The organism is Sphingomonas aerolata, assembly GCF_003046295.1.
Classification (GTDB): Bacteria; Pseudomonadota; Alphaproteobacteria; order Sphingomonadales; family Sphingomonadaceae; genus Sphingomonas; species Sphingomonas aerolata.
Genome location: NZ_PZZN01000003.1, coordinates 1 through 115,343, shown reverse-complemented (window position 1 = coordinate 115,343; position 115,343 = coordinate 1). Strand labels below are relative to the sequence as shown.

90 protein-coding genes, 1 tRNA gene and 2 pseudogenes (1 of these 93 running past the window's edge) are annotated in these 115,343 nt (G+C 66.8%); 52 read left to right on the top strand and 41 right to left on the bottom strand.

Annotated features, from left to right (window positions below):
• Together C8J24_RS13105 and C8J24_RS13100 are read right to left on the bottom strand one after the other, a co-directional pair.
• Positions 1-1,026, bottom strand: the 5' portion of a protein-coding gene (locus tag C8J24_RS13105; protein WP_107934190.1) for a M2 family metallopeptidase. 807 nt of this gene lie to the left of the window's left edge; the window shows 1,026 of its 1,833 coding nt (coding positions 1-1,026); the start codon lies at positions 1,024-1,026; its stop codon lies off the left edge, out of view.
• 162 nt (positions 1,027-1,188) lie between these two features.
• Positions 1,189-1,950, bottom strand: coding sequence for an alpha/beta fold hydrolase (locus C8J24_RS13100; protein ID WP_107933044.1), 762 nt, complete (start codon positions 1,948-1,950; stop codon positions 1,189-1,191).
• A gap of 334 nt (positions 1,951-2,284) precedes the next feature.
• Here C8J24_RS13100 and C8J24_RS13095 point away from each other — a divergent pair, with 334 nt between their 5' ends.
• The gene (locus C8J24_RS13095) at positions 2,285-2,926 is read left to right on the top strand and encodes a YitT family protein (RefSeq protein ID WP_107934188.1); all 642 of its coding nucleotides are present in this window, start codon (positions 2,285-2,287) and stop codon (positions 2,924-2,926) included.
• 185 nt (positions 2,927-3,111) lie between these two features.
• Here C8J24_RS13095 and C8J24_RS13090 read toward each other — a convergent pair whose 3' ends face one another.
• On the bottom strand, positions 3,112-4,140 hold the full coding sequence (locus C8J24_RS13090; protein WP_031439890.1) for an aspartate-semialdehyde dehydrogenase: 1,029 nt from the start codon (positions 4,138-4,140) through the stop codon (positions 3,112-3,114).
• Between the two features lie 98 nt (positions 4,141-4,238).
• The gene (locus tag C8J24_RS13085; RefSeq protein ID WP_107933042.1) at positions 4,239-6,575 is read right to left on the bottom strand and encodes a S9 family peptidase; all 2,337 of its coding nucleotides are present in this window, start codon (positions 6,573-6,575) and stop codon (positions 4,239-4,241) included.
• A 269-nt stretch (positions 6,576-6,844) separates the two neighbouring features.
• Here C8J24_RS13085 and C8J24_RS13080 point away from each other — a divergent pair, with 269 nt between their 5' ends.
• Positions 6,845-7,513: a DUF6975 family protein gene (locus C8J24_RS13080; RefSeq protein ID WP_107933041.1), complete on the top strand. Its 669-nt coding sequence runs from the start codon at positions 6,845-6,847 to the stop codon at positions 7,511-7,513.
• A gap of 18 nt (positions 7,514-7,531) precedes the next feature.
• On the opposite strand, the gene bla is transcribed toward C8J24_RS13080, so the two are convergent.
• Complete coding sequence (gene bla, locus C8J24_RS13075; RefSeq protein ID WP_244180710.1) at positions 7,532-8,455, bottom strand: class A beta-lactamase; 924 nt, start codon at positions 8,453-8,455, stop codon at positions 7,532-7,534.
• Positions 8,456-8,569: 114 nt separating this feature from the next.
• Between bla and C8J24_RS13070 the strand changes: the two genes are divergently transcribed.
• From C8J24_RS13070 to C8J24_RS13050, 5 genes are all read left to right on the top strand, one after another.
• Entirely contained in the window at positions 8,570-9,424 is an 855-nt protein-coding gene (locus C8J24_RS13070) for an AAA family ATPase (RefSeq protein ID WP_107934186.1), read from the top strand.
• A gap of 129 nt (positions 9,425-9,553) precedes the next feature.
• On the top strand, positions 9,554-10,957 hold the full coding sequence (locus C8J24_RS13065) for a glycosyltransferase family 39 protein (RefSeq protein ID WP_107933037.1): 1,404 nt from the start codon (positions 9,554-9,556) through the stop codon (positions 10,955-10,957).
• 73 nt (positions 10,958-11,030) lie between these two features.
• A complete protein-coding gene (locus tag C8J24_RS13060; RefSeq protein ID WP_107933035.1) occupies positions 11,031-11,576 on the top strand; it encodes a CHAP domain-containing protein in 546 nt (181 codons plus the stop codon).
• A gap of 64 nt (positions 11,577-11,640) precedes the next feature.
• The gene (locus C8J24_RS13055; RefSeq protein WP_107933033.1) at positions 11,641-12,819 is read left to right on the top strand and encodes a vWA domain-containing protein; all 1,179 of its coding nucleotides are present in this window, start codon (positions 11,641-11,643) and stop codon (positions 12,817-12,819) included.
• A gap of 83 nt (positions 12,820-12,902) precedes the next feature.
• Entirely contained in the window at positions 12,903-13,211 is a 309-nt protein-coding gene (locus C8J24_RS13050) for a hypothetical protein (protein WP_107933031.1), read from the top strand.
• 58 nt (positions 13,212-13,269) lie between these two features.
• On the opposite strand, the gene C8J24_RS13045 is transcribed toward C8J24_RS13050, so the two are convergent.
• Positions 13,270-14,367, bottom strand: coding sequence for an anhydro-N-acetylmuramic acid kinase (locus C8J24_RS13045; RefSeq protein WP_107933029.1), 1,098 nt, complete (start codon positions 14,365-14,367; stop codon positions 13,270-13,272).
• Between the two features lie 96 nt (positions 14,368-14,463).
• On the opposite strand from C8J24_RS13045, the gene rimO reads away from it, so the two are divergent.
• Complete coding sequence (rimO, locus tag C8J24_RS13040) at positions 14,464-15,792, top strand: 30S ribosomal protein S12 methylthiotransferase RimO (protein ID WP_107933027.1); 1,329 nt, start codon at positions 14,464-14,466, stop codon at positions 15,790-15,792.
• A gap of 78 nt (positions 15,793-15,870) precedes the next feature.
• On the opposite strand, the gene C8J24_RS13035 is transcribed toward rimO, so the two are convergent.
• Positions 15,871-16,017 (bottom strand): lmo0937 family membrane protein, encoded by a 147-nt coding sequence (locus C8J24_RS13035; protein ID WP_107933025.1) that lies wholly within the window; start codon positions 16,015-16,017, stop codon positions 15,871-15,873.
• Positions 16,018-16,178: 161 nt separating this feature from the next.
• On the opposite strand from C8J24_RS13035, the gene C8J24_RS13030 reads away from it, so the two are divergent.
• Together C8J24_RS13030 and C8J24_RS13025 are read left to right on the top strand one after the other, a co-directional pair.
• A complete protein-coding gene (locus C8J24_RS13030; RefSeq protein ID WP_107933023.1) occupies positions 16,179-17,573 on the top strand; it encodes a serine hydrolase domain-containing protein in 1,395 nt (464 codons plus the stop codon).
• A gap of 10 nt (positions 17,574-17,583) precedes the next feature.
• Positions 17,584-18,972, top strand: coding sequence for a leucyl aminopeptidase family protein (locus C8J24_RS13025; protein ID WP_107933020.1), 1,389 nt, complete (start codon positions 17,584-17,586; stop codon positions 18,970-18,972).
• Between the two features lie 54 nt (positions 18,973-19,026).
• Here C8J24_RS13025 and tpiA read toward each other — a convergent pair whose 3' ends face one another.
• On the bottom strand, positions 19,027-19,782 hold the full coding sequence (gene tpiA / locus C8J24_RS13020) for a triose-phosphate isomerase (RefSeq protein WP_107933018.1): 756 nt from the start codon (positions 19,780-19,782) through the stop codon (positions 19,027-19,029).
• 118 nt (positions 19,783-19,900) lie between these two features.
• Between tpiA and C8J24_RS13015 the strand changes: the two genes are divergently transcribed.
• Both C8J24_RS13015 and trpE read left to right on the top strand, forming a co-directional pair.
• Positions 19,901-21,844, top strand: a complete 1,944-nt coding sequence (locus C8J24_RS13015; RefSeq protein ID WP_107933016.1) for a peptidylprolyl isomerase — start codon at positions 19,901-19,903, stop codon at positions 21,842-21,844.
• Positions 21,828-23,333, top strand: coding sequence for an anthranilate synthase component I (gene trpE / locus C8J24_RS13010; RefSeq protein WP_107933013.1), 1,506 nt, complete (start codon positions 21,828-21,830; stop codon positions 23,331-23,333). Before C8J24_RS13015 ends, trpE begins: the two co-directional genes overlap by 17 nt.
• A gap of 88 nt (positions 23,334-23,421) precedes the next feature.
• On the opposite strand, the gene C8J24_RS13005 is transcribed toward trpE, so the two are convergent.
• The gene (locus C8J24_RS13005; RefSeq protein WP_031440380.1) at positions 23,422-23,832 is read right to left on the bottom strand and encodes a hypothetical protein; all 411 of its coding nucleotides are present in this window, start codon (positions 23,830-23,832) and stop codon (positions 23,422-23,424) included.
• 167 nt (positions 23,833-23,999) lie between these two features.
• Here C8J24_RS13005 and C8J24_RS13000 point away from each other — a divergent pair, with 167 nt between their 5' ends.
• Genes C8J24_RS13000 through moaC form a run of 4 tightly spaced genes read left to right on the top strand, consistent with a single transcriptional unit; the run spans position 24,000 to position 26,845 of the window.
• Positions 24,000-24,608 carry an anthranilate synthase component II gene (locus C8J24_RS13000; RefSeq protein ID WP_107933011.1) on the top strand — a complete coding sequence of 203 codons (609 nt, stop codon included), beginning with the start codon at positions 24,000-24,002 and terminating at the stop codon, positions 24,606-24,608.
• Complete coding sequence (gene trpD, locus C8J24_RS12995; protein WP_107933009.1) at positions 24,605-25,597, top strand: anthranilate phosphoribosyltransferase; 993 nt, start codon at positions 24,605-24,607, stop codon at positions 25,595-25,597. Before C8J24_RS13000 ends, trpD begins: the two co-directional genes overlap by 4 nt.
• A 1-nt stretch (position 25,598) precedes the next feature.
• Positions 25,599-26,375, top strand: a complete 777-nt coding sequence (gene trpC, locus C8J24_RS12990; protein WP_107933007.1) for an indole-3-glycerol phosphate synthase TrpC — start codon at positions 25,599-25,601, stop codon at positions 26,373-26,375.
• On the top strand, positions 26,372-26,845 hold the full coding sequence (moaC, locus tag C8J24_RS12985) for a cyclic pyranopterin monophosphate synthase MoaC (protein ID WP_107933005.1): 474 nt from the start codon (positions 26,372-26,374) through the stop codon (positions 26,843-26,845). The genes trpC and moaC overlap by 4 nt, the downstream gene beginning before the upstream one ends.
• 24 nt (positions 26,846-26,869) lie before the next feature.
• Here the strand turns inward: moaC and C8J24_RS12980 are convergent, their stop codons facing one another.
• From C8J24_RS12980 to C8J24_RS12955, 6 genes are all read right to left on the bottom strand, one after another.
• A complete protein-coding gene (locus C8J24_RS12980) occupies positions 26,870-30,067 on the bottom strand; it encodes an autotransporter outer membrane beta-barrel domain-containing protein (protein ID WP_107933003.1) in 3,198 nt (1,065 codons plus the stop codon).
• Between the two features lie 79 nt (positions 30,068-30,146).
• Complete coding sequence (locus tag C8J24_RS12975) at positions 30,147-32,528, bottom strand: TonB-dependent receptor (protein WP_244180708.1); 2,382 nt, start codon at positions 32,526-32,528, stop codon at positions 30,147-30,149.
• Entirely contained in the window at positions 32,525-33,460 is a 936-nt protein-coding gene (locus tag C8J24_RS12970; protein WP_167396761.1) for a FecR family protein, read from the bottom strand. Before C8J24_RS12970 ends, C8J24_RS12975 begins: the two co-directional genes overlap by 4 nt.
• A 36-nt stretch (positions 33,461-33,496) precedes the next feature.
• The gene (locus tag C8J24_RS12965; RefSeq protein WP_107932999.1) at positions 33,497-34,012 is read right to left on the bottom strand and encodes an RNA polymerase sigma factor; all 516 of its coding nucleotides are present in this window, start codon (positions 34,010-34,012) and stop codon (positions 33,497-33,499) included.
• A gap of 108 nt (positions 34,013-34,120) precedes the next feature.
• The gene (locus tag C8J24_RS12960; protein ID WP_031394383.1) at positions 34,121-34,420 is read right to left on the bottom strand and encodes a putative quinol monooxygenase; all 300 of its coding nucleotides are present in this window, start codon (positions 34,418-34,420) and stop codon (positions 34,121-34,123) included.
• Between the two features lie 72 nt (positions 34,421-34,492).
• The gene (locus C8J24_RS12955) at positions 34,493-35,569 is read right to left on the bottom strand and encodes a Gfo/Idh/MocA family protein (RefSeq protein WP_107934184.1); all 1,077 of its coding nucleotides are present in this window, start codon (positions 35,567-35,569) and stop codon (positions 34,493-34,495) included.
• A gap of 43 nt (positions 35,570-35,612) precedes the next feature.
• On the opposite strand from C8J24_RS12955, the gene C8J24_RS12950 reads away from it, so the two are divergent.
• The 4 genes from C8J24_RS12950 to C8J24_RS12935 all read left to right on the top strand — a co-directional run bounded on the left by C8J24_RS12950 (position 35,613) and on the right by C8J24_RS12935 (position 41,348).
• Positions 35,613-36,506 (top strand): aldo/keto reductase, encoded by an 894-nt coding sequence (locus tag C8J24_RS12950; RefSeq protein ID WP_107932996.1) that lies wholly within the window; start codon positions 35,613-35,615, stop codon positions 36,504-36,506.
• Entirely contained in the window at positions 36,503-37,582 is a 1,080-nt protein-coding gene (locus C8J24_RS12945) for an LLM class flavin-dependent oxidoreductase (protein ID WP_107932994.1), read from the top strand. Before C8J24_RS12950 ends, C8J24_RS12945 begins: the two co-directional genes overlap by 4 nt.
• Before the next feature lie 100 nt (positions 37,583-37,682).
• Positions 37,683-38,933, top strand: coding sequence for an MFS transporter (locus tag C8J24_RS12940; RefSeq protein ID WP_107932992.1), 1,251 nt, complete (start codon positions 37,683-37,685; stop codon positions 38,931-38,933).
• Between the two features lie 87 nt (positions 38,934-39,020).
• Positions 39,021-41,348, top strand: coding sequence for a TonB-dependent receptor (locus C8J24_RS12935; RefSeq protein ID WP_107932990.1), 2,328 nt, complete (start codon positions 39,021-39,023; stop codon positions 41,346-41,348).
• Between the two features lie 37 nt (positions 41,349-41,385).
• Here C8J24_RS12935 and C8J24_RS12930 read toward each other — a convergent pair whose 3' ends face one another.
• Complete coding sequence (locus tag C8J24_RS12930) at positions 41,386-42,792, bottom strand: coniferyl aldehyde dehydrogenase (RefSeq protein ID WP_420894120.1); 1,407 nt, start codon at positions 42,790-42,792, stop codon at positions 41,386-41,388.
• A gap of 152 nt (positions 42,793-42,944) precedes the next feature.
• Between C8J24_RS12930 and C8J24_RS12925 the strand changes: the two genes are divergently transcribed.
• Complete coding sequence (locus C8J24_RS12925) at positions 42,945-43,931, top strand: alpha/beta fold hydrolase (RefSeq protein WP_244180705.1); 987 nt, start codon at positions 42,945-42,947, stop codon at positions 43,929-43,931.
• A gap of 15 nt (positions 43,932-43,946) precedes the next feature.
• On the opposite strand, the gene C8J24_RS12920 is transcribed toward C8J24_RS12925, so the two are convergent.
• The 3 genes from C8J24_RS12920 to C8J24_RS12910 form a co-directional block, all read right to left on the bottom strand.
• Complete coding sequence (locus C8J24_RS12920; RefSeq protein ID WP_208620966.1) at positions 43,947-45,587, bottom strand: Na+/H+ antiporter; 1,641 nt, start codon at positions 45,585-45,587, stop codon at positions 43,947-43,949.
• Between the two features lie 77 nt (positions 45,588-45,664).
• Positions 45,665-46,279 carry a response regulator transcription factor gene (locus tag C8J24_RS12915; protein WP_031440397.1) on the bottom strand — a complete coding sequence of 205 codons (615 nt, stop codon included), beginning with the start codon at positions 46,277-46,279 and terminating at the stop codon, positions 45,665-45,667.
• Positions 46,280-46,298: 19 nt separating this feature from the next.
• Entirely contained in the window at positions 46,299-48,635 is a 2,337-nt protein-coding gene (locus tag C8J24_RS12910) for a PAS domain S-box protein (protein ID WP_167396760.1), read from the bottom strand.
• 103 nt (positions 48,636-48,738) lie between these two features.
• Here C8J24_RS12910 and C8J24_RS17590 point away from each other — a divergent pair, with 103 nt between their 5' ends.
• Together C8J24_RS17590 and C8J24_RS12905 are read left to right on the top strand one after the other, a co-directional pair.
• Positions 48,739-49,074 carry a hypothetical protein gene (locus C8J24_RS17590; protein WP_166747851.1) on the top strand — a complete coding sequence of 112 codons (336 nt, stop codon included), beginning with the start codon at positions 48,739-48,741 and terminating at the stop codon, positions 49,072-49,074.
• Positions 49,075-49,328: 254 nt separating this feature from the next.
• Positions 49,329-49,925, top strand: coding sequence for a hypothetical protein (locus C8J24_RS12905; protein WP_107932986.1), 597 nt, complete (start codon positions 49,329-49,331; stop codon positions 49,923-49,925).
• Between the two features lie 28 nt (positions 49,926-49,953).
• Here the strand turns inward: C8J24_RS12905 and C8J24_RS12900 are convergent, their stop codons facing one another.
• The 4 genes from C8J24_RS12900 to C8J24_RS12885 form a co-directional block, all read right to left on the bottom strand.
• On the bottom strand, positions 49,954-50,664 hold the full coding sequence (locus C8J24_RS12900) for a Crp/Fnr family transcriptional regulator (RefSeq protein WP_056407603.1): 711 nt from the start codon (positions 50,662-50,664) through the stop codon (positions 49,954-49,956).
• 103 nt (positions 50,665-50,767) lie between these two features.
• Positions 50,768-50,890, bottom strand: a complete 123-nt coding sequence (gene cydX / locus C8J24_RS12895) for a cytochrome bd-I oxidase subunit CydX (protein WP_031440400.1) — start codon at positions 50,888-50,890, stop codon at positions 50,768-50,770.
• Positions 50,891-50,918: 28 nt separating this feature from the next.
• Positions 50,919-52,058: a cytochrome d ubiquinol oxidase subunit II gene (gene cydB, locus C8J24_RS12890; protein WP_107932984.1), complete on the bottom strand. Its 1,140-nt coding sequence runs from the start codon at positions 52,056-52,058 to the stop codon at positions 50,919-50,921.
• 33 nt (positions 52,059-52,091) lie between these two features.
• Positions 52,092-53,693, bottom strand: coding sequence for a cytochrome ubiquinol oxidase subunit I (locus C8J24_RS12885; RefSeq protein WP_107932982.1), 1,602 nt, complete (start codon positions 53,691-53,693; stop codon positions 52,092-52,094).
• Between the two features lie 118 nt (positions 53,694-53,811).
• On the opposite strand from C8J24_RS12885, the gene cydD reads away from it, so the two are divergent.
• Positions 53,812-55,533: a thiol reductant ABC exporter subunit CydD gene (gene cydD / locus C8J24_RS12880; protein ID WP_107932980.1), complete on the top strand. Its 1,722-nt coding sequence runs from the start codon at positions 53,812-53,814 to the stop codon at positions 55,531-55,533.
• Positions 55,530-57,188, top strand: a complete 1,659-nt coding sequence (locus C8J24_RS12875; protein WP_107932978.1) for an amino acid ABC transporter ATP-binding/permease protein — start codon at positions 55,530-55,532, stop codon at positions 57,186-57,188. Before cydD ends, C8J24_RS12875 begins: the two co-directional genes overlap by 4 nt.
• Before the next feature lie 22 nt (positions 57,189-57,210).
• Here the strand turns inward: C8J24_RS12875 and C8J24_RS12870 are convergent, their stop codons facing one another.
• Positions 57,211-57,927 carry a Crp/Fnr family transcriptional regulator gene (locus tag C8J24_RS12870; RefSeq protein WP_107932976.1) on the bottom strand — a complete coding sequence of 239 codons (717 nt, stop codon included), beginning with the start codon at positions 57,925-57,927 and terminating at the stop codon, positions 57,211-57,213.
• The gene (locus tag C8J24_RS12865) at positions 57,917-59,236 is read right to left on the bottom strand and encodes a radical SAM protein (protein ID WP_107932974.1); all 1,320 of its coding nucleotides are present in this window, start codon (positions 59,234-59,236) and stop codon (positions 57,917-57,919) included. Before C8J24_RS12865 ends, C8J24_RS12870 begins: the two co-directional genes overlap by 11 nt.
• Before the next feature lie 126 nt (positions 59,237-59,362).
• On the opposite strand from C8J24_RS12865, the gene C8J24_RS12860 reads away from it, so the two are divergent.
• Positions 59,363-60,052 carry an OmpW/AlkL family protein gene (locus C8J24_RS12860; protein ID WP_107932972.1) on the top strand — a complete coding sequence of 230 codons (690 nt, stop codon included), beginning with the start codon at positions 59,363-59,365 and terminating at the stop codon, positions 60,050-60,052.
• 33 nt (positions 60,053-60,085) lie between these two features.
• On the opposite strand, the gene C8J24_RS12855 is transcribed toward C8J24_RS12860, so the two are convergent.
• From C8J24_RS12855 to C8J24_RS12845, 3 genes are all read right to left on the bottom strand, one after another.
• Positions 60,086-61,012 carry a Gfo/Idh/MocA family protein gene (locus C8J24_RS12855; protein ID WP_107932970.1) on the bottom strand — a complete coding sequence of 309 codons (927 nt, stop codon included), beginning with the start codon at positions 61,010-61,012 and terminating at the stop codon, positions 60,086-60,088.
• Positions 61,013-61,014: 2 nt separating this feature from the next.
• Entirely contained in the window at positions 61,015-62,007 is a 993-nt protein-coding gene (araD1, locus tag C8J24_RS12850) for an AraD1 family protein (protein WP_107932968.1), read from the bottom strand.
• Positions 62,008-62,074: 67 nt separating this feature from the next.
• Complete coding sequence (locus tag C8J24_RS12845; RefSeq protein ID WP_107932965.1) at positions 62,075-63,628, bottom strand: aldehyde dehydrogenase (NADP(+)); 1,554 nt, start codon at positions 63,626-63,628, stop codon at positions 62,075-62,077.
• A 111-nt stretch (positions 63,629-63,739) separates the two neighbouring features.
• On the opposite strand from C8J24_RS12845, the gene C8J24_RS12840 reads away from it, so the two are divergent.
• Positions 63,740-64,501, top strand: coding sequence for a FadR/GntR family transcriptional regulator (locus C8J24_RS12840; protein ID WP_056407587.1), 762 nt, complete (start codon positions 63,740-63,742; stop codon positions 64,499-64,501).
• Positions 64,502-64,526: 25 nt separating this feature from the next.
• Here C8J24_RS12840 and C8J24_RS12835 read toward each other — a convergent pair whose 3' ends face one another.
• Entirely contained in the window at positions 64,527-65,858 is a 1,332-nt protein-coding gene (locus C8J24_RS12835; RefSeq protein WP_107932963.1) for a sugar MFS transporter, read from the bottom strand.
• Positions 65,859-65,994: 136 nt separating this feature from the next.
• Here C8J24_RS12835 and C8J24_RS12830 point away from each other — a divergent pair, with 136 nt between their 5' ends.
• The 8 genes from C8J24_RS12830 to C8J24_RS12795 all read left to right on the top strand — a co-directional run bounded on the left by C8J24_RS12830 (position 65,995) and on the right by C8J24_RS12795 (position 75,649).
• On the top strand, positions 65,995-67,140 hold the full coding sequence (locus tag C8J24_RS12830; protein WP_107932961.1) for an aldose epimerase family protein: 1,146 nt from the start codon (positions 65,995-65,997) through the stop codon (positions 67,138-67,140).
• Between the two features lie 31 nt (positions 67,141-67,171).
• The gene (locus tag C8J24_RS12825) at positions 67,172-68,962 is read left to right on the top strand and encodes an IlvD/Edd family dehydratase (protein ID WP_107932959.1); all 1,791 of its coding nucleotides are present in this window, start codon (positions 67,172-67,174) and stop codon (positions 68,960-68,962) included.
• Positions 68,963-69,075: 113 nt separating this feature from the next.
• On the top strand, positions 69,076-69,528 hold the full coding sequence (locus tag C8J24_RS12820) for a MarR family winged helix-turn-helix transcriptional regulator (protein WP_107932957.1): 453 nt from the start codon (positions 69,076-69,078) through the stop codon (positions 69,526-69,528).
• A complete protein-coding gene (locus C8J24_RS12815) occupies positions 69,525-71,579 on the top strand; it encodes an FUSC family protein (RefSeq protein ID WP_107932955.1) in 2,055 nt (684 codons plus the stop codon). The genes C8J24_RS12820 and C8J24_RS12815 overlap by 4 nt, the downstream gene beginning before the upstream one ends.
• A complete protein-coding gene (locus C8J24_RS12810) occupies positions 71,576-71,782 on the top strand; it encodes a DUF1656 domain-containing protein (RefSeq protein WP_107932953.1) in 207 nt (68 codons plus the stop codon). Before C8J24_RS12815 ends, C8J24_RS12810 begins: the two co-directional genes overlap by 4 nt.
• Complete coding sequence (locus C8J24_RS12805; protein ID WP_056407578.1) at positions 71,779-72,681, top strand: efflux RND transporter periplasmic adaptor subunit; 903 nt, start codon at positions 71,779-71,781, stop codon at positions 72,679-72,681. The genes C8J24_RS12810 and C8J24_RS12805 overlap by 4 nt, the downstream gene beginning before the upstream one ends.
• Positions 72,681-74,120 carry an efflux transporter outer membrane subunit gene (locus tag C8J24_RS12800; protein WP_107932951.1) on the top strand — a complete coding sequence of 480 codons (1,440 nt, stop codon included), beginning with the start codon at positions 72,681-72,683 and terminating at the stop codon, positions 74,118-74,120. Before C8J24_RS12805 ends, C8J24_RS12800 begins: the two co-directional genes overlap by 1 nt.
• On the top strand, positions 74,117-75,649 hold the full coding sequence (locus tag C8J24_RS12795) for an MFS transporter (protein WP_208620965.1): 1,533 nt from the start codon (positions 74,117-74,119) through the stop codon (positions 75,647-75,649). Before C8J24_RS12800 ends, C8J24_RS12795 begins: the two co-directional genes overlap by 4 nt.
• Positions 75,650-75,675: 26 nt before the next feature.
• Here the strand turns inward: C8J24_RS12795 and C8J24_RS12790 are convergent, their stop codons facing one another.
• Entirely contained in the window at positions 75,676-76,566 is an 891-nt protein-coding gene (locus C8J24_RS12790; protein WP_107932949.1) for a LysR family transcriptional regulator, read from the bottom strand.
• Between the two features lie 120 nt (positions 76,567-76,686).
• Here C8J24_RS12790 and C8J24_RS12785 point away from each other — a divergent pair, with 120 nt between their 5' ends.
• The gene (locus C8J24_RS12785) at positions 76,687-77,721 is read left to right on the top strand and encodes an aldo/keto reductase (RefSeq protein ID WP_107932947.1); all 1,035 of its coding nucleotides are present in this window, start codon (positions 76,687-76,689) and stop codon (positions 77,719-77,721) included.
• A gap of 27 nt (positions 77,722-77,748) precedes the next feature.
• Entirely contained in the window at positions 77,749-78,957 is a 1,209-nt protein-coding gene (locus C8J24_RS12780; protein ID WP_107932945.1) for an MFS transporter, read from the top strand.
• Here C8J24_RS12780 and C8J24_RS12775 read toward each other — a convergent pair.
• The 4 genes from C8J24_RS12775 to C8J24_RS12760 form a co-directional block, all read right to left on the bottom strand.
• On the bottom strand, positions 78,911-81,220 hold the full coding sequence (locus C8J24_RS12775) for a glycoside hydrolase family 3 C-terminal domain-containing protein (protein WP_208620984.1): 2,310 nt from the start codon (positions 81,218-81,220) through the stop codon (positions 78,911-78,913). The genes C8J24_RS12780 and C8J24_RS12775 overlap by 47 nt on opposite strands.
• Positions 81,221-81,385: 165 nt before the next feature.
• Positions 81,386-84,274, bottom strand: a complete 2,889-nt coding sequence (locus tag C8J24_RS12770; protein ID WP_107932941.1) for a glycoside hydrolase family 31 protein — start codon at positions 84,272-84,274, stop codon at positions 81,386-81,388.
• Positions 84,275-84,326: 52 nt separating this feature from the next.
• Positions 84,327-85,949 (bottom strand): DUF5597 domain-containing protein, encoded by a 1,623-nt coding sequence (locus C8J24_RS12765; RefSeq protein WP_107934174.1) that lies wholly within the window; start codon positions 85,947-85,949, stop codon positions 84,327-84,329.
• A 10-nt stretch (positions 85,950-85,959) separates the two neighbouring features.
• Positions 85,960-88,170 carry a hypothetical protein gene (locus tag C8J24_RS12760; protein ID WP_107934172.1) on the bottom strand — a complete coding sequence of 737 codons (2,211 nt, stop codon included), beginning with the start codon at positions 88,168-88,170 and terminating at the stop codon, positions 85,960-85,962.
• A 206-nt stretch (positions 88,171-88,376) separates the two neighbouring features.
• Between C8J24_RS12760 and C8J24_RS12755 the strand changes: the two genes are divergently transcribed.
• The gene (locus tag C8J24_RS12755) at positions 88,377-89,147 is read left to right on the top strand and encodes an SGNH/GDSL hydrolase family protein (protein ID WP_244180826.1); all 771 of its coding nucleotides are present in this window, start codon (positions 88,377-88,379) and stop codon (positions 89,145-89,147) included.
• Positions 89,148-89,326: 179 nt separating this feature from the next.
• Here the strand turns inward: C8J24_RS12755 and C8J24_RS12750 are convergent, their stop codons facing one another.
• Positions 89,327-89,893 (bottom strand): hypothetical protein, encoded by a 567-nt coding sequence (locus C8J24_RS12750; RefSeq protein ID WP_107932937.1) that lies wholly within the window; start codon positions 89,891-89,893, stop codon positions 89,327-89,329.
• 610 nt (positions 89,894-90,503) lie between these two features.
• Here C8J24_RS12750 and C8J24_RS12745 point away from each other — a divergent pair.
• Entirely contained in the window at positions 90,504-90,884 is a 381-nt protein-coding gene (locus C8J24_RS12745) for a hypothetical protein (RefSeq protein WP_107932935.1), read from the top strand.
• A 228-nt stretch (positions 90,885-91,112) separates the two neighbouring features.
• Here C8J24_RS12745 and C8J24_RS12740 read toward each other — a convergent pair whose 3' ends face one another.
• Positions 91,113-91,469 (bottom strand): winged helix-turn-helix transcriptional regulator, encoded by a 357-nt coding sequence (locus C8J24_RS12740; protein WP_031394710.1) that lies wholly within the window; start codon positions 91,467-91,469, stop codon positions 91,113-91,115.
• Between the two features lie 121 nt (positions 91,470-91,590).
• On the opposite strand from C8J24_RS12740, the gene C8J24_RS17585 reads away from it, so the two are divergent.
• Both C8J24_RS17585 and C8J24_RS17720 read left to right on the top strand, forming a co-directional pair.
• A complete protein-coding gene (locus C8J24_RS17585; RefSeq protein WP_167396759.1) occupies positions 91,591-91,917 on the top strand; it encodes a putative quinol monooxygenase in 327 nt (108 codons plus the stop codon).
• A gap of 54 nt (positions 91,918-91,971) precedes the next feature.
• Positions 91,972-92,109, top strand: a complete 138-nt coding sequence (locus C8J24_RS17720; protein ID WP_208620964.1) for an SDR family oxidoreductase — start codon at positions 91,972-91,974, stop codon at positions 92,107-92,109.
• Positions 92,110-92,355: 246 nt separating this feature from the next.
• Here C8J24_RS17720 and C8J24_RS12725 read toward each other — a convergent pair whose 3' ends face one another.
• On the bottom strand, positions 92,356-95,106 hold the full coding sequence (locus C8J24_RS12725) for a TonB-dependent receptor (protein ID WP_107932930.1): 2,751 nt from the start codon (positions 95,104-95,106) through the stop codon (positions 92,356-92,358).
• 831 nt (positions 95,107-95,937) lie between these two features.
• Entirely contained in the window at positions 95,938-97,650 is a 1,713-nt protein-coding gene (locus tag C8J24_RS12715; RefSeq protein ID WP_167396758.1) for a methyl-accepting chemotaxis protein, read from the bottom strand.
• A gap of 76 nt (positions 97,651-97,726) precedes the next feature.
• Between C8J24_RS12715 and C8J24_RS17895 the strand changes: the two are divergent.
• Positions 97,727-97,906 (top strand): annotated as a pseudogene (locus C8J24_RS17895) (IS3 family transposase); the annotation flags it as partial.
• A 325-nt stretch (positions 97,907-98,231) separates the two neighbouring features.
• Here the strand turns inward: C8J24_RS17895 and C8J24_RS12705 are convergent.
• Complete coding sequence (locus C8J24_RS12705) at positions 98,232-98,453, bottom strand: transposase (protein ID WP_277352411.1); 222 nt, start codon at positions 98,451-98,453, stop codon at positions 98,232-98,234.
• A gap of 96 nt (positions 98,454-98,549) precedes the next feature.
• A pseudogene (locus C8J24_RS12700) lies at positions 98,550-99,100 on the bottom strand (transposase); the annotation flags it as partial.
• 391 nt (positions 99,101-99,491) lie between these two features.
• On the opposite strand from C8J24_RS12700, the gene C8J24_RS12695 reads away from it, so the two are divergent.
• The 10 genes from C8J24_RS12695 to C8J24_RS12650 all read left to right on the top strand — a co-directional run bounded on the left by C8J24_RS12695 (position 99,492) and on the right by C8J24_RS12650 (position 114,125).
• Positions 99,492-100,082 (top strand): RNA polymerase sigma factor, encoded by a 591-nt coding sequence (locus C8J24_RS12695; RefSeq protein ID WP_235516432.1) that lies wholly within the window; start codon positions 99,492-99,494, stop codon positions 100,080-100,082.
• Between the two features lie 9 nt (positions 100,083-100,091).
• Positions 100,092-100,772 (top strand): zf-HC2 domain-containing protein, encoded by a 681-nt coding sequence (locus tag C8J24_RS12690; protein ID WP_107932921.1) that lies wholly within the window; start codon positions 100,092-100,094, stop codon positions 100,770-100,772.
• Complete coding sequence (locus C8J24_RS12685; RefSeq protein WP_107932919.1) at positions 100,769-102,013, top strand: S8 family peptidase; 1,245 nt, start codon at positions 100,769-100,771, stop codon at positions 102,011-102,013. Before C8J24_RS12690 ends, C8J24_RS12685 begins: the two co-directional genes overlap by 4 nt.
• Positions 102,014-102,095: 82 nt before the next feature.
• On the top strand, positions 102,096-102,707 hold the full coding sequence (locus C8J24_RS12680) for a TorF family putative porin (protein WP_167396756.1): 612 nt from the start codon (positions 102,096-102,098) through the stop codon (positions 102,705-102,707).
• A 311-nt stretch (positions 102,708-103,018) separates the two neighbouring features.
• Positions 103,019-104,458 (top strand): efflux transporter outer membrane subunit, encoded by a 1,440-nt coding sequence (locus C8J24_RS12675; protein ID WP_167396755.1) that lies wholly within the window; start codon positions 103,019-103,021, stop codon positions 104,456-104,458.
• Between the two features lie 7 nt (positions 104,459-104,465).
• Entirely contained in the window at positions 104,466-105,614 is a 1,149-nt protein-coding gene (locus tag C8J24_RS12670; protein WP_107932913.1) for an HlyD family secretion protein, read from the top strand.
• Positions 105,611-108,217, top strand: coding sequence for a cysteine peptidase family C39 domain-containing protein (locus C8J24_RS12665; protein WP_107932911.1), 2,607 nt, complete (start codon positions 105,611-105,613; stop codon positions 108,215-108,217). The genes C8J24_RS12670 and C8J24_RS12665 overlap by 4 nt, the downstream gene beginning before the upstream one ends.
• Entirely contained in the window at positions 108,214-110,325 is a 2,112-nt protein-coding gene (locus C8J24_RS12660) for an ATP-binding cassette domain-containing protein (RefSeq protein ID WP_107932909.1), read from the top strand. The genes C8J24_RS12665 and C8J24_RS12660 overlap by 4 nt, the downstream gene beginning before the upstream one ends.
• Before the next feature lie 398 nt (positions 110,326-110,723).
• Positions 110,724-111,539, top strand: a complete 816-nt coding sequence (locus tag C8J24_RS12655; RefSeq protein WP_107932907.1) for a universal stress protein — start codon at positions 110,724-110,726, stop codon at positions 111,537-111,539.
• The gene (locus C8J24_RS12650) at positions 111,540-114,125 is read left to right on the top strand and encodes a cation-translocating P-type ATPase (protein ID WP_107932905.1); all 2,586 of its coding nucleotides are present in this window, start codon (positions 111,540-111,542) and stop codon (positions 114,123-114,125) included.
• 1,018 nt (positions 114,126-115,143) lie between these two features.
• On the opposite strand, the gene C8J24_RS12645 is transcribed toward C8J24_RS12650, so the two are convergent.
• Positions 115,144-115,220 (bottom strand) — tRNA-Met (locus C8J24_RS12645).
• Between the last annotated feature and the right edge of the window lie 123 nt (positions 115,221-115,343).

Below are 115,343 nucleotides of genomic sequence, written 5' to 3'. Positions count from 1 at the left end.
CGCAGGCTTGGTGATCTGCGAACGCTTCCAGAAGGTCTCGGGCAGCGGCGCAAAGCCCAGCGATGAGTAAAACCCCTCGCCTTGCTTCACCATCTTCACCGCGTCATAGCCCTTGGCCTTCAACAGCTCGCCGGTGTCGAAGCCGAGATCGCCAGATCCCTTGGGGGCGACGATGTCGTAAATGTTGCCCCATTCCTGCGCCCACATATTGCCGAGCAGGTCGCTGCGGATCGGCCCGGTCTTCGCCTGGACCGCATCGCCATATTTCTCGTTGAGCTTCCACCGCGTATAGGTGTGCAGCGCCATGTAGAGCGGCTCGACCTCTTTCCAGATCTTGTCGGTCAGCGCGGCGAACTGCTCGGGGCTCATGTCGTAGCCCGACCGCCATAGCGCACCGACATCCTTGTAGCCGAGCTCGCGTGCGCCCTCGTTCGAGATTGCGGTCATCTTGGCATAGTCGCCGCGCATCGGTGCGCCGACCGCGTCGTTCCAGCTCGTCCACATCTCCTGCAGCTTCGCGGGATCGCGGCTCTCGCCCATCGCCGCCTCGATGTCCGAGCCGTTGATCGGCTTGCCGTCGAGCGTCCCCATGCCCTTGCCGTAGGAGGACGACATCTTCGTCGTCAGCATCGACAGCTCGTCCGATGCGCCCGGCCGCGTCGGCGCGGGCAGCGTCAGCCCCCCGCGGAGCAGGTCGAGCTTGCGCTTGGTGTCGACCGACAGGCCCGGGACATTGGCGTATTTCGCCGCACCCAGCGCATATTTCACCCCGAGATCGGTCATCTCCGCGCCCGACTTCGCCGCCAGCGCATCGGTATCGTCGGTGATGTAGGTCGCGTTCACCCACGCCACGCGCGCTGCGTCGACCGACTTGGCGGCAAAGACCTTTTCCGCCTCGGCGACGAATGCATCCGCCTGCGCGGCGGTCGGGCTGGACGCGGCAGCGGTGGCCTGAGCACCGGCCACCGACGGCACGGCGCACAGCGCGCCGGCGAGAGCAAACATCGAAACGCTGAACCGAACCATCATCATCCCCTTATCGTGAGGCCCTGATGGATGATCCGCCGCCGGATGGTCAACCCGCCAGCCACGCCCCGTCCCGTCATCCTGACGAAAGTCAGGACCCAGGGTTACCGGGGACGGCGCTGCTTGGCTCCGGGTCCTGACGTTCGTCAGGAAGACCGGGGGCTATTCAGCAAGAAAGTCCGCGATCGCCTGCCCAAGCTCGGGCTTCACCACCGCGCTCATATGCCCGCCCGGCGTCGCGACATAGCGGCCATGCGGCAGGACCGCGGCGAGATCCGGTGCCGACCCGTTATCCTCGTCCTCCGCACCGCACACCACCAGCGCCGGCTGCTCGATCGCCCTGACCGCCTCGATCGGTGTATCCGCAAAGGTCTCGAGGATCCCGAGCAATGCGACCGGATCGCCGCCCGTGGTCTTCAGGAACGCCTCGGCGAGCCACTCGGGCGTGCCCTGAACATGCTTGCCCAGATTGGTGAGGATATTGCGGAAATGCCCCGCGCGCCGCGACGTCTCGGTCAATCCGGCGAGGCCCATCCCGGAAAAGACCACGCGCCCGGGGGTCGCGCCTGTCGCCAGCATCCGCGACGTCGTCCGCGCGCCCAGCGAATAGCCGCCGAGATCATAATCGGTCAGCCCGAGATGATCGACCAGCGCATGGCCGTCGAGCGTCAGCGCATCCGCGGGGTAGAATTCCAGCCCATGCGGCTTGCCGCTCTCGCCGTGGGCGCGCAGGTCGGGCATGATCACGCGGAACCCCTTGGCCGCGATCTTGGCGGCATGGCCATAGCGGATCCAGTTGGTCTTCGCGTCGGAGAAATAGCCGTGGATCAGCACCACCGGCCGCCCCTCGCCGACCTCGCGCCACGCGATCCGCGTGCCGTCGAAGCTCTCGAAATACTGCGTCTCGGTCGGGGAATGTGCCACGGATCCAGATCCCTATAATCCTAGGATGTTGCCGCCCCCGTCCGACACACGACACCGTGCTGTCAACCGCCACGAAGAGACGCGCTCCGAGGAGTATCCGCGACCCACCGCTACGTCATCCTGACGAAAGTCAGGATCCAGAGCTACGGATGCGGCGCTTGGTATCCTGGATCCTGACTTTCGTCAGGATGACGAGCGCCCATCGTTATGGCCCCGCCGCACGACGCCATCACAAAAAGGGGTAGTGTGACACGCAAACTCCTTTAGCTAAGGGACAAGGATTGCGTCGAACGATCCATTGAGGATGCGCGAAGGGCCCGACCAAGGACCCGCAATGCCGCCATCTGCCGACGCCACCCTCCCCTCAGCCACCCTTCCCCTAGGACGGCCGCACAGCATCGCGGAGGATTTCTACGCTCTCGTCATCGGCTGCATCCTGCTGGTGATCGGGCTGGTTTTCCTGAAGGCGGCAGGGCTCGTCACCGGCGGGATCGCCGGGATCGCGCTGCTCTTGTCCTATCTGGTGCCCTTGCCGACCGGCGTGCTGTTCACGCTGATCAACCTGCCCTTCTTCCTGTTCGCGCATTACGCGATGGGCCGCCGGTTCGCGATCAAGACGATGCTGGTGAATGCCGGGATCGCCGCCTTCTCGACCTTCGCGGGCGGATCGATGCACGTCGACCAGATGCACCCGTTCTTCGCCGCGATCGTCGGCGGCACGGTGATCGGGCTCGGCATCCTCGTCCTCGCGCGGCATCAGGCCGGGGTCGGCGGCACCGGGGTCGTGACGCTGTGGCTACAGCGCACGCGTGGGTGGAATGCGGGCCGCACACAGATCGCGCTCGACGTGGTAATCCTAGCCGCGGCGATTCCCGTGGTCAGCACGGGCCAGCTTCTCTGGTCGGTACTCAGCGCGGCGGCGATCAGCCTGATCCTGATCGCCTGGCATCGGCCGGGACGGTATATTGGGCACTGATCGCAGCCATAAGACGATCCAGCGAAGCAGGATCGCATAGGGCAAGATCGGCCGACGGCGCACTCAGTGCCGGTCGACGACACGGGCTTTGCCCATGTCCGCCCACGCGGGATGACGCCCGCGATACGTCATCCCGCACTCGACGTCGGATAAGCGGAAGAAGGCTCCCCCTCCCGCTCCCCCGCTTACGCGTCCTTCTTCAGATGCCGACGACCCAGGAGCTCGGCGATCTGCACCGCGTTCAGCGCCGCACCCTTGCGCAGATTGTCCGACACGCACCACAGGTTGATGCCGTTCTCGACGGTCGAATCCTCGCGCACGCGGCTGATGAAGGTCGCGAACTCGCCGACGCATTCGATCGGCGTGATATAGCCGCCATCCTCGCGCTTATCGATCAGCATGACGCCGGGCGCCTCGCGCAGGATGTTCTGCGCCTCCTCGGCCGAGATCTCGTTCTCGAACTCGATGTTGATCGCTTCCGAATGGCCGACGAACACCGGCACGCGGACGCAGGTCGCGGTGACCTTGATCTTGGGGTCGAGGATCTTCTTGGTCTCGACCACCATCTTCCACTCTTCCTTGGTCGACCCGTCGTCGAGAAAGCTGTCGATGTGCGGGATCACGTTGAACGCGATCTGCTTGGTGAACTTCTTGGCCTCGGCCGGATCGCCGACGAAGATGTTGCGGCTCTGCTCGAACAGCTCGTCCATGCCCTGCTTGCCCGCGCCCGACACCGACTGATAGGTCGCGACGACGACGCGCTTGATCTTGGCAGCGTCATGCAGCGGCTTGAGCGCGACGACCATCTGCGCGGTCGAGCAGTTCGGGTTGGCGATGATGTTGCGAACCTTATAGCCGTCGATCGCGTCGGCATTCACTTCGGGCACGATCAGCGGCACGTCCGGATCCATCCGGTACAGCGACGAATTGTCGATCACGGTGCAGCCCGCCGCGGCGAATTTCGGCGCATAGACCGCGGTCGCCTCCGACCCGATCGCGAACAGCGCCATGTCCCAGCCGGTAGGGTCGAAATTCTCGATATTCTGACATTTGATCTGCTTGCCGGTGTCACCGAAATCGACCATCTCGCCCTGGCTGCGCGACGATGCGACGCAGGCGATCTCGTCCGCCGGAAATTCGCGCTCCGCCAGGATGTTGAGCATTTCGCGCCCGACATTGCCGGTCGCCCCTGCGACCACGATCCGATAACCCATTGTGTCGTCCCTTGATGCCGCCGCGAAACGATCGCGACATTGCTGATTTTCATCCGGGCGCGTCCGTATACGTCTCCGACGCGCCCTGCCAGATAACTTTATTTCGTCCCAGGCAAGCTCGTCCCCTCGCCGGGAACCGGTTTGTCCTTCACCGTCCGGTCGAGGAAGTTCAGGATCGTCCCCCAGACATGCTCGCTGATCCCCGGCCCCGCGACGCGGTGCGTATAGCCCGGGTAGAACATCATCTCGAACGGCGTCGCAGTCGACTGCATCTTGGCCGCGACCTTGGTCGAATTGTCGAGGAACACGTTGTCGTCCGCCATGCCGTGGATCAGCAGCAGCGGATCCTTGATCAGCGCCGCATCCTCGACCGCCGCCGACGTCGCATAGCTCGCCGGATCGGTCTTGGGATCGCCCAGATACCGCTCGGTATAATGCGTGTCGTAGAGCTGCCAGTCGGTGACCGGCGCGCCCGACACCGCGGCAGCATAGACCCCCGGCGTCTTCTCCAGCATCTTCAGCGACATGTACCCGCCATACGACCAGCCATAGGTCGCGATCTTGCTCGGCTCGACGAACGGCAGCGTCTTCAGATACTCCGCCCCGGCCAGCTGGTCCTCGACCTCGACCGTGCCCATCGCGTGATAGATCGCGTCCTCGAACTTCTTACCGCGGTTGTACGAGCCGCGATTGTCGATCTGGAAGAAGATCCAGCCCTGATCGACCAGATATTGCGGCAGCGGCCCCTGCCAGCCGCGCGTGACCTGCTGGCCGGTGCCCGGACCGCCATAATGCTGGAAGAAGACGGGATATTTCTTGCCCGGCTCGATCGGCGGGGTGATCATCTCGTAATAGAGCGTCGTACCGTCCTTGGCCTTCAGCGTGCCGAACTTGGTCTGCTGATGGCTGGCGGCATAGGGATGATAGGGATGCCCCTCCTTCACCGCATTCTCGTTGATCCACGAGATCCGCTTGCCGGTCGCATCCGCCAGATAGACCTGGGTCGGCTGTGACGGGTTCGAACGCGAGACGATGAACCGCGTCCCCGCGCCGTCCATCGACGCGCTGTTCCACCAGCCGCTCTCGGTCAGCTTGGTGATCGCGTTCGGCTTGGCGATATCGACCGAATAGAGCTGCTGCTCGAGCACGTCGTCCTTGTTGCCCGTGAAGAACAGCCGTCCCTTGGCCTGGTCGACTCCGACCAACCCGGTCACGACCCAGTCGCCCTTGGTCAGCTGCGTCCAGCGGCCTGCCGCGAACCGGTAGAGATGGCCATAGCCGCTGCGCTCCGACCGCCAGATCAGGCTGCCGTCCTTCAGCACGCGGTATGCGTCCGACAGGTTCAGCCAGCTCTTCACCCCCGACTTTTCGGTGAACAGGATCGTCGACTTGCCCGTTGCCGGGTCGACGCGCAGCATCTCGAGCAGCTTCTGGTCGCGGCTCTGGCGCTGGACGAGCAGCATCGTCCCGTCGGGCGTCCAGTCGACCCGCGCGAGATAGATGTCGGGATTGGTGCCCAGATCCACCTTCACCTGGCCCGACCCGTCGGGCTTCATCACATACAGGTCGACCAGCGCGTTGGGCGTGCCCGCGGCGGGATAGCGCTGATCATAGACCTTGGTCCCGGTCGCGCCGATCGAGGCACGCGTGAAGATGCGCACCGGTGCCTCGTCGAAGCGCTCGACCGCGACATAGCGCTCGTCGGGCGACCACCAATAGCCCGTGCGGCGATCCATTTCCTCCTGCGCGACGAACTCCGCCTCGCCGAAATGGACGGTGCCGCCGCCGCCCTTGGTGACCGCGCGCGCCCCGCCGCCCGCGAGCGGCTGGACGACGAGATTCTGGTCGCGGACATAGGATACGAACCCGCCCTTCGGGCTGATCACGGGGTTCAGCTGGCCACCCGGTGTATCGGTCAGCCGACGGACCTTGCCGTCGAGCGTCGCGATGTAAAGGTCGCCGTCGAGCGGCACGAGGATCGACTTTCCATCGGGCGCCCAGTCATAGGCGACGATGCCCTTCGACCCGGCGATCCGCGCGCGCTCGCGCTGCATCTTCTCGGCTTCGCTCAGCTCGGCGCCGCTGCCGACGCTCTTCGAATCGACGAGCATCCGCTCCTGGCCCGTGGCGGTGTCGACCGCCCACAGGTCGAACCGCTCCTTCTCGTCCGCCCGGTTGCGCAGCGAGGTCAACAGCGCGCCGTCGGGCGACAGCCGTACCGCGCGCGGCTGCGGGCCCGACAGGTCGGGATTGCCGAACACCCGCGCCCGCGTCAGATCGCCGGCCGGGGCTGCAGCTGCCACGGGAGCCGCTGCCGGATCGCTCGGCGTTGCAACGCCGTCGGCTCCGCCTGCCGTTTGCGCGGACGCGCCGTCAGCAGCCATCGCGGCGGTTCCGACCGAAGCAAGTGCAAGCCCAAGCAACCATGTACGCATCCTATAGTCTCCGATGGACGGGCTCCAGCGCGGCGCCGGTGCCGCGCGCGTTATCGCGGCGCGTCCCGCCCCCGTAAAGCCGTAAACCCCGCGTGATGCGCTCGCCCGCGGCCAAGTCGTCAAGCCCAGGCCGACCGGACCCGCCTGCGGATGGTTAGCAGCCGGTTAACGTCATGTGCACGCCGTCTTTACACGTGACGTGCAAGGACCTGTGGCCGGACGTCCGCACGCATATGGCGCGCGGGCATCCCAGACATGACCGGGGACTAATGACTTCGACGACGGCATCCATTGACGAAACACGGCCCGGCGCCTGGGACGTCGTCGCGCGCCTTGGCGCCGTCGACGGTGCTGTCGCGCACCCTCACGCGACGCGACTGATCCAATCCGCCCCCGCCCAGCGCAACCTGTCGGATGCGGTGCACGCGTTCTGCGACGTCTATGGACGGCATCCCGGGATGATCGACGACGCCTTGCTGCGTGGCGCACAGTTGGGTTCGCTGCCCTGGCTCGAAACCGCAGCGACCGGGTTCGCGATCGAACGCGGCTATCTCGCCCAGCTGACCGCCGCCGTGGGGCCGTTGCCCTCGACACCGGGTCAGGCGGCGACCGAGGCCGCCCTCGCCGGCGTGCGCAACGCGCTGGAGATCCTGTCCGGTTCGGAGCGCGCCGGTTGCGCCACGGGGGCGGTGGCCGCGCTGCTCCACGACTGGGCGGTGACGCGCGATGTGCTCGACCTTGCCGCGACCCGCTTCGGCATCGTCGCGCCGCCGCGCGCGCTCCCGCCCGCTGACGTCAGCGCCAAGGCGCTGGCGACGCTGGGTGCGACGCCCGGTACGCGGCGTGCCATCACCTTCGGCGCGCAGCAGTTCTACGCCCAGCATCGCGGCCTCTGGTCGCTGCTCGAAGCCCGCGCCAGCGCGCGGGGCGATCTCTGAACGGATTGCACACGCAGCCTAGGCCAGTGTCGTAGCAACTCCCCGGGCAACCTCTGAAAACAACGTCTTGAACTGCGCCTCGGTGGGCGAGCCGCCACGCGTGTAGACGCTGATGATGATCGGCGTGTCGGGATCGCGCCACAACACCCCGACGTCGCCGGCCGCGTCCTTGCCGTTGTTCCCCGTCTTGTTGCCGATCACCCACCCCTGCGGCAGACCGGCCCGCAACCGCGCGGCGCCGGTCCGGCATTGCCGGAGCCAGAGCATGAGCAGCGCGCGTGACGAGGGCGACAATACCGGACCACGCGTCAGCCGTCCGATCGTCGCCGCCATCGCCCTCGGCGTCGTCGTGTTGCGCAACCCACCCGGCAGCGTACGGTTCAGGAACGGCTCGATATCGTCCAGCCGACTGACATCGTCGTCCAGACGTCGCCAATAGGCCGTCAACGCGGCGGGCCCGCCAACTTGCCTCAACAGGATATTGGCGCAGCTATTGTCGCTTTGCTCGACGGCGGCCTGGCACATCTCGCCGAGCGACATCTCGCCCCGCGCCAGATTCTGCCGGGCGACGGGCGCGTGCCAGTCCTGAAGGTCGGCAGGAACGAGCGCGATCCTGTCCGCAAGCCGGGCCCGGCCGCGATCGACCCGGTCGAGCACGCACGCGGCGAGCGACGCCTTGAACGTGCTGCACATGACGAACCGCTCATCGGCACGCCAGGCGATCGCCCTCCCCGTCGTCAGGTTACGCGCGCAGATCCCGACATGGCCGCCGCTCGCGGTCTCATAGTCGGCGACGCCGGGCGGAGGAGCCTCGCTGCGTGCAAAGGCCGGACGCGTGACGAGCGTTGCGGAAACGCCCGACAGGACGGCCCGCCTGTTCAGCATGATGATCGTGATGCCTCCTCCAGCCGCGCCGTTTCGCCGCGCGGTCGTTCCGTACACCGTCCGGTCCTTGCCACGAACCCCGATGGCTGTCGGTGTCGCCATCGTCCGGGTTGCGTCGGATACCCAACAGCTTCTATCCGTACCGGGAATTCGATTCTGACGGGAATGGGCATGAAGCGCTTCGAAGGCACGCAGAGCTATGTCGCGACCTACGACCTCAAGGTCGCGGTCAACGCCGCGGTGACGTTACGCCGCCCGCTGCTGATCAAGGGTGAACCCGGCACCGGCAAGACCGTGCTCGCCTATGAGATCGCCAAGGCGCTCGGCGCGCCGCTGATCGAATGGAACATCAAGTCGACGACCAAGGCGCAGCAGGGGCTGTACGAATATGACGCCGTCGCCCGCCTGCGCGACGGCCAGCTCGGCGACGAGCGCGTCCACGACATCGGCAACTACATCCGCAAGGGCAAGCTCTGGGAGGCGTTCACCCAGCCGGCGCCGCCCGTCCTGCTGATCGACGAGATCGACAAGGCTGATATCGAATTCCCCAACGACCTGTTGCAGGAACTCGATCGGATGGAATTCCACGTCTACGAGACCAAGGAAACCGTTCGCGCGGTCGAGCGTCCGATCGTCATCATCACCAGCAACAACGAGAAGGAACTGCCCGACGCGTTCCTGCGCCGCTGCTTCTTCCACTATATCAAGTTCCCCGATCGCGACACGATGCAGGCGATCGTCGACGTCCATTTTCCCGGGATCCAGCGCATGCTCGTATCGCGCGCGATGGACCTGTTCTACGACGTCCGCGACGTCCCCGGGCTCAAGAAAAAGCCCTCGACCTCCGAGCTGCTCGACTGGCTCAAGCTCCTGCTGCACGAGGACATGCCGCTCGAGACGCTGCAGAACCGCGATCCGACCAAGGCGATCCCGCCGCTGCACGGTGCACTGCTGAAGAACGAACAGGACGTGATGCTGTTCGAACGCCTCGCCTTCATGGCAAAGCGGCAGAAGAACCAGGGGTAGCTTCGGGAGCGGCGGGACAGCAGCGGCCGGAACCGTCCGCCTGAGCAACGCTGAAAACGCGGCTTTAATCAGTTGGGCGCTAATGCTCCGGGGGTGCGCCACAACCTGTCCCTCCCCGCGACATCCGCGTTGTTTGCGATCCTGGGCGTCGCGGTCTGGGTGCGGATCCTATCGGCCCATGGCGGGCTGTGGGTCGACGAGGCGTGGTCTGCGGTGCTGGTGGCGAGGGCGGACACACCCTGGGCCGTGTTCACCTCGATCAACCACGACAATAATCACCATCTGAACAGCCTATGGATGCAGGCGGTCGGCTATGCCGCGCCGCCGCTGGCCCTGCGTGCGCTGTCGATCGTCACGGGCGCTGCCGCGGTGCTGGTCGTCGCCGCGATCGGTGCGCGGCGCTCCACGGCGCATGCGCTGGTCGGCGCGGCGCTGTTCGCGCTGTCGCCGATCCTAGTCAATTATGGCAGCGAAGCGCGCGGCTATGCGCCAATGCTGCTGTGCGCGCTGGGTGCAATCCTGGTCGCCGCACGCTGGCTCGACGGGCCCGCCCCTGCGCCCCGCCATGCGCCGGGGCTGCTTGCGGTCCTGACCACGCTCGGACTCCTGTCGCAGTTGACGATGCTGTTCTTCGTGGTTGCGATCGCCGGCTGGGTCGCGCTGACGCTGCGCCAGCGGGTTGCCACAGGGACGGCCGCTGCGATGACCGCGCGGCTGATGCTGCCGAGCGTCGTTGCCGTCATGCTTGTCTTCACCCTGGTCTTCGGCGCTGCCGCTGCAAGCCCTGGCGGCATGCAGGTCGGCGATTATGTGCCCTTCTCGTTCGCCAGCCTGCTCGATGCGCTGCAGGTCATGCTGGCGACGACGCTCGGCGCATCCGCCTTGCCCCGTTGCTGGATCGCGGTGCTCGCGCTCACACTATGCGTCGCGGCAATGGCCGCCGTGGCGCAACGACGACCCATGGCGTGGCTGGCAATGCTCGCCATCGCCGGACTGCCGATCGCCCTCGCCACGCTTCACATCGCGAATACGGGAATGCCGCGCTACTTCCTGCTCTCAAGCGTGGCTGTACTGCTGCTCCTGACCGACCTGATCGCCACCGCGCTGACGAAAGGCCCCCGGTCAAGGATGCTGGCCGCGCTCGCCCTCACCCTCCTCGCGATCGGCATGGTCCACGACATCGCGCAGGACATTAAGCGACGACGCGGCGATATCGATGCCGCCATCGCCCGCGTCCGCATCGAAGCACCGGGCGGCGCACGCGTTCATGTCGATCACCTCCAGCCCGTTGCCCCGCTTCGGGTCGCAGCCGCAACGGCGCACTATCCGCTCGTTCTGACGAGCGACTGCCGACCTGTGCAATTCGTCTTCGTCGATCTCGACGACGGCGGCGCGGCGACGGCCACGACGCGACGCTGCGGACGCCTTTATACGCTTCGGACGGTGCGCCGCCGGGGAATGCTGTCGGGAACCGACTGGGCGCTTTACGGACTACCGCGCGCGCGCAACGCCTTGTCGTCTAATCCATATTGAGGCTGGCGCATCGTCATGCCATTAACCACAGGCGGCAACATGGCGGTCATGGGACGGCCTTTAGGATCACGGGATGAATCGCTTCAGTCGCGCCCTTCTCTCCGCTGTCCTCACGATCGGCGCGGCGTCCGCTGCACAGGCATCGCTGCTCGACTATGTCGGACAGTGCGTTCCGTTTGCGCGAGCGGCCTCGGGGATCGAGATCTATGGCGATGCCTGGACATGGTGGCGTCAGGCCGATGGCCGCTACGAGCGCACGCATCGGCCAAAGACGGGCTCGGTCATCGTCTTCGCCAAGACAGCCCGCCTGCCGATGGGGCATGTCGCGGTCATCAGCCGCGTCGTCGAGAAGCGCGTCGTGATGCTGACGCATGCCAATTGGTCGCGCCAGAACGGCGAACGCGGTCATGCCGAACAGGACGTCACGCTGTTCGACGTCTCGCCCGCCAATGACTGGAGCCGCGTCAAGGTCTGGTACAAGGATGTCGACGGCCTCGGCGGCGGGATCTACCCGGTCTACGGCTTCATCCACGGCGACGTGCGACCCGCGGCTGAACTGACCAGTCGCAATCCCGATTATGTCGGCGCGCTGATCGACGCATACGTCCCGGGCAGCTGACCGCGCATACCCGATCCTCGACTCGCCCCTCGACTTCGCGGGGCTGGAGAGGCAGGATAGGGCGATGTTTCTCAATTTTCTCGACGAGCTGCGCAGCGCGGGCATCCCGGCCAGCCTCAAGGAGCACCTGCTCCTGCTTGAGGCGCTCGACGCCGAGGTGATCGAGCGCACGCCCGAGGAATTCTACTACCTCTCCCGCGCGGTCTATGTGAAGGACGAGGGGCTGCTCGACCGCTTCGACCAGGTCTTCGCCAAGGTCTTCCGCGGCCTCGCCACGAGCTATGGCACGACGCCGACCGACATCCCCGAGGATTGGCTGAAGGCGGTCGCCGAGAAATTCCTCACCCCGGACGAGATGGCCGCGATCCAGTCGCTGGGCTCGTGGGACGCGATCATGGAGACGCTCAAGAAGCGGCTCGAGGAACAGCAGGGACGCCATCAGGGCGGCAACAAATGGGTCGGTACCGGCGGCACGTCCCCGTACGGCAATGGCGGCTACAATCCCGAAGGCGTCCGCATCGGCGGCGAGAGCCGGCACAAGCGCGCGCTCAAGGTCTGGGACCAGCGCGAGTTCCGCAATCTCGACAACACCCGCGAACTCGGCACGCGAAACATCAAGATTGCGCTGCGACGCCTGCGCCGGTTCGCACGCGACGGCGCCGCGGACGAACTCGACATCGACGGCACGATCGCCGGCACCGCGCGCCAGGGCTATCTCGACATCGTCATGCGCGCCGAACGCCGCAATGCGATCAAGATGCTGCTGTTCCTCGATGTCGGAGGATCGATGGATCCCTTCGTCAAGCTTTGCGAAGAGCTCTTCTCGGCCGCGACCACCGAGTTCAAGAATCTCGAATTCTATTATTTCCACAATTGCCCCTACGAAGGCGTGTGGAAGGACAACACGCGCCGCTTTGCCGAACGCACGCCCTTGTGGGACGTGCTCCACAAGTTCGGCCATGATTACAAACTCGTGCTGGTCGGTGACGCATCGATGAGCCCGTACGAGATCACCCATCCCGGCGGCTCGGTCGAGCATTTCAACGAGGAGCCGGGCGCGGTGTGGATGCAGCGCCTGACGACCACCTATCCGTCTGCGGCATGGCTCAACCCCGTGCCCGAGGCGCAGTGGGGCTATTCGCAATCGGTCCGCATCATGCGCGAACTGATGACCGACCGCATGTACCCGCTGACCCTCGCCGGTCTCGACGACGCGATGCGTGAGCTTACCCGCAAGCGCTAAGGCCCTGCCTGCGCGATCCCGTAACGGAACCGTCATGGACCCGGTCGGTTTAGCGTGCATCATCCCTGTGCGAGGAATAGCTTATGTCGTCGATCCCGAATTCTGCCATGCCACATGCCAAGGTCAGGCATGACGACGACGCCGCGCCGGCCCCCGCCGCGAAGGGCGACTGGATGGACGATGCGACGGACGCGGCAAAGGCCGGCATCGCCACCGCCACTGACGCGGTGAAGTCGCACCCGAAGACCGCGATCGCGGTCGGCGCCACGCTGGTCGCCGGCATTGCTGCTGCGATCGCCGCACCTGCGCTCCGCGCAAAGGACGCACCGGAAAAGAAGACTCCGCCAAAGCCCGCGCCCAAGAAGCCCGGCAAGCCGAAGAAGTCCCACTAATCGAAATGCATGGCCCGCCGACAAAGGCGGGCCATCACCTCTGGCATGTTCAGTGGCCTTAAACCGCGTGGACGACCCCGCCAGCCATCGCCGCTGGCACCCCCGTCGTTCCTGGAAAACTGATCGGCAGCCCGCGGAGCGTCCGCACCGCCATATAGGCGAACCCTTCCGCCTCCAGCGCATCGCCGTTCCACCCGAGTGCGTCGGTCGCCTCAACGCCCAGCCCGGTCGCCGCGGCGATCATGGCCAGCATCGTCGGATTATGACGTCCACCGCCTGCGACCAGCAGCCGCTTGGGTCGCGCGGGCAGATTCCGGACCGCATCCGCGACCGTCGCCGCGGTGAATGCTGTCAGCGTCGCCGCACCATCCGCCGCCGACAGCCCGCGCGCCGGCTGTATGGTAAAGTCATTGCGATCGAGCGACTTGGGCGGCGGTGCATCGAAGAACGGGTGATCGAGCATCGCCGTCAGCACCGTCTCGTCGACGCGCCCCGCCGCCGCCAGCGCGCCCCCCTTGTCGTAGCGCGCGCCCGTCTCCGCCTCGACCCAGCTGTCGATCAGGCCGTTCGCCGGCCCCGTATCGAACGCGACCAGCGAGTCGTTGCCACTTGCCTCGCCTGGAATGAAGGTGATGTTGCCGACCCCGCCCAGGTTCAACACCGCGACCGGCCCGTCGAGCGTGGACGCCAGCGCCGCATGATAGACCGGCAGCAGCGGCGCGCCCTGCCCCCCCGCCGCCACATCGGCCGACCGGAAGTCGGACACCGTCGTGATCCCCGTCGCGCGTGCCATCGCAGCGCCGTCGCCGATCTGCCAGGTCCATCCCCGATCGGGCCGATGCGCGATCGTCTGTCCGTGAAACCCGATCACGTCTACTTCCGCTGCGGCGACACCGGCATCCGCCAGCAGCTTGTGCACTGCGAAGACATGCGTACGCGTGATGAGATCGCCGGCGGCGACGATCGGCGGACTGGCGCGCGGCCGATCGAACGTCAGCGCCATACGTGTCGCGTCGGACAGTTCCGCGCGCGCCGCATCCGAATAGGGCTCCCCACGGAACGCGATGGGGCGGACCATCGCCTCGCCATCGGTCTCGATCAGCGCGGCGTCGATCCCGTCGAGCGACGTCCCCGACATCAATCCAATCGCCAGCATTTTGGGTCCCTTTCCCTGTCCTCAGACCCGGCCATGACGGATCGCATCTCGACCGCCTAGAAAAAACCGAACTTTGCGCCTATGTGCGTGGCTCCCATGGCAACCATACTCCCCACTCCGCCCAAGATCGGCATGGTCTCGCTCGGCTGTCCGAAGAACCTCGTCGACAGCGAGCGGATTCTCACACAGCTGCGCGGCGACGGCTATCAGATGTCGCCCGACTATGCCGGCGCCGATGTCGTCCTCGTCAACACCTGCGGCTTTCTCGATTCGGCGAAGGAAGAAAGCCTCGAGGCGATCGGTGAAGCCATCGCCGAGAACGGCCGCGTCATCGTCACCGGCTGCATGGGCAAGGAAGCCGAGGCGATCCGCGCGCGCTTCCCGCAGGTCCTCGCGATCACCGGTGCGCATGAATATGAGCAGGTCGTCGGCGCGGTCCACGAAGCCGCTCCGATGCCGCCGTCCGCGTTCCTCAACCTGATCCCGGATGCCGGGCTCAAGCTGACCCCGCGGCACTACAGCTATCTGAAGATCTCGGAAGGCTGCAACCATCGCTGCTCCTTCTGCATCATCCCGAGCCTGCGCGGCGATCTCGTCAGCCGTCGTCCCGACGCGATCCTGCGCGAAGCCGAAAAGCTCGTCGCCGCGGGCACGAAGGAACTGCTGGTCATCAGCCAGGACACGTCGGCCTATGGCGTCGACCTGCGCCACTCGGTCTGGCCATTGAAGGGTGGCGGCGAGGTTCGTGCGCACATGACCGACCTCGCGCGCGAACTCGGCAAGATCGCGCCGTGGGTGCGGCTGCATTACGTTTACCCCTATCCGCACGTCGACCACGTCATACCGTTGATGGCTGAGGGCCTCGTGCTGCCCTATCTCGACATCCCGTTCCAGCATGCCGCGCCAGCGGTGCTGCGCCGGATGAAACGCCCCGGCAACGACGCCAAGGTGCTCCAGCGCATTCACAAATGGCGTGAGATCGCGCCCGACATCACGATCCGCTCGACCTTCGTCGTCGGCTTCCCCGGCGAGACCGAGGAGGATTTCCAGTATCTGCTCGACTGGCTCGACGAGGCGCAGCTCGACCGCGTCGGCGCGTTCCGGTTCGAACCGGTCGAGGGCGCGGCGGCCAACCTGCTGCCGGACCATGTGCCCGAGGAGCTCAAGGAAGAGCGCTACGCCCGGATCATGGAAAAGACCGCGGCGATTTCCGCGGCCAAGTTGCAGGCCAAGATCGGCCGGACCCTCGACGTGATCATCGACGTGGTCGACGACGAGGGGGCGACGGGTCGCTCACAGGCGGATGCGCCCGAGATCGACGGCGAGGTCTTCCTGCGCGACGCAGGTCATCTGACGGTCGGCGATATCGTACCCGTGACGATCGAAGATGCCGACGACCATGATCTGTACGGCGTGCCGGTCTGACGCGCCTGCGTCGGTCCTGACGCAACGATACTACCCCAAGGTGCAGGCGAAAATACCTGCACCTTGGGGCACACGCGTTCAGACGACGTTGCGACCGGTGAACAGCTTCACGAGCACCACGATCACTGCAATAACGAGCAGGACGTGGATCAACCCGCCCGCGACGTGAAAGGCGAAACCGGCAAGCCAGAGGACGAGCAAGATAACGGCGATGGTCCAGAGCATGGCAGTTCCCAATCTGTTGTGATGACGTGATCGATGCCGCTGAAACGTCCCCGTGCGAGGGCGTGTTCCGCCGTTTAACCTGATATAGGTTAAGCTCTTCAGATGGCTCGACATTAAGTTGCGGCGTTGCGCCGACACCCGCCTTCTGCTTCGATGTCGCCATGCTGTTTCGCCTGTTCACGCTCGCCGCGCTCGCGCTTCCCTTGCCCGCCATCGCGCAGTCGCTCACGCCTGCGGAAAGCGCGCAGATCGATACGCTCGTCGCCGGTTCGCTCCGCGATACAGGCGTCCCGTCCGCATCGATCGCGATCGTGCGCGGCGGGCAGATCGTGTTCGCCAAGGCCTATGGCAAGCCGTCGGAAACGATCGCGCGCGCGGATCCGGCGCTGCCCTACCAGATCGCGTCGATTTCGAAGCAATTCACCGCCGCCGCGATCCTGCTGCTCGAGGATGAGGGCCGGCTGAGCCTCGACGATACGGTCGCGAAATATGTCCCCGGCGTCACCAATGGCGACCGCATCACGATCCGCCAGTTGCTCAGCCACACCTCGGGCCTGCAGGACTATTGGCCGCAGGATTACAGCTTTGCGGCAATGGCCACCCCCGTCACGCCGCAGCAGATCGTCGATCGCTGGGGCAAGAAGCCGCTCGATTTCGAGCCGGGCACACAGTGGCAATATTCCAACACGGGCTATGTCGTCGCGGGCCTGATCGTCGAGAAGGTCGCGAACCAACCGCTGCTCGACTTCCTGCAGCAGCGCATCTTCAAGCCGCTCGACATTCGCGCACTCGATCAGGACAAGGCGATCGGCAAGGGCTTTCCACAAGGCTATGGCCGTTTCGCGCTCGGGCCCGTCCGTCCCGAGACGCCGAGTGCGCCGGGCTGGCTCTATGCCGCGGGCGAGCTGTCGATGAGTGCGCGGGACCTCGCCAAATGGGACGTAGCGCGGCTTACCCGCACCACGCTGCCCGCGGACGACTGGGCGGCGCAGGAGACCCCTATCAGGCTCGTCGACGGATCGACCAATGGCTATGGCCTCGGCGTCTCGACTGGCACCACCAACGGGCGTCGCTACGTCGAGCATAGCGGCGAGGCGGTCGGTTTCCTGTCCGAGAACATCGTGTATCCCGACGATCAGGCGGCGATCGTCGTGCTTACCAACAGCTGGTTCAGCGATGCGGTCGGCCGCATCTCGAGCGGGATCGCGAAGATCGTCCTGCCACCCCCCGCCGCGAACGGAGAAGATGCCGCCGCCCTGCCCAGGGCACGCGCAGTCTACGATCAGCTCCGCACCGGCACGCTCGACCGCAGCCGCCTGACCGAGGACGCCAATTTCTATTTCAAGCCGGTCGCGCTCGCGGACTATAAGTCGAGCCTCGGCGCGCTCGGCGAACCGACCGGTTTTGCGCAGACCGGCCGCGCCCGCTTGCGCGGCGGCTTCGTCAACCGCACCTATCGCATCACCTATCCCGACCGTACGCTCTCGCTCAGCACCTATGCCGAACCCGGTGCGAGCGGCCGGTACGAACAATTCCTCGTGGCCCCCTCTCAGTAACTGGCACGCAATGACCGATTTCTCTTCACTGCTTCAGCCCGACCGCGGCCAGCCCGCCACGCCGATCCACGTCGTCCGTCCGGAGGAGTTTGCGAGCTGGCTCGGTGCTCAGCCGCCGCGCATCCGCACCGCGGTCGCGGCGCATAGCCTGACCGGCAAGCCGGGTGACCGCGCCGTCCTCCCGGGCGATGCCTCCGACACATGGTCGATGCTGCTTGTGTGTGACGAGGCGATGTCGTCGCCGTGGCGGATCGCGTCGCTCGGTGCCTCGCTTCCCGCGGGCACTTACCGCCTTGCGCAGGGCGACGTGGGGGGTGCCGGACTCGGCTGGATGCTCGCACAGCATCAGTTCGATCGCTATCGCAAGCCCGTCGGCAAGCCCGCGCGCGTGTTGCTGACGAGCGAGGTCGCGTCGATCGAGCCGACGATCCGTCTTGCCGAGGCGACCGCAATGGTCCGCGACCTCGTCAACACCGGCGCATCGGATCTCGGCCCCGCCGAGCTCGAGGCGGCGGTAGAGACGCTCGCCGCCCGGCATGGCGCAACCGTCACGACGACGCGCGGCGCCGCGCTCGCCAGCGGCTATCCGATGATCCACGCAGTCGGCCAGGCAGCATCGGAGGCACGCGCGCCCCGGCTGATCGAGCTCGAATGGGGCGACCCCACGCACCCGCGCGTCGCGCTGGTCGGCAAGGGCGTCTGCTTCGACTCGGGCGGCCTCGACATCAAGCCATCGGCCGGCATGCGGCTGATGAAGAAGGACATGGGCGGCGCTGCGCACACGCTCGCCCTGGCCGGGCTGGTGATGGGGGCGAAGCTCCCCGTCCGACTCCACCTGCTCATCCCCGCAGTCGAGAACGCGATCGCCGGCAACGCCTTCCGCCCGGGCGACGTGCTCGACACGCGACAGGGAATGACGGTCGAGAATACTAATACCGATGCCGAGGGGCGGCTCGTTCTCGGCGACGCGCTGACCCGCGCGGTCGAGCACCGCCCTGCGCTGATCCTCGACTTCGCGACGCTGACGGGCGCGGCGCGAGTCGCGCTCGGCCCCGATCTGCCGCCGCTGTTCACCGACGACGAAGCGCTCGCGGCTGAACTGATCGCCGCTAGCCACGCACAGGCCGACCCGCTCTGGCGGATGCCGTTGTGGAACGGGTATGACGACATGCTCAAGTCGGACATCGCCGATCTGGTCAACGCGCCCGATGGCGGTTTTGCCGGCGCGATCACCGCGGCGCTGTTCCTGCGCCGCTTCGTGCCGCCCGGCATTGCCTGGGCGCATCTCGACGTGTTCGCCTGGCGCCCGACGCCGAAGCCCGGCCGGCCCAAGGGGGGCGAGGCCTATGCCCTGCGCGCCGCCTTCGCGATGCTGAGCGACCGATACGGCGGCCCCTGACCAAAGGCCTGACGCGGTACGCCCGACGATAGGGCGTGCCGCGCTCCCGGCGGGTCAGCCGGCGCCGTCGATGCTCGCCGCGGCCTCGATGATCGGGACGAACTTGTCCGCAGTCAGGCTCGCGCCACCGACCAGCGCGCCGTCGACATTCGCGGTCGCCAGGATCGCCGCGGCATTGGCGCCCGTCACCGACCCGCCATAGAGGATCCGCACCCCCGCGGCCGCATCGCCGATCAGCATGCGAAGCTTCGCCCGCGCGATCGCATGGATCGCGGCGATCTCGTCGAGCGTCGGCGTACGCCCGGTGCCGATCGCCCAGCGCGGCTCATAGGCCAGCGTGAACCAGCTCCCGTCGGCATTGTCGGGCACCGACTTCTCGATCTGCGCCTGCACGACACGTTCGGCCCGGTCGGCATCGCGTTCGGCCTCCGTCTCGCCGCAGCACAGGATGACGCGCAGTCCCTGCCGCCGCGCCGCCGCCGCCTTCGCCCAGGCGTCATGACTGGTTTCGTGCTGGTCCGCACGGCGTTCCGAATGGCCGACGATCGTGAAGCACGCACCCGCTTCCTTCACCATCCCCGCCGACACGCAACCCGTATGCGCGCCCGAATCGGCCTCGTGCACATCCTCGGCACCGATCGCGAGCGCCGGCGCGCGATCAGCCGCTGCGGCGATCAGCGTGAAGGGCACGGCAATTTCCACATCGACGTCCGGCGCTGCCGCCGCCGCCGCCGCGATCGCGTCGAGTTCAGCCAGCGCCGCGCGCGACCCGTTCATCTTCCAGTTTCCCGCTACCAACTTGCGCCGCATCGCACTCTCCCGATCATCATCGGTCCCGGATAGCGCCGACACGGAACGGCACAAGCTTGAAGCGCGCCGATGCGCACCGTAAAGCGGAAGGAACTCAGTCCCTGTCGATCGGCCATTCATGCTCAGTTTCTTCCGCCGCCTCACCCAGTCGAGGTTCGGCGTGATCATCACCTTCGGCCTCCTCGGCGTCATCGCACTCGCCTTCGCGGCGGGTGACATGACCGGGTTGGGCGGCGGAACAAGCGGCATCGCCGCCGACGACGTCGCCACGGTCGGCAAGGCGGAGGTGACGGCGAACGAGCTTCGCACGCGAGTCCAGACCGAGATGGAAGGGTTCCGCCAGCAGCAGCCGACGCTCGACATGGCGAGCTATGTCCAGCAAGGCGGCTTCGACGGCACGCTCGACCGCATCACGGCGAGCCTCGCGCTCGAGCAGTTCGGCCGGCAGCAGGGCATGGTCGTCAGCAAGCGCGCGGTCGACGGGCAGATTGCCAGCATCCCCGCACTGCAGGGCCCGACCGGCAAGTTTGATCCGTCCCTGTATCAGCGCGTGCTGGTCGAACGGAAGCTGACCGACGCGCAGATTCGCGCCGACATCGTCCGCGACACCTATGCGCAACAGCTGATCCTGCCGACGCGCGGCGCGTCGCAGGTCCCGAGCCAGCTCGCCCTCCCCTTCGCCTCGCTCCTGCTCGAGAAGCGCAGCGGTCTCGTCGGCTTCATCCCGACCGCCGCGGTACCGGCCGGCCCTGCGCCGACCGACGCCGAACTGAACGCCTTCTATCGTCGCAACGTCGCGCGCTACACGATCCCAGAACGCCGCGTCGTCCGCTACGCCGTCGTCGACGCGGCGCAGGTGAAGGCGCAGGCCGTCCCGACCGACGCCGAAATCGCCGCGCAATATCAGCAGGATCGCGCCCGCTATGCCCCGACGGAGAAGCGCACGATCACGCAGGTCGTCGTCGCCGATCAGGCGGGTGCAGCCGCGATCGCTGCCAAGGTGAAGGCCGGAACCGCGATCGCCGACGCCGCCCGCGCCGCCGGGCTCGAGGCATCGACGCAGACGGCTGTCGAGAAGGCCGCCTATGCCGGCACGACCAGCCCGCAGGTCGCGGATGCCGTGTTCGCGGCAGCGAATGCCGCGGTCGTCGGCCCCGTCCGTACGCCGCTCGGCTGGACGATCGCTCGCATCGATTCGATCCAGAACGTCCCCGCCAAGACCCTCGACCAGGCACGGGGCGAGATCGCCACAGCACTCAGCGCGCAAAAGGCGCAGGCGGCGCTCGGCAAGATCCATGACGCGATCGACGATGGCCTGTCGGACAATGCGACGTTCGACGAGATCATCGCGGACCGCAAGCTGACCGCGATCACCACGCCCGGCCTCGTCGCCAACGGCACCAACCCCGACGCGCCCGCCACCCAGCCCGACGCCGCGCTCGCGCCGATCGTCAGTGCCGCGTTCCAGGCCACCGAGGGTGATGCGCCGCAGATGGTCCAGACCGGGTCGGACGGCAGCTTCGCGGTCGTCGCGCTCGGCCGCGTCGTTCGCGCCGCACCCCGTCCGCTCGCACAGGTCCGTCCTGCCGTGATGCGCGACCTGATGGCCGACCGCGCCAGCCAGGCCGCCCGCAAATACGCCAATGCCGCACTTGCACGGATCAACAAGGGCATGCCGCTGCAGCAGGCGCTGGGGCAGTCGGGCTTCCCGGTCCCGCCCGCGCGCCCCGTCACGGCGTCGCGCGCGCAGATCATGCAGAACCCCGAAAACACCCCGCCCGTGCTGCGCCTGATGTTCAGCATGGCGCAGGGTACCGCCAAGACGATCGCCGGCCCCGATGGCTGGTTCGTGGTCAAGCTCGACAAGATCGATCGCGGCAATGCGACCGGCAACCAGGCGGCGATCCAGGCCGCTCGCGGTTCGATCACGCGCAGCGTCGGCCGCGAATATGTCGACCAGTTCGTCAAGGCCGTCCGCGCGCAGGTCGGCGTGAAGACCGATCCGAAGGCCGTCGCCCGCGTCCGGGCCGAACTGCTGGCACAGGGTGGTTCCAATAACTGAGCTCGCACGCGCGGCGCTCGCCGCCGGACGCCCTGCCCTCGTCTGGCGGCGGCAGGTCGCCGACACGGAGACGCCGGTCGCCGCCGCCCTCAAGCTCATCGAGCCGGGGCGTGGCGACTTCCTGCTCGAGTCGGTCGAGGGCGGCGCAACACGCGGACGGCACAGTCTGATCGGCCTTGCGCCCGACCTGCTGTTCCGTGCCGCGGGTCATCGTGCCGAGATCAACCGTCACTGGTCGACGGATCGCGAGGCGTTCGAGCCCTGTGCGCTGCCCACACTCGATGCCCTGCGCGCTCTGGTCGCCGAATGCCGCAGCGACGTCCCGGAGGAGCTGCCACGCGCGCTCGCCAGTCTGGTCGGCTATTTCGGCTATGAGACGGTCGGTCTGGTCGAGACCCTGCCGCAACCCGACAGCGATCCGCTCGGCCTGCCCGACATGATCTTCGTACGTCCCTCGGTGGTTCTCGTCTTCGACCGGCTCGCCGACGCGCTATTTCTCGTCGCCCCCGCCTGGCCGGATCCCGCGATGGATCCCGACACGATCGTCGCGCGTGCCGAAGAAAGGCTCGACGCCGTCGCCGCGAAGCTCATGACCACGCCGGTACCGGCGCCGGTCCGGGCGGTCTCACCCGAGCCGTCCTACACGCCGGCGCTGTCGCCGGATCGCTACGGCGCGATGGTCGCGCGTGCGAAGGACTATATCGTGGCCGGGGACATCTTCCAGGTCGTCCTGGCCCAGCGCTTCAGCACGCCGTTCACGCTCCCGCCGTTCGAGCTCTATCGTTCGCTCCGGCGGATTAATCCGTCGCCTTTCCTCTATCACCTCGATCTTCCCGGCTTCGCGCTGATCGGATCCTCACCCGAGATCCTCGTCCGCGTCCGCGACGACGAGGTGACGATCCGCCCGATCGCCGGGACCCGCCCGCGGGGCCGCAGTGCTGCGGAAGACGAGGCGAACCGGACCAGCCTGCTGGCCGATCCGAAGGAACGCGCGGAGCATCTGATGCTGCTCGACCTCGGCCGCAACGATGTCGGACGGGCATCGGCGCCGGGATCGGTCCGCGTCACGGCGAGCTACGGCGTCGAATTCTACAGCCACGTCATGCACATCGTCTCGAACGTCGTCGGGTCGCTCGCGCCCGGCAGCGACGCGCTCGATGCGTTGTTCGCGGGGTTCCCCGCCGGCACGGTCAGCGGCGCACCAAAAGTCCGGGCGTGCCAGATCATTGCCGAACTCGAACCCGAACGGCGGGGCGCCTATGCCGGCGGCGTCGGCTATTTCTCCCCCGACGGATCGATGGACTCGTGCATCGTGTTGCGGACCGCCGTGGTGAAGGACGGGATGATCCATGCACAGGCGGGGGCGGGAATCGTCGCCGACAGCGATCCCGTGTCCGAACAGCGCGAATGCGAGGCCAAGGCCGGGGCGATCCTCGCCGCCGCCCGCGAAGCGGTCGCGCGCGCCGGCGGGACGTCCTACGGGCAGTAATCCCGCCATCGTTCGACAAACACAGTAAAAGGCCACGGGCGTCAGGTGACGACCGCGGCCTAGGATCCGGATAGAGCTCGCTGTGGCGTCAGGGATCGATCGCCTGCCCCGCAGCCTGCGCACGGCGCTCGGCCGAATAGGCACGGGCTCGTGCGAGCGCGCATCCCGACTGTCCGCCCGTACCGACCGGCGAACAGGTGTCCGGCAGCCCGCCCGCGACGCGGCCGACCTGATCGACGGTTGCAGCCCGGTTGACCCAGCTCTGGTTCTGCGCGGCGATCGGTGCGGTATCGCGCAGTTCCTTGGGGATACGATAGGGTTGATCGAGCGTCGAGCAAACGACGATCTCGCCATTGGTCGATGTCGGGCACTTCTGCCCAGCCCCCAGCGTAACGCTGCGGATGCGCTGCGGGGGCTGGCCTTGTTCGGCCGTCTGCTCCTGCGCCGAAGCGAGGGCGGGAAGCGCGATCAGCGCGGCGAGGACGGTGAGACGGAACATTGGTGGAAAACTCCTTGCATACAGACAACGTCTGCCGCCGCAGGTTGCTCCGTGCTGAATAGCATGCCCCGCGCTTTGCCCTGCACCGATTATGGCCGACATGATGTGCAGCGTCGCGCGATGCGCATCCCCGTTGCACCGGCTTCGACTTCGTCTATGGCGAACGCATGATCCTGGTCGTCGACAATTACGACAGCTTCACCTGGAACCTCGTCCATTATCTGATGGAACTGGGTGTCGAGGTGGAGGTCGTCCGCAACGATGCGATCTCCGCTGGACAGGCCCTGTCGTCCGGCGCGGAGGCGTTTCTCATTTCCCCCGGCCCCTGCACGCCGACCGAAGCGGGCGTCAGCCTCGACCTCGTCGCCGCCTGCGCCGATGCCGGCAAACCGCTGCTCGGCGTCTGCCTCGGTCATCAGGCGATCGGGCAGCATTTCGGCGGCAAGGTCGAACGTGGCGGGCTCATGCACGGCAAGACGTCGCCGGTCGTCCATGACGACACCGGCCTCTACGCCGGTCTCCCTTCGCCGTTTATCGCGACGCGCTATCACTCGCTGATCGTCAACGCGGTCCCTGATACGCTGGTCATCAACGCGACCGCGCAGGATGGCAGCGTAATGGGGTTCCGCCACGCGACGCTGCCGATCCACGGGGTGCAGTTCCATCCAGAGAGCATCGCGACCGAACACGGCCACGCGATGCTCGCCAATTTCCTGACGCTGGCGGGGATTTCGCATCAGCTGCCCGACCGCCTGCGCGAGGGGCTCGATCGATGACGACCACCGTGCTCCTGCCAGATCCAACGACGCCGCTGTCGCGCGAGACCGCGCGCGAGGCGTTTGCCGTCATCCTCGACGCGCGCGCCAGCGAGGACACAATCGCCGCATTCCTGATCGCCATGTCCGAGCGTGGCGAAACCAGTATCGAGATCGCCGAGGCCGCGCGTGCACTGCGTGAGCGGATGATCCCGATCAATGCGCCGCCGGGTGCGATCGACGTCTGCGGCACCGGCGGCGACGGCCACCATACGCTCAACGTCTCGACCGCCGTCGCGCTCGTCGTCGCGGCGTGCGGCGTGCCGGTTGCCAAGCATGGCAACCGTGCCGCCTCGAGCAAGGCCGGCGCCGCCGACACGCTCGAAGTCCTCGGCCTCGACATGGACCGCGCGGGCGCAACCGCCGAGGCCAGCCTGCGCGACATCGGCATCGCCTTCCTGTTCGCCGCCAATCACCATCCGGCGATGAAGCGGATCACCCCGATCCGTCAGCGTATCGCCAGGCGGACGATCTTCAACCTGATGGGGCCGCTCGCCAATCCCGCGCGAACGACGCGTCAGCTCATCGGCATCGCGCGGCCCGATTATGTCCCGCTCTACGCCGATGCCCTTGCCCAGCTCGGTACCCAGGCCGCACTCGTTGTCTCCGGCGAGGAAGGGCTCGACGAATTGTCCGGCGCGGGCCCCAGCGTCGTTGCGTCCATCGGCAACGTCGTGCTTCCCGCGCGCGTCACGCCCGACGATGCAGCGTTGCCGCGGCATGCGATCACGGCAATTCGCGGCGGTGATGCCGCTCATAACGCAGAGGCGCTTCGCCGCCTGCTGAAGGGCGAGGCGGGCGCCTATCGTGACGCCGTCCTGCTCAACGCCGCCGCGGCCTTGATGGTCGCCGGGACCGTCCCCACCCTTGTCGCAGGCGCGGCGCTCGCCGCCACCGCCCTCGACACCGGCAGCGCCGACGCGCTGCTCGACCGTTGGATCGCCTACTGACATGACCATGCTCGACCGTATTCTCGAGACCAAGCGCGCCGAAGTCGCCGCGCGCAAGGCCACCACATCGCTGTCGGACATCGACGCCGGCATCGCCCGCATGTCGGCGCCACGCGGCTTCCGCGCCGCGCTCGATGCGAAGCCCGGCTATGCGCTGGTCGCCGAGGTTAAGAAGGCCAGCCCGTCCAAGGGGCTGATCCGCGCCGATTTCGATCCCCCCGCGCATGCCCGCGCCTATGAAGCTGGCGGTGCCGCCTGCCTCTCGGTCCTGACCGACGAGAAATGGTTCCAGGGCGCGGACGCCTATCTGTCCGCCGCGCGTGACGCCGTGTCGATCCCGGTCCTGCGCAAGGACTTCATGGTCGACCCGTGGCAGGCGACCGAGGCGCGCGCGATCGGTGCCGATGCGATCCTGATCATCGTCGCCGCGCTCGACGATATCCAGATGGCGGAGATCGAGGCCTCCGCGCTCGAATGCGGGATGGACGTACTCGTCGAGATCCACGACGCGCACGAACTCGATCGCGCGCTCAAGCTCAAGTCGCGGCTGATCGGAGTCAACAACCGCGACCTGCGCGACTTCACCGTCGATTTCCAGCGGACCTACGACCTCGTCGACAAGGCCCCGCGCGACTGCACCTTCGTCGCCGAAAGCGGACTGACGACGCGCGCCGACCTCGACGCGATGGCCGAGCGCGGGATCCGGTGCTTCCTGATCGGGGAAGCGCTGATGCGCCAGGACGATGTCGAGGCAGCGACGCGGGCACTGGTCGGATGAGCCAGCTGACGCATGTCGATGCGGCGGGTGCCGCGCGGATGGTCGATGTCGGCGGCAAGACGCCGACCGCACGCGAGGCGGTCGCGACCGGCCGGATCACCATGTCGGCCGAGGCCGCGCGCGCGATCGCCGAGGGCTCGGCCAAGAAGGGTGACGTCATCGCCGTCGCCCGCGTTGCAGGGATCATGGCCGCCAAGCGGACCAGCGACCTGATTCCGCTCTGCCATCCGCTGCCGCTGACCAAGATCACGCTCGACCTCGACGTCGACGAAAGCGGCGTCACCGCGACCGCGACCGTCGCGACCGACGGCAAGACCGGCGTCGAGATGGAGGCGCTCACCGCGGTCGGGGTCGCGCTGCTCACGGTCTACGACATGGCCAAGGCGATCGACAAGGCGATGGAGATCGACGGGATCCGCCTGCTCGAAAAGCGCGGCGGAAAGTCCGGGGACTGGTCCGCACCGCGCTGACGCGGGCAGACCAGTCTTCCGTCGTTACAGCCCGATCTGCAGGCTTGCGCGCAGCGACAATGCGGCACGTCCCTGCTGCTCCTCGGCATTGAATTCGCCGCCGAAGCGGAACGCCGCATTGCCGCCAACCGCGCGCAGCTTGCCGACCCACCCGCTGGTCCGCTCCTCGGGTGTCAGCGTGAACGCGGTCCCGCCGGCAAAGGCCGCGGTCGTCGCACCCAGCCCCCCGCCGACGAGTTCGCGCCGCCCGCCCTCGAGCTCGAAGCGGAACCAGCCTGCGTCCTGATTCTGCCCCCCGAGATCGAGACCGAGCGCCGCGCTGCCGGTGACCGCAAGTTCGTCGCTGCTGCGCGACTGGACGACCAGATCGATCGCGGTGCCGCCGCCGGTTTCGCTGTAGCCGTCCTCCTTCAGCTTGTAATAATCGACCGCGATGATCGGCCGGAACGAGATATTGCCCAGATCGGCATCATAGGACAGGCCGCCCGACGCCGAGTAGAGCGTGCCGTTCCAGTCCGCGCTCGACACGCGTTGGACCGCCTCGGTCCCCGCGGTGCCAGCAAAGCGCCGCACGCCGTCGAACCCGATCCGCGCACCCGAGGCACGGGCATTGGCGTTCAGCCCACCCCAGTGCCCACGCCAATAGGCCGCGAGCTCATACTGGTTGGAGCTGACCTCATTGCTGGTCCCCTCATCGGCATCGCGGCCGCTGAGATAGGCGAGCGACGCACCGAAATTGCCCAGCCCGGTCTTGTATTCGGCCCCGCCGGAGACGCCCCAGCCGGTCACGTCATAGCCACCGGTATCGCCGATGCTCTTCGACGTGCCCCAGCCGACCTGGCTGACCCAGTAGCCCCACTGGCCCTCATCCTTGAACGGGCCGTGCGGGTCGGCGATCACCCGGGCGGTCGCACGCGAGCCCATCGTCACAGTCTCGAATGTCCCGCCGGCGTGATCCGGAAGCATCTGGCGCAGCGATCCGCGAAATGCGTCGCCGTCATTGATGTTCAGGAACGCCTGCCCAACCTTGGCGTCGGTTCCGAGCGCCGCATAGACTGCGTTGTAGGCGGAGGTCTGCGAGCGGTTGAGGCCGAGTTCGACCGTGGTCTTGCGGACGATGTCGATCGCAACGTCGTTGCCCGTGCCCGTCGCGACGTTCCCCTTGTACAGGAACGGCAACAGCGTGGTCGAGGCGGTCAGGTTTGCAGCACCGGTCAGGCTCCCCGCGCGCAGGACCGTGTACCGTCCTTCCGCACCCGTGATGCTGGCTAGCTTGAGCGCGAGCTTGGTGTCCTTCTCGAACGATGCCACCCCGGCGACGGTGATCGACGTCCCCGTCCCCCCGGTCTTGTCCAGCGTCACCGCGAGTACGCTGCCCGAACCCATCGTCAGCGACGCGATCGTCGCCGCCTTGGTCAGGTCGAGCGTACCGCCCGCGACCGTCACCGCCAGCCCGCCGCTGTTGGCGAGCGTGCCCGAAAAGCGCGACGTCCCGCCGATGGTCAGCGTGTCCGCCCCGCCACCGAAATCCGCCGCGCCGCTGAACACCGCGGTACCGGCAAGCGCCATCGTGTCATTGCCGGTGCCGAAGAGCGCCGTCCCCGCATAGGCCGCGTCGCCCGACAGCGCGAGACGGTTCGCGCCGCCGCCGAACCGGGTCGTGCCCGACACGGTGCCATCGGCGATCTCGAACACGTCGTTCCCCGTACCGAACCGGACGTCACCGACGATGCTTGGCGCCGTGACGCCCGCCGCGACCGCGGTCTGGCGGACGGTGGCGCCCGCCGTCGCTGCGGACAGGTCGATCGCGACGTTGCGCTCCGAGGTCGCTAATGCACCACTTGCGGTGATCGCCCCGCTATTCTCCACCAGCGTCACCCGGCCGGACCGGTCGAGGATCGCGGTGGCGCTGCCATCGGCTGCCTGTGCGCTCGCCTTGATCGTCCCGCTGTTGCGGATCGTGCCGACCGTCGCGCCCGCCTCGACGAGGACCGCGCTCGACAGCGATGCGGTCGTGCCGCCGCCTGCCGCCGCGATCGTCCCGGCATTGCGCAGTTCGGGGGTCGTCGTGCCGCTGCCGATCCGGATCGCGGTCGCACTCGCTCCATTGGCCTGCGCCTGGACCGTGCCGTTGACCGCGATCCCGTTGGTGATCGACACGGCGCTACCCAGGCCGCCGATCGACAGGCCGGTCGCGGTGACACCCGCATAGACACCGCTGCCACCGATGCCGCCATCGACGATCAGCCCGAAATTCGTGCCGCTGCCCGCGACTGCGCCGATCGCGACCGCATTTGTCGCCGACCCGATCTGGACCGCGGGCGCCGCGCCATAGGCGGTCACCGACGCCGATCCTTCCTTGCTGTCGTCGATCCCGTCCTTGTCCTCGTCATTGTCGGTCGTGCTGGCATCCTTTGGCGGCACCGCAAAGATGATCCCGCCAGATACGTTGCCCGCGACGACCAGCGCCGAGCCGCCCTGCAACAGGTCGTCGGCATCGAGCTTCGACGGATCCGCCGGCGCGGTCGTGGTACGGTAGCCGGTCGCGCCGAGCGAACCCTGCACCACCAGCGCACCGGTGATCGCGCCATCGAGCCGGACCGCCACGGCCCCCTGCCCGATCGCCGCGACCGTTCCGGCGAGCCGGACGTTGCCGGTAATGTCGCCCGCCCGTACGCCGACGACGTTCGTCCCCGTCACCGCAATCGTGCCCTCGGTCTTGAGCGCACCGGACAGCGGGCCGCCGAGCCAGATCCCTGCGGACTCGTTCCCTTCGACCGTGATCGCGCCCGTATTGGCGATGGCGCCGCTATAGGCGCCCGCGGTGCGGATGCCGGTACGGCCGCTGCCCGCCGCGAAGGGGCCGTCGAGATCGCCATCCTTGTCGACATCGGTCGCTTCATAGGTCTCGTCGACGATGATCTTGCCGCTGTTCGTGATACCGCCGCCGGTCCCCGCAACCGCAAGAATGCCCGTGACATTGTCCGCATTGGTAATCTGGACGGTGCCTTCGTTGGTGACGGCATGCACGCTGTCGATCGTCACCGCCGTGCCGCCGGCAGGGGTCACCGATCCCGCCGTCGTGATCCGGATCGCATCCGGCGCCCCGGCCTTCACGGTCGAGGTCCGCACCGCATCGGTGCGCTTGGTCTCGATCGTGGTCTGCGCATGGGCCGGAACGACCGCCATCAGGCAGGTAGAGGCAAGCAGGATACGACGCATGAACCAGGTCCCTTTTCGAATATGTTTCGAACACAGGACGGAACCATTGCCGCGCAGCCTTGCCGGGCTGCGCAGCTTTTCAGAATGCCGCGTCTATCCCCAGGCGCAACGTGCGAGGCCGCAATGGCGTGATCTGGCCGCTGCCGATCTGGAACGGCGTGCCAAGCGCGAAGCGATTGCCGGTGCCATCCGTCAGATTGGTCACGCCGAGCGTCAGACCCAGTGTCGGCCGGCCGACCCGCATTGTCAGCGCGGTGTCGAGATAATCGCCCTGCTCCTCCCCGAGCACCGGGCCGATACCGAGCCGGGAGCGGCCGACATAGCGCGCCCAGCCGTAGACCCGCAGGTCGAGGTCACCGCAGAGCGGCCGGCTATAGTCGAGCCCCAACCGCCCTGCGAACCGGGCGATATTGGGAACCTGGCTCATCCGCGCGAACGCCAGGGCATAGGCCTGGCTGGGTTCGGTCACCCGGCTGTCGTTATAGGTCAGCCCGGCGTCGATCGTGAGCCCGGCGACCGGTCGCCAGGCGGCCGCCGCGCTTGCCGACCAGATCCGGCCGTTGCCGATATTGGCAGTGCTCGGTAGCCCCGACCCGTCGATGAAGTCCGCCTGAATATCGTCCCAGAGCGTATGCGACAGCCCGGCCGACACGGATACCGGATCGATCCCGCTCTGCCCGAACCGTATGCCGCTTTCGATCGTGCGGACCCTGTCGTTGCGGAACCGCCGGACGAAGTCGCTCTCGATCGCGAGCCCGCCGGGCCGGAACCCCTGCTGGTACCGGGCATAGAGCGACAGCCGCGGCAGCACGGTTGCGATCAGCGATCCGGACGGCAACAGGCTGGTTTCACGACGACTGGCGGTGACCTGCGCCCTTGCCAGCGCGACCGGAGCGAGGGCCTCCGCCAGATCCTGGCCCGTTCCCGACAGCGCGGCCCGTGTCACGCGCGCGCCGCCGGTCGCGATCAATCCAGGGAACAGCGCGACGCTGCCCTCGCCATACAGCGTCGCTTCGTCGATCCGGTTGGTGACGCCCGTCACCGGCACCGGTGCCTCGACTGCGCCGAGCGCGCGCGACAGCCGCGTACGGTTGTGCGTGAAGCTGCCGCCCACCACCCAGCCGAAGCCGGCGCGCATCGGCCGCCACAGCCGGGTCTCGTTGGTCAGCATCGCAGTCGCGTTGCGCTGCACGAACAGCCGCGGATCGCCGTCCACCATGGTGGCGTCATAGCGTTCCGTCAGCGTCTGCCCGACGATCGCCGTCGACGATCGCAGCATCAGGCCGCCAAGCGTGCCCGATACGACCAGGTCGCCCATTCGGTAGTCCGCACCGAAGCCCTGCACGACGGCACTGTTCCGCGTGCGGGGCGGTGCGTCGCGATCGGTATATTGGCTGTCGTCGCCGCGGGTCCGCTGGTACACGCCGCCCAGATCCAGCGTCCAGTCGCGCCCCAGATCGACGCGCAGCGTACCCCGCCCGCCGGCGATGCTGGTGCGGTTCACGTCGCTCTGCCCGAGCGTCGGGTTGTCGATATACCCGCCCTCCGTCACCGCATAGCCAACGATGCGCAGCGCCATCCGGCCTTCCATAACCGGCAGGTTAAGGGTCGCGCCGATGTCGCCGCCGGGGTCGCCATGCGTCGTCGCGGACACGCCCGTCGCGATGGCGGCCGTCTTGTCGTCGATCACTGGTGCATTGGGAACGGTGCGGATGATGCCACCGAGCGATCCTGCGCCGTATAGGGTTCCCTGTGGCCCCTCGAGCACCTCGACCGACGCGATGTCGTAGAGCCGCAGGTCGGGATCGGGCGCGTTGTAGCTGAGCCGGATGTCGCCGAGATACTGGCCGACAGTCGTCTGCGTCGGCCCGGTGAAGCTCGAGTCCGCGATACCGCGAATGAACAGCTTGTTGCGCCCTGCACCGAGATGCGTCGAGGATACGCTCGCGAGCCGCGCCAGCACCGCGTCGCTGCCCCCCGCGCCGCCAAGCGCCAGGTCGATCCCGTCGAGATGTGCGACCTGCCCGGCGAAATCGCGCAGCCGGGTGTCCCGCTTGCTCGCGGCGACGATGATATCGGCCCCCGCGATGGTCGGGACTGCCGGCGCGGCATTCGCGGTCGCCCCCCGCAGACCGCGCTTTACCGCACGTGGCGGCGCGGCACGCGCGACCAGACGCCACCCTCCGGCCCCTGCGGATCGTATCGTCGACCCCGTCGACCGTGCGAGCTTCGCGAGCGCCTGCCGGGCCGTGAAGCGTCCCCGGATCGCGGGGACGGGCCGTGCCCACAGGACCGGGTCGTCGACGGCGATGCTGACCCCGGCCTGCCGCCCCAGTGCCAGGACGGAGTCGCCCAGGCGGCCCGCGCGCAGGTCGAGCGATACCGGCCCCGCCGCCGCGGACGCAGCGGTCAGCCCGGCGATCGCCACCGCAACGACAAAGACCCCGCCCCGCCGGATCACCGGGCCGACATCGTCCAACCCTGGGCGGACCGCCGCATCGTCACGTCTAGCAGTGCGGCGAGCGGCGTGGGATCACGCGCGAGCCCTGCCGTGGCGATCGTCGCACGGACGCGGCGATCGGCGATCTCCGGTGCCACCGCGATTGTGATGCCCAGCGTTCGCGACAGATCGTCCGCGACTTCGGTCATCGGCGCATTTTCGAACGCCAGCCGCCCCTCGCGCCACGATCCGACCGCCGTGGCATCGACCGTGATCCGCATCACACCGCCGCGCGTGGCCACCACACCCTGCCCCGCCGTCATCCGGATCGCGTTCGGACCCGGATCGTAGTCGACCGCACCTTCGGACACGGCAACGCGCATGCCGTCGCTGGTCCGCTTGACGTCGAAGGCCGTGCCGACATCGACCAGGCGCGTCTCGCCGACCCGGACCTCGAACGGATCCGCCGCATCATGCGCGACGACGAACATCGCCTCGCCACGATCAAGCGTCGCGATGCGCGCATCACGTCGATCGATCGTCACGAGGGACCCGCCGGCGAGCATGATCCGGCTTCCCTCAGCGAGGAGGATCGTCCGCGCGGCCCCCGGCGCCGCCTCGACGGCATAGGGTTGGGGGCGGCGCTCATAGACCGAAAGGCCGGCGACGACCGCCAGCGATGCGGCGATCGCCCCGCCGGCCCACCGTCCTATCCGCTGCGGCGCGCGTCGTGCCGGCTTGGCGATCGGCTGCGCCACCGCCCCCGCCTGCGGCGCGCGCAACGATGCGACGCCATCATCGATCGCGGCGCTCAGCGCGTGATAGCGCGTGGCATGCGTCGGGTCCGCCTCCATCCACGCCATGAAGCCGGGCCAGTCGTCGAATGCGGGATCGCCCGTCCGCACGATCCAGTCGAGCGCCTGTGCGTCCAATGCGGTGTCGTCCTGCGCCATCATGGCCTCCTGACTGGCTTGACGGAGACGTTCGCCTCAAACCTCATCGAGCCGCCCTTTCAACGCGATCATCGCACGATAGGCCTGCCGCAGGTCGCTTTCGACGGTGCTGAGGCTCACGCCCATCTCGTCCGCGATCGCACGTTGGGCGATCCCGTCGATCCGGTGGCGGCGAAACACCGCCGCGGCGCGTTCGCCGATCGCCTCCAGCGCGCGCGCTGCCATCCGCGCCTTTTCGCGCGCGATCAGCACGCGCTCACCCGACGGCGCATCGGACTGGCCCGCGACCGTGGCGCCGACCGCGTCGCTCCAGTCATTGTCGCGTCGGGCGGCCTGCCGGACCGCGCGATGACGGTCGAGCATGAGATTGTGCGCCGCGCGGTACAGATAGGCCAGCGGCGCGGCGATCGGTCCGCCGCGCGGCGTCCGCACACGGATCCAGAGCTCGTGCAAAAGGTCTTCCGCTGCATCCCCCGCGCCATGCGCCGACAGAAAGCGGAGCAGCGTATCGCGGTTGGCGAGGAAGACGGCCTCCAGACCCTGCGTGTCCATCCGTCGCCTATACCGTAAGAGAAAACGTCACGACCATGGCGGATGCTCGGCCGCAGGCGGCGCGCGTTAGCCCCTCACGGATGCGCGCGTCGCGGCCGCGGTGTCGCCTCAGCCTGCAACGTCGACCGGATGCGTCGCGATGATCGTCGGACGCGCGGCGGCGAGGTCGCGTGACGCCACACCCAGCGCCTTGAAATGGTCGGACGCCATGTGTGCCTGAACCGCGGCATCGTCGACATACAGCTCGTTGAACACGAAACGCCGGTCGCCATCGGCCTCGCGCCACAGATCGTAGTGGAGCACCCCCGGTTCATTCCGCGACGCCGCGGCGCAGATGCGGGCGGCGTCGATGAACGCCTCCTCATGGCCGGGCTTGACGGAAACGAACGCAATGACCTTCACGGGCATATCGACCTCCTGGGCGTGATTTCGCCACAGCCTGTGCGCGCCCGGCGGATGGCGCGCAACCCCGCGGCCGTGTCAGACGCCCAGTTCCGCCATCGTCACGACGCGGTGCTCCCGCGCGCTGATCTCCGCCGCGGTACCGATCGCGACCGCGCGCAGACCATCCTCCGCGGTGACCTGCACCGGTCCCTCGCCGCGTACCGCCGCGGCAAAAGCGGCGTGCTGATAATAGGTTGCGCCTTCGTGCGAGCCTGCGGCCCGGGCCGCAGGATCGACCGAGACATGACTGCGCTCGACCGCCTTGGGGTTGAGAAATCCGACCCGTGGCGAATAGACGAGCTCGCCGGCAGGAATCAGCACGTCGAGCCGCGCCGCATCGCCCGTCGCCGACATCTCCTCCTGATTCTCCGCACCATCAGCGAACATGCTGAGATCGAGCATCGCCCGCACGCCGTTCGCGAAATCGACCGTCGTATAGCTGTTGTCGATGATGTCCGGGCGCTCGCCGTCATAAAGTTCGTCGAGATGGTTCACGTCCATCGCGCCCGAGCAATGGACGCGCACCGCTTCCGACCCGACGATCAGCCGCATCAGATCGAAGAAGTGACAGCATTTCTCCACCATCGTGCCGCCGGTGTTCCGCGCAAGCCGGTTCCAGTCGCCGACCTTGGGCAGGAAGGGAAAGCGGTGCTCGCGGATCGCGAGCATCTGCAACCGGCCGACCCGGCCCGCCTGGACCTGCTCGATAAAGGCGGCAGCAGGCGGCATGAAGCGATACTCCATCCCGGTCCAGAACGGCCTGACGTGCGCGGCGGCACGCTCGACGATCCACCGCGCATCGTCGATCGTCGTCGCCAGCGGCTTCTCGCACAGGATCGCGGCGTCCATCGCGAACAGCTGCTCGAGCACGTCGCGGTGCGTATTGTTCGGCGACGCGATGACGATCGCATCGACATCGGCGCGCTTCGCAAACGCCTCGACCGAGTCGAACCGCGCGACGCCATCGGCCCGGTCGCCCAGCGCCTCGGTCGCCCAGTCGATCGAGGTCGCGACCGGATCCGCGATCGCAACGATCTCCGCACCGGGCAGGATCGCCAGGTTGCGGATGTGTTCGACGCCCATCATGCCCGTTCCGACGACACCGTATCTGATCGTGGCTACCAAGCTGTCTATCCCTATGCCATGAGCCGTCGGCATGACGACTATCCGCCTTTCCAACGACCTTCGCCCGCTCGGCAAGAGCGAAATCCTTGTTTCGCCGATAGCCTGGGGCATGTGGCGGCTGGCCGGAGAAACCGCGCCGGTCCGCGCGATGATCGACGCGGCGCTGGGTGCGAGAATCAACTTCTTCGACACCGCCGACATCTATGGCTGCGACGTCCCGGCGGGCTTCGGCTCGGCAGAGGCGTTGTTCGGGCGCGCGCTGGCCGAGGACCGCAGCCTGCGCGCAAGGATGGTGATCGCGACCAAGGCGGGCATCCGTCCCGGCATTCCGTATAATTCCAGTGCAGAGTATCTGGCCGACGCCCTCGACGCGTCGCTGACGCGGATGGCGATCGAACAGGTCGACCTGTACCAGATCCACCGCCGCGATTTCATGACCCATCCGCAGGAGGTCGCCGCGGCGCTGACGCGCATGGTCGAGGCGGGCAAGGTGCGCAGCATCGGCGTCTCGAACTATAGCGTTCACGAATTCGCCGCGTTGCAGGCGTTTCTCGGCCAGCCGATCGTCAGCACCCAGCCCGAGTTTTCCCCGCTCCAGACCGCACCCCTGTTCGATGGCACGCTCGATCAGGCGATGGCGCACGACGTCGCGGTGATGGCATGGTCGCCGCTTGGCGGGGGTCGGCTGGCGCAGGGCGATCACCCGGCGGCAACGCTGCTCGCCGAGCATGGCGCGCGCTACGGCGTCGACGCCGCGACCGCGACCCTGGCCTGGATCATGGCGCATCCGGCGCGGATCATCCCGATCGTCGGCTCGCAGACCCCCGCGCGGATCGCAGCCTCGGCCGATGCGTACAAGGTCGAATGGACCCGCAGCGAATGGTATGCGGTGCTGCAGGCCGGCATGGGTGTCTCGCTGCCATGATCGATCCGTCAGCAAGCCTTCCACCCTGCGAGATCAGCTGGTTTTCCGCGCTGTGCGACGATGATTACGAGTTTCTCGGCGTCCCCGACCCCGCGCTGAAATCGAGCTGGGAGCATTGTCGCGACATCGTGATGCAGGCCGAGACGGCGGGATACGACAATATCCTGCTGCCCTCGGGCTATACGCTCGGCATCGACACGACCGCGTTCGCCGCGGGCATCGCACCGATGCTCAGGCGATTGCGACTGCTGATGGCGGTACGGATTGGCGAAAGCTGGCCACCGCAGCTCGCCCGCCAGATCGCGACGATCGACCAGATGCTCGGCGGTCGGCTGGCGATCAACATCATTTCCAGCGACCTGCCCGGCGAAACGCTCGCGAGCGCGCCACGCTACGCCCGCACCGTCGAGGCGATGCACATCCTGCGCACGCTGCTCGACGGCAAGCCGCTCGACCATGACGGCAACTTCTGGAAGCTGAAGCTCGACCCTCCGCGGACCACCACCGTGTCCGGGCGCTGTCCCGCGTTCTATTTCGGTGGCCTGTCCGAGGCCGCGCGGGAGGCCGCGGCGACCAATGCCGACGTCTATCTGATGTGGCCCGACACGATGGACGGCGTCCGTGCGATCATCGCCGACCTCCGCGCCCGCGCCGCACGCCACGGCCGCACGTTGCGCTTCGGCTACCGCGTCCATGTCGTCGTCCGCGAGACCGAGGCGGAAGCCCGCGCCGCGGCCGATCGTCTGCTGTCGAAACTCGACGATGCCGAAGGCCAGGCGATCCGCGCGCGTTCGCTCGATTCGCAGTCCGCCGGCGTCCGTCGCCAGGCCGAACTGCGCGAGGGATCCGACGATGGCTATGCCGAAGCCAATCTGTGGACCGGGATCGGCCGCGCACGGTCGGGATGCGGGGCCGCGATCGTCGGCGATCCGGACCAGGTGCTCGCCAAGCTCAACGCCTACCGGGCCGAAGGAATCGATGCGTTCATCCTGTCGGGCTATCCGCACGCCGCCGAGGCCGACCTGTTCGCACGCCACGTGCTGCCGCGGATCGAGCATGGTCCCTTGGTCGTCTAGGACGCAGGCCTGGCCGCTGAGACCGACTGAAATCAAATAACCGACGCGGACAAGAGAAACTGGCTCGCATCCATCGTCCTCTCGTCCATGCTGGCCCGCTATGACTTTGCCCATCAAGACCGTCGCGCAACTCAGCGCCCGTGGCCGCACATTGCTGTTCGCGCTGGTCGTCACCGCCGGCATCCTCAACCTCGTCGATCGCCAGATCATCGCCGTGCTGAAGCCGACGATCGCCGCCGATCTCGGCTGGAGCGACGATGATTACGGGACGCTCGCCGCCTGGTTCCAGGGCGGCGCGGCGTTCGCGTTCCTGTTCACCGGCTGGATCGTCGACAAGCTCGGGGTGAAATGGGCGAACCCGATCGGTGTCGCGGCGTGGAGCATCGCCGCGATGGCGCATGGCTGGGCGCGATCGATGACCGAGTTCGTGATGATCCGCGTCAGCCTGGGCGCGACCGAGGCGATGGGCACGCCGACCGGGATCAAGACGATCGCGTCGGTGCTGCCCAAGAACTGGCGATCGAGCGGGTTCGGCGCGACCAATGCGGCCAACAGCATCGGTGCGATCCTGGCGCCGCTGGCTATTCCGGGCGTCGCGCTGCTCGTCGGCTGGCGGGGGACGTTCGTCGTCGCAGGCGCGCTCGGGCTCGTCTGGGCAGCGGTCTGGCTGATCGCGACCCGTCGCCTGCGCTTCACCTCGCAGCCCGTGGGCGCCGTAGATGCCGCGGCACCGGTCGGCGACTATGGCCCGATCCTGCGCAATCGCCAGACCTGGGCGATCGCGGTCGCCAAGATCCTGTCCGACGCGACCTGGTGGCTGATGCTCTTCTGGTTGCCCGACTTTTTCCACCGCCAATTTGGGCTGAGCGGAGTCGCGCTCGGCGTGCCGCTGGCCATCGCCTATGGCGGCGCGGCGGTTGGCTCGCTGCTCGGGGGCGGCGTGGCGACCCGGTTGCTGAGCCTCGGCTATAGCGTCAACGCCGTCCGCAAGGGCATATTGCTGGTTGCCGCGCTCTGCGTCCTGCCCGTTCCGCTCGTGCTTTACGTCGGCAGCTATCCCGTCACGATCGCGCTGATGGCGCTGACGCTCGCCGCGCACCAGGCGTTCTCGACCAACCTGTTCGCGCTGATCGCCGACGTCGTGCCGCAGGACAAGCTCGGCCGGGTCACCGCGTTCGGCTCGTTCAGCGGCAATGTCGGTGGTATGGTGATCGCCAAGGTCGCCGGCCTCGTACTGACCGCCGGGCTCGGCTACCTGCCGCTGTTTCTGTTCGCCAGCGTCTCCTATCTGCTCGCGGTCGGCTGGATCCAGCTGCTGCTGCCGCGGTTGCGCCCGGTCGAGGGGCACTAAAGCTGATACGATGCGGCTGCATCCAGATCTATATACCCATCGGCTGAATGGGATTTAAAAGACGACATCATCTTCGGGAGGGATATCATGATCGATCCACGCCATGTGGCGCTGCTGGCCGGCACCGCGCTTGCGACCCTGGCCGCGCCGGCATTCGCTCAGGACACGGCCGCGGCGCCGGCAGTCGCGCCGCCCAAGGCGGCGACGCCTGCCGCCGACACCGGCGAAGACGTCGTCGTCACCGCGCGCTTTCGCAACGAAAGCCTCCAGTCCGTACCGATCGCGATCTCCGCCGTCAGCGGGCAGTCGCTCGCCGAACGCCAGTTGAACACCGTCGAGAACATCGCCGCGACGATCCCCGCGGTCGGCTTTCGCAGCGGTGCGTCGAACAAGGACCGAACGATCTTCATTCGCGGCGTCGGCACGATCACCACTTCGCCGGGCGTCGAGCCGTCGGTGTCGACCGTGCTCGACGGCGTTGTCCTCACCCGCCCCGGCCAGTCGACGCTCGACCTGGGCGAGGTCGAGCGGATCGAGGTGCTGCGTGGTCCACAGGGCACGTTGTTCGGCAAGAACGCGTCGGCGGGCGTCGTCAACATCGTCACGCGCAATCCGACCGACGAGTTCCGGATGTTCGGCGAAGCGGGCGTCACGTCGGACGAGGAATACCGGATCAAGGCCGGCATCTCGGGCGCGATCGTGCCCGGCAAGGTCCAGGCGCTGATCGGCGGCCTTTACGACGACTTCAAGGGCAATGTCCGCAACGTCACGCGCAACGACGACGTCAACGGCTATCGACGCTACGGTGCGCGCGGCAAGCTGGTGATCACGCCGTCGGACGCGCTCAAGTTCACGATTATCGGCGACTATCTCAATTCGCGCGATACCACCCCGACCAGCGTCTATGCCAGCACCAGCCGGACCGCCTACCCCACCGGCACCGTCACCAATTCGCCCGACCTGGCTGCCGCGCTTACGGCAAGTGGCATCGGTGCGAACGCCAGTAACCGCCGCACGAACAACGATACGATCACCGACGTGCGCGACGAAAATTACGGCGGCTCGTTCACGGGTGACCTGACGCTCGGCGACTATCACCTCACCTCGATCACCGGCTGGCGGCAGTGGTTGAACACGCAGCGTCAGGATTATGACAGCGTCGCCGCGCTCTCGACCGCCTTCCCGTCGGGGCAGGACGCTGGCCACGTCAACACCAAGCAGTTCTCGGAGGAGCTGCGGCTCACATCGCCCAAGGGCGGGCTGATCGATTACGTGCTTGGCGCCTATTATCTCCACGCCACCACCGACGAGACCTATCAGCGGACGCTGACGTCGCTCGCCGCTGGTGGCGCGCGCAGCACGACGACGGGTGTCGCGAACTACGGCATCACCAACGACAATTTCGCGTTGTTCGGCGAGGCCAACGTCAATTTCACCCCGCGCTTCCGTGGTATCGCGGGCTATCGTTCGACCTGGGACAGCCTGGACTTCTATCATGTCCGCACGTCGAGCGCGGATCCCCTCAATACCGGCGCAGCGGCGCTCGATCGACCCGGCGTGCGCGCCTATCACAATGCCAGCGACGGGCTCGATCGGCGTGGCGACAGCTACCGGCTCGGTCTACAATATGATCTCGGCGATCATGCGCAGACCTATTTCACCTTTTCGCGCGGCTACAAGGGCCCCGCGTATAACGTGTATTTCAACATGCGGTCGCTCAACGCGACGACGCCGCTCGACGAGGTTCCGCTGAGCCCCGAGACCTCGAACTCCTACGAAATCGGCTTGAAGGGCAGCACCGCAGACCGTGCACTGAGCTACAGCCTGGCCGCGTTCACGACGAACTTCGACGGGTATCAGGCAAGCTTCAACGACGTCGTCGCGGGCGCGCAGGTCAGCCGCCTGATCAACGCCGGCTCGGTGCGGTCGCGCGGGGCGGAGGCGGACGTGACGCTGCGCCCGACCAAGGGCCTGACGCTCGATATCTCGGCCGCCTATACCGATGCCACGGTGCGCAATTTCCTCTGCCCGCCGGGTGCGCCGACGAGCTGCAACATCGACGGCCAGCCGCTCCCCTACGCCCCCAAGATCAAGCTCTATGAGAATGCGGCGTACCGCTTCGCGCTCAGCGACACGCTCGCGCTCGAACTGCAGAGCGACGTGACGTTCAGCAGCAAGGTGCAATATGCGCTGGCGCAGACGCCGAGCACCGTGCAGCCCGCCTATGCGATCTGGAATGCGAGCGTCGCCCTGCTCAGCGATCAGTCGGGCTGGCAGTTGCGCGCCTATGTGAAGAACCTGACGAACACGTCCTATTCGTCATTCCTGACCGCGGGGACGTTCGCAGGGACTGTCCGGTTCGTCCCGCGTGACGACCAGCGCTATGCCGGGCTGCTGCTGCGCAAGGACTTCTGACTACCGCCGGGCGCGGCTGATCGGATGGACGCGCGGTTCATCCTATCAGCCGCGCCGCGGCCTTGCGTGCGGTTGCGCCATAGGGGGGCTTCAGGCCAGCCAGTCTGGCGACGTCGAACCGCGCCTGCCGCAAGACCGCGCGGGCATGGCTGAAGGTGCGGAACCCGTCTGCACCGTGATAGGCGCCCATGCCCGACGGGCCGATGCCGCCGAACGGCAGATCCTCCATCGAGACGTGGAGGATCACGTCGTCGAGGCTGACGCCGCCCGACACGGTTCGATCGAGCAACCGGCGACGCTCGCCCGCATCGCTGCCGAAGTGATAGAGGGCAAGCGGCCGGTCGCGGCGATTGATCTGGCCGATCGCGTCGTCGATATCGTCATATCGACGGATCGGCAGGACCGGACCGAAGATCTCCTCCTGCATCACGATCATGTCATCGGTCGCGTCGCGGACGATGTGGAGCGGCATCTTGCGCGTGTTCGCACCGCTGAAGTCCTCGCCCGCCGGATTGACGATCTCGACCCGCGCGCCCTTGGTTCGGGCATCGTCGAGCCAGTCGTTCAACCGCGCCATGTGACGGTCGCTGACCAGCGACGTATAGTCCGGGTTGTCGAGCAATGTCGGATACATCGCGCTGGCCGCGGCCGTCAGGCCGGCCACTACGGCAGGCTCGTCGGCGTCGCGGACCAGCATGTAATCGGGGGCGAGACAGATCTGGCCGGCATTCAGCATCTTGCCGAGCGCGACCCGCTCGGTCGCGCGCGCGATATCCGCCCCCTCGCCGATCACCACCGGCGACTTGCCGCCCAGCTCCAGCGTCACGGGGACGAGATTGTCGGCGGCCGCGTGGAGGATATGGCGCCCGATGCCTGTCGCACCGGTGAAGAGCAGATGGTCGAACGGCAGGCTGGCAAACGCCTTGCCGACCTCCGGCCCGCCCCCGACAAAGGCCAATTCGTCCGCCGCGAAATACCGCCCGACGAGCTCCTCGAACAGCGCGCCGGTGACCGGGGTATATTCGCTGGTCTTGACGATCGCACGGTTGCCCGCGGCGAAGATGCCCGCGAGCGGCGCCATGATGAGGTTGACCGGGAAGTTCCACGGCGCGATCACCCCGACCACGCCCTTGGGCTGATATTCGACCCAGGCCTTCGCGCCGAGCAGCCCGAGTGGGAACTGGACCGCGCGCCGCTCCGGTTTCGCCCAGCGGTCGAGATGCTTGATCGCATGGGTGATCGGCGCGATCGATCCGGCGATGTCGGTGATCATCGATTGCTCGCGGCTCCGGTGCCCGAAATCTTCCGACAGCGCATCGCAGAACCGCGTGGCGGACTCGCGGATCATCGCCGCGGCCCGTTTCAGCCGGTCCTTGCGGACCGACAGCGGCTCGGGCATCGCTGCCATCGATGCCGCGCGCTGCGCCGCCAGGATCGCCATCATGTCGGTCATCGCCATCTCCCATCCGGCGCACCCGCCCGGCCCGGTTGTAATACCCGTGTCATGCCGCCTGCGCCTGCTGCTTCGCAAGCGGGTTGCATACCGGCCTCGCGGAGGCTTGGCGTGACCTGTCGGCGCAATCTATGTGTCGGCCGATGACGCATATGAATGAGAACTACCGCGCGGCGCCCACGCCGCCTCGCCATCCGGCGACGCGTGCGGCCGGCCTCGCGCTCGGTGTGGTGGCCGGTCTTGTGCTGTTTGCCAGGCTCGCGGCGAACCGCGCGGAACGCCGCGTGCCGGCCGACGGCAGGTTCATCGATATCGACGGGCGACGGATGCATTATCTCGAACGTGGAACGGGCCCGGCGATCGTGATGATCCACGGGCTTGGCGGGCAGATGCGCAACTTCGGCTATGCTTTGCTCGACCGACTGGGTGCGGATCACCGCGTGATCCTGATCGACCGCCCCGGCTCGGGCTATTCGGCGCCGATCGCGCAGGCCAATATCCGTGCACAAGCCGCGCATGTCGCGGCGTTCATCACCGCGATGGGGCTCGACCGACCGCTCGTCGTCGGCCACTCGCTGGGCGGTGCAATCGCGCTCGCGCTGGCGCTCGATCATCCGCGGCAGGTCGGCGGGCTCGCGCTGATCGCACCCTTGACCCAGCCGCTCGCCACCGTGCCGCAGATCGTCGCGACGCGCGCTATCGGTACGCGCGCGATGCGCAGCGCGCTGGCATGGACGGTCGCCACGCCCGCTGCCTTGCTCGCACGACCCAGCGGCGCGCGCATCGTCTTCGCACCCGATCCGGTACCCGACGATTTCGCGACCCGTGGCGGCGGCGCATTGATCGGTCGCCCATCGGCCTTTGCCGGAGCAGCGGCAGATCTCGCCGCGGCAAATGCCGATCTGCCGGCGATGGTCGCCCGCTATCCCTCACTGTCCGTTCCGACCGCGATCCTGTTCGGACGCGACGACGCGGTGCTCGATCCGCTGGCGCACGGCCAGGGTCTCGCCGACGCCTATCCCGCCGCGGCGCTCACGCTGGTCGCGGGCGGCCACATGATCCCCGTGACCCGGCCCGACGATGTGGCGGCATGGCTTTCCACGCTGACCAACCCCGGCGCTCCGGTCTGAGGTTCTCTTAAACCGTCAGCTGCGATACCGGGCCTCGACGAGATCGAGCTCACGGACCAGCTTGCGGATGGTCGCACTGCCGATCCGGCGATCGCGCGCGAGGTCGACGATCGTGCTGCGTTCGGCCTGGAGCGCGACGAGCTTGAAGTCCCGCTCGATCCGGTCCTGCACCCGCGCGGCCGCGGACGCCTTGGCGGAGCCGCTGCGGCTGTCGATCCGGTCGCGATAGATGTCCATCACCCGGCCACCCGCCGCCGCATAGAAATCGCCGTCGCCCATTCGTTCGGCCAGCTCATGCTGCGACCGCTCGACCGCGCGGATCGCCGCTTCCGCCGCCGCGACCCGCGCCGCATCCTCTTCCGCGAGCAGCGACGGCTCGGGCGGCATCGTCAGGCCGTTGAGGAGGATCGGCAAGCCGACGCTCGCCAGCACCAGCGACACGATGATCACCCCTGCGGCGAGGAATATGGCAAGGTCGCGCGCAGGAAACGCGGTGCCGTCGTCGAGTACGAGCGGAATCGTCAGGACACCTGCAAGGGTGATCGCCCCGCGGACCCCCGCCAGCGACATCGCCGCGACCAGCCGCCAGTCCGGGCTGTGGACCGTCACCCCGTCGCGATAGCGTCGGCGCAGCAGCGTCAGCCGCAACGACACCCAGACCCAGACGAACCGCAGGGCGGCGAGTCCGGCGACGATCGCGAGGACATAAGCGGCAAGCCAGCCGGTGCTGTCATGCCCCGTCATCTTGACCGTCGTCCTGGCACCCGCAAGGATCGCCGGCAGCTGTTCGCCGAGCAGCACGAAGATGATGCCGTTGAGCGCGAACTGGATCGTGTCCCACACCGAGTTGCGCCGCATCCGCGTATTCGGCAGCGCCTGACGCGATATCTCGGCATAGGTCATCGTCACGCCCGCCGCGACGGCCGCGAGGATCCCCGACGCGTGAAGATGTTCGGCGAGCAGATAGGAACCGAACGGGATCAGCAGACTGACGAGGATCTGCGACCCCGATTCCTCACCGAACCGCCGCGATACCCATGCTTTGGCGCGCGTGACCGCGAGCGTCAGGCCGACACCCACCACGATGCCTGCGCCGGCAACCCAGACGAAGTTGATCGCGGCGGAGGACGGCGAAAACGATCCGGTCAGCGCCGCGGCGATCGCAAAGCGCAGACAGACGAGGCCCGAGGCGTCGTTCAGCAGCGATTCCCCTTCGAGGATGTGCATCATCCGCTTCGGGATCGGGACGCGTGCGGCGATCGCCGAGACTGCGATAGGATCGGTCGGCGAGACGACTGCGGCAAGCGCGAACGCGACGGCAAGCGGTATGGCCGGGATCATCCAGTGGATGAACAGTCCCATGCCGATCACCGTGATCAGCACCAGCCCCAGCGCCAGTTCGACCACGGTCGAAATGTCCTTGAGCAGCTCGTCTTTGGGGATCCGCCAGCCATCGAGGAACAACAACGGTGGCAGGAACAGCAGCAGGAAGAGTTCGGGATCGAGCGCGACCCGGTACGACGTCGACATACCGATGACCGCACCGAGCATGATCTGCACCAGAGGCGTCGGCACCGGCACGGGGAGCATTCGCGAAATGGACCCGCTCAGGACTACCGCGAGCAGGAGGAACAGAACGATCGATACAGCTTCCAAAAGATACTCCCGCTTGGCGTCAGGTCCTTCCTAACCGGCACACGCCACAAACGACACCCCCTTGGACCGAACGATCGTCAGTCGACCGTCACGAGGCCGGCGGCAAAGGCAATCCGAAGCGCCTCCGACAGGCTGCGCACGCCGAGCTTGTCCATCAGATTGGCGCGGTAAATCTCGACGGTCCGCGGGCTCAGGCTCAGCGCATGCGCGATCACCTTGTTCGGCTGGCCGTCGATCAGTCCCATCAGTACGTCGGTCTCGCGCATCGAGAGCCGCGCGATCCGCTGACGCGCCGCCTGGGTCCGATCCGCCGCCGCGGTTTCGGTTTCGAGCCGCGCAAAACCTTCGTCGACCGTGCGCAGCAGTATGTGCGGATCGCACGGCTTTTCGAGAAACTCGAGCGCGCCCGCCTTCATCGCCTCGACGGCGAGCTGCACGTCGCCCTGCCCGGTCAGGATGATCGGCGCAAAATGCGGTGCGAACGGCACGAGCTTGCGCAACACCTCGAGCCCGGTGGTCCCGGGCATGTGATGGTCGAGCAGCACGATACCCGGGTCGAGGCTGCTGAGCTCGGCCAGAAACGCATCCCCGGAGCGAAAGCCGCGGATCAGCAGGTTCGGACGGGTCGACAGCAGCCCCTGCACCGATGCACGGACGGCGTCGTCATCGTCGACGACATAGACGGTACGCATCCAGACATCCTTTCACGGCTTATTCCAAACAGACATGCGGCACGGTGAAGCGAAAGCAGGCGCCACCGCCCGGGGCGTTGAAGCCGACCAGCTCGCCGCCATGCGCTTCGACGATCCGGCGGCAGATCGACAGGCCGAAGCCCATGCCCCCCTCCCCCTTCGATGACGTGAAGGGCGTGAACATCCGCGACAGGATCGCATCGGGCAAGCCGGGACCATTGTCGCAGATGCTGATCTCGACGAGCGCCGCTTTGTTCAACCGCGCCTCGATGAGGACGCCGCGCGCGCCGTCGGGCGATGTCGCCAACGCCTCGAACGCGTTGCGGAGCAGGTTGACGACCACCTGCTGCACCTGGATCCGATCCGCGAGCATGAAGTCGGCGTCGGGGGACAGCGCGAAGCTCAGCTCGATATCGGCATGCTGTCCACCGGACGTCAGCAACGTGACGGCCTCACGCAGTGTCGCCTCCACGGGCTCGATCCGCATCTCGGACTCGCGCTTGGCGATGAACTCGCGAAGCCGGTGGATGATGTCGCCTGCCCGCAGGGCCTGCGCGTTCGCCGATATCAACATGGCCTTGAGCCGGTCGCCATCCATGCCGGCGCCGCTGTCGAGGAGCAATTCGGCGGTCGTGACGAAGTTCGCGATCGCAGCGAGCGGCTGGTTGAGTTCATGCGCGAGCGCCGCAGCCATTTCGCCGACCGCGTTCAACCGGATGACCTGCATCAATTCCCGCCGGACGAGGCTCAGCCGCTCTTCCGCGGCGATCCGTTCCGAAATGTCACGGACGAACCCCGTCAGCACGCGTTCGCCGTCGACCAGTGCCTCGCCGACATGCAGTTCTACCGGGAAGCTGCTCCCGTCCGCGCGCCGCGCGGTGGTAAGCCGGCCATGACCAACGCCACGCCGATCGCCCGAGGCCGGATAACGCCGTAAATACCCCTGCTGCCACGCCTCGCGCTCGCCCGGGATCAGGGTCTGCACGTTCAATCCGATCGCCTCGGCAGCGCTATAGCCGAAGATGAGTTCGGCGGCGGCGCTGAAGGAGCGGATGGCGCCGGCCTCGTCGATCACGATCATCGCATCGGGCACGGTTTCAAGGATCGACCGCAATTGCGCCTCGCGCACGCGAAGCGCCGCCTCGCGCTCCTCGTGCCGCGTTATGTCCAGCGTGATCCCCGTCGTCCGGATCATGACGCCGGCCTGATCATAGAAGCACCGGGCAGAGCCCTCGAGAAAGCGCTGCGTGCCGTTGGGCAATCTGAGCCGATAGGTGAAGCTGATGCGGGGTGCGCGCTTGCCGACGGTTTCGGCGATCGTACGTTCGACCTCCGCCAGATCGTCCGGATCGATCAGCGCCGCCCAGCTCGGATAATCATGCAGGCTTCCCGCCGGCAGCCCCAGACGCTGCTCGGACCCTGCGGTCCAGGTCAGTGCCCCGGTCGCGACCTCCCATTCGAAGACCCCGACCTCGTGCGCGCTGCTGGCGAGCGCGAGACGCTCCTCGCTCTTGCGCAGCGCGGCCTCGATCTCGAGCCGCGTGCTGATATCGGTCATCGACAGGACAAGGGCCGGCGCACGGGCCAGCTTCTCGACCCTGCGCGCCTGCTCGATCACGTGCACCGCACTGCCGTCACGGCGGCGCTCGATCAGTTCACGCTCGCCATCGGCATGCGGGCAGCCCGTCGCCAAGCTGCCGTCGGCGGTGCACGACGCGAGCAGTACATGCTTCTGCCTGCCGAGCGCCTCGTGCGCACGCCACCCGTATAATTCCTCGCACCCGCGCGACCAGTGGATGATCCGGTCATCGGTATCGACCAGCGCCATCGGTGCGGCGTTCAATGCCTGGGTCAGCTCGGACAAAGCGGCGCGGTGGCGTGCTCCGCTACGTACCGTCCAGGTGACGAGCGCGCTGACCACCACGAAGTTCAGCGTAACGGTCATCAGTTCGCCCCAGACCGCAGACACCCCGGCAAGCTCGATGCTCGCCATTTCCACGAGCGGCGCTAGCACCGGTACGACCAGCAGCAGCGGCAGAACAAGTCGCAACATGTGCCATTCAGGCGACCAGGCACCGGGCTCGTCCAGAATATCACTTCGCCAGGCAAGTACCGCCAGGGCCAGCAGCATCGCGCCGATCGCGGATGGCAGGGACGTCGACGACAGATGCCACCCGGTCGCATGCAGGGCCGGGAGCATCGGGATCAGCAATAAAGCTGTGCTTGCAGTCACCAAACTGCCGCCTGCGAGTGCCGCTGCCAGCCGTCCATAGGAGCGGGTATTTGCCGCGGCTGCGCCGATCGCGACGGGCAATGCGACGAGTATGAGATCGGCGACAATGCCCGGCCCCGTCATCGCGCGATCAAAGGCTGTCCGGACATCATCTGCAAACAGCCACCCATCGATTCCATGGCTCCCGGCCGGCAGGACCAGTTGGACGAACAGGCGCTCAAGACCAATGGCGATCGGCACGGCGAGCAGCGGCATGGCTCGGCGACTGGAATGTCCGCGTGACAAAATCAGGGTCGCCGCCGCCATGCAGGCAAAGGCAATGCAGCCGAACGGCGGCATTGGCTCGACCAAACCGAACGTCGTCAGCACGGGAATCCGCAGCATCCATCCGATCAACGGGATCGTCGCGCAGGCAAAGACAGCCGCTATGCACAACCCGGCCACAGTACGGCCCGGCTGGCTCATTGTCGAAACGGAATCGTCTTCTATTGAAGTCTCCATGCTATCCGACAAATATATGCCAATACTGTATTATTACCTAGCTCGTTGGCAAATATATTGACCCATAATGACGGGCATTTCCACCATTATGGTCAGCTACGAAAAAGCGTCGATCCCGCGTCTTGGGAACGACGCGGCGATCCGCCCGAGAATAGGCGGGCGCGCCTAAGCATCGGTAAACGTCACCGAATATCAGCCGACGTTTTGGCTCCGCGACGGTCGTGGCCGCGGCCTCAATCCCGTGCTCTGCCGCTTTGACGACAATCAATGCCACGGTTCGCCATGACGGGCAGAGCGATGACCGGAGGAGCCGGCATGACGGACGGGCACGGCACGAAGCAGGACGGCAAGGCGCAGCGCGTCGATCGGGCATCGCGCGACGGCGAGTCGTCTCCGGTTCGAGCGTGTCGTCACTGGCATGTCATCCGCGACGACGACCTCGCGGACCTGTTGTCCGCGCATGCCGATCTGCGAAGCCTGTGCAGCATTCTCGAACATTGCGCAGACTGTTTGCCCATCAGACCCTCGGCGCGAGATGCGGACTGGATCTGTGCGCGACTGGCCTTGGTGACCGAACGGCACGACGATGGCCTCGAGCCGACGCTCGACACGCTGTTCCGGCGAACCCCGTCACAGCCGCTGATCGGCGTGGTGCTCGATCATGTCGCCGCACACCGCGCGACCGACGCCGTCTATGCGCAGGATCTCATCGTCGCGCTTGATCCGCGCTCGATCGAGGCTGACCGGTTCGCGCCCGACATGCTCGGCTATATGCTGCGATGCTTCTTCGACGGCTGCCGCCGTGCCACCGACTTCACCGAGCTGGCGATCCTGACCCTGGGGCATGCCCGCCTCACGCGCGCCGCCAGGATGCGGCTGACCGACAGCCTGGCGCGTAGCGTTTCACCCTGAGCGCAGCTTGCTGTCGCTCCCGGCGTCGCTATGCCGGATCGGCGCGCGCCGCGAGAGCGTCGCGGTCGACAATGGTGATGGCTCTTCCGCCGGGCAAGCCGATGACGCCGCGAGTCTTCAGCTGCGTCATCTGCCGGCTGACGGTTTCGATCGTCAAACCCAATATGTCGGCGATCTGACCCCGCGAAAGCGGGAGGTCGAACGTGACCGGCCCGCGGGGCGTTCCCCTGCAACCGGTCGCCGCGGCACGGGTCGCCATATCGACGAGAAACCCCGCGACCTTCTCGCTCGCCGACTTGCGCGCGAGCGTCAGCATGCGCGATCGTGCCTCGTCGAGCGCGGCAAGCGTGCGTTGCAGCAGCAACCGCTCCATTCGCGCATGATCGGTCAGGACGCGCTCGAACGACGCCCGCGGAAAGATGCACACTTCCGCGTCGGTCAGCGCCGACACGCTGAAATCCGCCTGCCCGGGATAGGGCTGCCCGACAAAATCGGCGGGGTATAGGAGCCCGACGATCTGCTCGCGGCCGTCACCGCTCGATGCGACGAGCTTGAGCACGCCCGACAGCAGATTGGCGCACAGGATATTGTCCTCGCCCGCCCAGATCAGCGTCTCGCCACGCCGCACGATCCGCCGCCGACCCAGGGTATTGAGCGCATGTAGTTCGCTATTGGTCAGGCTGCCGCACAGCGACTGATCGCGGACCGCACAGTCGACGCAGATGGTTGCAGCAAGCATGACGGGAGATATAGCGCCCGGTCGCCGAATTGACCGCATCAATTCGGCGCCGACTGGTCAATATCGCCGGACGGGCCGGTCAGGATATGTTGCCCGACACTGTCTACGGCATGTCCGGTACGTCGATCTCGTCATCGGCCGGCAACGAGAATTCATGCCACATGCCGTTCAGCACTCCGAAGCCCAGCGCAAGGCCGAGGCCCAATACCCAACTGAAATACCACATTATCTATCGTCCTTGCCGCACGGAGTGATCAGTAGAAATCGGGATTGGTCGCGACCTCGTGCGCGGTGACGCGGCCCCACATCAGCTTGAAGGCCCATGCGGTGTAGGCGAGGACGATCGGCAGGAAGACGACGGTGACGAACAGCATGATCCCGAGTGTCTTTTCGGACGATGACGCATTCCAGACCGTCAGGCTCGAATGCGCATCGATGCTGGACGGCAGGATGTAGGGGAACATCGACAGCCCGACGGTCGCGATGATCCCCACCGCCGATGCCGAGGAACCCGCAAATGCCGCACTCTCGATCCGTCGGCGTATGCCGATCAGCGCGACCACCGCGCCGCCGAATCCCAGCAGCGGAGCGATCATCATCCAGGGATGGAGTGCATAGTTCGCCAGCCACGCGCCCGCGGCGATTTCGCTCGTCGTGCGCAGCGGATTGGACGGCCCCGCCGGATCGATGGTCCCGACGATGCGGAACCCGATATCGGTCCAGGCGACGAACGCCCAACCGGCCGCGAACAGGACCAGCGACAGGATCGCGGCCAATGTCCCGAACCGCGTCGCGCGGTCATGGACCGGGCCATGCTCGACCTTGATCGCCAGCCATGCGCTGCCGTGCAAAACCAGCATCGCGACCGACAACAGGCCGCAGATCAGCGTGAACGGCGTGAACAGCCCGAGGAAACTTCCGTCGAAAAAGGCGCGCAGATCGCTGTCCAGCCGGAACGGCGCCCCCGACAGGACATTGCCGACCGCGACCCCGAAGACGAGCGCCGGCACGACACCGCCCACGAACAGCGCCCAGTCCCATCCGGACCGCCACCGCGGATCCGGCCGCTTCGACCGGTACTTGAACCCGACCGGTCGCAGGATCAGCGCCGCGAGCACGAGGAACATCGCGAGGTAGAAGCCCGAAAAGCTGACCGCATAGACGAACGGCCAGGCGGCAAAGATCGCGCCGCCACCCAGGATGAACCAGACCTGGTTCCCCTCCCAGGTCGGGCCGACCGAGTTGATCACCATCCGGCGCTCGGAATCGGTCCGTGCGACGAACGGCAGAAGCGTGGCGACCCCGAGGTCGAACCCGTCGGTCAGCGCAAAGGCGATGAGCAACACCCCCATCAGCCCCCACCACAATATGCGCAGCGTCTCATAGTCGAACATCGGATCGTGCCTTTCGGATCAGGCGAAAAGGGGTCAGGCGGGGATCGGGTCAGCAGCAACGGGGCGCGCGGCGCCGCGCCCTGCCGATCCGGCATCGGGCACCGGATAAGCGTCCTCGTCATGCTCGAACGGCCCCTTGCGGATCGTCGCGAGGATTAGGCGGACCTCGATGACCGCGAGCGTCCCGTAGATTGCAGTGAAACCGATGATCGTCGTCCACAGGACCCCGCGCGTCAGCGAGGATGCGGCAAGGAAGGTCGGCAGCACGCCCTCGATCGCCCAGGGCTGGCGGCCGATCTCGGCAAGCATCCAGCCCAGCTCGATCGCGATCCAGGGCAAGGGGATCGCGAGCACCGCGAGTTTCAGGAACCACCGCGTCTGCGTGTGCAGGCGGAGCGACGTCAGGACGAACGCCGCACCGAACAGCGCGATCATCAGGACCCCGATCGCGGCCATGATCCGGAAGCTCCAGAACATCAGCGGTACGTTCGGCACCACGTCCCATGCCGTGGAAGCGATCAGTGCGAGGCTGGCAGTGCGCGGATCCGCGACATGCCGCTTCAGCAGCAAGGCATAGCCCAGATCACGCTTGTGCGCCTCGAACCGTGCGCGCTGCGCGACGTTGGCGGGGTCGGTCTTGAGCCGTTCGACCGCGTCATAGGCGACCACGCCCGACGTGATCCGCTCCTGCGCCTTCAGCACCAGTTCGGACATGCCGGTGACGGTGCCGTCGAGGCTGCGCGTCGCGATCAGCCCGAGGACCCAGGGGATCTGAACCTCGTACCGGGTTTCCCGGGCGGCGACGTCGGGTACGCCGAACAGCGTCAGACCGGCCGGCGCCGGTGCCGTGTGCCAGGCCGCCTCGATCGCGGCGAGCTTCATCTTCTGGTTGTCAGTCAGGGCATAGCCGCTCTCGTCACCCAGCACGACCACCGACAGCGACGCGGCCAGGCCAAAGGCTGCCGCCACCGTCATCGATCGCCGTGCCACGCCCTTGTAGCGGTCGGTCAGCAACCAGAAGGCGCTGATGCCCAGCACGACCACCGCCGCGCAGACATAGCCCGCGCTGACCGTGTGGACGAACTTGGCCTGTGCGATCGGGTTGAACAGGACGGCGCCGAAATCGGTGACCTCCATCCGCATCGTTTCGGGATTGAACGTCGCGCCGACCGGATTCTGCATCCAGCCGTTCGCGATCAGGATCCACAGCGCGGACAGATTGGTGCCGAGCGCCACCATGGCCGTGACGAGCAGATGCCCGAGCTTCGACAGTCGCCCCCAGCCGAAGAACATGATGCCGACGAACGTCGCTTCGAGGAAGAACGCCATCAGCCCCTCGATCGCGAGCGGCGCGCCGAATATGTCCCCGACATAATGCGAGAAATACGACCAGTTCGTGCCGAACTGGAATTCCATCGTCAGCCCCGTAGCCACCCCCAGCACGAAGTTGATCGCGAAGATCCGCCCCCAGAAGCGCGTGATCACGCGCCAGATCGGCCGGTTCGTCATGACATAGACCGATTCCATGATGACCAGCATCATCGACAGGCCCAGCGTCAGCGGCACGAAGAGAAAATGATAGAGCGCGGTGAGCGCAAACTGCAGCCGCGACAGGTCGATGACCCCGAGGTCCATGGAACGGTCTCCCCCCCGGCGAACATGCCGGTTTGGTCGGGGCGTAAGTTGCGCGGCCGGTCAGAACATTGACCGCGGTCAAAGACCAGACGAACGGCAATACGCGACAAGCACGTCCATGACGGCACTATCTTCGAGCGACCTCGCATCCACCGACCCGACGCCCCGCGCGCGTCGCCAGTGGCTCAAGACCATCGCCCAGGGCGGTCGCCGCGGCGATGCGGCGGCGGCGTGGCTCATGCTCGACAGCGTTGCCGCAATCGGCTTTGCCGGCGGCCTGGCGGGGGCGATCGTCGCGGTTCCGGCCGGTGCCGCCGCGGTCCTGCCCTGGGTAATGCTCGTCGTCCTGTCCGGCGGCCTTCGCGGTCTCGTCGTCATGCTGGCGACGCGCAGGGGCGCCCGCCAGGCCGAGAACGCCAAGGTGACGCTGCGTCGCCGGATCGTCGCGTCGGCGCTGCACCGCGACCCCGGTGCGCCGACGACCACGGGTGTCCTGATGGCCGCGGTGGTAGACGAGGTGGACGCGCTCGACGGCTATATCGCGCGATTCCTGCCCGCGCGCAAAGCAGGCGCCATCGCGCCCTTCCTGATCCTGCTCGCGACCGCGTTGGCCAGCCCCGTCGCCGCGGGCATCCTGGTCGTGACGCTCATACCATTCATCGTCGCGATGGCGCTTGCGGGGGGCGCGGCCGCAGAAAAATCCCGGCGCCAGTTCACTGCGCTGGCCCGGCTGACCGGGCGGTTCGCGGACCGGGTGCGGGCGCTGCCGGTCGTCCTTGCGTTCGGCGCCGAGGACCGCGAGGCGCACGCGCTGGGGATCGCAGCGGACGAACTGGCGGCGCGGACGATGGGCGTGCTGCGCGTCGCCTTCCTGTCCTCGGGCGCGCTGGAGTTCTTCGCCGCGCTCTCGGTCGCGCTGGTCGCGGTCTATTGCGGCTTCAACCTGCTCCACCTCCTGCCCTTCCCGGTGCCCGAGCAGCTCGATCTTGGCCGCGCCTTCTTCGTGCTGGCACTCGCGCCCGAATTCTACGCGCCGATGCGCCGTCTCGCCGCCGCCTATCACGACAAGCAGGCGGCCGAGACGGCGGCGGATCGCCTGATCGCCCTGCCCGCGCCCGCCTCCCCCATGCCGGCGTCGCTGCCAGCGACGCCACACGCTCTGCGTCCCGATATGCCCGTTCTGCCCGCACTGGCGTTCAGGTCGGTCGCGATCCGCTATCCCGGCGCGGAACGCTGCGCGGTGTCCGACCTGATGTTCGACGTCCCGCCCGGCCGCATCGTCGTGCTGACCGGACCATCGGGCAGCGGCAAGACCAGCGCGTTGCACCTGCTGCTCGGCCTCGCGCCGCTGGTCGCGGGCGATGTCCTGATCGACGGCGAGCGGCTCCCACCCGGCGGTTCGCTCGCGCCGTCCGCATCCTGGGCTGGCCAGCATCCGTTGATCATCGCCGGAACGATCCGCGAAAACCTGCGGCTTGCCTGCCCCGACGCCACCGACGATGCGATCGACCGCGCGGTGGTGCAGGCCGGTCTTCGGCCGATGCTGATGGCACGCGGCGGCGGTCGGATGGCCGCCGGTCTCGACACGCGGCTCGATGCGCGCGGCGGCGGGCTGTCCGGTGGCGAACGGCGGCGGCTTGCCCTGGCGCGCGCCATGCTCAAGCCGGCACCGATCCTGCTGCTCGACGAGCCGACGGCGCATCTCGATGCGCTGTCGGAGATTGCGCTGGTCACGACGATCGTGGCGGCCTGTCGCGGCCGGACGACGCTGATCGCGACGCATAGCGACCGCCTGGTCGGCATCGCCGATCATGTGGTCCGGCTTGGAGACCCCGCATGACTGGTCCACTCGACAGGTTGCTCGCGCAGGAGCGAGGTGCGCAGCGCCTACTTCTCGCACGCGCCGCGCTGCTCGCCGCAGTGGTCGCGGCAGCGTCGGTCCTGCTGCTCGGGTTGTCGGGCTGGTTCATCACCGCCGCCGCGATCGCCGGTCTGGCGGGCCCGGCGGCAGCGCTCGCGTTCAACTACATGCTGCCCAGCGCGGGGATCCGGCTTCTTGCCATCCTGCGGACTGGCGCACGCTACGGCGAGCGCCTCGCCAGCCACGAGGCGGCGTTCGGCGCGCTCGCACGGATACGCCCGGCCATTTTCCGCGCGCTCGCAGCACAGCCCGCTGGGACCGCGCTCGCCTTCGGGACGGGCGAAGCGACCGCCCGGCTGATCGGCGACGTCGATGCGATGGAGATGCAGTTCGTACGGCAGTCCGCGCCCTGGGGCGTCGCCGCGGCGCTGATCGCGGGGTTTGGGCTCGTTTCGCTGGGCAGCGTCGCAGCCTCGATCGCCACCGCCTGTTGCATGGCGGTGCTCCTGATCATTGCCGACCGGCTTGCCCGTCGTAGCGCGCCGCTCGGCCAGGCGGTGCAATATGCTGCCGGGGCGCTTCGCGAGACGTTCGCAGGCCTTGCCGATGCCGCCCCGGAACTGCAATGCTTCGGACTCGAGCCCTGGGCCGCTGCGCAGGTCGACGATCGAAGTCGTGCGCTCGCCGCCGCGCAGCGTGCGCAGGCAGAAGCCGCCGGATGGCTGGACCTGCTGCATGCGACGGCCGTCGGTATCGCCGCCGCCGGCGCCGCGATCCTGTCGGCAGGATCGGGGGCGCCACGGGCTGCGCTGGCGGCGCTGGCAGCGGCGATGACGATCGATGCGGGCACGCCGGTGCTGCGCGCGATGATCGAGCGGGGCCGCATGCGCGCGGCACGCGACCGGCTCGACGATATCCTGAAAACGCACGAGGGCGCAGAGACTTATCTGGAGAATGCATCTCCGCGCGCCTTGCCGAACACAGCCGGTCCTAGCCGTAGCGCATTGCACTTCGTCCTGCCGGCGGGGATGTGTCACGTGCGGCGGGGCGATCGGGTCGCGCTGACCGGCCCCTCGGGGATCGGCAAGACGACGCTCGTGGAAAAGATGCTGTCGTTGCGGCCGAGCGCGCCTGGCGAGATCTGGCTGGACGGAGATGATATCGGCCTGATCCCGGCAGAGATATCGCGGCGCAGCTTCGCCTGGGCACCACAGGATGCCGCGCTGCTGTCGGGGACGGTGCGCGACAATCTGATGCTGGCCAACCCGGATGCCGACGATGCCACGCTGTGGCGGGCGCTGCACGACGCGGTGCTCGACGATCGGGTTCGCGCGCTCGATCACGGACTCGACGCGTGGGTCGGTGAAAACGGCGCACGGCTGTCGGGCGGGGAGCGACGCCGTCTCGCGGTGGCGCGTGCCTATTGCTCGCTCGCGCCGTGGCTCGTGCTCGACGAGCCGAGCGAGGGGCTGGACCGCACGACCGAAAGGCTGCTCGCGGTCAGACTGGCGCAGCGCCTCGACACGACCGGACAGGGGCTGATCCTCGTGAGCCACCGCCCGGCGCTCGTCGCCCTCTGCCCCCGGCGTTTCGACCTGACACAGGCGGGATTGGACCGGCGCAGCGCCGCCTAGCAGCGGCTCCGGGCGCTGTCGCTCAGCCTGCCGCGGCCCGCGCGAGCTGCGCCCGATCGAGGATGATGACGCCGCGCCCGCCCGGCAGGGCAACGACCCCGCGGCGCTTCAGGGATGTCATCTGCCGGCTGACGGTCTCGATCGTCATCCCCAGCAGCGCACCGACCTCCGACCGGCTCATCGGCAGGTCGAAGCGGGCCGGGCCCGGCTGACCCATCCGCCGTGCCATTTCCAGCAGGAACGTGGCGATCCGCGCCCCCGCGGCCTTGCGTCCCAGCATCAACATCCACATCCGCGCATCGTCGAGCGCACCGAGCGCGCGGTGCAGCAACAGGCGTTCCATCGCCGGATGCGCGTCGAGCATCTTTTGCAGCGCCGCGCGCGGGTACACGCACAGCTCCGCATCGGTCATCACCCGGATCGTCTCGTTCGCGGTGTCGGCAAACAGGTCGCCGACGAAATCTCCGGCAAAGGCGAGGCCGACAATGTGTTCGCGACCCTCCGGCCCCGCGCGCATCGCCTTCAGCACGCCCGACACGACGGTGGCGCAGATCGCGTTCGGATCCCCGCTCCAGACCAGCACCTGCCCTGCCGGCAACGTCCGCCGTCGGCCGATCCCGTGCAGCGCGACCAGGCCCGCGTCTTCGAGCGTCGCACACAGCGCATCGTCGCGTACGTTGCAGGCGGCACAGCGCGGCGGCAGCGTCACGATCGCCTCGCCCGCCGCGCTAGACCGCATGGCTGAACCGTGCCGACGCGGTCTGCCGGTACGCGTCGAGCTTGCTCGCAATGACGCGTGCATAGGGAAGCGCGTCTTCGCTCAGGCGGAGCACGCTCCCCTCCCAGGCGATCAGCCCGTACCGTTCGAACGGCGTCAGCCGAATACGGATATCGGCCCCGCCATCCAGTGCGGTCAGGTCGGCCGTGCCCCGGGTCAGGATCGTCTCGATCGCCCGGCCGCGCAGCCTGTCTTCGGGGCTGCGCCGCAGCCCGCGACAGGTTGCAAGGGCTCCGGCATCGATCCGCATGCCGTAGCGCCCCGTATTCTTCTCGGCCTGCAGGATCCGGTCGGGGAAATCGCTGATCGCGCTGGCGCCCAGACCGATCAGGATCTCCGCCGGGTCTTCGGTGAATCCCTGGAAGTTGCGGCGCAGGCCGCCGCTCGCCGCCGCCTGCGCGAGCGCATCGGCCGGTCGGGCGAAATGGTCGAACCCGACCCGATCATAGCCGGCATCGACCAGCAAGCGATGCGCCAGGGCCGCCTGCGCAAAGCGCTCCGCCGTCCCCGCCAGCCCGTCCGCGACGATACGTCGCTGGCGCGGTACGAGGTGCGGGACATGCGCATAGCCGAACACCGCGAGCCGGTCGGGGGCCATCGCGATGCTCTCGACGATGCTGGCCCGCAGGCTCTGCTCGGACTGTCGCGGCAGGCCATACATGAGATCGAAATTGATCGACCCGACACCGGCCTCGCGCAGGAGCGATGTCGTGCGACGGATATCCTCCGACGGCTGCACGCGCCCGATCGCCGCCTGGACCTGCGGGTCGAGCGTCTGGACGCCGAGGCTGACCCGCGACACCCCTGCTCGCCCGATCGCCCCCGCCCAGTCGCGGTCGAAGCCACGCGGATCGACCTCGACCGATAGTATCGCATCGGTGCAGTCGAACGCCGTCCTGACGCTTTCGACGAGCCGGAGAAACGCCGCCGGCGGAATCGCGTTCGGACTGCCGCCGCCGAATGCGATCCGTCCCACGCGGACGCCAGTCACCCGCTGCGCGACGAGTGCGATCTCGCGTTCGAGCCGTTCGACATAGGTGGCGAGCCGCGCGGCGCGGTTCGCCGCCCCCGTATTGCATCCGCAATACCAGCATATGTCCCGGCAATAGGGGATGTGCAGATACAGCGAAACGACCGTCCCCGGCGCGATCGCCGCCAGCGCCTCCTCCATGTCGACCGGACCGACATCGTCGCCGAATTCGGCAGCGGTCGGATAGCTGGTGTAGCGCGGCACGGGTGTCGCGAGCAGTTCGGGGTGATAGGTCCACATGCGATGATGGGTGCGATGTCCCCTTCGACTGGTCTTTGATCGGCATCAAATCCGCGTTTGGCCGTGATCAACGCCCCCGCCTCGCCGCACGCCTAGCCCGAACGCATCCCAATCAGGAGTCGGGCAATGGAGCATCTTTCCATCGGCGTAGTTCTAGCCGCCGCCGGCCTCGGCATCGCCACGCCGGCCATGGCGCAGGACCCGGCACCGCGCACCGGTATCAAGGCCGGCGACGTGCTCGTCCGCCTGCGCGCGATCGTCGTCGCTCCGAACGAACGCTCGGGCGGGATCCTCCCGACCTTCCCCGGCGAGCGCGTCAGCGTCGACAACAGCGCGATGCCCGAGGTCGACGTCACCTATATGGCCACCGACCAGATCGGCTTCGAACTGATCGCCGCGACGACCAAGCACAGCGCCAGCGGGCGTAGCGGGACGACCGGATCGATCGGCAAGCTGGCCTCGACCTGGGTGCTGCCCCCGACGCTGACCGCGCAATATCACCTCAACCCGCGCGGCTCGATCCGTCCCTATGTCGGGGCCGGGCTGAACTACACGATGTTCTGGAACGAGGATGCCTCGGCGGGTCTCGAAAAGGCGGTCGGGCGGACGCGGGTGCGTATGAAGGACAGCTTCGGCTGGGCGGCGCAGGCCGGGGTCGACGTCGACATCACGCCGAAGGTCTTTCTCAACCTCGACGTCAAATATATCGACATCGACACGAGCGCCCGACTGCGCACGACGGCAATCGGTACGCAGAACGTGAAGATCAATCTCGATCCGCTCGTCTTCGGCGTCGGTCTCGGCCTGAGGCTCTAATCCCGCGGCCGAACTGGACCGCGGGCCATTGCCCTAGTCGTCAAACGCCGCGACCGAGACGCGGGTGCCGCGTAGGAACGCGTCGGCCACGAGCGTGAAGGGGGTCGTGTCGACCTCGCTGCGCCCGTCGCGGACCAGGGCGGCGAAACGCGCATAGAGCCCGGCATATTCGGCATCGTCATGCTCGCTGCTGCCCTCGGGCAGTGTGAGTACGGCGCCCCCTCTGGCGAGACGGAGCGTACCGGCATCGGTGTCGACGACGATGTCCCAGCTTTGCGGGCCCGTCTGGCGCCAGTCGAGATCCATCGTGATCGGCGTGCCCGACGCGCTGCGAAAGGCGAGATCTGCAGCAATGGGCGCGGCACGATTGGCCGGTGTCGACAGGGTCGCAGACGCAAGGAAGAACGGCTCGGGCAGGATCTCGGTCGCGATCGACAAGGCATTGATGCCCGGATCGAATACGCCGAGGCCGCCCGGCTCCCAGATCCACGCCTGGCCGGGATGCCATACGCGTACGTCCTCGCGCCAGACGATCGACACGCGGTCGATGCGACGGTCGGCCAGCCAGGCCTTGGCGGGTGCGACACCCGCCGCGAACCGCGAATGCCAGCCGGCGAACAGCGTCGCGCCGGTCTGTGCTGCCTGGGCCTCGAGCGCGTCGACCTCCGCGAGTGTCGCGCCCGGCGGCTTTTCGAGGAACACATGCAGGCCCTTATCGAGCGCCATCGCGGCGAGCGAATAGCGCACCTGCGGCGGCGTGCAGAGCGCGATCGCGTCGATCGCCGGACCGTCGGCGAGCAGCGCCTCCAGCGACTTGAAGTTGGCGACGCCCTCGACGCCCGGATCCCGCGGGCTGACGCTGGCGACGAGCTCGAATTCGGTGTTGCCCGCGATCGACGGGAGATGCTGGTCGCGGGCGATCTTGCCCATGCCGACGACGGCGATGCGAATGGCGGCCACGCTCAGAGCGCCTTTACCGAGACCAACCGCGGCGCGGCCCTGGTCAGCGTGTTGCGCAGCGGCAGCGTGAAGGGCGCGGCCTCGATCTCGAACACGTCGCCTTCGCGCGTCGTCACGCCCTCGGCGAACGACAGCGTCGCGGTCCCGAAGAAATGGACATGAATGTCGCCCGGGCGGCGGAACAGATCATATTTGAAATGATGCGCCTCGAGATTGGCGATGCTGTGCGACATGTTCGCCTCGCCCGACAGGAACGGCTTCTCCCACAGGACGGCGCCGTCGCGGTGGATCCGGCTCATCCCCTCGACATGCTCGGGCGGCGTGCCGACGAGCAGCTCCGGGCCGAGCGACGCCTGGCGCAGCTTGGAATGCGCGAGCCACAGATAATTGTGCCGCTCGGTCACGTGATCGCTGAACTCGTTGGCCAGACACAGGCCGAGCCGGAACGGCGTGCCGTCAGCCCCGATCAGGTAGATCCCGGCAAGCTCGGGCTCCTCGCCGCCATCTTCGGCAAAATCAGGCATCTCGAGCGCCGCGCCCGGCGCGACGAGCCCCGAACCGTCACCCTTGTAGAACCATTCGGGCTGCTGACCGCGCTCCCCCGGCCCCGGCTTGCCGCGCTCGACCCCTTCCAGGAACATCCGCATCGAATCGGTCTGCTTTTCCGCATCCGCCGCGGCACGGTGCATCTTGTCGCGTCCCTCGGCCGAGCCGAGATGCGTCAGCCCGGTACCCGTCATGACGACATGCGCCGGGTCGACATGATCGATCGGCGACATCAGCCGACCGGCAGCCAGTTCGGCCGCGATGTCGACGCTGGCGCCCGTCCCATACGCCGCAACCGCGCCGGCGAGATCGGTGCCATCGGCGATCGCGCGCTCGGCAAGCGCACAGACGCTATCTACGCCGGTAACAAACGCCGCCCCGGCGCTGGTGGCCGCGATCACCGATCGCGTGCCGTCGACGCCAACATGCTGCAACAGGCGCAAGCTCATCATCCTCTCCTTTCCGGGTGCCGCTGTTACGGTTCGCCCGGACGTCATCATGCGGGGAATTGGCGGGTCAGCCGGCGACGACGCCGTCGATCAGCCGCGGCGCGTCCGTGTCGTCACGCACGCAGGCGGGCAGCAATTCCGGCAGCAGGTTCTGGTAGGATACCGGCCGCAGGAAACGGTCGATCGCCAGGCTGCCGACCGAGGTGGTGCGACCGTCCGACGTCGCCGGGAACGGTCCGCCATGGACCATCGCATGCGCGACCTCGACACCCGTCGGCCAACCATTGGCCAGGATCCGCCCGGCCTTGCGCTCGAGCAGCGGGATCAGGCGCGACGCCATCCCGGCATCGCCCGCGTCCATCTGGATCGTCGCGGTCAGCTGACCTTCCGCGGCGCGCAGCACGGCGTGGAGCTCGTTCTCGTCGGCGCAGCGCACCAGCAGCGACGACGCCCCGAACACCTCATGCCCCAGCGCCGCATCGCTCAGGAACTGTGCAGCGGTGGTTTCGAAGAACGCCGCCTGCCCCTGTGCGACACCTTCGCCGACCTTGCCCTGTGCGATCGTCTTGACCGCGTCATGGCCCGCGAGCGCCTCGACGCCCTTCTGGTACGCGGCATGGATGCCGCCGGTGAGCATGGTCGCAGCCGGTGCGTCGGGAAGCGCGGTCGCCGCTGCGGCGACAAACGCATCAAGCCCGTCGCCTTCGATCGCGAGGACCAGACCGGGATTGGTGCAGAACTGCCCCGCGCCCATCGTCAGCGACCCGACGAACGCCGTACCCAGCGCCGCGCCGCGCGCTTTCAGCGCCTCGGGCAGCAGCACGACGGGATTGATGCTCGACATCTCGGCATAGACGGGGATCGGCACGTCGCGCGCCTGCGCCAGCTTGACGAGTGCCAGGCCGCCAGCGCGCGACCCGGTGAAGCCGACCGCAGCGATCCGCGGATCCTGGACCAGCGTGCTGCCCAGATCATTGCCGGGGCCGACCAGATGCGAGAACACACCCTTTGGCAGGCCGCAGGCAGCAACCGCCGCCTCGATCGCGCCAGCGACCATCGCGCCGGTTGCGGGGTGCGCCGGATGACCCTTGACGACGACGGGGCAGCCCGCAGCGAGCGCGGAGGCGGTATCACCACCCGCGGTCGAGAAGGCGAGCGGGAAATTGCTGGCGCCGAACACCGCGACCGGGCCGAGCGGGATCATCCGCAGCCGCAGGTCGGGACGCGGCAAGGGCGCGCGGTCGGGCAGCGCCGGGTCGATCCGGACACCCATCCAGCCGCCGCGGCGCACGACGCCTGCGAACAGCTTCAGCTGCCCGACGGTACGACCCCGCTCGCCCTCAAGCCGCGCGCGCGGCAAGCCGCTCTCGCGCATCGCGGTGACGATCAGCGTGTCGCCGAGCGCGACGATCTCTTCGCCGATCCGTTCGAGAAAGTCCGCGCGGGCTGCATTGTCGGTCGCGCGATACGCATCGAATGCCGCGTCGGCGGCAGCACAGGCCGTCGCAACGTCATCAGCGCCGTGGACCGCAAAGGCCTCGCCGGTCGCGAGCCCCGTCGCCGCGTCGATCGAACGGAACGCGTCGTTGCCGGCCGTCTCGGCCGTCTGGATATTAGTCATGGATAGTAGCTCCCTTATACTCAGACTTATGCGCAATGGCCCGATTTAGCAATCTTTTGGCGTTCCTTGATGGCACGCGGACTGTTACGCCGTGATGATGGAGCAGGCGCTATGACGATCAACGACGACGATCCACAGGAGATTGTGACCGACGCCGGAACAGCACGCAGCCCCCGGGGGACCGGCCGCCGCCTTCACGGCGCGGTGGCGCACAAGCTGGGCACCGCGATCCTGTCGGGCGAATATGCGCCCGGCGACACGCTGGCCGGGGAAGTCGATTTCTCGAAGACGCTCGACGTGTCGCGAAGCGCGTACCGCGAGGCTGTCCAGGTGCTGACTGCCAAGGGGCTGGTCGAGAGCCGGCCCAAGATCGGCACGCGCGTCCTGCCCCGTAGCCGGTGGAACCTGCTCGATCCCGACGTGCTCGCCTGGGCATTCGCGGCCGAGCCCGACATCATGTTCGTCCGCGACCTGTTTGAACTGCGCGCGATCGTCGAACCGGCCGCCGCCGCGCTGGCGGCCGAGCGTCGCGACCGCGCCGATCTGAAGATCATGAAGGACGCGCTCACCGCGATGCGTCGCCACACGCTCGCGACCGAGGCGGGCCGCGCGGCGGATCGCGAATTCCACGACGCCGTGCTGACCGCGACGCGGAACGATGCGCTGATCGTGCTGAGCGCCAGCATCGGCGCGGCGGTCAACTGGACCACGCAGTACAAGCAACGCGCCCGCGCGCTGCCCCGCAACCCGATCCCCGATCATGTGCTGGTTTATGACGCGATCGCAGCCGGCGATGCCGCGGCGGCAAGTGCCGCGATGCGCACGCTGGTCGACCTGGCACTGGAAGATACGAAGGCGGCGATGCAGCGCTGAACGCGCCGCACCGCCGATATCCCGATCATCCGACCGCGACCGGCTCGGGCAGCGCATGCGTCACGCGCGATCCCCAGAGGGCGTAGAACAGGATGTAGAGTTCACACGCCGCGGTCAGCAGGAACGAGATCTGCAGGCCATAACGGTCCGCGAGCCAGCCCTGCACGATCACCAGCGCACCACCCGCGATCGCCATGATCAGCAGCCCCGATCCCTCTTCCGTCAGCGGTCCGAGCCCGCGGATGCCGAGCGTGAAGATCGTCGGGAACATGATCGAATGGAACAGCCCGACCGAGATCAGCGCCCACATCGCGACGTGCCCGGTGGTGAAGGTGGCGACCAGCATCACGACGAACGCGCCGATGCTGGCCAGCGCCAGGACGTGCTCCGCCGGAACGCTGCGCATGATGACGCTGCCGACCAGCCGCCCGACCATCATCCCGCCCCACAGGACGAACAGGTAATGCGAGGCCTGCTCATGCGTGAGATTGCCGATCTGCGGCTGGCTGACGAAGTTGATGAACAGGTTGGCGACGCCGATCTCGGCGATCAGATAGATGAAGATTGCCGGGATGCCGAGGACGAGGTTGCGATGCGACCAGAGCGACAGGCCCTTGCGATCGGCCTTTGCCGAACGCTGCGTCGCCGCCCCCATTGCCGGCAGCGGGAAGCGTGCGATGACGACCGCGAGCACGACCAGCACGCCCGCGACGATGAGATAGGGCAGCACGACCGACTGCGCGTCGGCAAGCCGCTCGGCGGGTGTCAGTACCGCAGTGGATCCGGCGACCGCCGTGCCCGAGGTCGAGCGGCCGAGGATCAGATAGCCGCCGAACAAGGGCGCGAGCGTCGCGCCCGCCGAATTGAATGCCTGGACCAGGTTCAGCCGTGACGAGGCGGTCTCGGGCGGGCCGACGACCGCGACATAGGGGTTCGCCGCGACCTGAAGCAGCGTGATGCCGCTGGCGATCACGAACAGGGCGAACAGCGTCACGCCATAAGATGGCAGCCGCGCGGCGGGCACCATCATCAGTGCACCGGCGGCCATCATCGCGAGCCCGAACACCATCGCGCGCTGATAGCCGACGCGCTCGATCAGCTTGGCGGACGGGATGGACGCGAAGAAATAGGCGATGAACCAGACGCTCTCGATCAGCGTGGTCTGTGTGTAGCTGAGGTCGAACACGCTGCGCAGATGCGGCAGCAGCGTGTTGTTGATGACCGTGATGAAGCCCCACATGAAGAACAGGCTGGCCAGCAAGGTCAGCGCGGATCGGTAGCTCGGCCCTGCCGCGCTACCTCCTGCCCCCGGGGAAGCGCCTGCGATCGTCCCGTGCGTCTGTATCGGCATCGCCATAATGGTCCATCCTCCGTGCCATGTCGGCGACTGAACATCAGTCTTTTCCCGCATGGCTTGCTCAGAAATATATTGTCCGACTATATACCCCCATAAGGCGCGTCAACGGCGTCAGAGGATCAGGATAGGAACCGGAATGAGCGGAATCGGAAAAACGGGGATCATCTTGGCAACTCTTTTAGCCGCCCTGGCAGCGCCGGCGGCGAACGCGGCCGAGGCCAGGCGGACCCCCGCGGGTGCGCTGCGCGACGGCACGGCGATCGAGGCGATCACGCTCAGCAACGCGCACGGCGTCTCGGCGCGCATCCTGTCCTACGGCGCGACGCTGCAATCGCTGATGGCGCCCGACCGGGCCGGCAAGGTCGCCGACGTCGTGCTCGGCTATGACGACCTCGCCTCCTATGTCGACCATCCCAATTTCTTCGGCGTGACAGTCGGGCGCTTCGCCAACCGCATCGCCGGCGGCCGCTTCACGCTCGACGGCAAGGCCTATCAGCTGCCGCTCAACGACAAGGTCAATTCGCTGCACGGCGGCGGCAAGGGTTTCGACAAGGTCGCGTGGAAAGTCCTGTCGATCAAGGACGGCCCGACCGCGACGCTCGTGCTCGGCCACCGCAGCGCGGATGGCGAATCCGGCTATCCGGGCAATCTCGACGTCACCGTTACCTACACGCTCGACGAAGCGGGCAATCTGGGCATCGCCTATGATGCCAGGACCGACAAGCCGACGATCGTGAACATGACCAATCACGCGATCTTCGATCTTGGTGGCGAGGGATCGGCGATGGGCGCGAACGGCCACAGACTGACGATCCCCGCCAAGGCGATCACGCCCGTCGACGACAAGCTGATTCCGACCGGCGCGCTGCAGCCCGTCCAGGGGACCGTGTTCGACTTCCGCAACGGCCGGATCGTCGGCGAAGGGCTTCGCGACGGCCGTGACCAGCAGATCCGCTACGGCCACGGCTACGACCACAACTTCGCGCTCGACAAGGGCGTCACCGCCAAGCCCGAGCTGGCCGCGCGGCTCGAGGATCCTGCCTCGGGACGCGTGCTCGAAGTCCTGTCGACCGAGCCCGGCGTGCAATTCTACACCGGCAATTTTCTTGACGGGACGTTCATCGGCAAGCACGGCCATCTTTACCGGATGGGCGACGGTATCGCGCTGGAACCGCAGAAATTTCCGGACGCACCGAACAAGCCGAATTTCGTCTCCGCGCGCGTCGATCCGGGCAAGCCCTATCATCACGCCATGATCTACCGCATCTCCGTCGCTCGCTGATATTCGACCTGCTTACCCCGGAAAGCCTCTCATGACCGACTTGCCCAAACTCCGCAGCCGCGCGTGGTTCGACAATCCCGAGAATATCGACATGACCGCGCTCTATCTGGAGCGCTATCTGAACTTCGGATTGAGCCTGGAGGAACTGCGCTCGGGCAAGCCGATCATCGGCATCGCGCAGACCGGCAGCGACCTCAGCCCCTGCAACCGCCACCACCTCGTGCTCGCCGAACGGCTGCGCGAAGGCATTCGCGAGGCGGGCGGGATCGCGCTCGAATTCCCGGTCCACCCGATCCAGGAGACCGGCAAGCGCCCGACAGCCGGGCTCGACCGCAACCTCGCCTATCTGGCGCTGGTCGAGGTGCTCTACGGCTATCCGCTCGACGGCGTCGTGCTGACGATCGGCTGCGACAAGACGACGCCCGCCTGCCTGATGGCGGCGGCGACGGTCAACATTCCCGCCATCGCGCTGTCGGTGGGCCCGATGCTCAACGGCTGGCACAAGGGCGAGCGGACCGGCTCGGGGACGATCGTGTGGAAGGCGCGCGAGCTGCTCGCGACCGGTGCGATCGACGATGAGGGCTTCATCAAGCTCGTTGCCTCGTCCGCGCCGTCGACCGGCTATTGCAACACGATGGGCACCGCGACGACGATGAATTCGCTCGCCGAGGCGCTCGGCATGCAGCTGCCCGGCTCGGCCGCGATTCCGGCGCCCTACCGCGACCGCCAGGAGGTCGCGTACAAGACCGGCAAGCGCATCGTCGACATGGTCGCCGAGGATCTGAAGCCTAGCGACATCCTGACCAAGGAGGCGTTCCACAACGCGATCGTCGTCAATTCGGCGATCGGCGGGTCGACCAACGCGCCGATCCACCTCGCCGCGATCGCGCGCCACATCGGCGTCGATCTGCCGATCGACGACTGGCAGACGCACGGTCACAAGGTGCCGCTGATGGTCAACCTTCAGCCCGCCGGCGAGTATCTCGGCGAGGATTATTACCATGCCGGCGGGGTGCCAGCGGTGGTCGCCGAACTGATGAAGCAGGACCTGATCCACGAAGACGCGATGACCGCCAACGGCAAGAGCATCGGCGACAATTGCCGCACCGCGACGATCGAGGACGAGCGCGTCATCCGCCCGTTCGCGACCCCGCTACTGCAGGATGCCGGCTTCATCGTCCTGCGTGGCAATTTGTTCGACAGCGCGATCATGAAGACGAGCGTCATCTCGCCGGAATTCCGCGAACGCTATCTCAGCAATCCTGACGATCCTGAAGCGTTCGAAGGCCCCGCGGTCGTGTTCGACGGCCCCGAGGACTATCATCACCGGATTGACGATCCGTCGCTCGGTATCACCACTGATACGCTGCTCTTCATGCGCGGTGCCGGGCCGATCGGCTATCCGGGTGCCGCCGAGGTCGTCAACATGCGTCCGCCCGCCTATCTGATCCGCGAAGGCGTCCATGCGCTACCCTGCATCGGCGACGGTCGCCAGTCGGGCACGTCAGGCTCGCCGTCGATCCTCAATGCCAGCCCCGAGGCGGCGGCGATGGGCGGCCTCGCGCTGATCCGCACCGGCGACCGGGTTCGCATCGATCTCGGCAAGGGCAGCGCCGATGTCCTGATCTCCGATGAGGAACTGGCCGAGCGGCGCCGCACGCTGACCGCGGCGGGCGGCTATGCCTTCCCGCGTTCGCAGACGCCGTGGCAAGAAATCCAGCGCGCCACCGTCGGCCAGATGGAAACCGGTGCCATCCTCGAAGGTGCCGAGAAATACCAGCGCATCGCCCAGACGATGGGCCTGCCGCGCGACAACCACTAGGTCCGGTCCGCCGGGCCGCGCACGTCGCGCGGCCCGGCGGGCGCGAACAAATTCCTTGCATAACTTACTATTTTGCATTGCAGCATGGGCTGACATGATTACTTAGCACGCTAATGACCTCCCCTCGCGCCGTGCTCGAATCCTCCTACGCCCGAACCCTCCTGCCGCTCGCGCGCAGCTGGCGGCAGGCGGCCGACCATGCGCTCCGCGACATGGGGGTGTCGGCATCGACCGGCTGGGCGCTGGTTCAGGTCGGGCGGCTGGGCGACGATGTGCGGCAGATCGATCTCGCCTGTGAACTCGACGTGACACAGGCATCGCTGGTGCGCTCGATCGACCAGATGACCGCCGCCGGGCTTGTCGAGCGCCACCGCGATCCCGCCGATGCGCGGGTCAGCCGGATCCGCCTGACGCCACACGGGCGGCGGCTCGTCACCACGATCGAGGCGAAGTTCGCGACGCTGCGCCATGCGATGCTCGAGGGCGTGCCGGACGACGATCTGGCCACCGCGCTACGTGTTGCGGAACGGCTCGGCGCGCGGTTTGTGGCAGATCGCGGACGATGACGCTGTCGCGTTTCGGGGGGAAGGAGGCGCTCTTCTCGGTCAAATGCTTCGTCGCCGCGATCCTCGCTTATTACATCGCGCTGCGGATCGGTCTGACGCGGCCCTATTGGGCGGTGACGACGTCCTATATCGTCGCGCAGCCACTGGCCGGCGCGGTGTTGTCGAAGGCGGTGTTCCGGGTCGCGGGGACCGTGCTTGGCGCGATTGCCGCGGTCGTGCTCGTGCCGAACCTCGTCAACGCGCCCGAACTCCTGTCGCTCGGCCTCGCGCTGTGGCTCGGGCTGTGCCTCTACATCTCGCTGCTCGACCGGACGCCGCGGGCCTATGTGTTCCTGCTCGCGGGCTATACCGCCAGCATCATCGGTTTTCCGTCGGTTGCGGCGCCGGGCGCGGTCTTCACCATCGCTGCGCTGCGGGTGCAGGAGATCACGATCGGCATCCTGTGCGGCAGTCTGATCCACGGCCTCGTCTTCCCGCAGACCGTCACCGCCGTGCTGCTCGGCCGGATCGACGCGATCCTCGCCGACGCGGAACGCTGGTCGCGCGATTCGCTTGCGGGGGAAAGCGATGCCGCGCTCGACCGCGACCGGCGGCGGCTGGCACTGGACATCAACGAGCTGCACCAGCTTTCCATCCATCTGCCGTTCGACACCGCACGGCTGCTCCCGCGCGTCCGGACGTTGCGCGCACTCCAGGCGGAACTGTCGATGCTGTTGCCGCTGGCGAGCGCGATCGACGACCGGATAGTCGAGCTCAAGCGGGGCGCCGACAGGCCGCGCCCCGAGGCGCTCGCGCTCATCGAGGACGTTCGCGAATGGCTGCGCGATCCCTCTTCCGCATCGGAGCGCGGCGCGCACGCCGATGAGCTGATCGCCCGTGCTCGCGCGCTCGAACCCGCGCCCGGCAGCGCGCTGATCTGGCGTGACGCGTTGCGGCTGAGCCTGGTGGCGCGGCTCGGGGAACTGGTCGACGCGCATCGCAACGTGCGCGACTTGCGCGATCAGATGCGATCGCCGTCGCGCGCGCCCGTCACCCCCGCCGTCGCGCGACTGCTCGCACGCTCCCCCCGCAGACCGCTACACCGCGATCGCGGCATCGCGCTACGGGCGGCCGCGGGCACGGTGATGACGATCCTGCTGGGCTGCGCCTTCTGGATCGGAACCGCATGGACCGACGGTGCGGGGGCGGTGCTGATCGCGGGGGTGTGCTGCGCCTTGTTCGGCAACAGCGACAACCCGGCGCCGGCGATCAAGGCATTCTTCTATGGCACGATCCTCGGCCTGGTCGTGTCGGCCGTCTATGCGTTTGCGATCCTGCCGCGCGTGACGGACTTCGTGACGCTCGCCGCGGTGCTCGCGCCGCCGATGCTGATCGGGGGGATGTTCCTCGCGCGGCCAGCGACCTTGCTCGTGACGCTCGGCGCGCTGCTTGGCGGACTCAACACGGTCGGGCTGAACGACCGGTTCGGCGGCGGGTTCGACCAGTTTATGAACGGCGCGATCGCGCAATTGATCGGGACGTTGTTCGCGGTCGTCACGGTCGGCCTGTTCCAGACGATCGGCGCGCAGACCAGCGCGCGACGGTTGCTCCGTGCCGGCTGGCGCGAACTGGCGATGCGCGCGGATTCGACCGGCCGGCCCGATACGGCGGGCTGGATCGCGCGGATGCTCGACCGGATCGGACTGCTCGCACCGCGGCTTGCACTGCAGGGCGAGGATCCCGGCAAGCCGCTGCTCGATGCGCTGACCGACCTGCGCGTCGGTGTGGCGGTCGGCGAACTCCGCCAGCTCCGCATCGACGGTCCGGTTGACGAGGCAGCGATGATCACGCCGGTGCTGCGCGGGGTCGGGACGCATTACCGCGCGCTGCGCCCCAACCAGCCGGCGCCCCCCGAACCCGATCTGCTCGCGGGGATCGACCGGGCGCTGGCCGGCTTCGCGTCGAGCATGCCCGACCGCCACCGCAGAAGCGTGCTCGCGCTCACCTCGCTGCGCCGCAACCTCTTTCCCTCGGCCCCCGCCTATGCGGGCTCACCGGAGATGCCCGCATGACCGGCGAGATCTCGATCGGCGGTGTCTATCTGCCGACCCTCCTCCTGCTCGCGGTCGCCGCGGTCGTGCTCACGGGCGTCACCACCCGCCTGCTCGCCTTTGCCGGGGTGTACCGCGCAGTGACCTATCGTCCGCTGGTCGACCTGGCGCTGTTCATCCTCATCCTCGGGCTGCTTGCCCTGCTCACCGGACCTTCCGCATGACCTCGCCCCGTCTCAAGTCCCTGCTGGCCCCGCTCGGCCGTTCCGCCGTCACCTTGGTCATCGTCGCGCTCGCGGTGGTCGTCGCGCTGTGGCTGTGGAAGCGCTATGAGAGCGATCCGTGGACGCGCGACGGGCATATCCGGGCCGACATCGTTCGCGTCACGCCCGATGTCGCGGGTCTCGTCACGCGCGTCGCGGTGCGGGACAACCAGACGGTCAAGCCCGGCGACGTGCTGTTCGTGGTCGATCGTCCCCGTTTTGAACTGACGCTTGCGCAATCTGACGCGTCGATCGCGAGCGCGCGCGCGACGCTGCTGCAGGCACGGCGCGAGGCGCAGCGCGACCTCGCGCTGGGCGATCTGGTCGCCAAGGAAACGCACGAACAGAATGTCGCGCGCGTCGCCACCGCCTCGGCAACGCTCGCGCAGGCCCGGAGCGCGCGATCGACCGCGGCGCTGAACCTTGCGCGGACGACTGTGCGGGCAACCGTGCACGGCATCGTCACCAATCTCGATCTCCATCCCGGCGACTATATCGCGGCTGGCGCACAGGCGATGGCGCTGATCGACACGGACTCGCTTCGGGTCGAGGGCTATTTCGAGGAAACCAAGCTCGGCAGCATCCATCTTGGCGACCCGGTAACCGTGCATCTGATGGGCGAAGCGCAGGCGTTGCACGGCCGCGTCGACAGCATCGCGGCGGGCATCAATGACAGCGAACGGACGAACACGACCAACCTGCTGCCCAATGTGAACCCGACGTTCAACTGGGTCCGCCTCGCACAGCGCATCCCGGTGCGCGTGAAGCTGGTGCAGGTGCCGAAGGGTGTCCCGCTTATCGTCGGGCGGACGGCGACGGTGACGGTGGAACCCAAACTTCAGTCGGGAGCGCCGGCGTGATGCGCACGCGTCTCTCGCCGATCAGCCGTTCCCCCACCCACCGCGGTCTCGCCGCGAGTATCCTCGCGCTCGGCCTCGCCGCCTGCACCACCGCCGGCCCGGACTATGCGCCCCCCGACCGCGCCGTCGCCGCGATGCCCGCCGCGCAGGGCGCGTTCGACAGCGGTCACGAGGCCGCGTTCGTCGATGCCCCCCTCCCCGATCGCTGGTGGCAGCTCTATGGCGATCCCCGGCTCGACGCGTTCGTCGCCGAGGCGCTGGCGGCGAACACTGATCTGCGCGCGGCCGATGCCAATCTCCGCCGCGCCGACGCGGTCGTTGCGGAGGTTGCCGCCGGGCGGACGCTGTCGACCACGCTCGGCGGCGGTACGTCGATCGACCGGCCCTATGCGAGCCGCGGCAACCTGCCCGGAACGCTCGACGCCAATCTCGGCATCACGCTCGCCTATCCGCTCGACCTGTCGGGGCGCATCCGGCGCGCGATCGAAACCGCGCAGGGCGATGCGCAGGCGGTCGCCGCCGCGCGCGACGACGTCCGCGTGACCGTCGCTGCCGAAACCGCGCGCAGCTATGCCGCGGTGTGCACGGCGAACATGGTGCTCGCCGCCAACAGCCGGGTACTTGCCCTCCAGCGCCAGACGCTCGACGTCACGCGCCGCCTGCAACGTGGTGGGCGCGGCACGGCGTTCGACGTCACGCGGGCAAGGACCGCGGTCGACCAGAGCGAGGCGTTGATCCCGTCGCAGGTCGCGACGCGCACCGCCGCGCTCTACCGGCTGGCGACGCTGATAGGTCGGGCACCCGCCGCCTATCCCGCCGAGATCGCGACCTGCGCGAAGCCCCCCGCGCTGACCCGGCCGCTGCCGATCGGCGACGGCGCCGCACTGATCCGCCGCCGGCCCGATATCCGTCAGGCCGAACGCGCACTGGTAGCGGCGACTGCGCGGATCGGCATCGCCACCGCCGACCTGTATCCGCAGGTCAGCCTGGGGGGATCCGCCGGGTTCACAGGGCCGGTCTCGACGCTCGGATCCACCAGCGCATTCCACCTGGGGCTCGGCCCGCTCATCAGCTGGAGCTTCCCGAACCGCCCGGTCGTCCGTGCCCGCATCGCGCAGGCCGGCGCCTCGGCGGATCAGGCGCTGGCGCAGTTCGATTCGACGACGCTTGAGGCGTTGCGCGAAACCGAGACCGCGCTGTCAGCCTATGCGCGCGAAGGGGATCGCAACGCCGCGCTGTCGCGGGCGCAGGCGAGCGCCGCGACCGCCGCCAGCCAGGCGGGCACGCTCTATCGCTTTGGCCGAACCGACTTCCTGTCGCTGCTGACCGCCCAGGCGGCGCTGACCACGGCCCAGGCCAATCTTGCCGCATCCGACGCGTTGTTGATTGATCGTCAGGTCGACGTCTTCAGGGCGTTGGGCGGCGGGTGGCAGGCATGAGACTTCGCCGGCGCGGGCTCGCCGCTATCAACAGCGAAGTCCGCGACGGCATCGTCCCGGCCGCGGACACTATCGCGCGGGTCCCGCGCGACGCCGGAGCGCCCCCGCACACGTCGAGCAACTACCGAGTCACCGCGCTGATCATGGCCTGCGCGCTGTTCATGGAGCAGATGGATTCCACCGTGCTCGCGACGGCGTTGCCGACCATGGCGCGCGATTTCGGCGTGCCCGCGACGAGCATGGGATCGGCACTCACCTCCTATCTGCTGGCGCTGGCGATCTTCATCCCGGCCAGCGGGCGGCTTGCCGACCGGTTCGGCTCGCGCACCGTGTTCCGGGCCGCGATCCTGATCTTCGTCGGCGGTTCGATCCTGTGCGGTCAGGCGACCAGCCTGTCGTTCATGATGGGCGCGCGGTTCCTGCAGGGTCTGGGCGGCGCGATGATGATCCCGATCGGGCGTCTCGTCCTGCTTCGCAGCGTGGCCAAGGAAGACATGGTGCAGGCCATGTCGTGGCTGATCATGCCCGCGCTGATCGGTCCGATCCTCGGGCCGCCGGTCGGTGGCGCGATCGTCACCTATCTGGACTGGCGCTGGATCTTCTACCTCAACATCCCGATCGGCATGCTCGGCGTGGTGCTCGTCACCCGCTATATCGGTGATGTGCGCGAGGATCAGCCGGCACCCTTCGACGTGCCCGGCTTCATTCTGTCGGGCATCTCGCTCGGGTGCCTGTTGTTCGGGTTCGAGATGACCAGCCGCACGGGCGAACTGACGCAGGCCGTCGGGCTCATCGCGATCGGCCTGGTCGCGGGCGTCGCCTATATCCGCCACGCCAGACGCCGCAGCGATCCGATCCTCGACCTGTCGCTGATGCGGATCCCGACCTTCCGCCTGTCGGTGATCGGCGGATCGCTGACGCGGATCACGCAAGGCGCCCAGCCGTTCCTGTTGCCGATGATGCTCCAGCTCGGCTTCGGCATGACCGCGGCGGCGAGCGGCGCGATCACGATTGCCGGGGCGATCGGTTCGCTGATGATGAAGAGCCTCGCCCCCCGCGTGCTGCGACGGTTCGGATTCCGCAACAGCCTGATCGTCGGCGGCCTGTGTTCGAGCGGCGGCTACGCGGTGTGCGGGCTGTTCCGCCCCGACTGGCCCATCCCCGTCATCTTTGGCGTCCTGATGCTCTCGGGCTTTTTCATGTCGTTCCAGTTCTCCGCCTACAACACGATCGCCTATGACGAGATTCCATCGTCACGGATGAGCAGCGCGACCAGTTTCTACGCAACGTTCCAGCAGCTCATGCTCTCGCTCGGCATCTGCGTCGGCGCGGCCGCGTTGCATGTCGGCATGCTCGGATCGGGCACGACACGCCCGGTGCTCGCCGATTTCACCCTCGCATTCCTCGTCGTGACGGCGGTGTCGGCGGCCGCCACGATCTGGAACCGCCGTTTTGCCGTCGATGCCGGATCCGATCTCAGCGGACACCGCCAAGTGCCTGCGCGACCCGGGATGGCCGCGGGTCGATAACCCCTCCCGGCACACCGGCGCGGCGATCAGCCCCGGAGGCGTTCTGCGAGAAAGTCGACGAACACCCGGACACGCGCCGGCGTGTTGCTACCGCCGACGAAGAGCGCGTGGATGTGTTCGACGTCGCCCGGATTATACGCCTCGAAGAGCGGGACGAGACGGCCCGCGGCGATATCGTCGACGACGCTGAACGCACCGACGCGCGCGATCCCGACGCCCGCGGCGGCCAGCTGCCCCAATGTTTCGCCGTTATTGGCTTCGATATTGCCGGTCACGACGAGCGCCATGTCTACCCCATCGACACGGAACGGCCAGACGGGTTCGACTCGACGAAAGTTGAAATTCAGGCAGTTGTGCCGGTGCAAGTCCTCGGGCTTGGTCGGGGTACCACGCCGCGCCAGATAGTCGGGTGCCGCGACGATCACCCGCCGGCTCTCGCCGAGCTTCCGGGCGGTCAACAGGCTGTCGACCAGCGGACCGAAGCGGATCGCGACGTCCGCCTGCCCCGCCGCGACGTCGACGATCGTGTCGGTCAACGCGATATCGACGAGGATATGTGGATAGGCCTCGGCAAATGCGCCGAGCAGTGGGACGACGCACAACCGCCCATGCGACAGCGCGGCACTGATCCGCAGCCGTCCCCGGGGCGCGCCCTGATCGGCAATCTGCTGTTCGGCATCGTCGAGGTCGGCCAGGATTCGACGCGCCGTCTGGAGATAGGCCTGCCCTTCGGCCGTCGGGGTCAGCGCACGGGTCGACCGCAGGAGCAGCCGGACGCCGAGCCGAGCCTCGATCCGATCGATCGCCCGCGCCACCGCGGACGGCGTCAGTCCGAGCACGCGGCCCGCCCCCGAGAAGCTTCCCTCGCGCATGACCACGGCGAAGATCTCGAGCGCACGGGCCCGATCAGCCCCCATTCCCGTCTTTGCGTTCAAGTCAAAGGTCCTTCGTGACTACACCGTCTAATCAGCCCGTGCACTTCGGCCTATCTATGCGTCTAAATCGCAGCCGGGTACACCGCGATCGGGATCAAGATTATGGACTATCGTCAATTGGGATCGTCGGGACTTCGGGTACCGGCATTGAGCTTCGGAACCGGCACCTTTGGCGGAACCGGTCCGCTGTTCGGCGCCTGGGGATGCAGCGACGCCGTCGAAGCCCGACGACTGGTCGACCTGTGCATCGATGCCGGGATCACCCTGTTCGACACCGCCGATGTCTATTCGCACGGCGCGTCCGAGACGGTGCTCGGCAGCGCCATCATGGGGCGGCGTGATCAGGTGCTGATCTCGACCAAGACCGGCCTGCCGATGGGCGACGGGCCGCAGGACTGGGGCACGTCGCGCGCCCGGCTGATCCGTGCGGTCGAGGAGTCGCTGCAACGTCTCGGCACCGACCATATCGACCTGTTGCAGCTTCACGCCTTCGACGCATCGACCCCGACCGAGGAGGTGATGGCCACGCTCGACCAGCTGATCGCGGCGGGCAAAGTTTGTTATGCCGGGATATCCAATTATCCCGGCTGGCAGGTGATGAAGGCGCAGAACCTGGCCGACCGCCATGGCTGGTCCCGGCTCGTCGCGCATCAGGTCTATTATTCGCTCGTCGGTCGTGCGTACGAAGCAGACCTCATGCCGGTCGGCGCCGACCAGGGCATCGGCGCGCTCGTCTGGAGCCCGCTCGGCTGGGGCAGGCTGACAGGCAAGATCGGCCGGGATCGACCGGTGCCCGCTGGCAGCCGGCTTCACGACACGGAGCAATTCGCGCCGCCCGTCGATGCCGAGTTGCTCTACCGCGTGGTCGATGCGCTCGAGTTGATCGCGGACGAAACGGGCAAGACCGTGCCGCAAATCGCGATCAACTGGCTGCTCCGTCGGCCGACCGTCGCGTCGGTCATCATCGGCGCACGTACCGAGGCGCAGCTGCGCGACAATATCGGTGCGGTCGGCTGGACGTTGTCGGTCGAACAGGTCGCGGCGCTCGATGCCGCCAGCGCGGTTCTGCCGCCCTATCCGCACACCCCCTATCGTCAGCAGGAGGGTTTCGCCCGGCTGAACCCGGCGATGGTCTGACCCGCCCACGTCATCAGGAATACAGCGATGAAATTGAACCCCGGGCTTCTGGCCCTGTCCGTCGGCGCGTTCGGCATCGGCGTGACCGAATTCGCCCCCATGGGGCTGCTCCCCGTCATCGCCGGCGATCTCGGCGTTTCGATCCCGACCGCGGGCCTGCTCATCAGTGCCTATGCGTTGGGCGTGGTCATCGGTGCGCCGCTGATGACGCTGACGACCGGGCGCGTGCCGCGCCGCACGCTGCTGATCATGCTGGCGGGCATCTTCACGATCGGCAACCTGCTCGCCGCAATGTCGACGGGGTACGGCATGCTGATGGCCGCGCGGATCCTGACGTCGTTCAACCACGGCGCGTTCTTCGGGGTCGGGGCGATCGTCGCGGCCAGCCTCGTCGCGCCCGAACGCCGGGCCGGCGCAGTCGCGGCGATGTTCATGGGGCTGACCATCGCCAATGTCGTCGGCGTTCCGCTCGCGACATGGGCGGGCGATCACCTCGGCTGGCGCGCGTCGTTCTGGGGTATTTCGGTGCTGGGCTTCGCGACGATGGCGGCGCTGCGGCTGACGCTTCCCGTGCTGCCCGCGCCGACCGGCACCGACCCGAAGGCCGAACTGCGCGTCCTCACGCGCGGTCCTGTCTTGGGGGCGCTGGGCCTGACGGTCGTCGGCGCCAGCGCGATGTTCACCGTCTTTACCTATATCACGCCGATCCTTCGCGAGGTGACGCAGGCGTCGCTCGGCTATGTCACCGCGATGCTGGTGACCTACGGCGTGGGGCTGACGGTCGGCAACTGGCTCGGCGGGCGGTTCGCCGATCGCTCGGTCGACCGGACGCTGATCGTGACGCTTGCGCTGCTGACCGCGATCCTGGTCGGCTTCGCCGTGCTGATGCCGTTCAAGGTGCCGACCGCGATCCTCATCTTCCTGTGGGGCGTCGCCAGCTTCGCGCTCGTCCCCCCGCTTCAGGTCCGCGTCATGCACGCCGCCGCCGACGCGCCGAACCTCGCCTCGGCGATGAACATCGGTGCGTTCAACCTGGGCAACGCGATCGGCGCAGCGCTTGGCGGCGGCGTCATCGCGGCAGGCCTCGGCTATCCGATGGTCGCGCTTGCGGGTGCCGGGGCGTCGGCGCTGGGACTGGTCGCGGTCGTGGTCAGCGTCCGCCGCCGCGCGACAGCCCCCGCGCCGTCGACTATTTCCCCCGGCTGTCGAGCGTCTGCGCCGGCAGATGCACGGTGACCGTCTGCGCGATGCTCACCGCGGAGTCGGCCAGCATGACCTGATAGTCGCCCTCCGCGATCGTCCACGTCGCGGTTGCCGTATCGAAGGTCGCGAGCAGGCGCGGGTCGATCATCGTCGCCACCGACTGGCTCGCCCCCGGTGCCAGATCGACCTTCTTGAACGCGCCGAGCCGTTTGGGCGCTTCCCAGCCCGGCGCCGCGACATAGACCTGAGCGACGGTCTTGCCTGCGACAGACCCGGTGTTGCGGACCGCGAACGTCGCGGCGATGCCCTTGCCCTTTGCGTCGGCCTTCAGACCGCCGAGTGCGAACCGGGTATAGGACAGGCCGTAGCCGAACGGGAACAGCGGCTTGCGGCCGGTCTTGTCGAACCACTTATAGCCGATGGCGGCGCCTTCGATGTCGTAATTGCCCATCGGATGTGCGTCGCGGTCGAGCTTCGGGTCGCCTTCCAGAACCGGGCGCGGCAGTTGCGACAGCGACGCGGGGAAGGTCGCGGGAAGGCGACCCGACGGATTGACCTCGCCGGTCAGAATGCGCGCGATCGCCTCGCCGCCCGCCGTGCCCGGATACCAGGCCTCGATCACCGCGCCGACCTTCGACAGCCACGGCATGACAACCGGGCCGCCCGTCTCGAGCACCACGACGGTCTTGCGGTTGGCGCGGGCGACCGCGTCGATCAGGGCATTCTGCGCATCGGGCAACGCCAGATCGGGGACGTCGATCGACTCACCGGTCCACTGTTCGCCAAAGACGATCACGATATCGGCCTTGCGCGCCGCCGCTGCGGCCGCGCGCGGATCCTTGCCGTCGAGATAGGTGACGCGGGCACCGGTGCGGGCCTGCAGCGCGGTCATGGGCGACGATGCGTGATAGGTCTTGGGGCCGGGAAAGCCCTTGTTGAACTCGTCCGGCACGATCAGGCCGCTGGTCGGCGCGTTGGGCGAATAGACCTGTGACGATCCGCCGCCCGACAAAACGCCGACATCGGCATGCGCACCAATGAGCAGGATCGACTTCGCCGTTTTCGCCAGGGGCAGCAGATTGGCGTCGTTCTTCAGCAGGACGATGCCCTCCTCGGCATCGCTGCGCGTGACCGCCGCGTGCGCGGCATAGTCGATCGTCGTCGCGCGATCGCCGCGGACCGGCGTGTCGAATGCGCCCACCGAGAACATCCCCCACAGCACGCGTCGGGCCATGTCATCGGCACGCGCCGTGCTGACATGGCCGTTATTGACCGCCTCGCGCAGCGCTTCGGAGAAATAGGGCGACCGATCGAACGCCCAGCCCGACTGCTGGTCGAGCCCGGCATTGGCGGCTTCCGTCGTCGAATGGGCAGCTCCCCAGTCCGACATCACATAGCCCTTGAACCCCCAGTCCTTCTTCAGGACCGTGTTCAGCAGCCAGTCGTTCTCGCACGCGTAGTGGCCGTTGACGCGGTTGTAAGAGCACATCACCGAACCCGGCTGGCCGATCTCGTTGGCGATCTGGAACGCCAGCAGATCCGACTGGCGCGCCGCCTGTTCGCCGATCCGGTGATCGATCGTGAAGCGGTTGGTCTCCTGCCCGTTGAACGCGTAATGCTTCATCGTCGAGACGACATGCTCGGACTGGATTCCCTTGATCGCATGCCCCGTCATGACGCCCGCGAGCAGCGGATCCTCGCCACCATATTCGAAATTGCGGCCGTTCCGGGGTTCGCGCAGCAGGTTCATGCCGCCCGCCAGCTGCACGTTGAAGCCCGACAGGAACGCCTCGTTGCCGATCATCGCGCCACCGGCTTCGGCGAGCGCCGGGTTCCACGTCGCCGCGGTCAATATTCCCGATGGCAACGACGTCCGCAGCCGCGGGGTTGCGCTGCGCTGGCTGGCGACACCGACGCCCGCATCGGTCTGCCACTGGCTCGGGATACCCAGCCGCGCGATGCCCGGAACGATGCCGGCAGATCCCGGCAAGCCGTCCTTCGGAAACTCCCAGTTCTTGGTCGGCGTCTTGAGCCAGGCGGCATCGGTCGAGAAATAGCCGAAGGTCAGTTGCAGCTTCTCGTCGAGCGTCATCTCCCTGAGGATGAGATCGGCGCGGACGGACGGATCGAGACTCGTATCCATCCACGGCCGCGCGACCGGCGCATCGGTCTTCGCCGCCGCCGCCGCGGGCGCGTTGTTCGTCGTCTGCGCCAGCGCGGGCGAAACCCCGATTACACCGACCAGCACCGCGCTGCGCAGCAAGACGTTCAGGAGCGATCGGGTACCGCGCGTCATCATCACATTTCTCTCTCTACATGCCGTCTCTAGACGGGCGGCGCATGCCGTCCCACCTAGTCTCGTTTCGCCCGATCTAGCCCGGCATTCGTCGCGGCGTCCAGATGTCCGCCGCGACTGCATAGGCCCGAAGGGATTTCGCGTCCGTGCCCCCTCGGGCGGCCATCAACGCGGGCCCTGCACCGTGATCGCCTTGCCCGCATAGGTCACCGTCGCATCCTCGGTATCGGCGTCGGTCACCGGCTTGCCGGGCGTGATCCAGCGCACGTTGACCGTGCGAGACGTCGCCATGCCCTTGAAGCCCTTGCCCTCGCGCGCACCGAGCGACAGCGTGCCGGTTGTATCGTCATACCGCATCGGAATGCGCGCAAACGCACCGCCGCGATATTGCTCGCTGCGACCGTCATCCTCGTACAGGCTGAACTGCCCGTTGGCGCCGGTATAGACCGTCACCGTCACGGGTGCGTCGGGCAGGTCGTCGACATGCTGGCGGACAGGCCCCATCGGCACGATCGCCCCCGCCTTCACGAACAGCGGCATGCGTGTGTAGAGCGCGGGCGCGTCAATCGTCTGGCCGCCGCGATACGTCTGCCCGGACTGGAAATCATACCAGAGCGTCGCCGCACCCGGCAGATAGACCGGGCGCGACCGTGCCTTGTAGTCGGTGACCGGCGCGACCAGAAACGCATGGCCGAACATATACTGGTCGTTGATCCGGCGCGCCTTCACGTCGTCGGGATAATCCATCACCATGCCCCGCATGATGCTGCCGTCCTTGAACCACGTCTCCGCAGCGAGCGTGTAGATATACGGCATCAGACGATAGCGAAGCTGATCATACCAGAGCATCGAGGCGCGCATCGGCGTGCCCTCGGGCGCGATCTCGTAGATCTCGCGGTACGGGCTCTCGCCATGGCTGCGGAACAACGGGCTGAACGCACCGAACTGGAACCAGCGCAGGTTGAGCTCGCGCCACTCGTCGAGATCGGCCGGCTTGGGCGTCTTGCTCGCATAGCGGTCCTCGAGCGCGAAGCCGCCGATATCGTGCGTCCAGTTGGGAATGCCCGACATCGACGCATTGACGCCCGCGGACACCTGCGCGCGCAGGTCATACCAGCGGCTGGCGACATCGCCCGACCAGATCGCGGCCCCCTCGCGCTGCAGTCCGCCAAAGCCCGAACGGGTCAAGATGAACGGCCGGACATCGGGCTTGTACTGGCGCCAGCCGTCATAAACCGCGCCGACATGAACCAGCGGGAAGCTGTTGAAGTATTCCTCCGCCGGCCCGCGCGCGGTCGGCCCCATCGCCGCGATCCGCTCGGGGATCGACAGGTTCGAATGGATGTCCGGCTCCGACGCATCGAGCCACCAGGCGTCGACCCCGAACTTGGCGAGGCTGTCGCGCATCTGCCGCCAGAAGATCGTCCGTGCCTCGGGCGCATAGGGATCATAGTCGGTATTGGCATAGCCGGGCCCGACCCAATCCTTGTTCGCCATCTTCAGATTGCCGTCATAGGTGAAACCCTTGGCCGCCAGCTCCTTGTAATTGTCGGTGGTCGGGTAGAATTTCGGCCAGACGGAGATCATGAAGTTCGCGTTCAGATCGTGGAGCTGGTCGACCATCTTCTGCGGCTCCGGAAAGCGCGTCTTGTCGAACTGATGGCTGCCCCAGGCGTTTTCGGGCCAGTAGAACCAGTCCTGGACGATGTTGTCGAGCGGGATGCGGAGGTCGCGGTACTTGCGCACCACGTCCACGACCTCGTCCTGCGTGTTGTAGCGCTGGCGCGACTGCCAGAAGCCATAGGCCCATTTGGGCATCATCACGGCCTTGCCGGTCAGCTTGCGATAGCCCGCAATCACGTCGTCCATGTCGCTGCCGGGCACGTACCAGTAATTGACCGACCGCGCGACGTCGCTGGTGAACCAGGCCGAGTGGCGATCGGCCTGGGGCAGCGGGTCATTGTGGAGCAGCGCGATATATCCGGCGTTCGGATCCCATTCGATGCGGATCTCCGCCGCCTTGCCCCTGGTCATCGGCAGGTCGAAATTGGCGTACCAGGGATTCCAGTTCTGCCGCCAGCGGTTGAGCACCTCGCGCCCGTCGACGAACACCTTGAAATAGCTCGAGCCATAGAGCTGAAATTTGTGATCGCCCGTCTGGTCGGGCGTCACGCGGCCGGTCCATACGACCCGCTGCGTCTGGGCCGCGTTGCCCGCCGTATTCTGGCCGCCGGTTGCCGCCACCGTGCGCGCCTTGGCCGCCTCGGGCCAGTTCGCCTGGTCCTTGATATATTGATAGTTGATCGTGGCTTCCTGGCGCGTGACCGCCAGCTTGCCGTCGAGATAATAGTTGGCGGTGAAGCCGGGCTTGCCGTTGCTCGTCACCCGCAGGCCCGTGTCGGTGCCTGCGCCGACCAGGTCATAGGGCTTGGGATTGCCGAACCGGGTGATCCCGTCATTGTCCCACAGGATGCCGTACTTGCCGGTCGAAACCAGAAAGGGGACGGCGATGTCCATGTTGTGCTGCGCGAGTTCGACGTCCTCGCCGTTATAATCCATCTGGGCGTTCTGGTGCTGGCCGAGCCCGTAAAAGGCCTCGCTGGTACCGCGGTTGAACTGCTGCGACGCCGTGACATATTGCCGTCCGTCGACCGTCTTCGGCAGGAAGCGGCGTGTATTGGCCTCGTTGAGCACCGTCTTGCCGGCAGCGTCGACGAACCGGACATGCCCGGTCGCGAGGTCGACGTCCGCCGTATCCCGCGCCGTCTTGATGAGGACATGCCCTGCCCGCTCCGTCACCGTATACGCACCCGCCTTTGGGGGGCTCGGCACCATCAGGCTCGTGGTGCGGGTCACGCCGATCGAACTCGTCGGGGCGGCGACGACGTGGATGATCCCGTCGCCGTGAACCGTGACCTCGACGCGCGCGGTCGCGCCGCCTGCCGGGGTCACGGCGACGCCGCCGTCGATCTTCTCGTACCCGCCAGGCGCAGCGGCGTGCGCGGAGGCGATCGCGCTGCTTGCCAGCAACAGGGTCAGGAATGGCTTGGTCATCTTACTCTCCAGCAGTGCCGACGCCGCCCGCGGCGCGTCGATCGGTAATGTTTCAGCGATATGCGCCCATCGTGACGCGAAGCAGCACGGGCTCGATCAGGTTGATCCCGTAATCGGTCTGGTCGCCGTTCCACATCCGGTCGCGCACCCAGACACCGTCCCGAAAATGCCCCTCCTCCACGCGCAGGACGAGGCCGTTTGCAGGGCCGCCCGATCGCGCGCCGAAGTTGAGACGGACATGGTCCCCAGCAACCAGGAAGACATCGGCGGACAAGTGCGCGATCGCCGCGCCGCCAACGGGCTCGTTGCCCCATGGCGCGGGCTCGGTCTTGATCCAGGTCCAGTCCTTCTGACCGAACTGCCATTCGCCCCAGGTCGCAGCGATCGTCCAGTCGCCCATCACGGTCGACCGGGGCGTATTGTCGTCGGGTTTGAAAACGCCCCAGGTCGGACGCTCGAACGCGATCTTCGCCCACTCGCGCGCCATGCCGGCGAACAGGGCATAGGGCTTGGCGATCGCATCGAGCGTCGCCTCGTCCAGAGACCGCGCGCCGAGCGGATAGTTGACGTAGCCGGTATCATCCATCCCGAACGGCGCGTAGCCGATCGCGCCACGACCCAGCGCACCGTAGAAATAGCGCGCGAATTCGCGGGCATTGCCGATTTCGGGGACCATCAGCGCATTGTCGGAGCGCGCATATTTATCGAGATATTGCGCGACGTTCTCGCTCGCACGGTCATAGATGTCTGGCGCGGCGAAATCGATCGACGGCGCTGCCGCCTTCCAGATGTCGAGCACGTCCTGCTGCGGCCCGCCACTGGCGACGCCGGTCGGATCGGGCACGTTGGATGGTCCGGCGAGCGATGCGTTGACGTACATTGGGATCGGCTTGACGACCTTGCCCGCCGCGGCGATCTCGTCGACATATCGTGCCGTGTACCAGGTGTTGAAGGCACGGTCGGCCTGCGCCCCGAACAACGCGGTCCACGTTCCTGCGGGCTTGCCGAGCTTGCGCGTCAGCGCCGCGGGCACGGGCTTCGCGAACAGCACGTTCGCCGCCGGGCTATAGTCGCGCGGGACGCGGTAGCTGCCGACCTCGTTTTCGGGCTGGACGAGGATGACCGTATTCTGCGGATCATGCTCCTTGAGATAGCCGATCAGGCGTACAAAGGCGCGCTTGTCGGCCTCGAGCGTCGACCGGGCGAGCGGCGTATGGACGGAATGATCCTGCCCCGTCTTGTCTTTCATCCGGGGAAAGCGGCGATTGTCGAGCTTGACCCAGTCGGGCGTGTAGCCCGGCGCGGTATTCTTCCACGTTCCGAACCAGAGCAGGACGACCCGCTTGTCATGCGTGCGTGCCTCATCGAGCAGCGTCTGGACGAACGAGAAATCGAACTGCCCCTCGATCGGTTCGATCTGTTGCCAGGCAACGGGGACCTCGACGGTGTTCGCATGGATCCGCTCGAGCATCGGCCAGACCTTCGGCAGCGCGGAGGCATAGTTGCTCGAATTATTGACCTGCGCTCCGAGCATCAGGAAGGGCGCGCCGTCGACGATCAGCGCATGTCGGCCGTTCTTCGTCTCGACATGTGGCACCGGCGTCGCCTGTTGCGCATGTGCGGCGGTCACCAGCGCGGACAGCGTCCACGCAAGCAGTAGAGCCTGTCGTTTCATCGTCATCCCCTCAGCTCTTCTTGTTCCGGGCGACCGGATCGCCATAGACGACGCCGCGGCCGTCGGTGCCGATATAGACGCGGCCAAATATCCGCGGATCGCCGCTGATCACGCGGAAGCGCAGTCCCCACTGATGCCGGTCGTCGTTGATCCGCTGCCACGTCGTCGCGCCGTCGATCGATCGCCACACTCCATCCTGTCCGGCCTGCTGGCCGATCGCGTAGAGCGCCGGCCAGCGGGCGCCGGGCGCCGCCTTGCCCAGACCGAATTGCGCGACGTGCAACCCTGCCCCGACCCGCACCCAGTGCACGCCGCCATCGACCGAGCGATACAGGTCGCCGCCGAGATTGAGCCACAGCAGGCCCGCAGTGCCCGGCGTCGCGAGCAGCGGGCTCTGCGCCTCCCGGTTGCGGCCCTGCGCGCTCGAAAGGTCAGCGGGGAGGCCCTGTGCGGCGACGGGCATGAAATGCGCGCCGCCGTCCATGCTGCGCAACACGCGGTTGTTCAGCGTGTCGACGACGTAGAACCGGGATGGGTCGACCTTGTCGGCGACCGGCCGCAGCCCCACCGGCAGACCCTGGATCCGGACCCAGGTCTGCCCGCGATCGCGGGTCAGGACTGGCTGTTCGGTCTCGACGATAAACGCCGCACCGTCTGCCGACACGATGATCGGCGCATCGCCGGTCCGTTCGGACGCGCCCCTGCCCGGCGTGACGAGCGGTTGCCAGCTCCGGGCCTCATCCTGCGACCAGGCCAGGCTCGCGCCCGCGACCTCGCGACTATGGCTGCTGCCACTGCGGACGACCACCGCCGGCGCCAGTCCCGCATAATCGAGCGTGTTCGTGTTGGTCAGATAGGGATTACGGTGGCTGTTGGGCGGTGAAACCGTCAGATCGTCGTGACGGAACCCCGCAATATCGCCGAACCCCGAGATCAACGGTGCGCCCCCCGTCGGGCTGATCAGCGTGATGATCGCGGTCTGTTCGATACCCCGTGTCCAGGGCTTCCACGGCACGGCACCGGGTCGGTCGAAAGCGCGTGTCTCGTACAGCGTCGCGCCGGTCACATAGGCGGCGTGGCCCGGGTCGAACGGATCGATCGCAAGCCCAGCGATCCAGTGCCCGAAATCCGCCGGGCCGTCGAACGCGAGGAACGGAGTCTGTGTCACATCGCGCGTGCTGCGCTGGTAGAGCTGGTCCCAATGTGCGCCCGCGTCGGTCGATCGCCACACGGTGTCGACGGGGCGATAGCGATTGACGGTACTGACGGCGATGACGCGCGGATCCTGCGCCGACACCGCCACGCCCATATAGCCTCCCGCCGGCGCATCCGGTCGTCTGTCGGGGGTCACGTCGGTCCAGACATTGGTCGCTGGATCGTACCGCCAGACGCCGCCCAGGGTGATCCCGTTCGGCCCGATCGCGTCGGAAAACGTCATCGTCAGGACGCCGTCCGCGCCGAGCGCGGCCTTCACCGCGCGCATGCTGTCATCCGGCCCTCCGGACAGGGTAAGCCACGACGCGCCACCGTCATCGGACCGGAACAGATGTGCGCCCGGGTCCGCCTGGCCGACGAAGATCCGCCCGCGATGCGCGCGATCGAACAGGACGAAACTCAGCCCGCCATGCGTTGCGCGGGGCTGTACCGGTTTGCCGAGCCCCCCAACCGGAAAGCTGTCGACCTTTCGCCAATGCGCACCCGAATCGTCGCTGCGCCACAGGCCGTCATGGCGTGACCCGAACATTAGCGTCGCCGGGCGATGCGGGTCGATCGCAAGCCGCTCGCCAAGGCCGCGGCCATCCTCGTTGCCGCCCATCGCGAACGGTACCGGCGCGATCCGCCACCGCGCGCCACGGTCGTCCGATCGCCAGATCGCCGCTTCGCCACGCGCCGACATGCCCGCCGCGAGATACACGATATCCGCATCGACCGGATCCGCAGCAATGCTTTCAATCCCCATATAGCTGCTGACGGCATTGCCATCCTGCAAGGGCAGCCACGCACGCTGGACCGCGTCCCAGCGATAGGCACCACCCATGTCGGTACGCAGATAGGCGAGCCCACGCTCGACAGTGCTGAAGATGATGCCGGGCGCGAAGCCGCCGCCACCGACCCGGACGTTGCGCCACGCATAGGGCGCACGAGCCGGAGAAACCTCGGCGTGCGACGCTGCGGGACGGGGATGCGCCGACAGGGCGAGCAACGCGATCGCGCTCGTCAAGACCACCCTCTTCCCCACCAGTCCCGTCCCCTCTAGCCTCGCAACCGATAAGCTCCGGTCGCGTAGCGCCGCTGTATTGCCTGATCCGATAGCGGTAACAAGGTTTGTATGATAAATTGCGGTAATTATATAATCGCGCCGGTCGAGGGCGACGTAGGACACAGGAAAGGATCCACCGCATGGCGATGAAACACTGGCTCTTGCCAATGATACTTGGTGTGTTGCCAATCTCCGTCGTCGCGCAGACGAGTGACGCAGACACGCCCTATGCCAGCGATCCGGTGGGTATCGTCGCCGACCCCTGCCCGCAGCATCCGGCACCGGCCGATGCAGCCGGCTGGGCAGCGTGGAAACGGCATATGCTGACCCGCGACTTTGGCCAGTTGTGCCGTTACGCTGCGGATAATCGCGCACTCGCCGGCAAGACGGTCCGCGTCGTGTTCATGGGCGATTCGATCACCGACAACTGGATCCATGCCGACGCCGCATTGTTCTCGAACGGCGTGGTCGATCGCGGGATCAGCGGGCAGACGACCCCGCAGATGCTCGTCCGGTTTCGCAGCGATGTCATCGCGCTCAAACCGCGGGCAGTCCACATCATGGCCGGCACCAACGACATCGCCGGCAACACCGGCGCAGCGACGATCGAGACGGTCGAAGGCAATATCCGGACCATGGCCGAACTCGCGCGCGCGCACGGGATCAAGGTGATCCTCGCCTCGGTTCCCCCCGCCGCCGCCTTTCCCTGGAGCCCCGACAAACGCCCGGTCCCGCAGATCGCCGCGCTCAACGACTGGCTGCGCGGCTATGCCAAAGCCAATGGCTTCACCTATGTCGATTATCACGCTGCACTTTCGACGCCGGCGGGGGCGATGAAGCCCGGCTACGCAACCGACGGAGTCCACCCGACCCCGCAAGGCTATGCCGTCATGCGCCCGCTCGCGACCGCGGCGATCGCCAAAGCGCACGGCGGGTGACATTGGGGATTTCTGATCCCAGCGCATACAACCCGGCCGGAGGTTCACCGTGGCGAACCTCCGGCCGGTGGCGCCAAGTGCGCGTGTCATGATCAAGCAATGATGCGTTGCAGAGGCTCTCCATCCTCAGCCTCACTCCAATGCTGGCACCAAATCAGGCGTCCGGGCTTTGGAACTGCTTACATCGGAATGACGCGCTGAGCCGTCGCGCTCGCGGTTTCTAGAAGCACTTCCACCGCTGCATCGCTGATACGCCTAGCCGTTTCAAGCGCGGCGGCCGGGGTAAGCACAAAGTCCACGTCCGCAGGACCGCGTACATGGACGACGGGCCCTTCTGGGCTAACATCGCTCGGCTCGTTGGCGGACGTCATACCTGGGCTTTCCGCGGGGTTGTTCGTCACCCAGTCCCTTGCCTGGACGATCGACGTAAAGATCCGTGTATTTGGGTCGGAAATGCGCCCGGCTTGCAGATCTGCAAATCCCAACGACGACACGACGGCGGTTCTGTCCGCTTTGAGGTGTCCAAGTCGCGCAACCATTGCGCGCAGCGCCTCGGTGACAAGAAGATCCCTGGGCACCGTAGCTCTGATTTCGATAATCAGCGATGTCGGCCGCCCCGAGACCAGAAGCCGTTTCAGCTCTTGCCGAAATGCCGGCTCAAACGTCGCCACCGTCGCGGCTGTCCAAACGCCTTTCTGGATGACCGTCAGAAGCGGTATCGCAGGCTCCAGATCGAAACGGAACATTGGTCACTCCCCCAGATAAGCGGGAGCACTTCAGCGTCTCTCAGCCAACGGAACGCCGTTGATGGTAGCTTTCGTAGACTTAAGTTAGGAAGTTCGCACCAACAATCTATATCCTTTGAGTCAGCCGCCCCCGTTCCGCCTCATACGGCAGGAGAGCTTCCCGACTGGTCCGGTAATCCGAAGCGCACCCGGAAGGCCCGCAGCGGAAAGCCTGGATGCCCAGAGCCGCAATATTTCAAGGGAACAATGTCCACATGGCTAGAATCTATCTCGCGTTTCTTGCGTCGGCAATGTCCGATTTAAATGAGCTCGTCTGACGGCGGCAAAAGCAAAAATTGTTCACTTTTTAGGCCTTCTACTTTTCTGACTACCTTACGGACTAAGGACGCTAAACCGGGATATCGTTGATTGAAAAACATCAGCCTATAGATACTTAATGAACTCGCCGATTAGCTAGTCGCAAGGATATTTTATAGATCGGATTTAGCGCCTCGTTGATCAATTCCGATCAGGCGTGTCTGTTGTCGGGTCCATAAGCCGCGCCCACGCTGGACTGGTACGCATCGGATGCATATATTCACCATGCGCCAGCTTCTGATCGGATGAAGCCATGGTCTTGTTGACCCTATCTCATCTCGTGAATGTTATCGTTGTGACGGTCATTCCAGCGTTGATCGCGCGCGACGTGCCCGCAATGACGGCGTGCTACGGCGTCGACAGTGCTGCACGGCGTATCCTTGCATGCCTTTACGCGACCATCGCAATGGCCAGCGCCGTCGCGCTGATCGGTCAGGCTTCGGGCAATACGACGTTGTCGATCGCCATCGCCGGCGTCTTGTTTCCGATGCAGATCGCCTACAAGCTGATGACCATACCGGCGGTCGGTTGGCGCAATCCGGTGGTAAAGAGCAACCTCGCCATCGCGCTGCTGCACACAGCAACCTTAGCTGCGATTTTGCACGAGGGCCTCTTGTACGCGCCAGGAGAATAGCATTTCAAACGACAGCTACCAGGATCGTCGCCGGGCGCCTGACCGCAAACGTTTCAGGCCATCAGCAGCGTCGCCTTTCTGCACGTTAGTCTGATGTTCGCCGAGGTAGGAAAGTGGAACGGCGGTTTTCGGGACGGCGGGCGGCAATAGCCGACATCGCGGCGCTGCCGCTTCAATAAAGATAAACATTGAGAAAGCCTTAGCAACGAGGCGCAATCTAGCGGCTCTCTAGCTTGCCCTCGAAGTCATGCTGGCCGAAGCGCGGGTGCGGTTCCTTACGCCCCACTCGCACAAGGGCAGCAGAGCCTCGATCAGCGTCATGCCGAATGGCGTGACGGTGTAATCGACCTTGGGCGGCACTTCGCCATAATCGTGACGAACCACTACGCCTGCCGAAGCGAGTTCACGCAATTGCTGGATCAGCACCTTTTCGCTGATGCCGGCAACCGCCCGCTTGAGATCGCCGAACCGCCTCGGACCCGAGCGGAGATGATACAGGATCAGCGGCTTCCATTTGCCGCCCATGACGGCCAGCGCGACATCGAGGCCACAGTCACTTGCAGGGTCAGATCGGGGAACGCTCATCGAGCCTCTTTGGCACTTACCTTTAGGTAGGTTCTACCCTCAGCACCAGTGCCAGTCCATATCCCGGAAACGTGCGCGACGGGATCGATCATCTTATCCGTCGCCACGATGGAGCTTGGACATGACTGACACCCCGACCATCCTAATCTATGCAACATATCGCATTCAGCTCAGCGACGTGGAGGCGTTCCGGGATATCGCTTCGCGCATGGCGAGCGCAGCCAGGCTACGGGACGACTGTGTATTTCTCGACGTTACGGAGGAAGTAGGTGCCGCCGGCACGTTCCGCCTGATTGAAGCCTGGCGAGATCAGGCGGCGTTGAACGCGCACCTCTCCACGCCCAATTTCCAAGCGGTATTCGAAAAAGCCGGGAAACTCGGCATCATCGACCGTCAGGCGGACGCCTATTCGATTTCGGGCAGAGCGGCGCTTGATATGCCGTCCTGACCGGAAAGAACGCGGCATCCGCGCGAACGTCGTCTCGGCCGGGAGGAAGATGATGTGATCAAGGGGGTCCCACTCGGGCGCCTGGGGCGGCTTGAAGATGTCGCGAGTGCCGTCCTGTTCGCAGCGTCGAGCGAGAGCGGCTTCGTCGCGCGCCATGAGCTCTTCGTGGATGGCGGGGGCGCGGCGGTCTGACCGGGGATCATTCAACTGAACGAGTCTCCGCGCTCCGGAATGCGACGGCCCACCGGGGCGTCCGGTTGTGGGCGTTGCGCACCATATCCTTGGTAGTGTGCGCGAAAGATCGGGGGCTTCCCGCGGCGCGACCTCGGCTGGACGGACGAGGCCAGCACTGCGGCAAGGGCGCTACGCGAGACTTGGGGATTCTCCACAACGAGATTACCCGGCAGGCCCCGCCCCCACGGCGAGGCCTGCCGACGATCAAAACTGCCCGCGAACGCCTAGGCTGATGCGGCTGCCCGAGGATTCGTAGATCGCCGGAAAGGACGGATCCATCGTGTAGCCGGTGGTCTTCGCATTGCCGACGTTGATGCCCTGCAGCTCGACACGGACGTTGCGCGTCACTTGATAGCTGGCGGCGACGTCGAACTGGCCATAGGCATCGCGGTAGACCGAATACATGTTGCGCTCGATCCGCTCCACATAGGCACCCTTGCGGTTGTACGAGACGCGCAGCGACAGCGGTCCCTTGTCGTAGAAGACCGTGGCATTGTAGGTCTTGTCGGCAAGGCCGATCGGCGAGGTATCGATGCCGAGGTCGGACTGCCCCGTCAGCGAACTGTCGAGGAAGGTGGCGTTGGCGTTGACGCCGAAGCCGTCCGCCCAGTCCGCAATCATGCCGAACGGGATCACCGCGTTCACCTCGACGCCGCTGACCTTGTACGCGCCCTTGGCGTTGACGGGCTGGTAGACGTCGAAGTCATAGACGCCGTTGACCGTACCGTTGGCGTTGTAGACCGTCACGCCGGGTACCTCGCCGGTCAGCTGGCTCTGCACCACGCCCTTGATCTTCTTCCAGAAATAGGACGCCGCCAGAATACCGCCGCGCGGGAGATATTGCTCGAGGCCGACTTCCCACTGATCGGCAAGCGTAGGCTTCAGGCCGGGATTGCCATCGGTGTACCGGAAATTGCCGATGCTCGCGATCCGCTTGTACGCCAAATCGGTCAACGCCGGGCGGATCAGCGTCTTCGACGCGGCAGCGCGCAGGAACAGGCTGTTGGTCAGCTCGGCATGCGCGTTGAACGAGGGCAGGAATTTCTCATATTTGCCGTCGCTGGACACCGGCGCGGGGGTCAGGCCGATCGAGCCGCTCGGGTTCTGGACCTGCTGGAACCCTTCCGAATTGATCGTGGTGCGCAGATAGCGGCCACCCAGATTGACGAACAGCGGCACGGCCACGTCGAACTCGAAATCGACCATCGCATAGCCGGCGATCGTCTCTTCCTTGACCTTGTAATAGTTCGCATCGCTGAACGGCGTGACGAACCCGTCGGGCCGGAAGAAGTCGCGCGCATAGGCGTTCGAGACCTGCGCCCAGCTCAGGTCGCGTGCTTGGTAGTTCTTCCCGCCAACGATGTCGGTGACGGTCTCAAGCGGGCTATCGCCCAGCTTGCGGGTGTTGACATAAGCGGTGCTGCCGCGGGTCGGACCCTGGATCTTCTCCTCGCCATATTGACGCTCGTTGGTCTTGTCGGTGTAGCGACCACCGAAATTGAAGCGCTTGAGCACCGACGAGTCAAACTGGTAGCTCAGATCGATCTGAGCGGCATATTTGTCGTCCTTGATCTGTTCGCGCGTGGTCTCATAGGCTTCGAACAGATACGAATTCGGCGCATCGTACATGTCGATCGTCTTCGGATTGGCGCTCTGAATCGTTTCGCCGCCATTCTCGGTATAGCGCGTGCGCGAGGGCGCGTAGGCGACGTGCTTCAGATTCGCATAGTCGAGCGTCTTTCTGGCGCCGGAATAGCCACCCAGCGCATTGATCTTCCAATTGCCCGTCGTCCAGTTCATCTCCCCGCCGAACTGCCGATAGTCGGTCTCGTTGATATATTCCTTGCTCAGGAATTCATGCTGCGTGTTGGTGTAGGAGACGTCGCGCAGCACGACGATGCCGCTATCCGCGAGCGTCTTGGCATCAAATTCGTGGATCGTCTCGAGCGTCGAGTTGCTCGATGCCGAATAGCCGGCAGCGTCATATTCGTCCTCGGTCGTGTCGTATGATCCGAGAAAGGCGTCGAACGCCAGGCTGAAATCATCACTCGGCTTGTACTGCACCGAGCCCGACAGCCCGAGGCGGTCCTGATCGTTCTGATAGACGCGGTCGCCGACCTTATCGAGGAAGACGATTCTGTTCTTGTCAGCGTTGGTGAAAGCAATGCCGGCGTCGCGCTGCAGCACGGCGATCGCCTGGTTGCGGTAGACGGTGCCGGTACGATCGGTCCAGCGCGCGATAGGGCGGAAGTTGATACCCGAGTTGGAATCGGTGCGATTGGTGCGCTGCTGCTTGGCGACCGAAACCAGCACGCCGAAGTCGCCAAAGGTCTTGCTGGCGAGAAACGAGAAGTTGGGATCGATCTTTTCGGAGATCGAATTATACGCGCCATCAACGCTGCCGACCACGCGAAGCCCGGGGTTGTCGAACGGCCGCGCGGTACGGATCAGCACGGAGCCGGCGATGCCGCCCTCCTCGTCCGCCGCCACCGGCGACTTCTGCACGGTGACCGACTGGATCAGTTCGGACGCGAAGATGTCGAACTCGACGTCGCGGCCGCCCGAGCCCGAGGCGGTCGCCAGCTTGTTGATGGACACGAAGGTGAATTCGCTCGGCAGGCCGCGGACGTTGACGCGCGTGCCGAGGCCGCGTTCGCGTTCGATCGTCACGCCGGGCACGCGCTGCAGCGCTTCGGAGAGATTCTGCTCGGGGAAGTCTGCGATATCGGTGGCGATGATCGAGTCCGAAAAGCCGATCGTATTGCGCTTCATCTCGATCGCTTCTTCTAGGCTGCGGCGATACCCGGAGACGAGGATCTCGTCGCCCGTATCGGCCTCCTGGCTGACGGGCGCCGCGACGGTTTGGGCAGCGGCCGGCGCCACGGACAGTGCTGCGGTCGCGGCTCCCAGCAGCAGGGACGCCATGCGGTCGACATGCTTCAAACTACGGATCATTGTTCGGTTTCCCCCGGTGCTGATATGCCAGTGACACCTCGCGAGGTGATCGCTGGACGTGCGACTTCGCGCCCCGAACGTGTGCGTTCGAGATTATGACAGATTTCATTTAATGGAACGGCAGTCCGCCGGCGGTGATACGTTGGCTCTAGCGCACGCGACGACTATTGATCGGGCAGACCAGACAATTCTTCATGCCGTCACGTTGCAGCAGAAAGCGTACGCGTCGCCCGACTTTATCGCTTACATCGGCTTGTCAAAATGACGAACGCCAGCAACCAGCCAAGATCTAAAACATCGCGCCCCCAATTACCGCATCCGGCTCCAGGCTGAATGCGGTAAACTTGTGACGTGCATGTTACGATGCGGCATGACTTGATCGTCACGTCGATGGCTTTGGCATATATTCGGATCAGCACAGCCAATGGCTGGACGTGATTTTCGCGTCAGGGCCCGAAGCTCCGGAAAGCATTTCCATACCGCTAGGTGTTTGAAAACACCGCGCCTGTCATTCTGGTGCCATCAAACGCAGCTAGGGAAAGTGCTTGCAGTAGAGGGTATTCCCGATGTCCAGCGCTACCTCGCTCGTTCCCCATCAAATAGTCGATTGCATGTCGACGGGCCGGTCCCCGACCGCAGCGGACCTGGACAATGTCGCTGCGCGGATGTGGCGCGAAGGCGCGCGTGACCGTTCGGCATTCTCTTGGGGCGAGCTTTCGCCCACAGCTGCCGATCGCATCGTGGCAATGCGGGCCGCGGTCCTCGCGTTGGAGGGCAGCGGTCTACGCTGAACCGCGCCCGTGCGATGCTCCGGATCGACGACGCGTAGCCTCAAGTTGCGTGCAGCGTCTCGAAGAAGCGCAACAGGGCGGCGTCGATTGACGATGCACCGTTTTCGACCAACCGTGACTCCATGCGGACCTTGGCTGCCATCCCCGTCGTGCTTTGCGTCGCGACGGATACATGCGTCACCAGACGCCCGATCAGATCCAGGTCTGTCGCGGTTCCATCCACTTTCCGGCTGATGGCCTGGCCGCTCTGCGCCTGTTCGCCAATGCTCGACGCGAGATCATCGGTACCGCGAGCCATGTCCTCGACCATTGCGCGGATATGTAGCAGACCAGCATAGGCTGCCGCGGTGCCGCGTTGCATACCAGCTATCTGCTCGGCAATTTCGCCCGTAGCGTCCGCGGTCTGCGCGGCCAGAGATTTCACGGCGTCGGCAACGACCGCAAACCCCTTTCCGGCCTCGCCGACACGGGCCGCCTCCATGGCGGCGTTCAACGCGAGGAGCTTGGTTCGTGCAGCAATGGTCCTGATGACTCCGACGATTGCACCAATTGCGCGGGCGTCATTCTGGACGTCCGTCATATCCTGTGCGAGCCGTGCCGCGCAGTCCGCAGCCTCTGCGCTGAGATCGGCAGACAGACGTGTACTCTGGCTGGACTGACTTATCGCGCCCATAAACTGGTTCGTTGCCGCGGCAATATCCGTTGCTCCGTCGATCGCTCGCCTGACGGCTACGCCGACACTACCAAGCTCGCGGGTCGCGTCGGTCGAATGATCCTCGAGTTCGCCCGATGTCGTGGACAATTGTCCGGCTGCTCCGCGAAGCTCGGCAAGCACGTTCGCTATCTCGCCTTCCAACGTGGTTGCGGCCTGTCGGACGATGCGGTCACGTTCCGCCTCGGCTGTCTGTGCCGTGCGCCGCGCATCTTCGATTTGACGTTCGCGCTGAACCTCTGCCAACCGCTGCCGGCCATTATCGGCTTCCAACCGTCCGCGCTCCACGACCGAGGCCCGAAAGACTTCGATCGCGCGTGACATCCGACCGATCTCATCGGTTCGTTCTGCATGCGGCGTGCGACCTTCTGCATTCTCTCCGGCGATCACCGCCAATGTGTGTTCGATGTCCAGCAACGGGCGGACAAAGGTCCGTTGGACGATCACCACCGTGCCGTATGCGGACAGTGCGAACAGGATGATGCCTGCCGCGACGCTGATTGCGACCTCTTGCCGCTCCAGATCATGGGCGTTGCGGAACAGACGCTCGACTTCGTCTTCCTGGGACGCGATGAGGGTATCGGCGATCTTGGATGCCATCCGCTCGTTGGGACGGACGTCATCGCGAAAGACGGTCCACGCCCGATCCTGGCGACCCTTAGTGGCGTCATCGGCCATGATCGCCAACTGTCGTAAGACGATTATCTGACTGGCTATATATGGGCTCCGTGCGCTTAACCCCGCGATCGGATTCCGAACCAGCTGGGCAAGCTGCGTCCGCATCTGGATTGACCGTTTCGCGAATTTCCCATGGATAATCGCAAGTGCGCGAGGATCGCGTTCGAGCAGTAGGTTCAGCGCGTCACGCTGCAACGAACGGCTGATCGACCGCACCTCGATCAGGTTGATCCGAACGGTCTGGCCGGCATTCGCCGCATCGCGCGCCGTCTGAACACGGTCTCTGGTACCGTGCCCGATCAGGCCCAGCAGGCACACCAGCCCCAGCATAATGGCGACGGGTACCATCAGTCGTGCGACCATGCTCCGCGACCAGAGTCTTAACGTTCGATTTGTCATAGGCGGCCGCTACGGCGCGCGTCTTAACTCTGTATGACAGATGCTGAACAACGCAGGCCGGAAAGACCTGTTCTCAAAAAGACGATGACGCCTGCCGTGAAGCGGCAAGCAGTCGCGCATCTCCGGACGGTGCTGGGGATGAGCGAGCGGCGGGCGTATGCTGTCGTCGAAGCGGATCGCACGAGAATGCGCTATCGCTCGTGCCGGGGGGATGAAGGCGACCGGCGGTCGCGTCCGAAGCGCGCGCTCGCGGCCGCTACGCTTGCGCACCGTCACCCGCTCCTCGCGATACAACCGATACACCTTCTTCAGGTTCATGCCTCTCCTCTCGCGCCTGAGCGGGATCGCCAGCCGCCGGTAGCCGAACCGACGACGCTCGTTCGCGATCTCGCGCATCCGGACGCGGGCAGCATCGTCCTGCCCGCGAAGCGGTTCATAATGCCATGCCGACCGATTGACCCCGATAAGCCCGCAGGCACGCCCCTTGGAGAAACCATGGTCAGCCATCAGCTTCTCCACTGCAGCGTAGCGCTTCGCAGACCGGATCAGTTTATTTCCAGCAGATCCTTCAGCCGACGGTTCTTGTCCTCGAGCGCCCACAACCGCGCCGCCTCCGACACGGTCATCCCGCCGTATTTCGCCTTCCAGTTGTAGAACGTCGCGTCACTAATCCCGTGCTTCCGGCACAACTCGGCGGTCTTCACGCCGGCCTCATACTCGCGCAGCACGCCAATGATCCAATCCCCGGCAAATCGGCCTCGCCGCATCACTCGTCTCCATCTGACGAGCAAATTTCCCAATGGCATGATTTTGGGGAGCAGATCCGACCTCGTCGCATTTTCCTAGAAACGGGGACAGCCGCGACGCTTTCCCGCGGTGTCGAGGATGCCGAGGTAGCGCTGGATGCTTGCGTCGACCTGATCCATCCGGGGCCGGATCGTGAGCGGCGTGAAGTTACGGTCGCGCGCATTCACCGCGCGAAAGCGGCTCCCGTCCACCGCGACCGTGCCGCGCGCGATGAGGGCGAGCTGCCGACACAACAGCACGAACCGGCGACAAGCCGCCTGGTTCGCAGCCCTTGTTCGCGTCGAAAGTCGGCGATGGTCTTGATATCCGGTGCGAGCTTGCCCGTCAGTCACATCAGCTCGACGTTGCGGCCCGCCTCGCGCTCCAGGCGTCGGCTCGACTGAACCTGATTCAGATAGCCGTAGACGTAAAGCTTGAGCAACGTCGCCGGATGATAGCCTGGCCGACCCGTCGCAGCGGCGCCGGCAAACCCCAGCGTCGCCAGATCCAGTTCGTCGACGAACACATCGACGATGCGCACGGTGCTGTCTTCCGCAACGTAATCGTCCACGCAGGTCGGTAGAAAAAGCTGCTCCCGGCGGTCACACCCCTCGATGAAACGACCCATCCGACGTCTCCAGATGACGCCGGCAAGCATAGCCTAACAAGACGTTTCTACGCAGCCTCGGTGGTAAGCGGGCGGTCGCTTTTGAGAGACTATCGTCGCAAGTGGACGTTCGTTCAGGCGGTCGGGTAAGGGGCCAACCGGCCGCTTTCTGGTCGGACGCGGACCGTCCTGATCCGGCACGAAGAGCAACGTTTCTGCCGCGTGTTCATGCTCGCGAGAGTGAGCGGAATTGGCTTATCGTCTCGCGCTGATTGCTGGCAAGGTGAACGAGGCATCGGCCCGTGTGAACGCTGAGGACCGCTCATCCAGGACTTGATCGTATCGCCATGCGAAGTTGCGATTGAACCATTTCCGGCCGGGCAGACACTAAGGGGCGAACAGGAGGACCGGAGTGACAGGGGTCGGGTCTGCGGCGCCGCGCGCCAAGGACGGACACGGTATCGGCGAGGCCGCGCTGATCGATCGCATCCGTGCGCGCGATCGGCGGGCGTTCGAGATGCTCTATCGCGCGTGGGACGCCCGATTGTCACGCTTCCTCCTCAATTTGTTACGCCGCCCGCATCTCGTGGAGGAGGTGCGGAACGATACCATGATGGTCGTGTGGAACCGGATCGGAGGCTTTAATGGTGAGAGCCGGCTGTCGACCTGGATGTTCGGTATTGCCTATCGCCAGGGCCTCGCGGCGCTGCGCAAGCTGGACGAGCCGGTCGATGACGACCGCTCGGAAGCACGCGCCAGCGACGCGGCGACACCCGAGGAGAACAGCCGGGCGGTCCGCGTGAAGCTGGCGCTTGCCGAAGCCATCGAAGGCTTGTCCGTGTCGCACCGTGCCGTCGTCAACCTGACCTATTACCAGGACTTCAGCTACCGCGAGATTGCCGAAATCATGGATTGCCCCGTCGATACCGTGAAGACGCGGATGTTCCACGCCCGCCGCCACCTCAAGCAAAGCCTTCCCGGCGATCTGTCGGACTGGCTCTAGAACAGGACGATGACCCAGATCCTTCCCTTCCCCACCGACCGGCATGCCGAGGTCCACCTGCTGCTGCCCTGGTACGTCACCGGGCAGCTGGATGCCGTGGAGAATGCGCTCGTCGCTGAGCATCTTGCCGAGTGCGGTGCGTGCCGCGCGGATCTGGTGCAGGAGCGGCATCTGGCGGATGCGGTCGCGCGGGATACGGGTGAAACCGGCGATAGCTGGGCGGCGATGGCGGCGCGGCTCGACGCGACGAGCAGCGTGTCGGTCGCGACGGCCGCGACGGCCGCGCCGCGACGCCGCACACGCGATCCGTTGCGTGCGGCACGTCGCGCCGTCATGCGCCCCCGGACGCTACGCTGGGTGGTCGCAGCGCAATTCGTCGCCATGCTCGCGCTCGGCGCGCAGACGCTGACGCAGCGATCCGATGGGCAGCCGGGCGCGTATCATGTGCTGGGCGACGCGGGTGCAACACGCAGCGGCAATGTGCTGGCGATGTTTCGGCCCGAGGCCAGCGAGGCGGCGTTCCGTCGGGCACTCCAGGCAAGCGGCGCGAGACTGGTCGACGGGCCGACCGCGTCCGGCGCCTATGTCCTCGCGGTACCGGGCGGCGCGGGCGGCGCGGCGCTTGCACGGCTGCGGCGCGACGCGGACGTGACGATGGCGGAACCGATCGAACAGGCGCCCGCGAAATGAACCGCGCGCTTCTAGTCATCGCGCTCGCGATTACGGCCACCCCGTCGATGGCGAGCGCGCAAAGCCCGGCAGGCGCGGCGGCCGCACCATCGGCGAGCCCCGATGTGATGGTGGATCGCCGCATCCTGGTGATGCTCAGGCTCGCCCCGGAGCACTATCGCCCGGGCAACGACTATGGCGGCGGCTACGGTGATCCGACGAGCGCACAGGCGCGACGCCGACTGGCGGCGCGGATCGCGCGCAAGGAAGGGCTGCGGCTGGAGACCGGCTGGCCGATGCCGATCCTTGGGATCGACTGCATGGTGATGATCGTCCCCGAAGGCCGATCACTCGAGGCAACCGCCGAGCGGATTTCGCACCTGTCAGGCGTCGCCTGGTCACAGCCGCTCCACCGCTACGCGACGCGGGGCCAGGCGCCGGCCTTTTACAATGATCGCCTGTTCCGTGCGCAGCCCGCGACGCGCGGCTGGCAGCTCGCGGCGCTCCACCGGATGGCGACCGGCAACGGCATCACGGTGGCGATCATCGACAGCGGGATCGATGCCGGCCACCCCGATCTTCGCGGGCAATTGATGATCAATCGCGATTTTGTCGCCGATGCCGCGACCGTGGGGGCGGAAACCCATGGGACCGGCGTCGCAGGGATCATCGGCGCGCGGGCGAACAACGCGGTCGGAATCGCGGGTATTGCGCCTGGTGCGCGCCTCATGGGGCTGCGCGCATGCTGGCAACGCGGCGGCACCGCAGGAACGATCTGCGACACGCTGAGCCTCGCCAAGGCGCTGACCTTCGCGATCGAGCGCAAGGCGCGCGTCGTCAATCTCAGCCTGACAGGGCCGTTCGATCAGCTGCTCGCCCGGCTCGTCCAGATCGGCATCGCGCGCGGCGTCGCGTTCGTCGCGGCGGTCGATCCGGAGACGGGCTCGGGCTTCCCGGCGGCGCTGCCCGGCGTCGTCGCGGTCGCGGACGATGGAGTGGCGGGAACGCGAACCGGGGTTTACATTGCCCCCGGGCGGGACGTGCCGACCACGGAGCCGGGCGGTCGATGGTATCTGGTCAGTGGAAATTCCTATGCGGCAGCACATGTCAGCGGGCTGATGGCGCTCATGCAGGAATTGCGCCCCGGCAAGACGGGCCAGGCTTTCGTGTCCGCGCGCAGCGGCGGTGGCGTCATTGATGCGTGCGACACGCTCGAACACCTGGCGCGGTCCGGCAGCGCGCGCTGTTCCGTGCCGAATTAGGCGGCGGCGCGCGCGCGGTCTGCACGGTCTTGCAATATGCTCGATCGGCCTCGGCCCCGTGCCTGCGATAGCGCAAACCGGGTTGGAGATTTCCGTCGCATCGGATGACCGCTTTCGCGGACAGACGGTCAGCGGCGACCGACCGATCGGCACCGCGACGCTGGCCTATGACGATGTCCGTGGGCTTTATGCCGGTATTTCGGCGACGGTCGTTGCGACGCGAGACAGCGGCGTCCGGCCGCACCGTTCGGTACAGTATGTCGGTTACGCCAGACGTCTCAACGGCGCGCTGACCTTCGATATCGGCATCACCAATCGGGTCTATAGCCGGTTCTTTACCGGCGACTATGCACGCCGTTTGACCGAAGCCTATGTCGGACTGATCGGGCGGCGCGTGCAGTCGCATCTCTACCTGACGCCCGATTATGACGGCCGCGGCGGCGAAGCGGCCTATGTCGACGTTAACGCGACGCTGGTCGAGCACGGCCCCTGGTCCCTGGCGGGCCATGGCGGGGTCCTGACGCCACCGCGCGATCCCGGCAGGCCGCGGTTCATCGAGCTCGACTGGCGACTGGGTGTCGCGCGCCGGTTCGATAGACTCGCCATCACCGTGCAATGGGCAGGCAATGGCCCAAACCATGACAGCGGACGCTGGCAGAGCGGCCTCATCCTTGGTGCGCGCCGCAGTTTCTGAAAAAGTTCCAATGGTTTGAACCGTTTTTCACGCGCGCGACACTAACGCATGTCACCGCCTGCAGCGGTGATGGGATGCGGTCGGAACAACCTTCGAGCGACGCAAGAACGCCCAATTTCGACAGGATCCGACCCACCGAAACCCGCCGCGGAGTCTAGCTGCGCGGCATGTCAGGAGAAGAAGCATGAAGATCCAGACCGATCTGCACGCCGGCAAACGCGGCGCCGATGATCCCGCCGGCCACATCCGTCGCGGTCGTGGTAGGGACGATCCCAAGCCGCACGCCTGAACCGCTGCGGTTGCGATCTCAGATGATCGTTTCCAGACGAGATGGCCGGACTTGTTCCGGCCATCTCCGCGTCCGGCACGCAATCCCCCTTCTCGTCGTCAGCGTGCTCGGCATCGCGGCGGCAGCTGACGCAACGGACGTGCCCCCGACCTATGCCGAGGCACAGCGCGTCGCGAGCCCGCTGCCCTGGCGCACGGACTGGTGGACGATCTTCGGCTCGCCAGAGCTCGACGCGCTCGTCGCGCGGGGCAATATCGATAACGCGGACATCGCGATCATCGCGGCGCGGCTTTCGATCGCACGGGCCGCCGTCCGCACGGCGTCCGCCGAACGGCTGCCGCGGGTTTCCGCGATCGCCGGCGTCACCGACCAGTCAGGCAATCTTGCCACCGCCAGCGGCGAAAACGGCCGTCTGTTTGAGCTTGGCCTCCGTGCGGCGTGGGAGCCCGACCTATTTGGCGGCCTTGGCAAGGCCGCGCGCGCAGCGCGGCTGGATGCGCGCGCCGCAGAGGCGACGTTGGCCGGTGCGCGGCTCGCGGTGCAGGCGGAGATTGCGCAGACCTATTTCGCGTTGCGCGCGCTCGATGGCGAGCGCGACATCCTGGCCAGCGCGATCGACCGGGCGGCGCGGGCGCTGGCGATCGTTGCGGCACAGGCCGCGCGCGGCAATGCCGCGGCGCGCGACGTCAATCGGCGACAGGTGGAACTTGCCATGCTGCGCGCCGACCTGCTCGCGCGCGACCGCGACCGCGCACTGACCCGGCATGCGCTGGCACTGCTGGTCGGTGCCGCAGCAATCCCCGACCGTCGCGCCGCACCGGAACTCCTCACGGTTCCCACGATCCCGGCCGGACTGCCGAGCGAAATGCTCCTGCGACGGCCGGACGTCGCGGCCGTCGCGGATGCGGTGGAGGCGGCGCGGTTGCGGCATCGGGCCGCGAAGACCGCATGGTTTCCGGGCTTTGCGCTCACGGGCAATGGTGGGCAGGCCTCGCCGACGCTCGGCGAGCTCCTGTCCCAGACCGCGCAGACGTTCGGCTTCAACCTGATCCTTTCGCTGCCGATCTTCGACGGCGGGCGTACCGCCGCGCGCGTCCGCAGGGCGGCGGCCGAGGAGGAGCTGGCCCAGGCGCAGCAGCGCGACACGATCCTGCGCGCGTTTCGCGACGTGGAGGACCAGCTCGCAGCCACGGGCCTGCTTGCGGCGGAGGACGCGGTGGCGCGCGAAGCGGCAGATGCGAGCCTTCGCGGCGAACAGCTGGCTGCCCGACGCCTCGGCCGCGGCTCGATCAGCCTGCTCGAGTCGCTCGACACGGCACGCGCGGATCTTGGCGCGCAAACCCGGCTGGTCCGGCTTCATCATGCGCGCGCGATCGCCACCGTCGGCCTTGTTCGCGCGCTCGGCGGTGGATGGCGGACGACGTCTTCGCCGCCATCCCCCCTCGCTCCGGCGGGGCAGTGATCGCGGCATGGCCACACCATTTGCCCGGACGCATAACGCGCTGGCTCGCGAGACGCCGCGCCTCGCACTGCTCGCGCTTGCCGTCGCAGCAGCCCTGCTCGCGGTCTGGCTGCTGTGGTTCACGCTGGCGTCGGTGACGCTGTACGAGGTGTCGACCAGTGCGCGGCTCGAGGTCGGTACGGTCCCGCGAGCCGTGTCGCCCGCGCAATCGGGGCGGATGATCGCGACGCGGCTCTCGATCGGCCGCCGCGTGACGGCCGGGGACGTGCTGGTCTCGCTCGATGCCGAACCCCAGCGGCTCCGGCTCGCCGAGGCGGAGCGGCGAATGCTCGACTATCCGCGACGTCTGGCGTCGCTCGACCGTGAGATGGCGCTGCTTGGGGATGCCGACAGCGCGGATCGATCGAGCGCGGCGGCGGCAACGCGTGCGGCGCGCGCGCGCGCGACCGAGGCCGATGCGGCTTCGCGTCTTGCCGCGGATATCGCGCGACGCCACGTCGAGGATAGCGAGGCGGGTGGCGTGTCGCAGGCCGACGCCATCCGCGCCCGCGCCGATGCGCGCCGTGCCGCTGCTGTGCGCGATGCGCTCGCCGAGGACGCACGCCGCATCGCAACCGAGGCACAGTCCCGCGGCGGTCGGAACAGTGCGCGCCGCGAGGAACTCGAACGCATGCGCCTCGCCCTGGCCGACGACCAGGCGTCGACCACGGCGCTGGCCACGCAGTTGCGTATCGACATTGCCGGTCGCGTGGTTCGCGCGCCGGTGTCGGGGATCGTCGCGGATGTCCAGGCGGTCGCTCCAGGCGCGATCGTCGTAGCAGGTCAGCGGCTCGCGACGATCCTCCCGGCCGGCGACCTGATCGTTGTCGCGGCGTTCGATCCGGCAAACGGACTGGGCCGGATCCGTCCGGGTCAGCGCGCGACGCTTCGCCTCGCGGGGTATCCCTGGACCGAATATGGCGTCGTGCCGGCACGGGTCGAGCGTGTCGCCGGCGAGCTGCGCGACGGCCGGATGCGGGTCGAGCTGTCCGCGGCACGCGGCGCCATCCGCGGCGTCGCGCTGGCGCACGGACTTGCGGGGTCGGTCGAGGTCGCGGTCGAGCATGTCTCGCCCGCGCGGTTGCTGATGCGGACCGCAGGCGGGGCGCTGCGATGAGCGGTCCGCGGCGATGGCTCGCCCCCGAAGTCGTCCAGACATCGAGCATGGATTGCGGCCCGGCGGCACTCAAGTGCCTGCTCGAGGGGCATGGTATCCCTGTCAGCTACGGGCGGCTGCGCGAGGCGTGCCAGACCAGCGTCGACGGCACGTCGATCGACGCGATCGAAGCCGTCGCCAACCATCTCGGCCTGGCGGCGGAGCAGGTGCTGGTTCCCGCCGACCATGTGATGCTCCCCAGCACAACGCTGCCCGCGATCGTCGTGGTTCGCCATGCCGATGAGGCGACGCATTTCGTCGTGCTGTGGCGGCGCGTTCGCGGCTGGGTGCAGGTGATGGACCCGGCGATCGGACGGCGCTGGCTGCGCGAGGCGACGTTCCGCGCCGCGATCTACCGGCATGGCACGCGCGTCCCCGCGGCGGCCTGGCACGGATGGGCACGCTCGGCGGAGGCAGCGACGGCGTGGCGCGAACGCCTTGCCGCGATCGGCGTCGCGGGCGGAACGGCGGATCGGCTGCTCGCTACCGTCACCGCTGCGGACTGGCAGCACGCCGCCGCGATCGATGCAGCGATACGGCTGGTGACGGCGCTGGTCGACGCGCGCGCGCTGCCGCCCGGATCGGACGCCGCGCGACTGATCGCGGCGCTCGCCGATCGCGCTGCGGCCGATCCGTTCACGGCGATCCCCGAAACCTATTGGAGCGCGGTCCCCGCCGGGGACGACGCGGTGGTGCGCGGGGCGGTGCTGGTGACCATTGCCGGCAGGCATACCGCCGCCGCGCCCGCCGCCGATCTACCGCCCGAACTCGCTGCCGCGCTCGCCGAGCCGCCCGCCACGCCGCTCCGGACGCTCGTCGCGATGCTGCGGGCCGACGGCTTGGTCGCGCCGGTAGCGCTGATGTTCGCCACGGCGCTCGCGGCGGGCGCGCTGATGCTCGAGGCGCTGCTGTTCCGCGGACTGATCGACGTCGCGCAGCGGCTGCCGATGGGGCTGGACCGGCTGACCGCGGGAGTCGCGCTGCTCGTGTTCATCGCGGTGCTGCTCACGATCGAACTGGCGACGGGATCGGCGGCGCTGCGGATGGGACGGGCGCTGGAAGTGCGGCTGCGGATAGCGCTGCTCGCAAAGCTGCCGCGGCTGGCCGATCGCTATTTCCAAAGCCGCCCGATCAGCGACATGGCGGACCGGAGCCACAATATCCACGGGATCCGCAGTGTTCCTGGCATCGGTCTGCGCTTCGTCGAGACCGTGTTCGAACTCGCCCTGACCGCGCTCGCGATTGCGCTGATCGCCCCGGACAGCGGCCTTGCCGCAGCTGGCGTCGCGCTGCTGACGATCGCGATGCCGCTCGTGATCCAGCCGGTGCTCAACGAACGCGACCTGCGCGTCCGCAATCACGCAGGCGCGCTCCATGGCTTCTATCTCGACGCGATCCTCGGCCTCGCGCCGATCCGCGCGCACGGCGCGCAGCGCGCGGTGGCGCGCCAGCACGAGGGACTGCTGGTCGAATGGGCGCATGCGATGCGCAGGCTCGCGCGCACCGCAGTAACGGCGGACGGCGCACAGGCTTTGATCGGCACCATGGCGGCGGCGGCGCTGGTCGCGAGCCATCTGTCGCGCGGGCGCGGTGTCGGCGGTGCGGACCTGTTGCTGGTGTTCTGGGCGCTGAAGCTTCCGGGCCTGGGATCGCGGCTTGCCGGGCTCGCGCAAAGCTACCCGGGCCAGCGCAACGTCCTGCTCCGCCTTGTCGAGCCGCTCGATGCCCGGGAAGAGCGGATCGCCGGCCCAGCACCGACCGCCGAAGGTCCCGCCGCGATCGCGTTCGACGCGGTCGATATCGTCGCGGGCGGGCATCCGATCCTGACCAAGCTCAGCGTCCGCATCGCGCCAGGCGAGCATGTCGCGATCGTCGGCACGTCGGGGGCGGGCAAGTCGACGCTGCTGGGCGTCCTGCTCGGCTGGCATCTGCCCGCGGCAGGAACGGTCACCGTCGATGGGGCACCGCTCTGCGCGGTGGCGTTGCGCGCGACGACGGCCTGGGTCGATCCGGCGATCCAGCTGTGGAACCGCTCGCTGCTCGACAACCTGCTCTACGCCGCGACCGACGACGCGATCGGTCAGGTCGGGCCCGTGATGGCGGCGGCGCGGCTGCGCGGGATCGCGCGCGCGCTGCCCGAAGGACTGCAGACGATGCTCGGCGAAGGCGGCGGACTGTTGTCGGGCGGCGAGGGACAGCGCGTCCGGTTCGGGCGGGCGCTGATGGTCGCCGATCCCAGGCTGGTGCTGCTCGACGAGCCATTTCGCGGGCTCGATCGTGGTCAGCGCGAGACGCTGCTCGCCGAAGCACGCGTGTGGTGGGCCGAGACGACGCTGCTGTGCGTCACCCATGATCTCGCGGAAACGCAGGCGTTCGATCGGGTCCTCGTGATCGAGGACGGGCGGCTGATCGAGGACGGCGCGCCGGCGGTGTTGGCCGCGGCCCCGTCGCGCTACCGCGACCTGCTCGACGCGGAAACCGCGGTGCAGGATGCGCTGCGCAAGGGCACGGCGTTGCGGCAACTGACAATGGTCGATGGCCTGGTCGTGGAGCGCGCACGATGACCGATCTCGCCCCCAATTGGTGGCCGCTTGCCCGGCTCGGCGAAGCGATCGAGGCGCTGGCGCTGGATGCCGGGCTGATCCGCGACCCGCCGACCGATCCGCTGGTCGTCCCCGCCGCCTTCGCGCTCGAGGACGTGCCAAGGTGGACAGAATGGGCGGCGGCGCGGCTGGGAGTGGAGGTGGTCGACGTCGAGACACCGGCCTCCGCGATCGACGCTGTGCTGGCAAGCGGCGGGCCCGCGATCCTGCTGGATGACACGGCGGAAGGCCCGGGTTTCTTCGCGCTCGCGGGCCGGCGACGCGGCGGCGTGCTGCTGCTCGATCGGCAGGCGCACCGTCGCCGCGTACCGATCGCTGCGCTGCGCGATCGCCTCGTCGAGCCGGTCGCGGCAGAACACCGCGCGGCGGTCGATGAACTGCTCGATCGCGCGATGATCCAGCCACGCCGTCGTCCGCGCGCCGCGGCCGCGCTGCTCCACGAACGGCTGCGCGCCGAACGGATCGGCGGGATCAGCCTGCTCCGCGCGCCGGCCTCGGCATCGGTCTGGCGGCAGATGCGGCTGGACGGCGGCCTGCGCACGCTCGCGCTGATCGTTGCGGCGTTCGTCGCACTCTACGTGCTGGAGATCGCAGGGTGGCGGGTGATCGGTGAAGGCGTTCTGGCGGGCAAGGTCGATTCCGGCTGGCTGCTCGGCTGGGTGGTGATCCTGCTCACCGCCGTCGTTGCGCAGACCGCGAGCGCGTGGTGCGAGGCGAGCCTCGCGGTCGACCTCGGACGGATCATGAAGGCGCGGCTGCTCGCCGGCGCGCTCGCGTTGCGACCCGACGCGATCAAGCGCAGCGGTGTCGGCCAGATGATCGGTCGCGTGATCGAGGCGCAGGCGCTCGAAGCGCTCACCTTCAACGGTGGTATCGGGGTGCTGCTCGCGGGGATCGAACTCGTCTTCACTGCATGGGTCCTCGCCCATGGCGCAGCGCCGACCGCGCATCTGACCCTGCTGGTCGGCTGGGTCGTGCTGACCGGGTTGCTTGGCTGGCGGTATTTCGTGCGGATGCGACGGTGGTCGGGGGAGCGTCTGGACATGACCAACGCGCTTATCGAGGCGATGGTCGGACATCGGACCCGGTTGGCGCAGGACCGCGCTGCGCGCCGGGACGCGCAGGACGACGCGGTGGTGCAGCGCTATCTCACGACGTCGGCGGCGATGGATGGCGCGAGTATCATCGGCGTCACCGCGTTGCCATCGATCTGGCTGTTCGCGGGCATCGCTGCCCTCGTCCCGGCCTTCGCGGGACAGCCGGTGCCGTCGCCCGTGACGCTGGCGATAAGTCTGGGCGGGCTGCTTCTCGGCCAGCGCGCTTTTGGCGGGATCGCTGGCGGTTCGGCTGGGCTCGCGCGCGCTGCGATCGCCTGGTCGCGGGTGCGCGATCTTTTTGCCGCGGCGCGCGGCGGGGCGGTCACCGTGACCCGGCGAACCGACGGGATTGCGGACGAGGACCGGCCGGTGATCGAGGCCGAGGGGCTTATGTTTCGCTATCCCGGTGCCGATCGCCGGGTCGTCGATCGCGCGAACCTGACGATCAGGCACGGTGAGAAGATCCTGCTCGACGGCGCATCGGGCGGCGGAAAGTCCACGCTGGCAGCATTGCTGACCGGACTGGAGACGCCGACATCGGGGCTGCTGCTGCTCGACGGGCTCGACAAGGCGACGCGGGGCGACGCTTGGCACCGTCTGGCCGCCGCCGCGCCGCAGTTTCACGACAACCATATCCTGTCGGGATCGCTCGCCTTCAACCTGCTGATGGCGCGCAGCTGGCCGCCCACGTCCGCCGATCTCGCCGATGCGACGGAACTATGCGAGGAGCTTGGTCTGGGGGATCTGCTGTCGCGGATGCCGGGCGGGATCGAGCAACAGGTGGGCGAGACCGGCTGGCAGTTGTCGCATGGCGAGCGGAGCCGCATCTTCCTCGCGCGTGCGTTGCTGCAGCGCGCATCGCTCACGATTCTCGACGAGAGCTTCGCGTCGTTGGATCCGCAGCGTCTTGGTCAATGCCTGGCGGCGGCGATCGACCGGTCGCAGGCCCTGGTCGTCATCACGCATCGATGATCGCGCATATTCGACTATGCCAGCGTCGCGCTCAGCGTGTCGATTGGAGCCTCCGGGTATCGTCAGATCTCGGACAGAATCCTGCGGAAGCCAGACTTTTACAAGCCGCTTGGGAGTGACCCGTCTGTGGTTCTAGGCACCTGGTGCCTTAGATGCCTTTCGAAAAATTGGTATCCAGGTCGTTGGTACGCATATCGGTCAATGCTCGCTTACTTCGTCCGGTAGACTGGCCAACACGCTCCGACTGCTCTTTTCCCATGAGAGCGACCCCTACGCCGAAGCGCGGGAGGCGTGACTGGCCGAGACGATCGCAACGCGTCGCGGCTTGCCTCTGCGTAAACTACGTAAATCTAGCCCATGATTCGTGACCTAAGCTGGCCCGATCTAGCGAGGTGGCCATGATCAAGACAATTCTCGCAATCGTGGAGGGCCCCGTCCGCGGTGGCAGCTTTATCGACGCGGTCCTTGGCTTAGCCGACCACCGGCAGGCGCATATGATCTTCGATGTCCTGACCGCGGCACCCATGCTGTCGCCTAATCTTGCCCCGTTCGGCACGGTGTACACATTGTCCAGCGAACTTCGGCAATTGGTCCGCGACCATGCCAGCAGCCTGCGCTCGCTCCTGCCGCCCGACAGCCAGGCGGAGATCGTGTCGCAATGCGACGATGTCGGGTGGATCCCGGGCGACGTCCGCGCCAGCGCGCCTCTCGCGGATCTCGTCATGATCGGTCCGCACGAGTCCTGGTCGATCGATTGGCTCCGCCGCCGGACAATCGAGACCGTATTGATGGCCTCGGGCACGCCCTTGTTGCTGCTGCCGCCGGGCCGCTCGATCCGCAACGTCGGTCACGCCGTGCTCGGCTGGAAGCCCGGGCCGACTGCGATGCGCGCCTTGCAGAATCTCGTCCGGCTCGCCGCGCCCGGTGCGCGGATCGATGTCGTTGCGATTAAACACGGTCTGGCCGATCAGCCGGAAACCGCGCTCGAACCGGTCGTCGCGCTGTTGCACCGCCACGGTTTCGGCGTTGAGGGGCATGCGCTCGAACGGAGCGGGAAAGCGCAGGACCGGCTGACCAGCTTCGCGCTCGATCGCGGTGCCGACCTTCTCCTTATCGGCGGCTTTGCGCATTCACGGATGCGCGAGATCGTGCTCGGCGGCGTCACGCGCAGTCTGATCGACGATCCGCGTTTGCCCGTTCTCATGGCGCACTGAATGCCCGGCACGGCCACGCTGTGCGTCGACGCCGATCGCAGCGGACTGTCCAGCGCGGTCGCGGCCGAACGGCTTTTACGCGACGGCCCCAACGAATTGCCGCGCGCCGACCGGCGCTCGGTGTTGCGCCTCGCGCTGGACGTGCTGCGCGAGCCGATGCTGGCGCTGCTACTCGCCGGCGGTGTCGCCTATATGCTGCTCGGCGATCTTACCGAAGCGCTGATCCTGCTCGCCTTCGCGACGTTTTCGATCGTTGTGACGGTGGTCCAGGAAAGCCGCACCGAGCATGTGCTCGATGCGCTACGCGATCTCTCCGCACCGCGTGCGCAGGTCGTCCGCGATGGTGCGCGGCAGCACATCGCCGCGCGCGAGGTGGTGTGTGGCGATATCCTCGTGCTCGAACAGGGGGACCGGATCGCCGCCGATGCGCTGCTGTTCGACGCCGACGATTGCCAGACCGACGAGTCGCTCCTCACCGGCGAGTCGCTGCCCGTGGGCAAGCTCGCGGCCGCGGATGCCGCCATCGCGGAGCCCCGCCGCCCCGGTGGCGAAGGCCAGCCCTTCGTCTATTCGGGCTCGCTCGTCACGCGCGGCAATGGGCTTGCACGCGTTCTCGCGATCGGGCCACGCACCGAGGTGGGACGGATCGGCCAGTCGCTGGCGAGGCTGGAGACCGAGGCACCGCGTTTGCGCCGCGAGACGACCCGGATCGTGACCTGGTGCGGGATCGGCGGCGGCGCGGTCGCGCTACTGGTCGTTTTGTTGTTCGGGCTGCTGCGCGGCGGCTGGATCGAGGCGCTGCTGGCCGGGATCGCGATCGGCATGGCGATGTTGCCGGAGGAGTTTCCCGTCGTCCTGACGGTGTTTCTGGCGATGGGAGCGTGGCGGATCGGCAAGGTCGGCGTGTTCACCCGCCGCGCGGCCGCGATCGAGACGCTGGGATCGGCCACGATCCTGTGCACCGACAAGACGGGCACGCTGACTGAAAACCGCATGTCGGTCGGCGAGCTTTGGTTGCCCTCTTCCGCGACGCTCGTGCTCGCGGGGAATAGGCCGGTGACGCCTGGCTATCACGCGCTGCTCGCCACCGCCGCGCGCGCCAGTGCGATTGCTCCGAGCGACCCGATGGAAATCGCGCTGCACGACGCGTGGTCCGCGGTCGTGGCGCGGTCGCCATCCACCGGGACGCTCGTCCACACCTATGCGCTGCGTCCCGAATTGCTGGCGATGTCGAACGTGTGGGACGACGGCGACGCGCTGCGCATCGCGGCCAAGGGCGCGCCCGAGGCGATCGCCAGCCTGTGCGCGCTTGCCCCGGATCAACATGCAGCGATGACCGCCGCGGTCGACGCCATGGCGGTGCGCGGCATTCGCGTCCTCGCCGTCGCGAGCGCGGCACCGCCGGATCGCGACTGGGCGCAAACGCAGCACGGCTATCGCTATCAACTGGTCGGGCTGGTCGGACTGGCCGATCCGATCCGCGCCAGTGTTCCGGGTGCAGTCGCCGAGTGTCGTCGCGCAGGAATTCGTGTCGTGATGATCACCGGCGATTATGCCGCGACCGCGCGCTCGATCGCACGGCAGGCGGGGATCGCCGAGGGCGAGGTCCTGACCGGCGCGGACCTCACGACGCTCGACGATGCCCAGCTCGCGGCACAGCTGCCATCTGTGACGGTGTTCGCGCGGATAATGCCCGAGCAGAAGCTGCGCATCGTCGACGCGTTCAGGGCCGCGGGCGAGATCGTCGCGATGACGGGTGACGGCGTCAACGACGCGCCCTCGCTCAAGGCCGCGCATATCGGTGTGGCGATGGGCAAGCGCGGGACGGACGTCGCGCGCGAAGCCGCCGCGATCATACTGATCGATGACGACTTCGGCGCGATCGTCCAATCTGTGCGGCTGGGCCGACGGATCTACGACAATATCCGCAAGGCGATGGCGTTCATCTTTGCGGTGCACGTGCCGATCGCCGGGCTTGCGCTGCTGCCGCTGTTCTTCGGCATGCCGATCCTGTTCGGGCCGATCCATATCGCCCTGCTCGAAATGGTGATCGATCCGGTCTGCACCCTCGTGTTCGAAGCCGAGCGGGACGAGGAAGACGTCATGCGCCGCCCGCCACGCGCGCCGTCCGAGGCGCTGTTCTCCATGCCTATGATTGTCTGGAGTGTGTTCCAGGGCGGGCTTGCCTTCGTCATGCTGGCGGCAGTGTTTCTAATCGAGCAAGCGGCCGGGATGCCGGAGCGCGAGCTTCGCGCGTTAATCTTCTTTGCGCTGATCGCCGAAATCCTCGCGCTGATCCTGGTGAACCGGTCGTTCAGCGCGTCGATGCGCGATGCGCTGGTCCGCCACAATGCAGCGCTCCGCTATGTCGTCGCAGCGATTGTCTGCGTAACCGGTCTGATCCTGTTTCTGCCCCGTGCGCAGATTCTGCTGAAGTTCGGCTTGATCGCCTGGAGCGATATGACGCTGGCGCTCGGCATGGGCATCGGACTGCTCGCCATACTCGAAGCGTGCAAGCCGCTGATCCGCAAGGCGACGCCGCGTAGGCGGAGCGATCCGGGCAGTCGAGCCCTTGTCGTGCAATGATCGACGCTTTTTCAGGCACAAGCCCCCGCCGGCCTGCCCGTTTACCTTTGCTCTGCTGGGCAGACGAACCATCGGGTTTTCTGGTCGATCGCTTTGCTTAGTGGCGCGCCTCTAAGCTGCAATCGCTAGGAGTTTCTGGAGTCGCCCATGCTTGGCTGCTCCGGCCGGCGGTCAAACGCCGTGCACGCAGTTGTGACCACGGGGCGTTTGGATGCGATCAGATGTAGCGATGGGAGGCAGGATTGTGGGATGACGGCAGCAGATCATTCGCGTCTGCGCTAAACGAGAATGCCGGATGCCGTTGTTTTCCTTTCTATTGACGATACTCATGAGGACGTGGTGATCGGGGCGATGAACGATTGTGCGAGGTTGGGTGGCGGCGAAGGACGTGCGACTGTCCGGGTCTGGGTCGTTCTCGCCGTGCATATTCTGGCGTCACAGCTGCGAGAAGAACGCGGCTCAGTTGGCGGCACCGAAGGCTGTTGGTCGACAGATAGCGAAGTGTTTGATCGAAGGAACAGACGAAGATCGAGCGGCATAGATACGTAACTCTGTGGCGAGGTTGGAGCCGTGTTGACGGGTCGGTTCCCGGTTGGGGAGGATCCGTCCTAGCCGCCCTCTCCGCTGCAAGATCTCGCACTGGAGCCTGCACGCCTGCCGGTACGCGAACTCGCGCGCTAGCATAATGCGGAGCGCAGGCAGTCGCGACCAGCGCGCGGCCGCGACCGTGAAGGCGCTGGTGGCAGCGGTGGCGGCAAGCGGTATCGACATCGTCTATGCCGATACCTTTATCGCGAGAGTGTCGAACAGCTTACCGCAGTGTTCCCGGATGATGCGCTGAAGGCACAGGCGTTCGAGCGCATCCGTTCGCTGATCGACACCGTGGTGTTGAAACCGGAAAGCGGCGATCTCGCGATCCATCTTCGCGGCGAGTTTGCGTCAATGCCAGAGCTGAGCGCTGGAGCGGAAACGCAAAAAGCCTCCGCGGGGGTTTCCGAGGAGGCGTTGCAAATCAAGTTGGTTGCGGGGACAGGATTTGAACCTGTGACCTTCAGGTTATGAGCCTGACGAGCTACCGGGCTGCTCCACCCCGCGACGGTCCTGTTAGGGACGTAAGGGTAGATGAGATTGTGAATGGGTTTTGATATCGTGTGATGCATGTCGCACGGGCTTCAATGCCTGGCGACGACCTACTCTTCCATCGCTTGAGCGATAGTA

Bases quoted from the DNA above. Each gene is read 5' to 3' on its own strand.
- C8J24_RS13025 (WP_107933020.1), top strand. From the start codon at position 17,584: ATGACCGATTTCTCTTCACTGCTTCAGCCCGACCGCGGCCAGCCCGCC.
- C8J24_RS12780 (WP_107932945.1), top strand. From the start codon at position 77,749: ATGAAATTGAACCCCGGGCTTCTGGCCCTGTCCGTCGGCGCGTTCGGC.
- C8J24_RS12775 (WP_208620984.1), bottom strand. From the start codon at position 81,220: ATGACGCGCGGTACCCGATCGCTCCTGAACGTCTTGCTGCGCAGCGCG.
- C8J24_RS12800 (WP_107932951.1), top strand. From the start codon at position 72,681: ATGCGCACGCGTCTCTCGCCGATCAGCCGTTCCCCCACCCACCGCGGT.
- C8J24_RS13095 (WP_107934188.1), top strand. From the start codon at position 2,285: ATGCCGCCATCTGCCGACGCCACCCTCCCCTCAGCCACCCTTCCCCTA.
- C8J24_RS12925 (WP_244180705.1), top strand. From the start codon at position 42,945: ATGACGCATATGAATGAGAACTACCGCGCGGCGCCCACGCCGCCTCGC.
- C8J24_RS12765 (WP_107934174.1), bottom strand. From the start codon at position 85,949: ATGAAACGACAGGCTCTACTGCTTGCGTGGACGCTGTCCGCGCTGGTG.
- C8J24_RS12900 (WP_056407603.1), bottom strand. From the start codon at position 50,664: ATGCTTGCTGCAACCATCTGCGTCGACTGTGCGGTCCGCGATCAGTCG.
- C8J24_RS12805 (WP_056407578.1), top strand. From the start codon at position 71,779: ATGACCTCGCCCCGTCTCAAGTCCCTGCTGGCCCCGCTCGGCCGTTCC.
- cydB (WP_107932984.1), bottom strand. From the start codon at position 52,058: ATGTTCGACTATGAGACGCTGCGCATATTGTGGTGGGGGCTGATGGGG.
- C8J24_RS12905 (WP_107932986.1), top strand. From the start codon at position 49,329: ATGACGGACGGGCACGGCACGAAGCAGGACGGCAAGGCGCAGCGCGTC.
- C8J24_RS12830 (WP_107932961.1), top strand. From the start codon at position 65,995: ATGAGCGGAATCGGAAAAACGGGGATCATCTTGGCAACTCTTTTAGCC.
- C8J24_RS12655 (WP_107932907.1), top strand. From the start codon at position 110,724: ATGATCAAGACAATTCTCGCAATCGTGGAGGGCCCCGTCCGCGGTGGC.
- C8J24_RS13080 (WP_107933041.1), top strand. From the start codon at position 6,845: ATGACTTCGACGACGGCATCCATTGACGAAACACGGCCCGGCGCCTGG.
- C8J24_RS12885 (WP_107932982.1), bottom strand. From the start codon at position 53,693: ATGGACCTCGGGGTCATCGACCTGTCGCGGCTGCAGTTTGCGCTCACC.
- C8J24_RS12970 (WP_167396761.1), bottom strand. From the start codon at position 33,460: ATGGCGCAGGACGACACCGCATTGGACGCACAGGCGCTCGACTGGATC.
- C8J24_RS12690 (WP_107932921.1), top strand. From the start codon at position 100,092: ATGACCCAGATCCTTCCCTTCCCCACCGACCGGCATGCCGAGGTCCAC.
- C8J24_RS12945 (WP_107932994.1), top strand. From the start codon at position 36,503: ATGATCGATCCGTCAGCAAGCCTTCCACCCTGCGAGATCAGCTGGTTT.
- C8J24_RS13030 (WP_107933023.1), top strand. From the start codon at position 16,179: ATGCTGTTTCGCCTGTTCACGCTCGCCGCGCTCGCGCTTCCCTTGCCC.
- C8J24_RS12960 (WP_031394383.1), bottom strand. From the start codon at position 34,420: ATGCCCGTGAAGGTCATTGCGTTCGTTTCCGTCAAGCCCGGCCATGAG.
- C8J24_RS12865 (WP_107932974.1), bottom strand. From the start codon at position 59,236: ATGTGGACCTATCACCCCGAACTGCTCGCGACACCCGTGCCGCGCTAC.
- C8J24_RS12845 (WP_107932965.1), bottom strand. From the start codon at position 63,628: ATGACTAATATCCAGACGGCCGAGACGGCCGGCAACGACGCGTTCCGT.
- tpiA (WP_107933018.1), bottom strand. From the start codon at position 19,782: ATGCGGCGCAAGTTGGTAGCGGGAAACTGGAAGATGAACGGGTCGCGC.
- moaC (WP_107933005.1), top strand. From the start codon at position 26,372: ATGAGCCAGCTGACGCATGTCGATGCGGCGGGTGCCGCGCGGATGGTC.
- C8J24_RS13000 (WP_107933011.1), top strand. From the start codon at position 24,000: ATGATCCTGGTCGTCGACAATTACGACAGCTTCACCTGGAACCTCGTC.
- C8J24_RS12670 (WP_107932913.1), top strand. From the start codon at position 104,466: ATGGCCACACCATTTGCCCGGACGCATAACGCGCTGGCTCGCGAGACG.
- C8J24_RS12870 (WP_107932976.1), bottom strand. From the start codon at position 57,927: ATGCGGTCTAGCGCGGCGGGCGAGGCGATCGTGACGCTGCCGCCGCGC.
- C8J24_RS12875 (WP_107932978.1), top strand. From the start codon at position 55,530: ATGACTGGTCCACTCGACAGGTTGCTCGCGCAGGAGCGAGGTGCGCAG.
- C8J24_RS12950 (WP_107932996.1), top strand. From the start codon at position 35,613: ATGACGACTATCCGCCTTTCCAACGACCTTCGCCCGCTCGGCAAGAGC.
- C8J24_RS12940 (WP_107932992.1), top strand. From the start codon at position 37,683: ATGACTTTGCCCATCAAGACCGTCGCGCAACTCAGCGCCCGTGGCCGC.
- C8J24_RS12915 (WP_031440397.1), bottom strand. From the start codon at position 46,279: ATGCGTACCGTCTATGTCGTCGACGATGACGACGCCGTCCGTGCATCG.
- C8J24_RS17590 (WP_166747851.1), top strand. From the start codon at position 48,739: ATGGCGATCGGCACGGCGAGCAGCGGCATGGCTCGGCGACTGGAATGT.
- rimO (WP_107933027.1), top strand. From the start codon at position 14,464: ATGGCAACCATACTCCCCACTCCGCCCAAGATCGGCATGGTCTCGCTC.
- C8J24_RS13055 (WP_107933033.1), top strand. From the start codon at position 11,641: ATGTTTCTCAATTTTCTCGACGAGCTGCGCAGCGCGGGCATCCCGGCC.
- C8J24_RS12930 (WP_420894120.1), bottom strand. From the start codon at position 42,792: ATGATGGCGATCCTGGCGGCGCAGCGCGCGGCATCGATGGCAGCGATG.
- C8J24_RS13015 (WP_107933016.1), top strand. From the start codon at position 19,901: ATGCTCAGTTTCTTCCGCCGCCTCACCCAGTCGAGGTTCGGCGTGATC.
- C8J24_RS13070 (WP_107934186.1), top strand. From the start codon at position 8,570: ATGAAGCGCTTCGAAGGCACGCAGAGCTATGTCGCGACCTACGACCTC.
- C8J24_RS13005 (WP_031440380.1), bottom strand. From the start codon at position 23,832: ATGTTCCGTCTCACCGTCCTCGCCGCGCTGATCGCGCTTCCCGCCCTC.
- C8J24_RS12770 (WP_107932941.1), bottom strand. From the start codon at position 84,274: ATGACCAAGCCATTCCTGACCCTGTTGCTGGCAAGCAGCGCGATCGCC.
- C8J24_RS12910 (WP_167396760.1), bottom strand. From the start codon at position 48,635: ATGACGGGGCCGGGCATTGTCGCCGATCTCATACTCGTCGCATTGCCC.
- trpC (WP_107933007.1), top strand. From the start codon at position 25,599: ATGACCATGCTCGACCGTATTCTCGAGACCAAGCGCGCCGAAGTCGCC.
- C8J24_RS12745 (WP_107932935.1), top strand. From the start codon at position 90,504: ATGGTCTTGTTGACCCTATCTCATCTCGTGAATGTTATCGTTGTGACG.
- C8J24_RS12935 (WP_107932990.1), top strand. From the start codon at position 39,021: ATGATCGATCCACGCCATGTGGCGCTGCTGGCCGGCACCGCGCTTGCG.
- C8J24_RS12965 (WP_107932999.1), bottom strand. From the start codon at position 34,012: ATGGACACGCAGGGTCTGGAGGCCGTCTTCCTCGCCAACCGCGATACG.
- araD1 (WP_107932968.1), bottom strand. From the start codon at position 62,007: ATGAGCTTGCGCCTGTTGCAGCATGTTGGCGTCGACGGCACGCGATCG.
- C8J24_RS12815 (WP_107932955.1), top strand. From the start codon at position 69,525: ATGACGCTGTCGCGTTTCGGGGGGAAGGAGGCGCTCTTCTCGGTCAAA.
- C8J24_RS12725 (WP_107932930.1), bottom strand. From the start codon at position 95,106: ATGATCCGTAGTTTGAAGCATGTCGACCGCATGGCGTCCCTGCTGCTG.
- C8J24_RS12825 (WP_107932959.1), top strand. From the start codon at position 67,172: ATGACCGACTTGCCCAAACTCCGCAGCCGCGCGTGGTTCGACAATCCC.
- C8J24_RS12675 (WP_167396755.1), top strand. From the start codon at position 103,019: ATGATCGTTTCCAGACGAGATGGCCGGACTTGTTCCGGCCATCTCCGC.
- C8J24_RS12835 (WP_107932963.1), bottom strand. From the start codon at position 65,858: ATGGCGATGCCGATACAGACGCACGGGACGATCGCAGGCGCTTCCCCG.
- C8J24_RS12785 (WP_107932947.1), top strand. From the start codon at position 76,687: ATGGACTATCGTCAATTGGGATCGTCGGGACTTCGGGTACCGGCATTG.
- trpD (WP_107933009.1), top strand. From the start codon at position 24,605: ATGACGACCACCGTGCTCCTGCCAGATCCAACGACGCCGCTGTCGCGC.
- C8J24_RS12685 (WP_107932919.1), top strand. From the start codon at position 100,769: ATGAACCGCGCGCTTCTAGTCATCGCGCTCGCGATTACGGCCACCCCG.
- C8J24_RS12665 (WP_107932911.1), top strand. From the start codon at position 105,611: ATGAGCGGTCCGCGGCGATGGCTCGCCCCCGAAGTCGTCCAGACATCG.
- C8J24_RS13035 (WP_107933025.1), bottom strand. From the start codon at position 16,017: ATGCTCTGGACCATCGCCGTTATCTTGCTCGTCCTCTGGCTTGCCGGT.
- C8J24_RS17585 (WP_167396759.1), top strand. From the start codon at position 91,591: ATGACTGACACCCCGACCATCCTAATCTATGCAACATATCGCATTCAG.
- C8J24_RS12660 (WP_107932909.1), top strand. From the start codon at position 108,214: ATGACCGATCTCGCCCCCAATTGGTGGCCGCTTGCCCGGCTCGGCGAA.
- cydX (WP_031440400.1), bottom strand. From the start codon at position 50,890: ATGTGGTATTTCAGTTGGGTATTGGGCCTCGGCCTTGCGCTGGGCTTC.
- C8J24_RS12840 (WP_056407587.1), top strand. From the start codon at position 63,740: ATGACGATCAACGACGACGATCCACAGGAGATTGTGACCGACGCCGGA.
- C8J24_RS13045 (WP_107933029.1), bottom strand. From the start codon at position 14,367: ATGCTGGCGATTGGATTGATGTCGGGGACGTCGCTCGACGGGATCGAC.
- C8J24_RS12810 (WP_107932953.1), top strand. From the start codon at position 71,576: ATGACCGGCGAGATCTCGATCGGCGGTGTCTATCTGCCGACCCTCCTC.
- C8J24_RS13050 (WP_107933031.1), top strand. From the start codon at position 12,903: ATGTCGTCGATCCCGAATTCTGCCATGCCACATGCCAAGGTCAGGCAT.
- cydD (WP_107932980.1), top strand. From the start codon at position 53,812: ATGACGGCACTATCTTCGAGCGACCTCGCATCCACCGACCCGACGCCC.
- C8J24_RS13060 (WP_107933035.1), top strand. From the start codon at position 11,031: ATGAATCGCTTCAGTCGCGCCCTTCTCTCCGCTGTCCTCACGATCGGC.
- C8J24_RS12740 (WP_031394710.1), bottom strand. From the start codon at position 91,469: ATGAGCGTTCCCCGATCTGACCCTGCAAGTGACTGTGGCCTCGATGTC.
- C8J24_RS12820 (WP_107932957.1), top strand. From the start codon at position 69,076: ATGACCTCCCCTCGCGCCGTGCTCGAATCCTCCTACGCCCGAACCCTC.
- C8J24_RS12860 (WP_107932972.1), top strand. From the start codon at position 59,363: ATGGAGCATCTTTCCATCGGCGTAGTTCTAGCCGCCGCCGGCCTCGGC.
- C8J24_RS12795 (WP_208620965.1), top strand. From the start codon at position 74,117: ATGAGACTTCGCCGGCGCGGGCTCGCCGCTATCAACAGCGAAGTCCGC.
- C8J24_RS12755 (WP_244180826.1), top strand. From the start codon at position 88,377: ATGATACTTGGTGTGTTGCCAATCTCCGTCGTCGCGCAGACGAGTGAC.
- C8J24_RS12750 (WP_107932937.1), bottom strand. From the start codon at position 89,893: ATGTTCCGTTTCGATCTGGAGCCTGCGATACCGCTTCTGACGGTCATC.
- C8J24_RS12650 (WP_107932905.1), top strand. From the start codon at position 111,540: ATGCCCGGCACGGCCACGCTGTGCGTCGACGCCGATCGCAGCGGACTG.
- C8J24_RS13090 (WP_031439890.1), bottom strand. From the start codon at position 4,140: ATGGGTTATCGGATCGTGGTCGCAGGGGCGACCGGCAATGTCGGGCGC.
- C8J24_RS12715 (WP_167396758.1), bottom strand. From the start codon at position 97,650: ATGGTCGCACGACTGATGGTACCCGTCGCCATTATGCTGGGGCTGGTG.
- C8J24_RS12790 (WP_107932949.1), bottom strand. From the start codon at position 76,566: ATGGGGGCTGATCGGGCCCGTGCGCTCGAGATCTTCGCCGTGGTCATG.
- C8J24_RS12980 (WP_107933003.1), bottom strand. From the start codon at position 30,067: ATGCGTCGTATCCTGCTTGCCTCTACCTGCCTGATGGCGGTCGTTCCG.
- C8J24_RS13085 (WP_107933042.1), bottom strand. From the start codon at position 6,575: ATGCGTACATGGTTGCTTGGGCTTGCACTTGCTTCGGTCGGAACCGCC.
- C8J24_RS12705 (WP_277352411.1), bottom strand. From the start codon at position 98,453: ATGCGGCGAGGCCGATTTGCCGGGGATTGGATCATTGGCGTGCTGCGC.